Genomic DNA, 101,381 nt, shown 5'->3' on the forward strand with positions numbered 1-101,381 from the left:
ATGTCTCGTGATGATGGCGGAAAGGTCACACCTGTTCCCATCCCGAACACAGAAGTTAAGCTTTCCAGCGCCGATGGTACTTGGACCGCAGGGTCCCGGGAGAGTAGGACGTCGCGAGGCAAATGCAAGAGACGGAAATCCTCCCTCCGTAACGGAGGGAGAGTTTTTGGTCGAATGCGTGCCAACTTGAATTCGACAGGTCTTCCAAGAAATTGCACTTGCATCAGCTCTAAGCGCATGGTACTATAAATCTTGTTCTCATGCGGAAGTGGCTCAGGGGTAGAGCATCGCCTTGCCAAGGCGAGGGTCGCGGGTTCGAATCCCGTCTTCCGCTCCATCATCGTATTTCGGGCCTATAGCTCAGTTGGTTAGAGCGGCCGGCTCATAACCGGTTGGTCCCAGGTTCGAGTCCTGGTGGGCCCACCACCCATTATCTTTATCGGAACATAGCGCAGCCTGGTAGCGCGCTCGCCTTGGGAGCGAGAGGTCCAGAGTTCGAATCTCTGTGTTCCGACCACAATGACGTGTTGAACAAGCGCGGTCAGGTTCTTCTGAGCCTGACCGCGTTTTGTGTATCTTGGAGTAGAGGAGGTCTATCGTATGCGTCGTCGTCTCGTCGCCATCCTCGTCTCCATTTCGGTCGTCGGCTTATCACAGGGATTACTTGTCCCCCTGTTGGCGTTGCTCTTAGAACGTCGCGGTATCTCCCCGTTCGTAAACGGTCTCGGTACCACGGCTCTTTACTTCGGTTTCATCGTAGCTTCCCCCTTGGTCGAGCCTGTCGTGCGCCGCTTTGGTGCGCGACGCACGGTGCTGGGAAGCATCGTCATCACCACGTTGCTGACCATCCTGTTTCCAATCTTGGACAACACGCTTGTCTGGCTGATCCTGCGCTTGTTGTTAGGTCTTTCGTTGACAGGTTTGTACGTGGCAACGGAGATTTGGCTGAATACCATCCTTACCAATGACAACCGTGGTCGCGTGTTTGGCTTCTACGGACTGTCCATCGCGATCGGGATGTTGCTGGGTCCGCAGGGAATCAACTTGCTCCAGTTCTCGATCTACGCACCGTTCTTACTCTGCGCAGGACTGTATGCACTCCCGTATGTCCTCATCTACCGCCTGTCTGACCAAGACGGTCGTTTAGAAGCACACGCGGAGGGCAGCGACAGCGGACTGAGGCGTTTTTGGCGGTTGCTTTGGGTGGCGCCGTTTGCGATGGGAGCCTCGTTCGTGTACGGTTACCTCGACGGCGCGCTGGTCGGCGATTTCCCGATTTACGGGTCTCGCGTCGGCCTCTCCAATGAAGCCATCGCGTTCGGACTGACCGTTTTCATCGTAGGCAGCGTCGCATTCCAGTTTCCGCTCGGCTGGCTGTCCGACCGTAAGGGCCGCCGTGTCGCGCTGTTGCTGGCGTCTCTGATCGGGTTGCTGACGTTCTTGCTGATTCCGCTTGGGACAAGCCTTGGCATAGGGACGCTGTATTTCCTCCTGTTCTTCGCAGGCGGAGCACTCGGCTCGTTCTACTCTCTCGGCCTGGCCTGCCTCGGGGACGTGTTCCCCCGCCAAGACGTCGCAACGGCGAATGTCCTCTACACGATGCTCTACGGCGTCGGCTCGCTGCTCGGACCGGCCCTGACCGGGTCGTTGATCTCGGTGTACGGACGTGAATGTTTTGCGTGGTCGGTTGCCGGGATGTTGCTGTGCTACATCGCGTTCGGGCTGCTCTCCACCCGCCGACAGACAGAAACTGTGAGTCGAAGTGTGTGAAAATTTGTTCGAAAAAAAGGACAATCCTATCATTCTGTGGTATTATACGAGAGTGTAGGTAATGAAGAAGACTTTTTAGTAAAAGTAAATTAAAAACAATACTCGTCTCCTTCACAACTCGGGAGCACGGGTAACATACCAGGGAGGGTCAAATCTTATGAAACAGCTGATCGCAGGCGTAGTTGCAGGCGCAGTGATCGTGGGCGGCGTATGGTTCTTCGCCGGCACTGAACAAGCGGTAGCAGTAATTGGCAGCGACAAGATCACCGCGAAGGATTTCCATGCGAAACTGGAGCAATCCCAAGGCAAGGACATCCTCAAGAAAATGATCGATGACAAAGTCGTTCTCGACCAAGCGAAGCAACTCAAGCTTGAAGTCACCGACAAAGAAGTGGACGACGAACTCGCGAACTTCTTGAAAGAACGCTTCGGCGGCGACCAAGCCAAGTTCGACCAAGCGCTCAAAGACTACAACATGACCAAAGAAGACATCCGCGCAGACATCAAGTCGTCTCTGACCGCGAAGAAGATCGCAACCAAGGACGTCACGATCTCCGACCAAGAAGTCAAAGACTACTACGATAAAAACAAAGAATCCCTCGGCACCGCAGAGCAAGTCCACGCGCGCCACATCCTCGTGAAGGATGAAGCAAAAGCGAAGGAACTCTACGACAAGCTGAAAGCCAACCCGGCTGACTTCGAGAAGCTCGCGAAGGAAAACTCCGAAGACCCGGGCTCCAAGGACAAAGGCGGCGACCTCGGCACCTTCGGCAAAGGCGCCATGGTTCCGGAATTTGAAACCGCAGCATTCGCAGCGAAAACCAACGACATCGTCGGTCCGGTCAAATCCGAATTCGGCTACCACATCATCCAAGTCGTGGAACACATCGACGCGAAGATCCCGACCCTCGAAGAGTCCAAGGACAAAATCACCTCGACCCTCAAGGATCAAAAAGCAACTCCGTACACCGATCTGATGAAGGAACTCTACACGAAGGAAAAAATCACCATCAACCGTGCAGAGTACAAAGACATCCTCAACCCGCCGACCGTTGATCCGACCGCTGGCGGCGCAGCAGGCGGTACCGAAACTCCGGCAACCGGCGGCACCACCACGCCGGCGAAATAATCTCCACCAGCTACAAAAAAGACCCGGGTACACATCCCCGGGTCTTTTTTTGCAATTCGTGGCACACTACTACCTAAAAGGGAAGGGAGCTCCCCGGATGGACAACATCACACACGCCCTGCACGGACTCGCGTTGTATGCGCTGGCGAGCACCGATCCCACGCTGGCCCAAGACCCGACGGCCCAAAGCGCCGTAATCTGGGCGACGGCACTGGGGTCGCAGGCGCCGGACTTTGATTTTGTGATCCGCATGCTGAGGGGAGAAGTCGCCTACTTGCGCCATCACCGCGGCATTACGCACTCCATCCCGGCGTGGTTTCTCTGGCCGACGCTGTTTGCCTTGCTCTTGATGCCCTTTTTCCCCGGACACTTCGGGTTGATCTGGTTCTGGAGTTTTACGGGTGTGCTCGTGCATGTCGGGATGGACTTGCTGACTACATACGGGACCGTCGCGTTCTGGCCCCTGACCGGCAAACGAATCGGCTGGGACATCCTCGCCATCGTCGACCTCGTCCTGTGGGCGATCGGCGCGTGGGGTATCTACCTCTGGTCGCAAGAATCAACGCCGCAAGAAGTGCTTGCGTATACGATGATCCCGACATTCGTCTACCTCGTGCTCCGCGTCCTCATCCAACTGAACTTGCGAGGCAAAGTTCGCCGGAAATTCGCAGGAGAAAGCATCCAACGAATGAGCGTCATCCCAACGCTGGGACTGTTGCGCTGGAAGTTGGTCGTCGACACGGTTCGCGGATTTCATGTCGGAACGGCGCATCTCACCAAGGGGATTCTTGTCGAAAGCTCGTTCGACAGGAATCGTCATCTCGACATCCAACCGACATGGTTGCAAGCGGCAGAAGCGCAGTCGGAAATCTACCGCGTCTTCAAATGGTTTGCCCGCCATCTGCACATCGAAGCGCATCCGGAGGAGGACGGCGGCGTCCGCTTGGATGTGGCGGACCTCGCGTATCGCGTCCGAGATCGCATGGCGTTCACCGCGCACGTTGTGTTGGATCGGGACGGCCACATGGTCCAAGAATACCTCGGCGACAAGCGTATTAAAAAGAAGTCAAAAAACGACAAAAAAACCCACGACGTTTAATACGACGTCGTGGGTTCTTTCGTGTCATCTTCGACAGGCTCGCCTGCCGGATGACCGGCGTTATGGATCGCTTCCAAGAACTCGTGGAGAGCCTTGATGATACCGCGCTCGTTGTTTCTCGCATCATAGAGTTGCTTGGCAAACAATACGTAAGGAATGGACTCTTCTTGGAGCAGGAACGCCTGAGTATCAGGTGCGAACCGCGACAAGATCAGGTCTGCCTCGGAGTAGAGGTCTTGGTCGCCCAAATAGGTCTCGTCCAAATGATGAATCGGCACCTGCAGTGCATTGGCCAACTTGCGTACGACCGCCATGGACGGCTTGTTTCGCGTGCCGCGCTCCAACGAAGAGATGTGGCTGATCGACAGCCCAGCGCGTTGCGACAATTCGTTTAACGTCCATTTCTTCTGCAGACGCATCTCGCGCAGTTTCTTACCTAACTTTGAGGTTTGTTCCATCTTCATTCCCCCTCCCGTACACAGAGTACGATCTAGTTTCCAGTATAACACGTCTTATGGAATTTTGTGAACAAAATTAAACCTAGGACACTTGCTTTAATCCATTAATTTTATGTCAAAGGGTAGAATTGTGTCGAACCATATCTTCAGCCTTCTTTAACATTGTGCGAACAGTACTTTCGGATAGTTGACCGAACATGTGAAGACATCGTAATCTTATATTATTTTAGAAGATCTGCAGTTTTGGTTCACTCTAAATTTATTCTAGTCTTACAAAGACCCAAATAGGTCTAAAGGGTTTAAAGTCCCAGACACGTCTAGGTCTTTTTCACTATTTTTACCAGACCCCCATTGTACGAGAGTAAGCAGTATAGTACAGTGTAAATGGAATTACATGAACTAACTGTCTATTCGTCTACGAAGTGGGTTTACAGCACATGCAAAAAAAGAGAATCAACCCGCTTCCGGGTGATTCTCCGTCATACGTGTTCAACGGGGTCTTTTTTGCAAAAAGCGCAGTGTCCTGCTCGCCTCGCGCAACAAGTCCCAGTCGTTCGTCTCGTCCGCCAGTTCGGTCTGGAGGAGCGCGGCTTGGATTCCGTAGCCGCCGGTCGTAAGCGCCGCAATCGCGGCTTGCATCAAACGCACATACCCCGCGACATCGTCCGCTTGCAAGTCGCAGCGCGCCAAGAGTCGATAGGCGAGCGCTCGGTCTTCTGCGCGCAGCCGAATCGGATCGCCGTCACAGATGGCAAGCGCCGCTTGGGCTTGGGAACGTGCCGTCGGGAGGTCCTGCAAACGCAAGGAAAGTTCCGCGATGCTGCACGAGAGCGCCCAACGCTCTCGTGAGACCGTATCTCCAAGCAATTCGGCTCCCGTGGCAAAGTGTGCGTGCGCTTCGTCATACCGCTCCAAGGCGGTCATGAGATCGCCGAGCACTCGAGCGGCCCGTGCGAGATGCACGTCTCCGTGCTCTGCGAAGTACGAGTACGCCTCCGTGGCCAATACTTCCGCTTCCGGAAGTGCGGACATCTGCATCAGCAACTCCGCTTGTTGCAACACGCTGCGCGCAATCCCGCTGTGTACACCGAGCGTGCGGTAGACGTTCTCCGCCGCACGGCTTGCTTGCAACGCTAGGCGGTAGTCGAGGTTCTGGAGATGAGCCGCCGCGAGTTGGTACTGGATTTCGCCGACACAGGAATCGACATGGAGATACCGATTCACGACGACGAGAGCTTGCCGGTACATCGCAATCGCGACGTTGGTGTTGCCCTCGGCGAGCTCGATGTTGCCGGCTTGGTAGAGGGCTTGTATTTTCTTGTCGATGACTTTGTGTTCGAGGTAGCATATGTAGGCCTGGTTCATCGAATCCCGAGCGCACGCATAGCGTCCGAGTTGGAAAAAAACGAGCCCCAAGCGAAACTGCACATCTCCGAGGAGACGCTCGCACTTCTGCTCCGTTCCAACCCAATACATGTCGAACAAAAGTGTATGGGCTTGCCTAAACTCGCGCTTCGAAATCCAATCGTCCACGATCTCAAACAGAGCGGCGGCCGACTTGGTGAAGTCCGGGAAGCGGATCAAGGCTTGTTCTGGCGGCAGATCCAGCACGCGGCAGAGATAGAGGATCGTCTCGACGGTCGGCTTGATCTTGCCTTTCTCGATGTTGTTGACGGCTGTCGGTGACAGCTCGGTGCCGGCCACTTCGCGCATCGTCATGCGAAGCAACGTGCGGCGTTCGCGAAACAGATCGCCCAAGGGGGCTGTGAGTTCATGATTCAAAGGACAACACGCCTCCCTCTTGCTGAGAAACGAGCGGTGAAGAAGTGTCATCTCCTGACAAATCTTGTTGGAATCTGTCAATAGTATAACAATGCTTGAGGAACCTTACAACAACGTAGACGAAAATGAAAATATCAGTCCGGTTGACATTCGTTTAACGAGAGCTATAATGAAGTCAAGTAACCTGAAGAGTAAGTGAAGATTGAATTCTCTCGAAAATCACCCTTGCATAGATAAATATTTGGATAAAATGGAGGAGAGACAGCTATGAAAGCGACCTTAGGACAAAAAATCCGTGAACTCCGTATTCGCAAAGGCTTAACCCAATCCGACCTCAGCGCCGGTCTCGTCACCCCGTCGATGATTTCCCAGATCGAATCGGACAAAGCGAATCCGTCTCACAACCTGTTGGCGTCGATCGCGGAGAAGCTCGACACCCCGATTGAGTATTTCTTGACCGATACCGAAACACAAATGGAGAAAGTAAGCGTCTACAAAATCGCCAAAGCGCTCATGGCGACCAAAGAATACGAAAAAGCGATCCCGATGCTGCATGAATTGGAGAACAACCCGTCTCCGCACGTATCTTCCATCGACGTGGCCTACGACATCGCCGAGTGCTTCCTGCACACCGGGCAGTACGCGCCGGCAACCGAGCGCTTCGAGACCGTTCTCGACTCCGCGATGGCGCGCAACGACAACACGATCTCGCTGCTCGTGCTCAACCAACTGGGCGAGCTGTCGTACTTGGAGAAAAACTACCCGATCGCCATCCACTACTGGAAAAAAGCGCACGAGATGATCAAAAAAGGTCATCCGGCTGAACTCTACCTGCACGCCAAGATCGTGCAAAACCTCGGTTCCGTCTACTACAAGCTCGGCGAATACACCGAAGCGCTTGCGTACTACCGTGAATCGAACGAACTCTTGGAGGGTTCGCACCACTTCAAACAAATCGGCGACATCTACCTCGACCTGAGTTTCACCTACCGCGACATGGGCGAGTTTGAAAAAGCGGCCGAATACTCGCAGTTCGCCCTCTCGATCTTCCAATCGCTGAACAACATGAAGCTCACCATCGACGTCAAAGCGAAGTACGGCATCGTCAAAGGCGAGACCGGCCAACTCGACGAAGCGGTCACGATCCTCGAATCCTGCATGACCGAATACCGCGAAATCGGCTGCGAGCGCGAAATCGGACTCGTTCACAGCGATCTGGCGCGTATCTTGATCCAAGGTTCGCAGGCGGAGAGCGCCTACGAACATTGCGAAAAAGCACTGCGTTACTTCGAAGAAGGCACGCTGGAGCGCGCGCACGTCAACCGCATGAAAGGCCAAATCGAATCGGTCCGCGGCGACCTCGAAGCGGCAACGTCCTTGATCCAGGAAGGCATCGACGTCTACAACTCGCACCAAGCGTTCGGCGAACTGGTCAAAGCCTACTCGTTGCTCGGCGACATCTACAAAGACAAAGGCCAATTCAAAGAAGCGATGGAATGCCTGGAGAACATGAACGCCGCCATGGAAGAAAACCTGCGCGAGCGCAAAATTGTCATCTAATAGGGAAGAAGAAAGACAAGAGCATGAGAAAAAAGACCGTGTCCTGTGGGCGCGGTCTTTTTTGGTCAGCCGGTGTAGCTTTTGTTTTTGTTGCCGGGCAAGCGGTCGCGAATCAGCGAGCGGAACAGTCGATCCGTCCAGAAGCCCACCGTCATGGCAAACACGGCGACCAACCCGAACGTGACCGCCATCAACAACCGATAGCGTGCGCCCTCCATCTCATGCATCAAGGCCCAACTCACCACGCAGACGGCGCCGAAAACGGCGAGCGACAACTCCCGCCACAGCCATTTGGACGCAAACATCATCCCGTAACACGCCAACCAGACGGGCAAAAATCCAACCAAAAACAAACTCAGCCAAAACGCATGCAACACCGTGTACGCAAATTCAGCGAACAAAAAATTCACCAACACGACGACCGCACACCAAGCGGCGGCGAACAAAACGCGTTTTCCGGAGATCGCGGTGAGAACAGCCAAGGGTCTTTTGGGGGTCATGAGGATCACCTCCTGCCACCAGTCTTGCCCATTTTGGAAAAAGTCATACTGTTCTAAATACGTGATATGACGAAATATTGTTGAATGTTGTGAAAAGCGTCATATATAATGGACAGGACAGGACTCAGACCTAAGATTGAAAGCGCTTCACCCTATACAACTTTAGGAGGTTGCTTACAACATGGTAAAAATGATCGCCGTCTACAAACACCCGGAAGATCTGGAAGCTTTCAACGCCCACTACTTTGGGACTCACCTCGAACTCAACGCGAAGACCCCCGGTCTCGTGAAGACCGAAATCAATAAATTCTTCGACCTGCGCGGCGGAGAAACCGAATACTACCTCATGGCGCAAATGTACTTCGAATCCCTCGACACCCTCAAAGCGTCCTTCAAGACCCCGGAAAGCAAAGCGGCAGGCGAAGACCTGCAATCGTTCGCCGGCGGCCTCGTGAAATTCTGGTTCGCTGAAGTCGTGGAATAGGAGGAGTTCGCCACATGTACGAAACCATCCTGTACCATCTCGAAGACGGCGTCTTGACGATCGCGCTGAACCGTCCGGACGTCATGAACGCCTACAACCAACTCATGGGCGACGAACTGTACGCCGCTCTCAAGCGTGCCGAAGCGGACGATGCAGTACGCGTCATCGTGCTGACCGGCACGGGCCGCGCGTTCTGCTCGGGCCAAGACCTGAACATGGGCGCCGACTTCTTGAACGGCGCCAACCTCACCCACGATGTCCGTGAGCGCTACAACCCGCTGATTACGCTGATGCAGATGATCCGCAAACCGATCATCGCGTCTGTCAACGGCGCGGCGGCAGGTGCAGGTGCTTCGTTTGCCATGGCGTGCGATCTGCGCATCGCGTCCGACAAAGCGAAGTTCACCATCGCGTTCTGCAAGATCGGCCTCGTGCCGGACTCCGGCGCTTCGTACTTCCTGCCGCGACTCGTCGGCATGAGCAAAGCGATGGAACTCGCGCTGACCGGCGACGTCATCGACGCAGCGGAAGCGGAGCGCATCGGCCTCGTCAACAAGACCGTCCCTGCCGACCAGTTGGAAGAAGCAACCCGCACCTTCGCGAAAAAAATCGCGGCAGGCGCAACCTACGCGCTCGGCCTGACCAAGCGTTCGCTCTACCAAGGTTCGGACAGCGACCTGCTGACCGTGCTGGAAACGGAAGCACAATACCAAGGCATGGCCGGCCGCAGCTATGATTTCAAAGAAGGCGTCACCGCTTTCCTTGAGAAGCGCGCACCGGAGTTCAAAGGCAAATAACGTCCCTCCAAGCAGGAGCGCTGCACATGCAGGGCTCCTGCAATGCTACTCTATAACTTCTTGAGGTGAAATTGATGGCAAATCGTCTGGTCACCACCCGGCCCGTCGCGGTGCTTGGCGCGGGCACGATGGGCATCGGCATCGCGCAAGTCGCCGCCGAGAAGGGCTACACCGTGCGCCTCTACGACATTACCGACGACGTGTTGGAAAAAGCGCTGTCCGGACTTCGCGGCCGCTTGGAGAAGTTGGAGCAAAAAGGCAAACTGGCAGCCGGCGACGCAGCATCGATCGTCGGACGCATCGTGCCGACCTCGACTCTTGACGCTCTGCACGACGTCGCACTCGTCATCGAAGCGGTGCCGGAGAAGTTGGAACTGAAACGCTCGATCTTCTCCCAACTCGAAGTCATCTGTCCGTCCGATGCCGTACTTGCTTCGAACACCTCTTCGATTCCCGTCACGGCGATTGCCGGGGGACTGAAAACGCCGGAGCGGGTGGTCGGGCTGCATTTCTTCAACCCGGCACCGCTGATGAAACTGGTCGAGGTGATCTCGGGCATGCATTCGGGCGCGGATGCGGTCGCGTTTGCGGACGCTTTTGCCAAATCGCTTGGCAAGACGACCGCGAAGTGCATCGACACGCCGGGCTTCATCGTCAACCGTGTGGCACGGGGCTTCTACGGAGAAGGCTTGCGCTTGGTGCAAGAGGGCGTCGCCACCCAAGATCAGATCGACAAACTGGCACGCTTGGAAGGCAACTTCCGCATGGGGCCGTTTGAATTGATGGACTTGATCGGCATAGACGTCAATCTGTCCGTTTCGCAATCGGTGTACCATGCGACGTACGAAGAGCAACGCTACCGTCCGAACCCGATCCAAGAGCGCATGGTGCATGCGGGCGACTTCGGCCGCAAAACCGGAAGGGGGTTCTACCGCTATGACCAGTAAGGGGAAAAAAGTTCTCGTCCTCGGCGACGGCACCGTGGCGGTGGAATTGGCTGAGGAGTTGTCATTGAAGGGCTACGACGTTGACAAATACCTGCATCCGGGTCCGCTGGAATCGTGGAACGAGAAACCGTTCGACTATCTCGCGTCCGAGTTTTATCGGTTGGAATTCGCGGCGTACGACGCGTTTTTTGTCGCGTTGACGTCGGAGCGTGAAGTCCAGCGCCGCGTGATGCGCGATCTGGAATTCCGCATCCCGAAGCAGACCCCGCTGTTTGTCTCGGCGATGTCGCTCTCGGCGACCGAGATCGCGTCGTGGTGCCAACATCCCGAGCGCTTGATCGGTTTTGGATTTGTACCGCCGCTCTCCGGGGTGCAATGCTTGGAGATGACAGTGGGTCTGCAAGCGGACAGCCCTGCTTTTGCAGAAAAAGCGGTCGAAGCGGTCTTGGCTGAACTGGGTCGAGACGTGGAATGGGTGAAGGACAGCGCCGGACTGGTGATGCCTCGCCTCGTCGCAGTGATCGTGAACGAAGCGGTGACGGCGCTGGTCGAAGGCGTCGCCACGGCGGATGACATCGACATCGCGATGAAATTAGGTACGAACTACCCGCACGGCCCGCTCGCTTGGGCGGACGCCATCGGTCTCGATCAAGTGTACGCAACGCTGCAAGGCGTGTACGACGAACAGCGAGAAGACCGCTATCGTCCCGCTCCGTTGCTCCGCCGTCTCGTGATGGCGAAGCGCTACGGCGTGCGTGTCGGACAGGGGTTTTATCGATACAAGGGAGAGGAAGTCAATGCGTGAAGCGGTAATCATCGACGCGGTCCGGACTCCAATCGGCCGCTACAACGGCGTGTTCAAAGACGTGCGCCCTGACGACCTTGGAGCGCACGTCATCCGTGCGCTCGTCGAACGCACCGGAATCGATCCGGCGCTGATCGACGATGTGATTTTTGGCTGTGCCAACCAAGCTGGCGAAGACAACCGCAACGTGGCGCGCATGTCGCTGTTGCTCGCAGGACTTCCGACGACCGTGCCGGGCGTGACGGTCAACCGACTCTGTGCATCCGGTCTGGAAGCGGTCAACCAAGCGGCGCGCGCCGTGCTCGCAGGCGAAGGCGATGTGTTCATCGCGGGCGGTGTGGAGTCGATGACCCGCGCTCCGTTTGTCATGGCTAAGCCTGAAAGCGGTTTCCCGCGTGGGGACATGCGGATGTTTGACACGACGATCGGCTGGCGTTTTACCAACGCCAAGCTCGCCGAGATGTATCATCCGTACTCGATGGGCGAAACGGCGGAGAACGTCGCGGAGCAGTTTGAAATTTCCCGTGAAGACCAAGACGCGCTGGCGCTTTCTTCGCAACAAAAAGCGGTTGCCGCGATTCAAAACGGTAAATTCAAAGACGAGATCGTCCCGTACACGATCCCGCAACGCAAGGGCGATCCGATCGTCATCGATACCGACGAGCATCCGCGCGGGGATTCGACGATGGAGAAGTTGGCGAAGTTGAAGCCGGCGTTCCGCGAGGGCGGTTCCGTCACAGCTGGCAACGCGTCGGGCATCAACGACGGCGCAGCGGCGCTCCTCGTCATGTCTCGTGAAAAAGCGGAGCAACTCGGCTTGAAGCCGCTCGCTCGCTACGTCGCAGGAGCGGCGGCCGGCGTTGACCCGAGCATCATGGGCGTCGGCCCGATTCCGGCCGTTCGCAAAGCGCTGAAGCTCGCAGGTTTGTCGGTCGACCAGATCGACACGTTCGAAGTCAACGAGGCGTTTGCCGCGCAAGTCCTCGCATGTGCGCGTGAACTTGGCATCGACTTGGAAAAATGCAACCCGAACGGCGGGGGCATCGCGCTGGGACATCCGCTTGGGGCGACGGGCGCACGGATGGTGACGACGCTCGTACATGAGATGAAGCGCGAAGGTCATCGATACGGCGTCACGACGATGTGCATCGGCGTTGGGCAAGGGTTGGCCTCCGTATTTGAGCGAATCTAGGAGATCCGGCAATCATCTTTTTTATAGACAACAAGGGGTGTAGTAGCAGTGGGAATTTTCGACGAAATGGCCAAGTACGGACATGAACAGATTCACTTTTTCCAACATCGCGGTACGAACCTGAAAGCGATCGTCGCGATTCACAACACCGTGATGGGCCCGGCGCTCGGCGGTTGCCGGATGCGTCCGTATGCGGACGAACAGGAGGCACTTTTTGATGTGCTCCGTTTGTCCCGAGGCATGACGTACAAATGCGGCGTGGCGGACGTTGACAACGGCGGCGGCAAATCGGTCCTCATCGGGGACCCGCACACCGACAAAACGCCGGAGATGTTCCGCGCGTTCGGCCGCTTCGTAGAAGGGTTGGGCGGACGTTTTTACACCGGTACGGACGTGGGCACGACGCCGCAAGACTTCGTGCATTCGCAGCGTGAATCTTCGCGCTTCGTCGGGCTTCCGCTGGAGTACGGCGGTTCGGGCAACACGGCGATCCCGACGGCGCTCGGCATCTTCCAAGGCATTCGGGCGACGGCTCGCGAGCTGTGGGGTCATGAAGACCTGACCGGCAAGACGTTTGCGGTGCAAGGCGTCGGCAAAGTCGGCGCTTTGGTCGTGGACCATCTCGTAAAAGCGGGCGGTCTCGTGTACATCACCGACGTGTACCAGCCGTTCCTCGACGCAGTTGTCGATGCAACGCCGACTGCCCACATGTTGGGCGTGGTTTCTCCGAATGATATCTATGGGCTGGAAGTCGATATGTTCATCCCGTGTGCGCTCGGGGCGATCCTCAACGACGAGACGATTCCGAACCTGAATTGCAAAGCGGTCGTGGGATCTGCGAACAACCAAATGCTCGACCCGGAACGTCATGGGGCGATGCTTCATGAGCGCGGCATTCTGTTCGCACCGGATTACCTCGTCAACGCAGGCGGCCTGATCCAAGTCGCCGACGAGATGAAAGGGTATGTGCCGGAGCGCGTTCTGGCGAAAACCAACTCGATCTACGAGATGCTCTTGCAGATCTACAAGCATTCCAAGGAACAAAACATCCCGACTTGGCTGGCGGCCGACTCGCTCGTAGAAGAGCGCATCGCTCGCGTCAAGGACTTGAAAAGCGTACGCATCTAGATGCTTTCTCTACAGACAAAGGGGGAGGACCTTATGCAACCGACAGAACAGCAACAACCGACTGCTACCCACGAAACGCTGTCGAACGAATTGCTCCTCGACATGTATCGCTCGATGATTTTGGTCCGGCACTTTGACCGTCGCGCTGTCCATCTCCAGCGAACGGGCCGTCTCGGCACGTACGCGCCGCTGGAAGGACAGGAGGCCGCGCAGGTCGGCTGTGGATATGCGTTAGACAAACGAGATTGGTTGTTCCCGACGTACCGTGAGCATGGTGTTTCCATCGTACACGGGCTGCCGATGAGTACGATTTTTCTCTATTGGAACGGTCGTCCGGAGGGCTGTGTGCCGCCGGAGGGCGTGAATATCTTCCCCGTGTCGGTGCCGATTGCGACGCAAGTTCCGCATGCGGTAGGTGCGGCGTGGGCTTCGAAACTCAAGGGCGAAGATGTGGTCAGCGTCGGATTCCTCGGCGACGGCGCGACGTCGGAAGGGGACTTCCACGAAGCGATGAACTTCGCCGGCGTGTTCAAACTGCCGGTGATCATCTTCTGCCAGAACAACGGCTTCGCGATCTCCGTCCCGCTCTCCAAGCAGACGGCGGTCGAAACGCTCGCCGAAAAAGCGGCGGGCTACGGTGTCGAAGGTGTGCGCGTGGATGGCAACGATCTTCTCGCCGTCTACGAAACGGTGAAAAAAGCGGCGGACAAAGCGCGCCGCGGTGAAGGTCCGACTTTTATCGAAGCTGTGACCTACCGCTATGGTTCGCACACGACCGCCGACGACCACACCCGCTATCGGGAAGCGTCGGAAGTCGAAGAATGGAAAGCGAAAGACCCGATCGACCGTGTGAAAAAAATTCTGATCGAGCGCGGCGTTTGGAGCGAAGAGCAAGACCTCGCCGAGTGGGCGAAAGTCGACGGCGACGTGCAAGCGGCCATCGACGAGATGCAAGCCACACCGTCCGTTGCGCATGACCGTCTGTTTGATTACGCGTACGCGGAGTTGCCGCAAGATTTGATCGAGCAGCGCGACGAAGTGCGCCGTCTGTACGGAAACGGAGGGGCGAAGTGACATGGCAAAGATGACGATTATCCAAGCGATCACAGAGGGTCTGCGCGTCGCCCTGCGCGAAGATGAGCGCGTGCTTGTTTTAGGCGAAGACGTCGGCGTTAACGGCGGTGTTTTCCGAGCGACGGAAGGGTTGCAGGGCGAATTCGGTCCGCACCGTGTCGTGGACACGCCGCTTGCGGAGGCGGGCATCATCGGTTCGTCGGTCGGTTTAGCGGTCAACGGGATGCGTCCGATTCCAGAAATTCAGTTCTTTGGATTCATCTATCCGGCGATGGAGCAGATTGTCGCGCACGTTTCGCGCGTGCGGATGCGTTCGCAAGGGCGTTTTACCTGCCCGATGGTCATCCGCGCTCCGTATGGGGCGGGGATTCGGGCCCCTGAGTTGCATGGAGATTCGCCGGAGGCGTTTTTTGTACACCAGCCGGGGATCAAAGTCGTGTGTCCGTCGAATCCATATGATGCCAAAGGCTTGTTGCTGGCGTCGATTGACGATCCGGACCCGGTGTTGTTCTTGGAGCCGTTGCGCATGTACCGCGCCTTTCGAGAGGAAGTGCCGGAGGGGCGGTATACGGTTGAGCTTGGCAAAGCCAATGTCGTGAAGCCGGGCAAAGATGTGTCCGTTTTTGCCTGGGGGACGATGTTGCGCGTGGCGCTGGAAGCTGCGAAGGCTGCGGCGGAGAAGGGCGTGGATGTGGAAGTTGTCGATCTGCGCACGCTGTCGCCGCTGGACCGCGAGACGATTGCCGAGTCGGTGAAAAAAACCGGCCGTGCCGTCGTCGTCCATGAAGCGCCGAAAACGGCGGGGCTTGGAGCGGAGATTGCCGCAGTGATTCAAGACGAAGCGTTCTTGTATTTAGAGGCACCGGTGGTGCGGGTCGCGGGGTATGACACGCCGCAGCCGTTGTTCTCGCTGGAAGATATTTTTGCGCCGGATGCGAAGCGAATCTTGCATGGCATCGACAAGGCGATGAACTTCTGAGGAGGTGTTGAGGCATGACCGTCGCATTTAAATTGCCGGATGTCGGCGAAGGCATCCACGAAGCGGAGATCGTCCGCTGGCTGGTCAACGTCGGTGACACCGTCCGCGAGTTCGACCCGATTGTCGAAGTCCAAACGGACAAAGCGCTCGTAGAACTCCCTGCGCCGACCACCGGCACGATCTTAGAAATCAAAGCCCAAGCCGGTCACCTCGCCTACGTCGGCGACGTCATCGTCGTCTTCGGCGAAAAAGGAGTCGAGCCTGCGGTCGAAGTTTCCAGTGCAGCAGGCACCACGACACCTGCAGGTAATGTCTCCAGTGCCGCAGGCACGACGACTTCCCGAAACGATAATCTATCATCAGATAAGATAAAATCTTCCGCCGCCGAGGCCGTGCAGGCCGGAGCGCAACCACCCCACCCTGCCGGCCGCCCGCTCGCAACTCCCGCCACGCGAAAACTCGCGCGTGAACTCGGAGTTGACCTGAAGCTCGTCCCCGGCACCGGCAAAGGAGGTCGCATCACCAAGGAAGATCTCCAACTCTTCCACCAAGGCGGCACGTCCACCGCGACGACTCCAAACGTTCACGAAGAAGTCGTCGCATCCTACGACAACCCGCCGGTCACATCTGCACCGACCTCGGCCCCGATTGCCATCCCGCCGGGTACCCCGGGCACCGAAGAACGCGTCCCGCTGCGCGGTCTGCGCCGCACCATCGCCAACCGCATGGTGCAATCCGCCTTCACCGCGCCGCACGTCACCGCTTTCGACGATGTGGACATGACCGACCTGATCACCTATCGCAAGCAGGCAAACGCGCTGCTCACCGACCGCAACGTCAAACTCACGTTCTTGCCGTTCATCCTCAAAGCGTTGGTCTCGGCTCTCAAAGCCCACCCGTACCTCAACGCCCACATGGACGACGCAGCAAGTGAGATCGTTCTGAAAAAAGACTACAACATCGGAATCGCAGTCGACACCCCGGACGGCCTGCTCGTCCCGGTCGTCAAACACGTCGACCGCAAAAGCATCCTCGACCTCGCATCCGAAATCAAACACCTCGTCGACAAAACCCAAGCCCGCACCCTCGACTTGGCTGAGATGAAGGGCGGGACCTTCACGATCTCCAACATGGGCCCGATCGGCGGACTTTTTGCCACCCCGATCCTCAACTACCCGGAGGTCGGCATCTTGGGCATCCACAAAATCGAGGAAAAACCGGTCGTGCGCAACGGCGAAATCGTCATCCGCTCGATGATGAACCTCTCGCTCTCGTTCGACCACCGAGTTATCGACGGCGCAACGGCTGTGCGTTTCACGAACCACATGAAACGCCTGCTGGAAAACCCGAACCTCATGTTCTTGGAGATGAACTAACATGGTAGTCGGAGATATCGCAGTAGAAACCGAAGTCGTCGTCATCGGCGGCGGCCCCGGCGGGTATGTCGCCGCCATCCGTGCCGCCCAACTGGGCCTCGACGTCACCCTGATCGACAAAGACACCGTCGGCGGCGTCTGCCTCAACCGGGGATGCATCCCGTCCAAAGCCTTGATCCACGCCGCAAAAACGGCCGCCTCCGCCCTCAAAGCGGATCACATGGGAATCAAGGTCTCCGGCGTCGAAGTCGACATGGAACAAGTGCAGACTTGGAAAAACGGCGTCGTCAACAAACTGACCGGCGGCGTGCAATCTCTGCTCAAAGCAAACGGGGTCAACGTCGTGTCCGGCAACGCCGTGATCATGGCAGACAACCGAATCGGCGTAGAAACGTCGACGGGGATGGAGTATTTCAAATTTGAACACTGCATCCTCGCCACCGGGTCCCGCCCGGTGCAACTCCCGACCTTCCCGTTTGACGGCGAGTACATCCTCTCGTCTACGGAAGCGCTCACTTTGACCGAAGTCCCGCCGACGCTGCTCGTGCTCGGCGGCGGCTACATCGGTCTCGAACTCGGCACCGCCTATGCCAAACTGGGCAGCCAAGTCACCGTGATCGAAATGGGTCCGAACCTCCTGCCCGGCGTCGACCCGACGCTGGTGCAGATCGTCAAGAAAAACTTGAAAAAAATCGGAGTGGAAATTCTCACCCAAGCGGCCGCCTCAGGCTATGAGATCCGCGAAGGCCAGCTCCACGTCACCGTCGAAGTCGCAGGCGAATCGCGAGTCCTTCGTGCCGACAAAATGCTCGTCACCGTAGGCCGCCGCCCGAACACCGAAGAGCTCGGCTTGGAGCAAGTCGGCTTGGCTCCGGACGCGCGCGGGCTCTTGGAGACCGATGGGCAGATGCGCACGAAGCATCCGAAGATCTTCGCCATCGGCGACATCACCCACGGGCCGTTGCTCGCTCACAAAGCAAGCAAAGAAGCGATTGTCGCCGCCGAAGCGATTGCGGGTCATGCAAGCGAGATGGACCCCATTGCGATTCCGGCGGTGATCTTCACCGATCCGGAGATTGCGACGGTCGGGTTGAGTGAAGCGCAGGCGAAGGAGCAGGGGATGGAAGTCGTAACGGGCAAGTTTCCATTTGCCGCGAACGGCCGTGCGTTGACGACGAACGACGGGGATGGATTCTGTTCGGTCGTGGCCGAGCGTGAGACAGGCGTTGTCCTCGGCGTGCACATCGTCGGCCCTGATGCGTCCACGTTGATCGGGGAAGCAACGCTTGCCATCGAGATGGGAGCTACACTGGAGGACTTCCATCTGACGGTGCATCCGCATCCGTCACTTTCCGAAGTGCTGATGGAAGCCGCAGCCGATGCAGACGGCGTCGCGGTGCACATCGCCAAGCGCAAGTAAGGTTCAAAACATACAAAAATACACCCTGCCCGAATGTCACCATGAGATTCGGTCAGGGTGTATTCGATTTTTCTACACAAAAGGGGAATTAACTGGATCGAGTTTCCCAGGAAGGGAACTGATCAAACGGGGAACGAGTATCTCAATTTGAGGTGTTTAGTCGGTTTGTTATTTCTTACGACCTTTGCGAAACCTGCGAATCTGCAAATCGTGTTTCTCCACCTGCCACTTAATTTTCATCACTTCATCGGCAAGTTCCATGAACTCATCCTTCGTCACCATCTCCGACCGCAAAGCCCGGAACTCTTCACCCAACCACATCATCAACTGATCAAACTTCGAATCAATCCGCGACCCCATCTCAGACATCTCGCCACGAAGCTGACCCACGATGCGCCCTTCCATGTCGGTCATCTCGCCGCGCAGACGACCCTCCATGTCGGTCATCTCGCCACGCAGACGACCCTCCATGTCGGTCATCTCGCCGCGCAGACGACCCTCCATGTCGGTCATCTCACCGCGCAATCGACCCTCCATGTCGGTCATCTCACCGCGCAATCGACCTTCCGAAGCCGCCATGTCATCGCGCAAACGACCTTCCATTTCGGTCATTTCACCGCGCAGTCGGTTCTCCGATGCGAGCATGTCATTGCGCAGATGACCTTCCATCGTGTCGCAGCGTTCCATCACCGAGCGGAACATCACTTGACTCTCACTCATCTTGTCTCACCTCCGTTTTCTACCCCTAGCCTACCAATCCATCCCCTCATAAAACAACCCCCAATTTTATAGTAAACCTCCTCAACTCCTGTAAAAAAAGTCCTAGTCTCAATCCCTCCCCCGAGGCTCTCAACGGGCTTTTTTTCCCCATCCCCCGTACATTTCCCCCCGGACAGGGAAGGATGATGGTAAACTAAACGTGGGCAGCGGACCATGAAGCCGCCGCCTTAGCCAAAAGGGGTAGATGTTTTTGCAGACCAAAGAGTACGAAGCGGACTTGTCCGGTTTCTTCGGGCGGTTGTTCCGAGAGAACTTCGGCAAAGGGCCGGAGTCGGTGTTTACCACCATGTCGGGCCCGTTTATCACCGTGTACCTGCGCAACTTCATCGCCCCGATGGAACGTGTGTTGTACGAACAGGGCAACGAACAGATCGTGGAGAAAACCCGCGATTCGCTCATTCAACTTCTCCTCCCGGAGATTCGAGCGTATGTGAAGATCTTGACCGGGATCGAAGCCCAAGAGATCTACTACGACTGGAACTTGCACAATCGCTCCGGCATGTTCAATGTGATCGGACGTGAATCGTTCACCAAGGAACCTGTCCCCGAAGAATCCTACCACGGACGCGACGATCTCCACGAGGAACTGCTCGTCTTGAGTCACCAAGTGCAGAAAACTCCGGAGGCCATCTCTTCGTTCGTCCTCAACCCGCGCACGCTCCTCGTCTTGCGGGAAGGTATCCTCGTTCCGATTGAGAAGGAATTGATTCGCCTCGGCTTCCGCGAAACGTTGGCGCTCGCCAAGCGGACGCTTGAGAAAAACTACCTGCACAACAACAACCACTTTGAAGCAATCCTCGGCAAGCGGGTGATTGACCTGTTTGTCGATTGGGATTTTGAACGAGACAAGTCGGTGTTTCTGTTTATCACGAAGCCGACAGATGCAGTCAAATAGCGGGAGTGGCAATGAGCCGGACCTCAAGCGGGAGCCGGACATAAGCTCAAACGGATGTCCCTTTGCAGGGGAGGTCTGTTTGGGCTTTTTTTCATTTTCAAAAAAAGGGTGCCAAATCATCATGAAAAACAATCTCTTGCACTACACAGCCGTCCGCAATTCACTCAACATCGTCCGCGGCTGCCTGCAAATGACGCGAGCGAAACTCAACGAACAGGAACGCGCCCACTTGGAGACCGCCGTCGCCGAGCTGACGCGCGCCGAACTGCTCGTCCGTGAGTATCTGGAAGTGAGTGTTCAGGACGTCGACCCATACGAATGGGTCGATCTCGTCACAGTCGTCACCAACGTCGAGAATCTGCTGTCTGCTTACGCGATTGTCAAACGAGTCAAGTTTGTCCTGCACCTCGGCGACGACCTCTTTCTCCAAGGCAATCGACCCCGACTCGAGCAATTTTTCCTCTACCTGCTCGAACACGCTCTCCACACCGCACCCTCCGGAGGCTGCCTCACGATCCAAGCGCAAAACTCCGGCTGGGGCATCCTCCTGCAAGTGCAGGGCTTCGGCGGCAACACGGAGAGCAACGAAGAGAAGCAACTCGAAACTCTGCCTGAGGAACTCCACCTCCTGGCCGTTGCCCTCGGCGGTCATCTGCAATTCGACGGCACGACCGCCATGCTGGGCCTGCCTCTGGACTGAAAAAAAATCCCCCATCACATCAGATGGGGGATTTTCTCCTCTTGACGAAGAGGTTGTTTGCCTCGACGGAACCCGAACGAGAGGGCGACGAACAGCGCGAGCATGCCGCCGAGTACATAGAACATCAGCCCCGGCACCGACGTGCTCAGGAAGTAGCCGTTCACATTGGGCGCGATGATGTTTGCGATGCCAAACATGATGCTCGCAAACGCTCCGGCTGTCGAGATCAAGCCCGGCGAGAGTATGTCGGCCGCATACGCGAGTCCCAGCGTATAGAACGACCCGACGAACGCCCCCGCCAACGCCAGCAACACGATCAGCGCCCAGACGTTTGAACTCACCAACGGGAGCAGGAGGAAGCAAATTGCTCCGATGACGGCGCAGAGCACCATGACTTTTTTTCTCCCCACACGGTCGGACCAGCGTCCGAGCGGCATCTGGAGCACGAGCGAGCCGACGACGAACGACGGGAGGATGATCGACACCCAGTCCAGCGAGAGTCCGGAGCGCACGGCATAGACGGGGAAGTTGACGTTGAGCGCCGATTCCATGTAGCCGTAGAGGAACGGCGGGATCAACGCCAACCAGCCGAGTCGGAGGACGTCGAGATAGCGGTTTTGGCCGCTCGTCGTCGAGTCGATGGCGTCGGGGTGGGCGTTTTTCAAACGGGCGAGCATGAGGAACGCCGTGGCGTAGAACACCGAGATCGCGAGAAACGGCGCCCAGATGCCAAAATCGATCAGCAACATGCCAAGCGGCCCGAACGAGAACCCCGCACTGTAGGCAAATCCATAGATCGACAGGTACCGCCCGCGTTTTTCAAGGGGCGCGATCGCCGTCACCCACAATTGCGCCGCATAATGCAGCGCCACGTCGCCGATCCCGATCAGCAGACGCAGGATGAACCAGACCGCCAGCCCGCGAAACACCGGCAGAAGCAACGTCGAGATCGTGACGATGGTGAGACCGATGAAGATCGTCGTCCGATAGCCGAACTTGCGCAACGGAATTTCCATCAGCGGAGAAACGATCAAGATCCCGATATACAAAGCCGCCGCGTTAAATCCGTTGGCGACGGTGGAAACGCCGTCTTGGTCCAGCAGGACGCTGAGCAGAGGCAACGTCAATCCCTGACTCATCCCGGCGATGGCGACGACGAGCAACAATGTGACAAAAAGAAATGAATTCGAACGCGTAGTCATGAGGGCAAGTGATCCTTTCTCTTCAATAACATTCAAACCTTATCATACAACAAACTTCCCGCAACGCCCACAGGAAGCCTTTCCCCGCCGTTGTCCGATTTAGGCGTTGACTTTAGCCCAGCGTAAAGGGTACACTAAAAACATCAAAGGGGAGTAGCTTGCAGGCATTCGTCCGTGCCTGTGATAACGTTTCGTCATGACGAGGTGTCTCTGCGCGAGATCCTCCGGGCGTTATCAACCAACGCGTGTAGCGAGACCTTTGCCGATATCCACGGCAAAGGTCTCTTTTATTTTGTCTGGAATCGGGAAATAGTGGTAGGAGAGGACGAGAGGAGGAAGAACATGCTTACATTTCTGATCGGTCTCTTCAGTATCATCATCATCGACTTGGTCGTCAGTGGAGACAATGCGATGGTCATCGCGTTGGCTTCCCGAAACCTGCCCGATGAACAGCGGAAAAAAGCCATCCTCTGGGGGACGGTCGGTGCCGTCGCCGTGCGCATCATCTTGACGGTCGTCGCCGTCTACCTGCTTGAGATTCCGTTTCTGCAAGCGGTGGGCGGGATCTTCCTGATCTACGTCGCCGTCAAACTGCTCGTCGACAACGTCGGGGAGGAAGAAGCGCACATCAAGTCCCACGCTTCGTTTGGCAAAGCGATCCGCACGATCATCATGGCCGACTTGGTTCTGTCGCTGGACAACATCTTCGCCGTCGCCGCGGCCGGCAAGGGTCATATCGCGCTCGTGTTGATCGGGCTCGCCATCTCGATTCCGATCATCGTCTGGGGCTCCACCGTCATTCTCAAGTTGATGAACCGTTTCCCGTTGCTGATCTACGTGGGGGCAGGGGTCCTGGGCTGGACGGCCGGCACGATGTTGATTTCGGACAAAGTGGTCGACGAATTCGTCAACATCGCCGTGCTCGACTGGGTCGTTCCGCTGGTGGTCACCGTCGCCGTCATCGTGCTTGGCAAGATGCTGAGCGGGCGTGAAAAACAAGTCAAAAGCCAAGCGTAAGGATGCGCATGTGCATAATCCACTCCAATTCCGCATAGGATGATTCTCACACACCGAGTGTCGGGAAGGAGATTGGAAACACATGCAACCGAGCAACCAAGAGCAACATCAACCCTACCGGATTCCGCAGGAGCTGATCAATTCGATCCTTGCAGATTGCGGGCTGGAGAGCTTAGCGGGAGACGGCAGCGTCGAACCGCTCGATGACGACGTCTCCGAGCGCTGAGCCATCGGGACAAAAAAACACCACAGCCGCCGACGGCATGTGGTGTTTTTTTATACACGTTTGAAAAAAGTCAGCAGTCGTTCGGCGGTCTCTGCGGGGAATTCCTCCATCGGCATATGTCCGCAGTTGGGGAGGAGTTGCCAGTCTGCATGAGGGAGCAGCTTCCGGTACTGCTCTCCGATGGCGACAGGCACGATCCGGTCTTGATCGCCCCAGAGCAGAAGCGTCGGGAGATCGGGCAGGGATGCAACTCTTGCCGGGTCGAGGCCGCCCTCCCGATTGCGCACCAACTGCCGGACGGCGTGCGGGAATTCGGCGCGTTGGTACGGTTTGAGATAGCCTTGCACGATTTCGGAGGAAAAAACCTGCGGTTCCTGCACGATCCGGGTGACGGCGCGGGCGAATCCTCGCTCGGAAAAAAACGTGCGGACGAACCCGTTCATCCAAAAACCGGACAACAGTCGTCTCTGCCAACCTCGAAATGCGGGACGGAACCCGTCGGCGGATACCAAGGCGCATTGGGCGAAGGGCTCCGGGTTTTGGAGCAGGGCATGAACGGAAATTTCGCCGCCCATGGAGTGTCCGACCAAGCGGAGGTTGTGCAGGTTGAGTTTTTGGATCAGTTCGTGAAGGCGGCGGGCGTGTGCCGATTGGGAGTAGTCGGCGAGAGGAGGCATGTCGCTCTCGCCAAAGCCGAGCAAATCGACCGTATACACGCGATACTCCCGAGCCAAAATCGGCACGACCTCCCGCCAACAATACCCCGAAGCAAAAATCCCATGCACCAACAGCACAGGTGCCCCCGCCCCGTCCACACAAACCTTCAACCGCCCACCCTCAACCTCCACCATCAAACTGTCCACAAAACCCCTCCTCAATTGAAAAAAAAGACGGGGATCGCCCCGTCTCTTTTCCTTACGCGGGCACTTCTGTGTGCCTGCTTGTCTACACCTTAGTGATCGCCGTGGTTGTTCTTCGACGGGTTGGTGATCTTGAAGCCTTCTTGCGGGTAGAGCAGGAACTTGATGCTCAGGCCGTTGACCATGTCCTTGTTCTCGGGACCGACGAGCAGGTCGAGACCTTGCACCGTGACCACTTCGTCCTCCGGCTTCTGGGTGTCAAACGTCAGGCCGTAATGCGCATGGTCGCCATGAACGTGATCCACGTACACGCGGCACATCAAGTCCGGTTTGTTCTCTTGTTCCATAGCTTCGCGAATTTTCTTCGCAGCCAGAGAGTTCATTTCGATCGTTGTCGCCAAATCCAGCACCTCAATCTGTTGGAGTTATATGTATGTTCCTAGTATAGCACTTCCCCTTCACCCTGTAACCGCTCCTCGGCTCGGAAAAAACTCTCCATCAACCGCATCTGCAACCACGTCTGCAACAGACCGTTGACGACCAAAGTCCCCATCAACACCCCGACGCTAAAATACCGGTTCACAACATACCCGAGCACAAAAGACACGATACACAGCGTGAAAAACCGATAAAACGACTCCGCCGCCGTCACGCGAAGCAACGCGAGCGCTTTTTTCATCGCCCCGATCAGTCCAAGCCGCAGCACCACCGCCGCATACTCCACATAGAGGAACACAAAACGGAACCCGAGCATGACCAAGATCAACACCGCGCCAAGCCCCACTTGCCCGGCCGCCTGTGTGATGACACGGCCAAACAGCGAAACCACAACAGAGAGCACCCCCATCACCGCCAACTGCACGAGCATCCAGAGGAACAACACCGGCCACGCCCGCGTCGCATCTTGGGTCGCAGGCGTCGGCAACTCGCGCCGCGTGCGAGCCAGCAGGGAGATGTAATACGCGCTCGCCAGCAAAAACAGCACATACATCAAGCAGGCGATGATGACTTTGAGCACACCGAACTGCTGAAATCCAATCAACGAAAACTGGTGCCCCGGTTCAAGCAACTGTGTAATCGTCGGCAACCCGATGATCGCCGTGATCTTGAACGAGGCAATCGGCCCCATCACGTTCGGCGGCCCGATAATCAACCACCCGAGCACCAACAAAATCCCATCCATCAGAATCGTAAAAAGCGCCGCCTGTCGGAACGTGGGCGTACGGAGCTCGTTCATGGGCATCCCTCGCTTCCAGATAAAAGTGAAGGACCGGGAGCGCCCCCAGTCCTTTTTTGATCGAGTTTCTACAATAGAATATACCACGAAATTTAGAAGCACTGTCAAGGCGCGCTTACAGCAGCAAAGGCGGGCTCTCCTTCTGTAAAATGTTTTCTCGGAGTTTAACTTAGAAATAATTATTGCCTTGACACTATTACTAAGTTGGTAATATAGTGTTTTCTAAATAGAGGGGAGGGAAATTCAGTGAATGATAACTTTGGTAACGAAATGACAGTCGTCGATGAACTCTCGCGCAGACTGGGCAAAAAGCCGCATGCCATCGTGCGTTTTGCAGATGGCGATCTGGTTGTCGTCGTGGTTACCGAGGACATTCTGGGACACTCGGTGGAACAGCTCCAACTCTGGGCAGGCGACACCGTTCCTTGCGTGAAAGTGGAGCCGGGAAGGTTCGAACCCTTCTCGGAGCGGGGCGTGGTGGAAGCGATGACGTGTTCGGACGAACTGGCTTGTTTGGTTTCCATTGCGGATTTCTACAACGGCACATGGCACGAGTTCAAAGAATATCAGGAGGTCTAGATGCGACATGGTACAAACCTCGATGTTGATAAAACCGAATCTGAACGCGCAGTACCCCGTGGTCGACTACGGACAGGGCGTCTATCTCTATGATCAGCAAGGCACGCAATACTTGGACGGGTGCTCGGGCGCAATCGTTGCGAATCTGGGTCACGGGTTGAAACAGATCGCCGACGCCGCGTACGAGCAGGCGTTGAAAGTTTCCTTCACCTATCGCACGCAGTTTACAAGTCCGGCCGCGGAGACGTTGGCGCAGCGGTTGGTCGAGAAAAGTCCGGGCATGGACTGGGTGTTTTTTGTCAACAGCGGTTCGGAAGCGACCGAAGTGGCGTTGCGACTCGCTTGGCAATATTGGCAAGAGCGCGGCAAGCCGGAGAAGCGCAAAGTTCTCTCCCGCCGGGTCAGTTACCACGGGATGACGCTTGGCGCGCTCGGGGTCTCCGGACATTATGGACGCCGTCATCGCTACAACTGGCTCCTGCACGAAGAACCGGCCGTCGCCGAAGCCTACTGCTACCGCTGCCCGTTTGCGCTGGAGCCCGAGTCTTGCGGTTTGAAGTGCGCGGACGATCTGGAACGAAAAATTCGCCAAGCCGGTGCCGACCAAGTGGCCGCTTTCATCGCCGAACCGATTGTGGGTGCGTCCGGTGCCGCGTTGACTCCGCCTGCCGGTTATTTTGAGAAGATTCGGGAGATTTGCGACCGCTATGACGTGCTGCTGATTGCCGATGAAGTCATGACCGGCTTGGGACGCACGGGAGAATGGTTCGGGATGGATCACTGGAACGTGAAGCCCGACCTGATCGCTGTGGGCAAAGGCATGAGCGCCGGATATTCGCCGATTGCCGCCATTATGGCATCCGAGCGGGTGATGGAGACGATACGCGCTGGGTCCGGCGTCGGAGTGTTTGGGCATACGTACAGCGGCAACCCGCAATCTTGCGCGATTTCGCTGGCCGTTTTGGACTATGTCGAAGAGAACGGCTTGGTCGAGCAAGTTCGGGAAACCGGTCAGCGCATGGAAGCGATGCTTCGTCAACTCGCTTCGGTGCACGGGATCGTCGGGGACGTGCGGGGCAAAGGCCTGCTGTTCGGGATGGAATTGGTGGCAGACCGCGCAAAGAAATCCTGCTTCGACTCCAAGTTGCAAGTGGCAAACCGCTTGGTCAGCACCGCGATGCAAAACGGTCTGGTGATCTATCCGAGCCAAGGGATGGTCGATCTCTACGCAGGAGATGCGATTCTCGTGGCCCCACCGTTTGTGATCAACGAGCAAGAACTGCAAGAGATGACGGAGCGACTGGACAAGTCTCTCAAGCAAGTGGCACAAGGACTGGAATCTGAAATCGGAAAGGGGATGTTCGCATGCAACTGAGTTGGAATGCAGAACAAACACAACTGCGGGAACTCTATCAAAACTTCGGAAAAAAAATCAGCGAGCGCACCAAAGCTTGCTACTCGCACCACGAATTTGACCACCAAAGCTGGCAAGAGCTCGCCGACGAGGGCATCTGGCGTCTGGCGGTGCCGGAAGCGTACGGCGGGGAAGGCAAGACATGGTGGGAATTCTCGGCGGCGGTCGAAGGACTCGCGACGACGATCGGCGACTTGGGCTTCTTGCTCTCGATGATCGCCCATATCGGTTGCATCCGCGTCTTGAACTTGCACGGAACCGAAGAGCAAAAGCAACGCTATCTCCCCGCGCTGATGAGCGGCGCCATCGGGGCTACGGCGATCACGGAGCCGAGCGGAGGTTCGGACGTGGCGCGGATCACCACGTCGGCGCATCTGGAAAACGGCCGGTATATCTTGAACGGGCACAAAGCGCACATCACCAACGCGCCGGTCGCCGACATCATCGTCATGGTCGGCCGGATTCCGGAACTCGGGCGCCAAGACATCACGCTGTTCATTTTGGAGCGAACTTTTGAGGGGATGTCGTTCGCCGAAGCGGAGCACATGCTCGGCAACCACACGAGCCCGACGGGCGATATTTTCCTGCAAGATGTGAAAATCGACGAGCTGTCGATCTTGGGCCAAGCGGGCAACGGGCTGAACATCCTCTACAACATGATCTCTCTGGACCGCGTGCTGTACGGCTTGGTCGGTGCTGCGTTCATGGAGCCGATCTTGGACGAGAGCATGAAGTTCTCCTTTGAACGTCACGCTTTCAAAACGCAGATTGCCAACCACCAATACGTGCAATCCAAACTGACCGACATCAAGATGGCGATTGAAAGCTCCCGTTGGGTTTCCTACGCCGCGTTGGACAAGTTGATCCGCAACGACGACGAAGCGTCGCTGATGTGTTCGCTGGCGAAGTACGTCGGCACCGAGAACCTGTTCCAAGTCTTGCAACACGCGATGCAGTTGAAAGCGCACAGCGGGTACATGATGGGCGAGATCGCGCAGATGTTCTGCGACGTGACGGGCACGCGAATTGCCGGGGGAACGAGTGACATTCAGCGTGTCAACATGTTCAACCAGATGAAGCGCCAGTACGAAATGAGGTGGGCCGCATGCAATTCCGAATTGGTGCCACAGTAACCGTCACCGATGTGGTGAAGGACGAGTACCTCGCCACGAATTGGAAAAACAACTTCCCCGTGCTCTCCACGCCGATCCTGCTTTGGCTGGCGGAACTGGTCTGCATGCAGGTCGTCGAGCAAGAAGTCGGCGCGGATTGCGCAACGGTCGGAACGGCGCATCAGATGAAGCATCTCGCGGCGACCCCCTGCGGGGAGCGCTTCACGATTACGGCGACACTTCGCGAAGTGGATCGCAAGAAACTGGTGTTCGACGTCACCGCCGAAGACGAGCACGAGCAGATCTTGAGCGGCGTTCATGAGCGATTCGTCATCGACGAGACGAAATTTCTGGCACGGGTGAGCGACAAGCAATCCCGAGTGGGTGTGAGATGACCGACAGAAAGTCAAGGTCAAAGCCAATGTCCGCCGCGATGAAGATTTTGTTGCTCTCCGCGTTTTTGATGAACGTGGGCGGATTCATGATCGTGCCGTTCTTGGCGCTCTATCTGACGCAAACCCTGCATTTCTCCGCGTGGGAGCTGGGAACGGTGCTGACGACCAACTTGCTGTGCTCCCGAGGTCTGCCGCTTTTGACCGGCATGATCGGGGATCGCCTCTCGCACAGCACGACGCTGTTCACGGGGATTCTGATTCGCGGAATCGGGTTTATCGGATACGGCTTTGTGCATGAGTTTGCCATGTTGCTGGTCGTGGCGGCGTTGGTCGGGATCGGGGGGGCTCTCTACGACCCCTCCGTCTCGTCCGTTTTCGCCAAACAGCCGGAGGGAGATCGCAAGCGCATCTTCACGTATTACAACCAAGCGCTGAACGCCGGTGCGATCCTCGGCCCGTTGGCGGGAGGCTTGTTGATTTTGGTCGACCCGGCCTTGCCGTTTACGGCGGGCGGTGCCGTGATGATCGCGCTGTCTCTCGTCATGTTCCTGTTTCGCGGTCAGTACCAAACGGAACGCACGACCACGCGGATGCTCGCCAGCCTTCGTTCGATTTTGAAACAGCGGGCGTTCCTCCTGTACATCGGAGCGATGATTTTATTTTGGGCGCTGTTCACGCAACTCACCGTCTCCATCCCGATTCAAGTGTTTCGGGCGGTTCACGATGAGACGTACGTCAGCGCGGTGTTCATGATGAACGGAATCGCTGGCATCGTGCTCATGTTTTTTTTACGAAACCTGTTCGAGACGCGCGCGCCTCTGCTGTTGCTACGCCTCGGCGTTTTGTTCATGAGCGTCAGTTTTTTCCTCATCCCGATGTTCGCCACGCTGCTTTGGCTGATTCTCTGCATCTTGGTGTACACGATGGGCGAGACGTTGGCGTTGCCGGCGTCCGATCTGGTCGTCAGCGAATTCGGAGCTGCGGAGAATACGGGAGCGTACTTTGGGATGTTTGAAATCTCGACCGCCGTGGGCGGGACGATCGGCAACTATCTGGGTGCCTATCTCATGAAGTTGGACAATGTTGTGCTGCCTTGGGTCTGTTACGGTGTGATCGGGTTGGCGATGTTTGCGATCCTCTACGTGTTGGATCGGTCGAAACATCCGAAAGCGAACACCTTGAGCGTGTAAAAAGGGAGGAACTCTTCATGCAAGCATTGGAATCAAAAGTTGCACAACTGGCCCGTGCCAAGCGGGTGAACACCAAGCGCAAAGTGATCATCGGCAACGTGGACGGAGAATCTCAAGTCGGGGAACCGGAACGTCGCGACCGCTCCATCGTCATCGGGAGTTCGATTGTGGCAAACCGCTTGACGTGGCTGGCGAAAGAGGGGGACGTGCTCGTGCTCCCCGCTCCGATCTCGCAAGAATTTCTCGACTACGCAACGAATCTGATGAATGTGAAAAAAGGAACGGTGCGCCAATTGACTCCGGAGGGCGCGTCGCTTGAGGACGTCTACACGCTTACCTATGAAGTGTTGGCAGACAAAGGCTTGGTGCAAGCGCTGGGGGAGATGATGAGCGAATCGGAGCAAGAGTGGGAAGTTCTGCCCTATTACTTTGACCGTGCGGTCGCGTATATCTCCACGCAACTTCCGGTGTCGATGAACGCCGCTGCGTTGGACTACTTCCTGCAGGGCGGAGCGGAGATGCTGAACTCCAAGATCGAATTCCGCCGCATCGGGGGCGCGTACGACATTCCCGTGGCCGAGGGGATCAATTGTTACTCCCGGCCGGAGTTGGAACGCGCTCTGTACTCGCTGTTGGACGTCACGGGCTCCGTCATTCTCAAACAGGATTACAACGCGGGCGGCGACGGCAACATCGTGCTGACGCTCGACCCGAACCGCACCGAATCGACGGGGGCCACGCAGACGATTCAACTCGCTTCTAAACAGGAAGTGGCGCTCCACGCCGAGCAACTTTGGGAGCGTCTGACCGGTCGCCGCAACACGGCGTTGGTCGTGGAGAGCTACCATACCACCACGGCTGTTTTTTATTCGGAATTGGAAGTGAAGCCGGGCGTTTTGCGTCCTTACTTGCTGAACTTCGGGGACATGCGGATGGAGCCGGTCTGGAACGGGTTCCAGATTCCACCGATGTCGTTGCCGCCGTATGCAATCGGAGAGTTTGTCTCCTGCTCGATGCAATTGGCGGACGTCGCTCGTCAGCGCGGATTCGTTGGCAAAATCAACGTGGACGGGATGCTGACGGCGAGCGGCAAGGTGCTGTTCAGCGAAGTGAACGGTCGACTGGGCGGCTGCACACATATTCATGTCGTCGCGGAGCATCTGTACGGGGCGAATTACGGAGACCACTACACGTTGCTCACCCGCAACAAGAGTAAAGTCGGGGTCGCGTTTAACGATTTGCTGGACTTGCTCGATGCGCACGGCTTGTTGGTCAAAGGGCCGCATGAGACCGGCGTCTTGGTCTTGACGGAAGACCTCGAACGCACGGGCACCATCGAATACATGGTCGTGGGCAAAGGTCAGCAACACGCGCTGGAGTTGGAACAACAAGCGCTGGACTTGTTCGAAGGGAGTGTCGTTCGATGAAGATCGGGATCATGGGCTGGGACTACGAAGAGTTTGAGTCGTTGAACTTGGTGGAAGCCGGCGTTGCGCTCGGACATGAGATGTTGCTTTTCACCTTGCAGGACGTGCAATTCACGACGAGGGACGGGCGCAACCAACTCTCGGCGAACGGGCGAGATCTCGCCGAACTCGATGTGGTCATCTCCCGCGCACAAGTTCGACCGGAACACTGGGCGAGCGATTGTGAACGCTATCAATTGATGCAAGAGGCGGGACTCTTCGTGATCGATCCGGCCGACGACTTCATCACATCGGAAAGCAAATTGCTCACGATGCATCGACTGACCGAAGCGGGCCTCCAAGTGCCGGATACGTTCCAATGCAACAACGTCAGCGCAGTCCGCGAGTTGGCGGCGAAGTACGGGACGATTGTGGTCAAGCCGTCCTACGGCTATGCCGGGCAAGACGTCGAGCGGGTCACAGGCGATTTTGAAAAAAGCGCACCGCTCGTCCAATCGCTGCTCTCTCAATACGGCGACGTCTTGGTGCAACCGTTTATCCCGCATCCGGAGGGCGACTTCCGAACGACGGTGGTCGGAGATGAGATTCTGTTCACGATTCGCCGCATCCCCAATGAAAAGACATGGAAAGCAAACCTGGCGATGGGCGCGACTTTCGAGGAAGTGGAAGTGAGCGACGAGATTCGCGAGGTGACGATGCGCGCGGTGCAAGCGATGGGAATCACGATCGCGGGACTCGATATCTTGGCGTACGACGGGAAGTATTACTTATTGGAAGTGAACAACGTGCCGGGGTGGTATTTCTTCGAGCCGGAGCGTCGGTTTGCAGTTTCCAAGCACGTGATTCAATACGCGGTGAACTCGACACTTGCCCATCGTGACGCTCAACTGACTCCGGAAGGGGTGTGACGTTGTGAATTCTTTGATCGAGGAAGTCAACGATCGGGTGTCGGGCGATCCGCAACCTGCGCGAACCGCATTTCGGGAACTGCTGCAGACCGCCGAGCAAGATCGGTTCCTGTATGCACACCATCGCCAATCGCTGATCTTCCCGACGCCGGTGTTGCTGGAACGAGAGCAGTACAAAGCAATCGGTCGAGATGCCGAGAATCTGCTGACCTTGCTGTTGTCGATCCCCAAGCGCTTGTTCGGAGGAGATCCGTTCGTCATGGGACGCCGACTGGGGTTTAGCGAGGAACAATGTCAGGTCATGAGCCTGACATTCGGAGACGATGCCGGGATCATGGCGCGTGCCGATCTCAGCTTGAATGAAACCGGCTATCAATGTATGGAGTTCAACGTCGACAGCTCCGTGGGCGGGATCGAGATTGCCCGATTGAACTCTTTTATGGAAGAGATGAGGTACTTCCGCACGCTTGGTTCGGAGCATTGGCGATACGACGACCCGTTCCGACACTTGGTGGACAGCATCCGCGCTGTGGCGGAGATCAAAGGCTTGCATCTGGAAAAAAGCCGGATTGCCATCGTCGATTGGTATCCGGACATGCTGGACTACGCCGAGATGAATGCCTACACCCAGAAACTGTTCCGAGAACACGGACTGGACGTGTGGGTCTGCCACCAAGACGAGGTGGAGTTGGTTGACGAGTCCCTGATGTGTCGGGGTGAAGTCATCGACATCATGTATCGCACGTTTTTGTTCGCAGACGTCAAGCGAGATACCGACAAAGTAATGCAAATGCTGAAAGCCTACGAAGCCGGGAACCTCGTCGTCATCAACGGGTTGCATACGGAACTGTACAGCAACAAAGGCAACTTCGCCCTGCTCTCCGATCCTGCCTTTGCGTCCCACTATTCGCCGGAAGAGCAAGACTTGATTCAGCGCTGCATTCCGTGGACTCGCTTCTTGGAGTCGGGGCTGGAGCAGGTTGTGACGGAGAACCGTGAACAACTGGTCTTGAAACCGGCTTACGGGTACGGCGGACACGGAGTTCTGCTCGGGTGGAAACTGAGCCAAAGCGAGTGGGAGAGCAAAGTCCGCGACTTGCTGGGTGGCACGGAGACCTACGTGGTGCAAAAGCGCATCATGGAGGACCCTGTCAAAGTCCCGATGATGCAGGGGGAAGAGTTGGTCTTCGAAGACGTGATCATGAACGTCGGGGCGTTCGTCTTCAACCAATCGTTCGCCGGGCTGATGGTGCGCTCCATGCCGGCAGGGGGTCACGGGGTGATCAACGTCGCGCAAGGCGCGGGTTTTGCCTGCGCTTTTTACCGGGACGAACTTTGATCTTTTCCCTTTTACGTGAACCTCCCGCATGGTACAATAATTTCCAGTATGCTGGAAGAGTTAAAAGACCTGTGGCAAGTTCCGCTGTCGGGCAACCGGCACGGGCTTGTCCCGGGTCTTTTTTTGTATCGAAGGAGAGGGTGACAGATGTCTTCTGTGCGTGTACAAGGACTTACGAAATCATTCACGGTCAAGCACAAGCAAGCCGGGCTTGGAGGCTCTCTCAGAGGGTTGTTCCGCCCGCAAGTCGAAGAAAAAGTTGCGGTGCAACCGCTTCATTTCACGATTGAGCAAGGCGAGGTGTTGGCGTTCCTCGGGCCAAACGGGGCGGGGAAGTCAACCACGATCAAGATGCTGACCGGCATCCTGCATCCGACAGCCGGTTCTGCCGAGGTCCTCGGGTTCAATCCGTGGTCGGAGCGGCAGAAGCTCGCGTTTCATGTGGGCTCCGTGTTCGGGCAGAAGTCGCAATTGTGGTACCATTTGCCGCCGATCGACACGTTTGAACTGATGGCGCGCATCTATGAGATTCCGCGCGGGGAGTTCTTGAAGCGCCGCGATGAGTTGGTGGAGCGCTTTGAGTTGGGGCCGTACTTGAATACGACCGTGCGCAAGTTGTCGCTTGGCGAGCGGATGCGTTGCGAGATCGCGGCGGCGCTTTTGCATCGTCCGCAGATCGTGTTCCTCGACGAGCCGACGATCGGTCTCGACGTGGTGGTGAAGCAAAAAATTCGCGACTTGATTCGCGAGATGAACCGCGAGGAAGGCACGACGCTTTTTCTCACCTCGCACGACGCGGGGGATGTCGAACAGCTTTGCAGACGGGTCATCGTCATCAACCACGGCCAAGTCATCCTCGATGACAGCGTGTCGAACATGAAGCGCGAGTTCCTCACGCACAAAACGATTCACCTCAAACTGGCGGAGCTCCCGCAACCGATCCAACTGCCGGGCGTCACCGTCGTCAAGCAAAAAGGCACGGGGATGAAACTCTCCGTCAACACCGCGCAAACGTCCATCGAAACGGTGCTCTCGTTCATCGTCACCAACTACCGCTTGGAAGACGTGACGATTGAAGACCCTTCTATGGAAGAAATCATCACCCACATCTACGAAAGGACCGGGAAAGGAGGAGCGTAAGATGGCAGACTCAGACCCTCAGAACCACGCGGAATCTTTCGCGAGCAATCGCACTTCACGTGAACTTCGTCCATCGTCTCTACACGAACCGCGCGTCAGTTCGCTGGCTTTGCAACTCGCCAAGTACACCGCGGTCGGCAAGATCACCGTGCGCAACAACCTCGCGTATTTGTACGACTATCTCATTCGGTCTCTTTTTTTACTGGTCATTCTCTATATCTTTGCACAACTCTGGCGCGTCACGTACGAAGGAGTCGGGACTCCGACGATCTCCGGCTATTCCTTCGAACAACTGCTCTGGTACTTGGTCTTCGCCGAAGCGATGGTGCTCTCCTCACCGCGTCTCGCCCGCCGCATCGAAGACGAGGTCAAAAAAGGCGATGTCGCCTACCAACTCACGCGCCCCGTCTCGTACTTGCTCTTCCAATATGCAACCTACATGGGAGAAGCGTACGTCTTGCTCCCTGTTCATCTGCTCGTCGGCGGGGTGCTCGGCACGACGATGTTCGGCGTTCCGCACTTCGGCTGGGGCTGGCTTGGGTTCCTGCTCGTCTCGGTGGGCGCGTTCACGATCAATTTTTTGCTGAACATGATCCTCGCCCTGTTCTCGTTCTGGATCGAAGAGACCCGGGGCTTGGAGTTCGTCTACTATAAAATCGTCTTCACCCTCGGCGGCATGCTGCTCCCGCTGGAGATGTTCGGAGGGACCATCCGTGAAGTCGCCGACTGGCTCCCGTTCCAGACGGTCGTCTACTTCCCGTCCAAAATGGCGGTGCAATTCGATGCCTCGCTCATCGGCCGCATGCTCGGCGTGCAAGCGCTCTGGGCGATTGTGCTGACTCTCTGCCTGACCCTCCTCTATCGGAAAGGAGTGAAAAAACTCAATGTCAACGGCGGTTAGAAAAACGCAAAACCTCCTCGACTTCCTGCTCACCACCTGGAAGCTCAACCTCGCCGGCGCGATGGAGTTTCGACTTTCCTTCTCGATTACGGTCGGGACGATGCTGATCAACAATTTCGTCTGGGTGTTTTTCTGGGGCGTCTACTTCACGAAATTTCCGCTGGTCAACGGCTGGAGGCTTCAAGACGTGATGATGGCGCAAGCGGTCGGTTGCGGGGCATACGGCGTGGCGGCGGTGTTTTTCGGGAACTTCATCGGGATTGCGAACATCGTCTCGACAGGACAACTCGACACGTACCTCGCGCAACCGAAGCCGGTCTTGCTCCACGTCTTGGTTTCCAAAATGACGATCTCCGCCATCGGAGACCTCCTGTTCACTTTCATCCTCTACGGGCTGTACGGCAACCACTCGCCGCTCGGATTTGCGAAATTGCTCTTGGCGTTGTTGGTGGGATCGACGATTATGGTGTTTTTCAACGTCCTCGCGCAGTCGCTCTCTTTTTTCATCGGCAACGCAGAGGGCTTGGGGTTTCAAGTGTTCAACGCCTTTCTCACCGTCTCGATGTACCCGACCGACATCTTCCGCGGCATCGGCAAGCTGATTCTCTTCACCGTCCTGCCGGCCGGCTTCATCTCGTTTCTCCCCATCGGCTTCCTGCGCGACTGGTCCTCCACATTCGTCTGGACGTCCATCGCCGTCGCCGTCGGGGTCACACTCCTCGCCTTCTGGGTGTTCCGCATCGGTTTAAAACGCTACGGTTCGGGGAACATGATGACGATGAGGATGTAGCAAAATCACAGAAGACTCACAGTTCACGAACAGATGTCCAAAAAGCGGAACTTCCACGAAGTTCCGCTCGTCTGTATAAAGAGACAGTTTAGAAAAAGGAGGCTCTTCCCCTGAATCCCACCTCTCAACCAATCGTAGAGATACGCGGTCTCACCAAAGAGATCGGCAACAAAGTGATCGTCGACGACCTCTCGTTCGACGTGCTGCCCGGCGAAGTGCTCGGCTTGCTCGGCCCCAACGGCGCGGGAAAAACGACCACGATCCGGATGATCGTCGGTCTGATCTCCCGCACGGAGGGCACCGTCAAAATCGGCGGACTCGACCTCGACCGGGACTTCGAAGGCGCACTCGCCCAAGTCGGAGCGATCGTCGAGAATCCGGAGATGTACAAATTCATGACCGGCTGGCAGAATCTCCTCCACTTCGCCCGCATGTCCAAGGGCGTCACGAAGGAGCGCATCGAGGAAGTCACAGCTCTCGTCGGACTCTCCCAACGCATCCACGATCGTGTAAAAACGTACTCGCTGGGCATGCGCCAGCGACTCGGTCTCGCCCAAGCGCTGCTGCACCGCCCGCGCGTGCTGATCTTGGACGAGCCCACCAACGGACTCGATCCGGCGGGCATTCGCGAACTGCGCGATCATCTGCGTCGTCTCGCGGAGCAAGAGGGCATCGCGGTGATCGTCTCCAGCCACTTGCTTGCCGAAATGGAATTGATGTGCGACCGCGTCGCCGTCATGCAGCACGGCAAACTCGTCAGCGTCAACTCCCTGCGCGAGATGGTCGGAGAGAGCGAGACGTATGAAGTCACGTTCGAAGTCGACCATGCAGAACAGGCGCGGGAGGTCCTCGACTCCGAAAGCCTCACCCTCCAAATTCCCCGAGAGCAGATTCCGAAGCTCAACGCCCGACTCGTCGAGGCGGGGATCGGCGTCTACGGCATTCGCACAACTGCGAAAACGTTGGAGGACAAATTCTTGGAATTGACGGGAGGTGGCGGAATTGAATAACCTGATCCGCAACGAACACCTCAAACTCTACATCCGCCCGCGCACATGGGTTTTTGTCGGACTGATTCTGATCTCGCTGATTTTCAACGCGGTGTTCTCCTACAAACAACCGGAAGTCTCGGGAGACTGGAAAGCGAAACTCACCCAAGAGATGCAGCAACAGACCGAGCTCTTGCAAGACTACCAATCTCGCAACGCATTTCCGCAGAAGCAAAATCTGATCCAACAAGAAATCAAATTCGACCGGTATCGACTTGACCACAACATCCCGCCGAGCCACACCACGTCGTGGTTGTTCGCCAAGGACTTCGCTTCGCAACTGGGACTTGCGACGATCGTCGTGATCGTCATCGCCGGAGACATCGTATCGAGCGAATTCCAATGGGGGACGGTCAAACTCCTGTTGATTCGCCCGGTGACGCGCACGAAAATTTACTTCGCGAAGTACGCCGCCGTCCTGCTGTTTGGGCTGTTCCTCGTCGCGGTGATGTTCGTCGGAAGCTGGCTCGCCGGCGCTGCGATGTTCGGATTTGCCGGGCTGTCCGAGCCGTATCTGCCGAACGTCCCGCTCGAAGACATGACGCCCGGCAACCTCTCCGTGGCGCAAGACCTGCTCTTCACCTATCTGTCCGCTTTGCTCTACCTCTGGGTCGTCTCGACGATTGCGTTCATGTTCTCCGCCGCCTCTCGCAGCTCCGTTCTCGGCATCACGCTCACGATGGTCGTGACGGCGGTCGGCGAAGTGATCGCCAAGTCGATGCCGTACTTCTCCGGCATGAAGTTCTGGCTGTTCACCAACACCGGACTTTTGCAATACGTCGAAGGCGTGCCGCCGATTCCGGGGATGACACTCGGTTTTTCCCTCGGAGTCATCGCCGTCTATGTCTTGCTCTGCCATGCCGTCGGGTGGCTGTTTTTCACGAAAAGCGACGTGACCGCGTAGAAAAAAAACCCTGTTCCGACTCGGAACGGGGTTATTTTTTGTAAGCGGGTAGGAGATGTGTCATAACCTGTCGAATTGATCCTTACCGATGAAAACAACACAACCTTTACCTTTTAGACATACAGCATGAGGAGGCAGCAATGGGATTTGGGGTGACCAACACGGGAAGGGGTGTCCAGACACCACGACGATACCGTCGGGAGTACCGAACGGAGGAGGAGGAAGCGTTGCTGGAGAACGAACGGCGGTTGCGCACACTGATTGATGCCATGCCGGACTTCGTATGCTTTCTCGACATAGACGGACGCTGGCTGGAAATCAACCGCTACGGACGTGAATTGCTGAACCTTCAGGATGACGACATTCGTGGGAAAACTCAAGCGCAAGTAGAAGCAGAGCGCCCGTTGCTGGCCGTGCTCATCGAACTCGATGAGGAGTCGGACAGTCAACTCGTGCCCGTCGAGAAGCGGATTACCCGCTTGGATGGTACCGAAGCTGTATTTGACGTCTTGCGGGTGCCGGTGTTCCATGACGACGGAAGCCTTGAGGGGCTGCTGGTCGTCGGACGCGACACCACGGAGAAACAAGCGATGATCCAAGATCTGCTGGAGAAAGAAGCGCTTTACTCCTCGATTATGGAAGGCTCTCCGATTGCCATCTCCTTGAACCAAGCGGGCAATGTGGTGGTTTTGAACGACGCCACGTTGGAAATGCTCGGCGTGGCACCGGGCGAGAACCTGCTCGGACGCTCGATCGTCGAATTCATGCACCCGGACTTCATCGCCAAGATGCAAGCCAACGCGCACCTCAAAGGTCGCCGGGAGTATGCGGAAGAGTGGATCTACCGGATGGACGGGCGGTTGATGCCTGTGCATGCGGTCGTCTCCCCGGTCTCGTACCAGGGCAAGCCGGCCATGCACATTTTTATCAAAAGCCGTACAGAAATCAAACAGGTAGAGGAAGAACTCTCCCGCAGTGAAGCGAAGTACCAGATGATCGCCGAGAACACCTCGGACTTGATCTCGTTGATCGACACGAGCGGCACGGTTCACTACGCCTCGCCCTCGCATGAAGCGTTGCTCGGGTATCCGGTGGAACAATTGATCGGGGAGAAAGCCGCTTCGATCATCGCGCCGGAGGATGTGCAGACCTCCATCGACAGCTTCCACCGCTGCGTGATGTTGCGCGGTCCGGTGGTTATGGAGTTCCGCTGCCGAACGCAGAAAAACGAGATCGCCATCTTCGAGGCGAAATGCTCGCCGATCTTCGACGACGAGGGCAACATCTCGCGGATCATGGTCGTTTCCCGTGACATCACCGAACGCAAACGTCAAGAACGGGAACTGGAAGAAAACGAACAACGCTACAAGTCCCTGTTCGAGTACAACTTGAACGCCGTAATCTCGCTCGACCTTGAAGGAAACATCATCTCGATTAACAAGGCCGCCGAAGAGATGAGCGGGTTTACGATGGAGGAAGTCATCGGCAAACCGCTGATTCAATTCGTCCCCAAGAGCCGATCCAAAAGCAATTGGCTCTCCATCGAGAAAATCAAGGGCGGCGACACCCCACATTACGGTGAATTCAAGTGGCTGAACAAACGAGGCGAAGAACTGACGGTGGAAGTGGCGCTGATGCCCATCCACGTCAACGGTGAAATGACGGGCGTCTATTGCACGCTCAAGAACGTCACCGAGCAAAAAAGGGCCGAGGCTCTCATCTCGCACATGGCGTACTACGATTCGCTCACCGAACTGCCGAATCGCACGCTGTTCCGCGATCATCTTCGCACCGCGCTCAAACAGCGCCGCGGCGATGACATCGTGGCGATCTTGTTCCTCGACCTCGACCACTTCAAGCATGTCAACGACACGATGGGTCACACCGTCGGGGACCAACTGCTCAAGATGGTCGCAGGCCGTCTGCAAGACTGCCTGCCGGACGCCACCTCCTACAGCCGCAACAGCGGAGACGAATTCGTGGTGCTGCTGACACAAGTCAAGAACCGCGATCATGTCGAAGCTGCGGCCCGCAAAGTGGTGGACGCGATTCACGCGCCGTTCCAGTTGAACGGGCAACCGCTCTATCTGACCGGCTCGATTGGGATCGTGCTCGCACCGGAACACGGAGAAGACCCGGAGACGTTGTTGCAACATGCAGACATCGCGATGTACGAAGCGAAGGACAAAGGCAAGAACAACTACCGGTTCTTCGACTACATCTTGACGGAACGCATGGCGAAGCGAGTGGAACTGGAACGCTCGATGCGAACGGCGCTGGAGAATGACGAGTTCGCCCTGTACTACCAACCGCTGGTCGAAGCTCAGACCGGCGTCGTGGTCGGTGCCGAGGCCCTGATTCGCTGGTTCCGACCGGGACAAGGCATGGTGTCGCCGGCCGAGTTCATTCCGATTGCCGAAGAGACCGGCCTGATCGTCGACATCGGCGACTGGGTCATCCGCACCGCCTGCCAGCACCAACAAGCGTGGCGGGGATCGGGCTTGGCTCCGATTCATCTCTCCGTCAACCTCTCAACCCGCCAGTTCCAAGAGCCGAACTTCTTGGATCGGGTGCGCCGCGTGGTGGAAGAGACGGGCGTAGATTTGCACGGCATCGGGTTTGAGATTACGGAGAGCTTGATCATGCAGGATGTCGATTACGCGATCAAGATGCTGAACGAACTGCGCAACATGGGCAGTATCATCTCGATTGACGACTTCGGCACCGGCTATTCCTCGCTCGCCTACCTCAAGAAATTCCCCATCGACAAGCTCAAAGTCGACCGCACGTTCGTCCGCGACATCACCACGCGCGCCGAAGACGCTGCGATCACCAAGACGATCATCACCCTTGCGAAGAGCCTCGACCTCAAAGTCGTCGCCGAGGGCGTGGAAACCATCGAGCAGATCGAGAAACTGCGCGAACTGCAATGCGATGAGTTCCAAGGCTTCTACTTCAGCAAGCCGGTGCCGGTCCTCGAGTTTACGAAGATGCTGACTCCCTTGCCGAAACTTTCCTGAACACATGCGCAAAAACCCCTGTCCCACGCGCGAGGACAGGGGTTTTTTTGCATGCAAATGCGTTTCATCAGTCGCTGCCGTCTCCACCGCCGGAGTCTCCGCTGTGATGGTGGTGATGCCCGCCGCTATGATGATGGTGGTGATGATGCCCGTCGTTTTGAGGAGTCGTGTCTACGAACAAATACCCGTCCTCACCGGAGCGACGATGTTTGACAGGGCGAGGCCCGTTGGCTGATTTGCCGATGGCGACACAGAGCAGCACGAAGATCACGCCGACCATGGCCAAGATCATGAAGCCCATGCACAGCCCTCCTTTTTCGTGAAAAGATCGTCACATATCTGCAGTATACGAAAGAACCCCGCATTGCGTCACGGACAAGGGATAAAGTCTTGCGGTACAATGAAGGTATCATTCTGCACGAATTACAAGGGAGGAAAAACTCATGATCATCGGAACCGGAATCGACATCACTGAAATCGAGCGCATCACCGACATGCTGGAACGACACGGAGTCACGATCTGGAAACGCATCTTGGCACCGGAAGAGCGCGAGATGTTCGACAACCCGCGCCGCCGCGCCGAGTATCTCGCCGGACGTTGGGCGGCCAAGGAAGCGGCGTCCAAAGCGTTCGGCACCGGGATCGGCAAAGTCGGGCTCCATGAACTGATCATCACCAAAACGGAACTGGGGGCCCCGCAATTGACGTTGCGCGGACATGCGGCCGAACTGGCGGAGCAATTGGGTGTGACCTCCACGCACGTCTCGATCTCCCACAGCAAAGAATACGCCGTCGCCCAAGTCATTTTGGAAAAGTAACTTGTACATAATGAGGGTCGGACAGGAATAGACATGTACCAGAGTGTTTCTCGAATCATGTTGGGAGGAATGGAACGGATGAGAAAACCCTGGTACCTCGTCTTCCTGAGCATCCTGATCCTGTCGCTCACCCTCGTCGGTTGCGGCTCGCAGAATCAAGAAACGGTGCTGAAAGACCTGACCGATCTCAAGTCAAACCTGAAATCGTATGAATCAAAAGCGACCATGACGGTCACAGCGAACAACTCGCAACAGAAATACTATATCGAGACTTGGTACCAAGCGCCGCATTATTACCGCATCGCGCTTGGCAACGACCCGAGTTCGATCACACAGGTGATCGTGCGCAACGACGACGGAATTTTTGTCGTATCGCCGCAGTTGAAGAAGAGCTTCCGTTTCAAAGGGGACTGGGCGGAGAACCAAGGCCACGTCTACCTGTACCACGCGGCGCTCGACCGCATCTTGGCGGCGCAAGACAAGAAATTCGCGACCGGTGACGGAACCGTCTCGTTCTCGATGAAGATGGAGCCGGAGAATCCGCTCGTCAGCACGCAACGCGTCACCTTGAAAGACAACGGCTACGAGCCGCAACAGATCGCTCTGCTGGACAAAGATGACAAGTCGATCGTCTCGGTGGACTTCAATTCGTTCAAAACCGGCGTTGAGTTCAAAAAAGACGCGTTCACCCCGGAATCGGCGATGGCGATGGCTCCGACAGCAACCAAACCGGTCCTGGCGGGTGCGAAAGACTTTGGCGTCATCGAACCGCGCTACGTGCCGGACGGTGCGAAACTGCTGGAACCGCAAGAGACGCAATCGAGCGTTCTGCTGCGCTACTCGGGCAAAGACCCGTTCACGATCATCGAGCAACGCCCGGCTGCCAAGGACTCCAACTTGCGCACAGGCGAAATCGTCGACCTGTGGGGGACGCCGGCGGTCATGACCGGCAACGAGGGCGAGGCACGCACGATGCAATGGTTCCATGATGGTGTGGAATTCTCATTGACCGGCAAGATGGAGACCGACGAAATGGTCCGTGTTGCCCAGTCGATGCTCAAAACAGACGGCAAATAGCAGGGGAAAAAGGGTGTCTGATTGCAGACACCCTTACTCTTGCAGGACACTTGCTGCAGGTGTCGAACTGGATAGGATATACAGAAGGAAAGAAAGAAGGGAATCTGATGTTTGTACGACCGACGTGGGCTGAAGTCCACTTGGACAACCTCGCGCACAACATCCAAGGCATTCATGCACAACTTCCGGCCGGCACGCGGTTGATGGCCGTTGTCAAAGCCGGCGGCTATGGACACGGGGCTGTCCCCGTTGCTCGCAAAGCGTTGCAATCCGGCGCCACTTATCTTGCCGTTTCTTCGGTGGACGAGGCGTTGGAACTGCGCAAAGCGGGCATTCGAGCTCCGATTTTGGTACTGGGGTACACGCCGCCCGGACAAGCGGCACTGGTGGTCGAACACGATCTCACCCAGACCCTCTACCAAGAGGAGATGTTGCAGGCGTTGAACCAGGAAGCTTTGGAAGTGGGCAAGTTGGCCAGAGTTCACGTCAAGGCGGATACCGGCATGGGCCGCCTCGGATTCACCTCGGTCGAAGAGACGGTTAGGTTCGTGCGCTTGGCGCAGAGTCTGCCGGGCGTCGTCGTCGAGGGGCTGTTTACGCACTTTGCGACCGCTGATGAAGCGGACAAGTCGTACGCAGAGGAACAGGTCGCGCGATGGAACGACATTTTGCGAGCCCTGTCCGACGAAGGTCTACAAATTCCGCTTCAGCATATATCAAATAGTGCGGGCATTTTGAACTTCCCGCAACTCCCCGGCAACATGGTGCGCCTCGGCATCTCCATGTACGGGTGTTATCCCTCGGAGGACGTTCCCCGCGATGTCAAACTGCGCCCGGTCATGAAGTTGGTGTCGCAGATCGTGCATCTCAAGGACGTGGAGCCCGGCACGAAAATTTCCTACGGCGCGACGTTTGAAGCCAAGCGTCCCACCAAGATCGCGACGATCCCGATCGGCTACGCAGACGGATACTCCCGCCAACTCTCGAATCGCGGAGAGCTGCTCGTCCGCGGACGGCGCGCGCGCATTGCAGGCCGTGTCTGCATGGATCAGTTGATGATCGATGTTACAGAGATTGACGATGTGCAAGTCGGTGACGAAGTGGTGCTCTACGGAGCGCAAGGGGAGGACGAGATCACGTTGGACGAAGTAGCAAGTTTGATCGGGACGATTTCGTATGAAGTTCTCTGCGCCGTCGGTCGACGCGTCCCCCGCATGTACATGGAAGGCACGGAAATTGTCGAAGTTCGGTCCATGAACACAACCTTGTGACATGAATTGCGTTGAGGTTGGGAAGGTTGAAGGGGGGGCCTGATTTCCACAGGGATGGTATGATCTGGTATAGAGACCCGCATGCTTTGACATACTTAGGTTATGATGGGTATAATACGTTTGGATGTCTGTGGAGATTAGGTAGTATTGTTGCTTGGAGGTGCCGCGTGTTGTCCAAAACCAAACGCATTATGGTTAGTGTTCCGAATCATCTGTTGCAGGAAGTTGATGGCATTGTTGAGGCTGAGAATCTCAATCGCAGCGAGTTTATCCGTGAGGCCATGAACTTGTACCTGCTGGAGAGAAAGAAGCGATACATCCGGGAATCGATGCAAAAAGGCTACCTCGAGATGGCGAAGATCAACCTGAATATCGCATCAGAAGCGTTTTTGGCGGAGGAAGAGGCGGAGACAACTCTAGACCGTTTAGTAAGCGGGGTGTGAGTCGGTGAATGTGAAGCGCGGCGACATCTATTTTGCTGATTTATCGCCCGTCGTGGGCTCCGAACAGGGCGGGTTTCGGCCTGTGTTGATCATTCAAAACGACATTGGCAATCGATTCAGCCCTACCGTGATCGTCGCGGCGATTACTGCGCAGATTCAGAAGGCAAAATTACCCACCCACGTGGAGATCGACGCTAAGACTTACGGTCTGGACCGCGACTCCGTGATTCTACTGGAACAAATCCGCACCATTGATAAACAGCGGTTGACCGATAAAATCACCCATCTGGACGATGAATTGATGTCCAGAGTCAATGAAGCCCTTTCGATTTCGTTAGGACTTATCGATTTTTAGAGAAAAGAGCTGAGGTGGATTCAGCTCTTTTTTCATTGGGCACACTACCCCTCGGAAGGGGGAGTTTCAATATGGAGATCAAACCGCACCTGCAACGCCGTTCCGATTTCGTCGGCAACAACCCCATCGCCGAGCACAACGATGCCGGCATCCTCGTCCTGCGCGACGGCAACCAGTACCGCTTCGCCGTTGAACTTGACGTGGACACCGTCGTGGAAATGGAGCAAACGGACAAAAAAGAACAGGTCACCTACATCATCGACAGCTTGCGCGAGCGGCTGCCGGAGATCCGGGACCAGTTCGGGGAGTGCTACCCGGACGAACAATAGACAACAGGATGTCAAAAATAAAACCACCTGAATCTCTTCAGGTGGTTTTATGTGCTACGTGGAGCTTGGACATCCGATTAGCCGACAACGACATCGTTCTTGGTTTTCTTGCCACGAACGATGTACGCCGTTTGCACGCTGTCATCGGACGGCGGCGGAGTGTCACGGACGATGTACGCCGTTTGCACGCTTTCGTCGACCGGCGGTTTGCCCTCGCGCACGATGTACGCGGTGTCTACCGGAGGCATGATCGGGATGTCGCGTTGAACTTCGTTGCCGTGGCCGGTTTTCTTGCCGCGCACGATGTACGCGGTTTCGTCGCCGCCGACAACGCCATCGCGCACGATGTACGAAACCACCGGCGAGATCGGGATGTCTCTGTTGATTTGTACTGCATGGGAAGGAGCGACCTGGATGTCAGCGGTCTGAGTGGTTGCAGGCACCAGAAGTGCAGCTGCCAGGGCGAGACCTACGAAAGCAAAAGCTTTTTTCATGAAAACTCCTCCTTTTTGGTGCTGAATGATAAATAATTTAAATGACATTCATCATCAAGATGAATATATCACAGAAAACCGCCAATTTCAAATGAATTTCGAATATTACAGACAAATAACAAGGTTGACTGTAACGTTGGCAAGCTTCTGTGAACACGGTGTCTGATGAAGGGTTTGAATCACGCTTAAACTTGGCTGTACTTTCCCTTGGTGTTTATATTATAGAGGGAAAGTACCATGACAAGCATCCGCCTTTAAGCCCTCCTCTGTATAGGACGCAAGACGGAGGGAAAAAGTTTCACGACTGGGACATTTTTCTCTTGCCAACCGAATAGAGGGGCCCAATTGCGGAGAGACTACTTTACGAATGAGGGGGTCTACCCCTATAATGGAGACAGTTTCATCCAACGAATACGTTGAGGAAGAGGAGTAGGGCATAGATCGCCGTCAGAGAGAGGGTTCCAGAGCTGAGAGGACCCTTCGGTAGAGGATGCTTGAACGCTGCTTCTGAGTGCAGGTGAACCCTGCCGGTCCGTGCCCGTTACCGCACGCCAAGGTGATCGTTTTTTTCACAGTGTTTTTGTGGAGGAAGCGGTAACCAGGGTGGTACCGCGATTGTGCACAACAAGCCTTTCGTCCCTGGATTTATTTCAGGGGCGGGAGGCTTTTTTTACTATCTGAAGGGAGTTTTGAACCATGAAGTCTGCTGAGATTCGCAATCGGTTTGTGAAGTTTTTTGAATCCAAAGGTCATGACATTGTGCCGAGCGCTTCGCTCGTTCCGTACAACGACCCGTCCTTGCTCTGGATCAACGCCGGGATGGCGCCGCTGAAAAAATATTTTGACGGGTCGGAAATTCCGAAAAACCCGCGCATCACCAACTCGCAGAAGTGTATCCGCACCAACGACATCGAAAACGTCGGGAAAACCGCCCGCCACCATACCATGTTCGAGATGCTCGGCAACTTCTCCATCGGCGACTACTTCAAGCGCGAAGTGATTCCGTGGGCTTGGGAGTTCCTCACCGAAGAGATGAAGTTCGATAAATCCCGTCTGTACTGCACCGTTCACGTGAACGACGACGAAGCGTACGACATCTGGACCAAAGAGATCGGCGTGCCGGAAGACCACATGTGCCGCACCGAAGAAGACAACTTCTGGGACATCGGCGAAGGTCCGTGCGGCCCGTGCTCCGAGATCTTCTACGACCGCAAGCCGGAACTCGGCCCGGACGACGTCTTCCACCCGGACAACCACAACGGCGAGCGTTATCTCGAAGTCTGGAACCTCGTGTTCACGCAGTTCAACCACAACGCAGACGGTTCCTACACCGAACTGCCCAAGAAAAACATCGACACCGGCGCGGGCCTTGAACGTCTGTGCTCGCTGATGCAAAACGGCGAAACCAACTTCGACACCGACCTGTTCCTGCCGATCATCGAAGAGACCGCTCGTCTCTCCGGCAAGGAATACCACACCAACCCGGAACTCGACGTGGCGTTCAAAGTCATCGCCGACCACATCCGCACCGTGACGTTCTCCGTCGGCGACGGCGCACTCCCGTCCAACGAAGGCCGGGGCTATGTCATCCGCCGTCTGCTCCGCCGTGCCGTGCGCTACGGGAAAGTGCTCGGCATCGAGAAATCGTTCATGTACACGCTGGTCAAAATCGTCGGCGACATCATGGGCGAGTACTTCCCGGAAGTCTTGCAAAAGCGCGAGTTCATCGAGCGCGTCATCAAAGCGGAGGAAGAGCGTTTCCACGTCACCCTCGCAGACGGTGAAACCCTGCTGGCGCAAGTGCTGGATCGCGTGAAGGGTGCTGGCCAGAACATCTTGCCGGGCGAAGATGCGTTCCGCCTGTACGACACCTATGGATTCCCGATCGACCTCACCGAAGACATCTGTGTGGAGCAAGGCATCGAGATCGACCGCGAAGGGTTCGAAAAAGCGTTGAACGAGCAACGCCAACGCGCTCGTGCAGCCCGCAAGGACGTTTCCACGATGTCGGTGCAAACCGATCTCTACGACGAACTCGACATCCGCTCCAATTTCGTCGGCTACTCCGAAACGGCGACCTCGTCGCAAGTGCTCGCGATCATCTCCGGCGGCGGCATCGTCGAAGAAGCGCATGAAGGCGATGAAATCGCGCTGTTCCTGTCCCAAACTCCGTTCTACGCAGAGTCGGGCGGTCAAGTGGCGGACGTCGGTCTCGTCCATGTCGGCGAATCGGCCATGATCCAAGTTCTCGACGTGCAAAAAGCGCCGAACGGCTACAACCTGCACAAGGCGCGCGTGCTCTCCGGCACGGTGAAAGTTCTGGATGAAGCAGAAGCTTCCATCGACTACGAACGCCGCGTGGCGATCACCCGCAACCATACGGCGACGCACTTGCTGCACAAAGCCCTGCGCGATGTGCTCGGCGAGCATGTCGCTCAAGCGGGTTCCTTGGTCGGCCCGGATCGTCTGCGCTTCGACTTCTCGCATCTCTCCGGCATGACGGCCGACGAGATTGCAGACGTGGAACGCCGCGTCAACGAACAGATCTGGCAGAACGAAATCGTCGAGATCAACGAGATGGGCATCGACGAAGCGAAAGCGCTCGGGGCGATGGCTCTGTTTGGCGAGAAGTACGGCGATGTCGTGCGCGTCGTCAAAGCGGGCGACTACTCCACCGAACTTTGCGGCGGTTGCCATGTGCGTTCCACCGGGGAGATCGGCCTGTTCAAGATCGTCTCGGAAGCGTCGATTGCGGCAGGCGTGCGCCGCTTGGAAGGAGTCACCGGCAAGGGCGCGTATGAGTTCGTCGTCGAGCGTGACCGTCTGCTGGCAGACGTCGCGGGCAAGTTGAAGTCGAACATCAACGACATCCCGATGCGCGTCGACATCTTGCAATCCAACGTCAAAGACCTCGGCAAAGAGATCGAATCGTTGAAAGGCAAGCTCGCAGCGGGTGAAGTGAAAAACCTCATCGAGCAACTTCGCGAAGTGGGCGGCGTGCCGTTCCTCGCAGCGAAACTCGACGGTGTGGACATGGACGGTCTGCGTGCGATTGCAGAAGACCTGAAAGCGCGTCTCGACTCCGGCGTCGTCGTACTGGGTGCGGCACAAGGAACGGACAAAGTGAACTTCGTCGTCGCGGTGACCAAAGACCTTAACGGCAAGGGCATCCAAGCCGGCAAACTGGTCAAGGAAGTCGCAGCTGTGACGGGCGGCGGCGGCGGTGGTCGTCCGGACCTCGCACAAGCGGGCGGCAAGGACGTTTCGAAATTGCAAGAAGCTCTCGACAAAGCGGCAGACCTGCTCGCAGGCATGTTGGTCTAAGGCACGACAGGTTGGAAAAAAAGCGCCTCTGGTGACAGGGGCGCTTTTTCTATTTTCCTCGGTTGGAGAACAACCGATACTTTTATGTGTATTTCCGGAGACGCAACGGTGCTATACTCTTCATGGTGCAGGCAACAGACATGGAGGGGGAAGGCGCGATGGAGATTCGATTGGCCGAGGAAACGGACCACGCGTACTTGGTGCGCGAGTATTTGCAGCATTACAGTCCGGACTTTCAAGAGGCGGAGCGGTATGCGGAGTCTAACATGAAATGGGATCGAACGTTGATGATTGAGGGAGACGGGCTGATCTTGGGGACGCTGAGCTGGGGGGCTCGCGAAGGCATCCAGTCCGGGATTGCGCAACTGACAGGCCTGCGCATCATCCCGTCTCGTCGTCGTCAGGGGTTGGCGGGCAGGTTGTTGGAAGCGGGGTTCCAAGACATGCAGACCTACTTCGCCGAACGGTCGGCCGCCGTCCGTCGGATCTACGCCCTCATCCCCGAAGACCAACCAGGCGCTGACCGTCTCCTCACCGCCCGCGGCTTTGACCGTGTCGTCCATCTCCAAAACTGGCGAGAGGACGGGTTGGGGGACTGGTTGTATGTTTTCATTTCTACATAATCGAGATCCTCGTCCATGTCGTGGACGGGGATTTTTTATGAGAATCTCCGTCTTGAGACGGAGGCGCGTACCGTCTTACGCGGGGGGCAGAGGAGCTTGGCGGGGAGGTATAATGAGGATAACAGAGAAATTGGTAGTGTGAGGAAAGGAAGCGTAGAGATCATGAAGACCTTCGGTGGATTGTTTTTGATCGTCGGCTTGGTGCTGGCTTTGGTGAATTTCGGCGTGTGGGAGGGCCAGACGATCGGGTCTGTGTTTCGGACGTATTGGCCCGCGATTTTGGTCTACTTCTCGGTGGTCGGTTTGATCGGCGAGATGATTCGCCGCTCGATTTTGGGTGTCTTCTGGAACATCGTGATGCTGTGCATCGGGGGCTTTTGGCTGTTTGACAACTTGGGGTACCTCGGCAATGCTTCTTGGTCGAACTTGCTGATCCCGGGAGCTTTGATCGTGTTCGGATTCCTGCTTTTGTTCTCCCGCTCCGGCAAGAAACCGGTGAAAACTTCGATTCGCTACGCCGACCAACCGGTGGAGGGCGTGTATGAGGCGGTAGTGCCTCTCCAACCGATTCAAACGGACAACGTCATCAAGACGACGGCGGGCGAGTTGAAACTGGGGGGCCCGAACTGGAAGTTGGAATCGACGCGCATCCAGCAACGCGCGGGCTCCATCCGTCTCGACTTGCGCGAGACGTTCATCCCGGAGGGCGAAACGGTGCTCGACATCGATTGCAAGGCGGGCGACGTCAACATTTTCCTCCCCGACGGGTTGGAAGTGCTCGTCGAATCCCGTGTGAAGCTTGGCAACAACCGCGTGATGAACCAACAGGCGCCAAACGGCACGTCTGTGTACAAAACCCCCGGCTATGACGAAGCGGAACGCAAAGTCCGCTTGCACATCCTCGTAAAGTTCGGAGACATCCATGTTTCGCGCGTTGGATAGCCGTTTCAAGAGCGTCCGCTGGTCGTTGTTGCTCGCGTTTGTGAGAACAACGGCTGCGGCGCTGGTTGTGTTTGTGGGGCTTGCGGGCGGCGCTTTCTCGCTGTACAACTGGTTGTCCGCGACGCCCCTGCTCGCTCATGACTCGTTGACCGTCGGGCAATGGGCGGTTCTGGGGGCGATCTTGCTCGGTTCCGGCTTGGTCGCGATCCTCGTCGTCGGCCTCGCCGGAGGGTATTCGACGTCCCGTGCGCAGCAGGAACAGATGAGCACGCTTCTCGAAGCAACGCTGCTCTGGGCGAACGGCCGTCTCGGACATCGAATCGAAGTCGTCGGCGACGAGAACGAAATTCTCGAACTTGCCGATGCGCTCAACGGCATGGCGGAACGTCTCGAAGACCAAGTGCTGGCGCTCGGTCGCCTCGTGGACAAAAACGAACGCCTCGCCCAGCAAGCGGCGGGACTCGCGACGATGGAAGAGCGCCAACGTCTGGCTCGCGACCTGCACGATTCGGTTTCGCAACAATTGTTCGCCATCGGGATGACCGCCGGTGCCGTCGCCAAGCTCTACGACCGCGACCCGGATCGTGTTCGACCTTTGATTACTCAGTTGGAAGAGATGGCTTCCAAATCCCAAGCGGAGATGCGGGCGTTGCTTCTGCATCTGCGACCGGTGGAGTTGGAGGGACGATCCTTGGCGGAAGCGCTGGATCGTTTTTTGCAAGACGTGTGTCCCCGTCATCAGATTCGCTACGACATGGAACTCAACGGCGTGGTGCGGTTGAGCGACGGCATGGAAGCCCATCTGTTTCGCATCGCCCAAGAAGCGGTCTCCAACGTCGTGCGTCATGCGTCGGCGACGAAACTTGGCGTGAAATTGATGCGCGAGGGAGAGCGCGTCTGCCTGTCGGTGAGCGATGACGGCAACGGATTCGATCCGAAACAGCAGCGCGGAGGCTCCTACGGCTTGCAATCGATCCAAGAGCGTGCCGAAGAAGTCGGCGGGCGACTGGAAGTGCGGTCCCGACCGGGCGAGGGCACGGAAGTTCGCGTCTGGGTCAGTTTGTACGGCAAGGAGAGAGGAGAACGAGATGAGCAACATACGAGTGTTATTGGTGGATGATCATGACATGGTGCGCCTCGGTGTGCGCACCTACCTCATGACGGAGCCGGACCTTGAGATCGTGGGAGAGGCCGGTTCCGGAGAAGAAGGCGTGGAGCGGGCGCAAGAACTTCAACCCGACGTCGTGTTGATGGACCTCGTCATGGGCGGCATCGACGGTGTCGAGGCGACCCGCCGCGTGTTGGGAGTCTGCCCGCAGACCAAAGTGCTCGTCCTGACTTCGTTTCTGGAGGATGAAAAAGTGCTCCCGGCCTTGGAGGCGGGCGCATCCGGCTATCTGCTGAAAACGGTGCTCGGCGACGAACTGGCAACCTCCATACGCAAAGTGTTCCGAGGCGAAACGGTGCTCGAACCGCAAGTCGCCGCCAAAGTCGTCGCCAACCTGCAAAAACCGAAAAACCCCGCTCCCGCAACCGAATCGCTTACGGAACGGGAGATGGATGTGCTGCGATTGATCGGGCAAGGGATGACAAACCAGCTCATCGGTGAAACTCTATTCATCGGAATCAAGACGGTCAAGACGCACGTCTCCAATATCCTCGCCAAGCTCGGCGTAGAAGACCGCACCCAAGCGGCGATCCTCGCCATTCGAAACGGATGGGTGGACGCACAGAGCAAAAAGGGGTAAAGTGATTCCCAGAAGCAGGAGTTCGGGAGGTACGAGTGGATGGCAAAGCGCGGCATCGTGGTGCTGGCACATGGGAGCGAAATCCCGGACCAAGAAGAGGCGCTGACTCAGCTCGCCTCTTTTTTGCGAGAGAAAAGCGGGGGGCCGGTGGAAGTGGGCTTCTTGAATTTTCAAAGCCCGCGGATTGCGGAAGCGGTGGCGCTCGTCCTCGCAGCGGGTGCAGAGGAGATCCTCGTCGCGCCCTTTTTTCTGACCGAGGGCTTTCTGATGCGCAAGGCGGTTTCCTTGGCGCAACAAGCCGCGCCGGGTGTAGACATGAAAATCGCCCCGCCCCTGGGTCAACATCCCCGTCTGGTGGACGTGGTGTTGGATCGGGTGGCAGAGGCGAGCGTTCGTCAATCGGACTGACAGCAGGCAGCGCAATGTCCGAAGATTTCAAAGCGGTGTGTTTCGATGTGGAACCCGGCCGGTGCTTCCAACTTGAGGGCGTCCATCGGGCAGCCTTCGACGAGTTGGGTTTTGCCGCACACGGTGCAGATGAAATGATGATGATGGTGGTTCGTGTCGCATGCGATGCGGAATTTGCTCCCGCCGTCTCCGAACACCGATTCCTCGATCAAGCGCTCTTCTTTGAGCAGGTGGAGGTTGCGATAGACCGTGTCAAAACTCAAGCGCGGAAACTGCGTCTTGAGGCGTTCGAGCAGGTCTTTGGCGCTGATGTAGCGGTCTTCCTCCAACAGAATGTCCACGATGCTGCGGCGTTTGCCGGTCAGTTTGAACCCCTGTTCTTTGAGCCGGTCGAGGAACTTGTCCTTGGTATTCGGAACGTCATGCGTATGAATGTGATCATGGCTGTGATCGTGGTTGCAGAGATCGTGGGAATGATCGTGTTCGTGCGGCATGAGGGCACTCCTTTCCAAACTTAACTCCTAGTATACCACAAGGAAGAGGGTGTTAGATTCTGGACATCATACAACCGAGTTTGCCCAAGACCCGTGGCAAGACGCGGGTGCTCGGGGCGTATTACTTTTTCTTTTTCATCGGGTTTGGCGCGTTGTATCCGATGCTGCCGTTGTTCTTGCGCGAGAATGGCTTGAGCGGCGGGCAGATCGGGATCATCACCGGAATCGGGCCGGTCATGACCGTGCTGTTTCAACCGCTTTGGGGGATGATCGTCGACCGCTACCAAGCGCAGCGGCTGGTGTTGTTCGCGACGCTGGCGGTGGCGGGGGTGCTGTCTCTGCTCTATCCGCAAGTCGGCGGGTATGTGTGGTTTTTGGCGCTGTTCGCCGGGATGGCTGCGTTCCATAGTTCGGGCGTGCCGATTCTGGACAGCATTTCACTTCGAACGGTGGCACAGTACGGCGGCGACTACGGCTCGTTGCGACTGTGGGGGGCGATCGGGTTTGCGGTCGCTTCGTGGGTCGCGGGGAAACTGGCCGATCTGTCGGGTCTTCAAGCGATCTTCTATGTGTACGCGGCGGCGATGTTCTCCTGCGTGCTGTTGACGCGGGCGTTGCCGAAGGAACCGGCCGAGATGAAGTTCGAATTGCTCAAGGGTCTCGGCAAATTGATCCGTCTGCCGCGGTTTCTCGTGTTTTTGTTCGGGACGTTCTTGATCTTTGGGACGATTCAGGCGAACAACAGCTATTATTCGATTTTCTTCACCGCCATCGGCGGCAATGTGGCGGGCGTCGGCCTGTCGTTTCTGATCGCGGCGGGCTCGGAAGCTCCCGTGATGCGTTTCGCCGGACGTCTGATCTCCCGCACGGGTCTGATCGGGGCGCTGGTGCTCTCCGGCTCGATTGCGTCGCTGCGCTGGCTGTTCTACGGGTTTGAACCGGGGCCGGTGTTGGTGATGTCGCTTTTGTTCGTGCAAGGGCTCTCCACGGGCATCTACATCCCGGCGGCGGCCGAGTTTGTGCGTCAGAACACCCCCGAAGAGATTCGGGTGACGGCGCTTGGCATCTACTCGGCGATCGGCAACGGCCTCGGTTCGATGGCCGGCACGATGGTCGGCGGGTTGCTGCTCGATTCGGTGGGGATCTTCGGCACGTACACCGTGTTCGGGATCGCGTCCCTGGTCGGCGTTGCCGCGATGGTGTCGCTCAAATTCATGAAAAAATGACCGTGCCTCGTGCATGGTCTTTTTTCATTTGGAAGATACTACCTCATAACGAAGGAGGTCGAATTCCCTATGCAACCGTTGACAGCCAAAGAGCTTGAGTACATCGCCGACTCGATGTCCAATGAAGACCTGTTGATCAAACAATGTGCGGCGGCGGCTTCGTCTGTGCAGAATCCGCAGCTCGCCCAACTGGCGATGCAGATGGCACAACGCCATCAGATGCATTACAACTACCTGCTGAACACGCTTCAACAGCACCAACAACTCGCACCCACCCAACCGATGTAGGAGAGGAGGTCTCGACATGCAACAACAGATGCAACAGACGCAGAATTTCAACAGAATCCAGACGCACCACAAACCGTTGCTTCCGGATCAAGACCTGCTGTACACGATCCTCGCCGACCAGAAGCGCACCACGCGCGAGTACTGCACGGCGGCGCTCGAGTCGAACTGCCAAGTCGTGCGACAGATGTTCACCGAACTGATGAACGACACTCTGTCCCTGCAAGGCCAACTCTACCAAGCGATGCAACAGAACAACATGTACAACGCGTCCTCCAAAGCGTTGCGCCAAGACGTGGACAAGCAGATTCAAAGCTATTCGCAAACGATGCAGCAGACCCAACAATTCCTCCAACAAAACTTCCAGTAACCTCTGGGAAAAAGAAGACCCGACCTCTTGCGAGGCGGGTCTTTTTTCACGTTGCTGGGAGCTAGGGTCGTTATTGCGACATGTCTTGTGCGGTGGTCTTGATGTCGTCGGGAACTGTGACCGGAGGGACGGCGTTGTAGTTCGACAGGGTGAGGTCGAACACCGATTTGTCGGTGCCAATCGTGGTTTCGTTGTGCAGAGATTTTTGGTAGAGCGTGTCTTTGGCGATGTTGAAGGAGTAGACGGCGTCTCCCACGGTGCCAAGCCCGGCGGGGAGTTGTCCCGTATCGGGATCGACCAGCAGTTTGCGAATGACCGCAGCGGGGACGGTGCCGGACAGCGTGTAGGTATCGGCCGTTTCGGTCTCGGTGAGGAACGGGGCGAGGAAGTGGCTGTTTTTCGCTCTGTTGTCTTGCGTGGGCAGCAAGTCCTCAAGGGTGCCGGAGAACGCCGCTTTCCCCCATGTACCGTCCGGGCTCTTCATGAACTCGGTGCCGTCTGCGATGTAGAATTCAACCGGCTCATTGATCGGGGTGCCGGAGTTGTCCTTGCCCGTAATCGTGCCGACTTCGTGCGCCGTCAACGGGTCGCGGGTGAAGTCGATCGTCGCGTCCATGGTGAAGTCGGGACCGCTCAGTTTTTCAACAGTGTGGTAGGAAGACAGTTTCGCCATCGCCGCATCGGAACGGTCGAGCAGATCGATGATGCTCCCGATGGAGTCCGTTTTGGTCGTGTACGTGTTCCCGTGCGTGTGGAACTCATAGGCGAGACGGGCGACCGCTTGGCGTTCCGCGTTGCCTTGCGGGTCGAACGTCCAAGTTCCCTTGGCGTCTTGGCTTCCTTTGATGAACCCGATGTGTTGCGTGAGCGCCACGAGCGGTTTGGCATAGTCGGAAGTGGCATTCTCGTCGGCGAAGGTCGAGGTCAAGTTGTAGGAGTTGGCTTGTTCCCCCTTGCCCATCGCCCGTACGAAGAACGCCGCCAACTGCTCGCGGGTGATCGGATCGTTCGCGCCAAATGTCGTCGCACTCGTCCCTGAAGTCAGTCCCGCCGTGACGAGCGCTCCGACAAAAGGCTGAGCCCACGATTCAACGTCGGTGAATTTCGCAGAGGCGGTGGGGTTTGGCGTCAGGTTGAGCGCTTTGGAGAGCAAGGTCGCAAATTCTTGACGCGTCATGGTGGCGGCGGGGCGGAAGGTGTTGTCTTCGTACCCGGCGATGATCCCGGCGTCGATCAACGCCCGAATTTCGGTCTGGGCGTAGGAACTTCCCAAGTCATTGAGTGCGGGAGTCTGAGCGTTTGCCGAGGAGATCGGCAAAACGGATGAAAGCAGAACGCCTGTCAGGAGGAGAGACGGAAGTTTTCGTTTCATAATGAGCCTCCTTCTAAAAAGAAGATAGAGTGCGGACAGGTGTAGCGTTCCCAAAAACCTTTGACAGCGTGCAAGTTTTTGAGGCACGATGATAGACAGAGGATTCACGAGAGGAGATTGACTTTTCATGTATCGAAATGAAATCAGTGTACGGTTCAACGACTGCGATGCGTTGGGACATGTGAACAACGCGACCTACTATACGTACTTTGAGGAAGCGCGAACGGAGTTGTTCCGCGTCTTCAACCCGAGTTTGGACATTCACGCCTGGAACTTGATCGTCGCGTCCACGCGATGCGATTTTTTGCAAGAGACGACGTACGCAGAGAAGCTGACCGTCTACACCTGGATCTCCCGCCTGGGCTCGTCGAGCTTCGATGTCGAGCAAGCGATTGCGAACGAACAAGGCGAATGGGTCGCCCGAGGCAAAGCCGCCCTGCTCGGCTACGACTTCACCACCAAAAAAGCCGTCAAGATGTCGGACGACATCCGTCAAAAACTGCTGGAGCACCAAGACGCCCCCGCAAACGTACCGGCCTTGCGAGAGTAGCACAAAAAAAGACCTTGGCACCCACGCGTGCCAAGGTCTCTTTTTCTAAAAGCGAATCGTGAACACCGTGCCGACTCCCGGTTCGGAGGTCACTTCGAGCGTGCCGTTGTGGGACTCGACGATCTTGTGGCAGACGGGCAGGCCGAGGCCAGTGCCTGTGGCTTTGGTGGTGAAGAACGGTTCGAAGATGCGCTCGATCTGCGCGGGGCTCATCCCGCAGCCGTTGTCGGCGATCTCCAGCACTCCTTCGTTCAGGCGAATCTCGATTCGGCCGTCCGGCTGTTCAATCGCATCGAACGCATTGCGCACGAGGTTGATCACGACTTGCTTCAACTCGCGCGGATTGCCTTCCAACCGGAAACCTTCCGTCAACTTCAAGCCCAATTCCACGCCGCGATAGTTCGCTTCGCCTTTCAACACGAGGAACGTTTCGCGCACCAGTTCCGCCAGATGAATTCCTTCCCATTCGAGCGACTGCGCGGGGCGTGCCATGCTGAGATACTCGGTCAAGATGGCGTTCATGCGGTCGATTTCCGCTTGCATGACATCGAGGTACATCTGGTGTTCGCCGCCTTGCAAGTCCTTCGCCAGCAACTGCAAGAACCCGCGCACCGACGTCATCGGGTTGCGAACTTCGTGGGCGATGGTCGCCGCCATCTGCACATAGTTGGAGTGCGCATCGACACGGCGGGACAAGAGTTCCCATTCTTGGTAGAGGGTGATGTCTTTGACAAAGATCATGCACCCGTCCGCTTCTTGGGTCAACGGGTTCAAGATCGGGAACAAATCGAATTCCAACACGTACTCGCGTCCGAGCACCGACGCTAGCTTTTGAGGCAGGTGTTCGCGGTAGCCTCGTGTCAGCACGTGTTCCACCGCCTGAATCAACGTGTGATCGCCTTCTTCGAACTGCAGGAGCGTCACATCGGGCAAGCGCTGTCCGATCAAATCGAGCTCGCGTCGGCCGACCAGTTTGCACAGCGCCGGCGACATGTGCTCAATCTGCAAGTTTGCATCCAACAGCAAGACGTTCAACGCCACCGATTGCAGCAACACTTGCGTCTGCTGGGTCAGGCGGTCGAGAGCGAATTCTTGGGAGAGGTCGTAGCAGATCACCAACCAGCCCGTGGGTTCGTCCTGAACTTTCGGGAGTTCGCGGAGGGTGACGGAGACCGGAACTTCCTCACCGGCGGAGTTCGTGATCAAGCCGATACGGTTCTCCACACGGCGACCAGTGCTCATCTCCCGCAACGGTTGCGAGCTGTCCAACATTCTGTACTTGGAACGTCCAAACTCCGGTGTCCAGGAACGCATCTCTTCCGTGCCATATCCAAACAGACTGGAGAAGTACGGGTTCACATACACGACCCGCCCGGTTTCATCCAGCGTGACCAGCCCCACCGGCATCTGATCAAGTGCTTGACGTTGCTGGTGACGGTAAAAGCGGATGAGGTCGACGGCGTTTTGGAACGCTTGCGGGAGGTCTTTGAGCAGGTCGAATTGCGAGTCGAGTGTTTCTACAGACAGCGAGTCGCCGTCGTACGTTTTTAACCAGTTGATCAAGTTGTCCTGTTCGCGTTGCAAATGTCGTTCTCGACGGGAGTTTCGAATGCCAAGTCCCAACCACGCGGTCAAGGAAATCAAGCAGACCGCAAGCCCGGACACCCAGATCACCGTCGTTTGGGCGTCGATATTTTCCGTGGATTGGTTGACGTTCAGGACGGCATAGACGTTGTCCCCTTTGAAGAGCGGGACTGCGTAGTTGTACACGCGAACATCTTGAATTTTTGAAGTGGTGAAATAATATTGCGGCTGGTGAGTGTCCACCAACTTATAAAACTCTCGCGGCAGGGCGGTCTCTACGGTGTAGGGCAACGTGCGCGGGTTTCGTTCGATGGGCGCGTACGCTACGATTTTGTTCGTCCCGACGACGAACAGAGAGCCGCTCAAGTCATTGGATTTTGGAAATGTCTCATCCAGCAACCGTTGGAAGCGTTGGTACAACAATTCGTCATTGCCAATGGCAGAAGCAAAGGAAATACTCGGATCGGTCTCCATCCGGTGTTGCAACGTGGCAGAGAGGGCTGATAACTTCTCCCGTTTTTCGTCATACATGGCATGGAGCGCGACCAGAACCAAAACAATCGTCGTACAGAGCAAGAGCAAGGCCGGAAGAAGCAGCTTCAAAATCATTGATAGTTTGCGTTTCATAGGCCAGTCCCTTATGTTTCATAGTCTACTAAATGGCTAGGTTTACAGTCTTTACTATTCCTCTACTATACTCCATTTCTACTCATGATTAAAGTTGCATATTTCCAAGAGGATTTCATCCCATTTAACGCGAAGGGTATCGGTCAAGGGAGATGAAAACACTCATGAACCTCGATCTGTTGCTCGACGAGTGGAAGCGCACCGAGTCGTTCATGCGCAATGTCACGCACTGGCGCGTGTACCCGTCGCAAGAGGCCGTCTACGCAGACTTCCCGTTCGTCATGGACGAACGCCTCCAAGACTCGTTGAAGAAAAAAGGCATCCGCCAACTCTACTCGCACCAAGCACAGGCATTCGACACCGTCCAGCGGGGCAAAAACGCCGTCGTCGTCACTCCGACCGCGTCCGGCAAGACGCTCTGCTACAACTTGCCCGTGCTCAACCGCCTGCTCCACGACCCGTCCGCCCGTGCTCTCTATCTGTTCCCGACCAAAGCACTCTCTCAGGATCAGATGAAAGAACTGCACGACATGGTGGAACATCTGGAGCAAGACATCAAGACGTTCACCTACGACGGCGACACGCCGGTCACCGCCCGCCAAGCGATTCGTCAAGCGGGGCATATCGTCGTGACCAACCCCGACATGTTGCACTCCGGGATTCTGCCGCACCATACGAAGTGGGTGAAGCTGTTTGAGAACTTACAGTATGTCGTCATTGACGAAATTCATATGTACCGCGGCGTGTTCGGCTCTCATGTCGCCAACGTCATTCGACGTTTGAAGCGCGTTTGCAATTTTTACGGCTCCAACCCGCAATTCATCTGCTGTTCGGCGACGATCGCCAATCCGCGGGAACTTGCGGTGGAGCTGTTCGGCGAGGAATTTGAACTGATCGATCAATCGGGGGCGCCGCGCGGGGAGAAGCACTTCATTTTTTACAACCCGCCCGTCGTCAACCAGCAGCTCGGCATCCGCCGCAGTTCGCTGTTGGAAGCGCGCCGCATCGCGACGAGTTTGCTGACCAACGACATTCAAACCATCGTCTTCACCAAAGCGCGTACGCAGGTGGAAGTGATGCTGACTTATTTGAAGGAAAGCACCGCCGGCGTCGTGCCGCAAAAGTCTGTTCGAGGGTATCGCGGGGGCTACTTGCCCAACGAACGCCGCGAAATTGAACGGGGGCTTCGGGGCGGCGACGTTCGCGGCGTCGTTTCGACCAACGCGCTGGAACTCGGCATCGACATCGGATCGCTCGAAGCGTGCGTCATCACGGGCTACCCCGGTACGATTGCCTCCGTCTGGCAACAGGCCGGACGTGCCGGACGTCGACACGAAAAAGCGGTGACCGTACTCGTCGCTTCGTCTGCCCCTCTCGATCAGTATATTATTCAACATCCCGAGTATTTCTTCGAAGGCTCGCCGGAACACGCATGGGTCCATCCGGAGAATTTGATCATCCTCGTGGACCATATCAAGTGTGCCGCCTATGAGTTGCCGTTTGAACAGGGGGAGGAGTTCGGCGTGGCGACGACCGAGGAAGTCTTGGACTTTCTCGTCGAAGAGCGCGTGCTGAACAAAGCGTCGGACGAGCGGTACTACTGGATGAACGACTCGCTCCCCAGCCACAACATCTCGCTTCGTTCCGCCGCCCAAGAAAACGTTCTGATCATCGACATGACGGAGCAAAACCGCGTCATCGGCGAGACGGATCGGTTCTCCGCGCTGACCACCCTGCATGAAAAAGCGATCTACATCCACGAAGGCATCCAATTCCAAGTCGAGAAACTCGATCTCGAATACGGCAAAGCGTTCGTACGCAAAGTAGACAGCGACTACTACACAGATGCGGAGCTTGCGGTGCAACTGACCGTCCTCGACGAATTCAAGCATGCGGACGGCGGATCGGTGCAACACGGCTTCGGCGAAGTGGCGGTGAACGCACTGCCGACCATCTACAAAAAAATCAAATTCGACACCCACGAGAACCTCGGCTGGGGCAAAATTCACCTGCCCGAAGCGGAACTGCACACGATGTCCTACTGGATCTCCTATGACGAATCCTTCACCAAGGACATGAGCAAGGAAGACATCGAGAGCGGGCTCGTCGGCACCGCGAATCTAGTAAAAGGCGTCGCCCCGATCTACCTCATGTGCGCACCGGGCGACCTGCACGTCCAACCGCAAGTTCGCGCCGTCCACACGCAGGCCCCGACGGTGTTCCTCTACGACTCCTATCCGGGCGGCATCGGCTTGGCTGACAAGCTCTACGGCGTGCGCGGGCTCCTGTTCCAGTCCGCGTTGGCGATGCTCAACGACTGCTCCTGCGAAAGCGGCTGCCCGTCGTGCGTCGGGCCTGTCGAAATCGTCGGCGAGAACGGCAAAGCCGTGACGCGCCGCTTTTTGGAAGCTGTGCAAGAATAGCAAGGTAAAAAAGCCTCCACTGATTATCGGTGGAGGCTATACGATGTTACTTTGGAGAGGTGATTCCGTCATGACGTATATCGAACAGGGTACGCCCGCTTTTAAAAAAGCCACGCTCGGCATGTTTGCCGGTGGCTTGAACACGTTTGCCATCCTCTACAGCACGCAGCCGCTCATGCCGGAGTTCTCCCGCGAATTTGGCATCACGCCCACAGTCGCAAGTCTGTCGCTGTCCGTCACGACCATCGCGCTGGCGATCTCGATGTTGCTGATCGGCTCGCTGTCCGAAGCGTGGGGCCGCAAGCCGGTGATGATGTGCTCGCTGTTCGCCGCTTCGGTTTTCGCTGTGCTGACGGCGTTCGCTCCAAACTTTCACGTCTTGCTCGGGGCGCGGATTCTGCTTGGCATCGTGCTGGCGGGACTGCCCGCGATTGCGATGGCGTATCTGGGCGAAGAGATGGACCCGAAAAGCCTCGGCGTGGCGATGGGCTTGTACATCAGCGGAAACTCAATCGGCGGGATGGGCGGTCGGATCATCGTCGGGATGCTGACCGACTTTTTCAACTGGCGGGTGGCACTGGCGGGGATCGGATTGCTGAGTGTCATCGCGTCGGTGCTGTTCTGGCTGATCTTGCCGCCGTCGCGCAACTTTCGGCCGCAACCGCTCAAGATCGGGCTCCTGCTTCGCTCGATGGGCAGCCATCTGAAAGACCCGGGCTTGCTGTGCTTGTACGGCATCGGATTTCTGCTCATGGGGAGTTTCGTCATGCTGTACAACTACATCTCGTACCAGTTGATCCAGCCGCCGTTCTCGTTGAGCCAGACGCTGGTCGGTTGGATTTTTATCGTGTACATCGTGGGGACGTTTTCCTCGACGTGGATGGGGCGGTTGGCCGACCGCTACGGACGGCGCAAGGTGTTGTGGATTGCGCTGCTCATCATGCTGGTCGGGGCGGCGGTGACGCTTTCGACGTACCTGCCGCTCAAGATCGCGGGGATCGCGGTGTTCACGTTCGGCTTCTTCGGCGGGCACTCCATCGCCTCTTCGTGGGTAGGGAGAAGGGCGACGCATGACAAAGCGCAGGCTTCGTCGCTCTACTTGTTCTTCTATTACGCGGGGTCGAGCATCGGAGGGACGATCGGCGGGCTGTTTTGGATTTCGTTTGGCTGGGGCGGCGTGGTCGCGGCGATTGCGTGCCTGCTGGCTTTGTCGCTGATGCTCTCGTTGCGCTTGTCCCACATTCCGTTGCGTACAGAAAAAAAGAGCTCCCACTAGCGGGGCTCTTTTTTTTGCTATCCTCATGCCAGATTGGCGTATAAGATCAGGAGCAAGCCGGACAGGGCGAGACTTCCGCTGACGGGATCGTAGAGGTTCTTCCCCGCTCGCATTCGCACCGAGCGAACCATGCAACAGACGACCCACAACAAGCCGGTCAGGAAAAAATACGGTCCCGCTTCCAGCGTTCCGCCGCGTCCCCCGTCGAACAGGAACGTGCGATAACCGATCACGGTCAAGGCAAGCCACAGCAGCGTATAGAGCCCCAAATACAAACTGTACACCCAGGAAATGCGCACGAAGATCACCCCTCCTCCGATGGGCAGAAAGCCCTCCTATATGTGTATTCGGTCATCGTCCAAATTGTGAGAAAAAAATTCTCGCAAACTAGCAAAGCGGAGGAATACTTTTGCTAGGAGTGGTCATACTCTATACCAAAGACCAAAAATTTGGAGGGATTCAACCATGACTCACGAACAAGTGCTGAAAACGTTCTACGCTCGTCTCAAAAACGTCTCGACCGATTCCGTCGTCCGTATCGTCGACCTCGCCCGCGAGCACCATATGAGCTACCGTCACTTGAGAAGTCTGCTGAAGTCATCGGGATTGAATCTGCTCTGGATCAACGGCAAAGCGTTCGTCTATCGCGGGGAAGCGTTGTCGGTTCTGGCTTCTTGATGGCCGGACCGGATATAAAAAAAGAAGCATTCGCTTGGGAGCGGATGCTTCTTTTCGTATTACGTCAGCGGCAAGGCCATCAAGATATCGTCGAAGTACAGGTCGCAAATGCGCAGGGCGCGTTTTTCGGTGCCGTACGTTTGGAATCCTAGCTTGGTGTAGAGGTTGAGAGCGGGCGTGTTTTTTTGGGTGACGGCGAGGTTGATCTGTTCAACGCCGTCGAGTTGCTCCTTGGTTTGCTCCACCGCCGATTTGATCAGAGCTTGTGCCAAGCCTTGACCACGGCTCTCGGTGGCGACGTACATCGCCATGAGACTTGCTTTGTGGCGGATCTTGCGACGCGTCTCGCGGACGATCGTCACGACGCCGAGGAGGTTGTTGTTGTCGTCAAACGCCCCGAGGGTGAACGAGACGGACGGATTCGAGAAGCGCTCGGCGTACGTTTCAATCGGATTGGGGCGGTCGAGCGCTTCGTCGTAGGAGTCGGAAAAAGCTTCCGGATGTTCTTGGAGTCCACGCAATCGCAACTCCCAATAGGCTTCGGCGTCTGCTGGTACGAGGGTACGAATCATGGTAAGGTCACTTCCTTCAAAAGATTAGGTATTTTCACCATTCGCCATTACACATCCATTCACCTTTTGTGTTACGATTTTGTTAACTAAACAGAAGCGGGGGAGTCGTAGTATGTTGACGTTTTGCGCGATTGATCCGGAGCGGGATCGTGCGTTGATCGTCCCGAATCGACGGGATTCGTTCGTCGCGAGTTTTGGAACGGACGAGAGTTATGGGCGAGATGAAGATTATCTGTCGTGGCTTGCGATGCGTCGCGAACAGTTTCCGCTCGGACAAGTGCTGGCGTTTGAAGGCCGCGAGTGTGTCGGGCAGCTGGAGTTGACGCTTCGAGAGGGCGGGCAGATGGGCTACGTGAATCTGTACTACTTGCGTCCCGAGTATCGGGGGCGTGGATATGGAAAGCGACTGCACGAGTATGTGGAGCAGTTTTTCCGGCCGTTTCAGGTGCAGAAATTGGAGCTGCGGGTGGCGCAGACGAACGCGCGGGCCATTCGATTTTATGAAAAAATGGGATTTGAAGTGCTGTACGAGGAAGAGTTGCGCGAACACAAAGTCTATCGGATGCGCAAGGATTTGCGGGAGAAAGTCGAGATTGTGGAGTACGACCCGGCGTGGGCGGCGCTGTACGAATTGGAGCGCGATGCGTTGGTGAACGCGCTGGGGGAGGACATCGCCGCGATTGAACACATCGGGAGCACGGCCGTTCCGGGGCTTGGGGCCAAGCCGATCCTCGACATCCAGATCGGATTGCGGGAGATGGTGCCGGCCATTGTGTTCGAGGAGCGTCTGCAACGAATGGGCTATCGACATCATCCAACGGCCGACGACCCGACACGCCGGCACTTTTTCGTCAAAGGCATGCCGCGAACCCATCATCTGCACATCGTGCCGGCAGACAGTTGGGATTGGGAACGACATGTGCTGTTCCGTGATCTTCTTCGCGAGCAGCCGGAGACGAGGACGGAGTATGAAGAGTTGAAGCAACACCTCGCGATGCGGTTCGGGCAAGATCGGGGCGCGTATACGGAGGGCAAGACGGCATTCATTGAAGGAATCATAGAAAAAGCGAAGCAAGGGCGGGCGTAGAAATTTCTACTGCCAGCCCGCGCTTCGCTTGTGGGCGAGGATGCTCATGTAGGAGAGCATCGTGACTTTGTGGTCGCCGGTGACGACACGGATTTGGTTGAACGGGACTTGCGGGTAATGGCGTTGGATGTAGGCATAGATGTTGCGGTCGTCGAACGGGTCTTCGAAACGGCCCAAGTCTTCGGCGAATTCCACGTCGAGATGGCGGGCGAGGTAGACGGTGAGGATCGCCCCGTTCTCGGTCTCTTGCAGAAAGTCGTGCACGATTTGAAGTGGCACAGCTTCACCTCCAGAGTTAGTATGGACGTGAAGAAGCCGTTCTATAGGGAGGTACAGAGTGGTGAGAGAGCAAGTGAGGGAGTTTGTCCGGCTGTTTAACGGGGAGCGCGACTTTTATGAGTGTCACGAGCTGTTCGAATTGGCGTGGAAAGCGGAGTCGCAGGAGCCGCTGAAGTCGTTTTACAAAGCGATGGTGCAGGTGGCGACTGCGCAGTTCAAGCTGAATCAGGGCTATATGCGCGGCTTTCGGAAGTTGTACGGGTATGGCTTCGGGGTGTTGGAAGCATTGCCGGATGTCTACGAAGGGCTGGATGTGGCACGCTTGCGACAGGAGTGGACGGCGCAACTGCATCGGTTGCCCGAGGCGGACACCATCGAGCCGGGGACGTTTCGCGAATATGGGTTGGATTACCTGACTCTCGACGTGCAGGAATCGGGGAAGTAACCGCGAATACATGTTCGTATCAAATTCTGATGACGGAGAGCAAGGAGGCCGCCGCCCATGCGCAGTCTGCGGGATCGACTCAAATCGTACAAGAAAGACATCGCCCCGGGGGCGGTGGCGACAGATGCACAACTAGACGGAGAGCACGGCGAGCGAGGTCTCGATGCGGAGTTGATCGAGACTTTTTTGACGGAAGTGGAGGCAGAGGTTGCCGGATTGCCGGAGTCCGCGCTTGAAGTCGCGATCCCGGGCGTCGTGGAGCAGACGCCGTTTGGCCCGTGTTACTACCGCGATGTGCGGTTCGATGTGCTGACGTTGCACGGACATTATCCGCTCGCCCGCACGAGGCAGTTGCCTCTGTCGGTGCTCCAGAAAGTCTGCAAGGTCAAGAGCGCAGATGTCCTTACGTGGGAGGACGTCTGCTTTTTTGACACGGAGACGACAGGGTTGGGGTCGGGCGCGGGGAATTTTATTTTTTTGTTTGGGTTAGGGTTTTATGAGGAAGACGAGTTTGTGGTGCGGCAGTATTTTTTGCGGGAGTATGCGGAGGAGCGGGCGTTGCTGTGGTCGCTAGGCGTTTTGCTCGGCAGGTTTCAGGCGATGGTCTCGTTCAACGGGAAGGGCTTCGACTGGAAACTGCTGGAGACCCGCTGCACGCTGGCTCGCATGGAGTTGCTCCCGACGACGCATCTCGACCTCTTGCCCCCGGCGAGACGCTTATGGAAAAAAGTGCTCGCCAACTGCCGGCTGATCACCTTGGAACAGGAAGTGCTGGGGTTTGCGCGCGTGGATGATACGCCGGGCGCGATGGCGCCGGAGTTGTACTTTGCCTATCAGACCGACTTGGATGCACGGCGGATGACGGGGATTTTTACCCATAACGTCCACGATATCTTGACGTTGGTGACGTTGTCGTATCACATGGGGTTGATGATTGAAGAACCTCTGCACGCCGCCACGCATCCGGAGGAGTTGTTCGGGTTGTCGCGCTGGTATGAGGAGTGGTCGCAAGGAGAGATATCCGAAGCCTGTCTAGTGCGGGTGACGGAGATGGAGGAGAGCGACGACTACGTGCGCGAAGCGCTCTGGAAACTCTCGCTGCACCACAAACGTCTCCAACGCCATGACAAAGCCGCTCTGCTCTGGCATGAACTGCTCACGGGCCCCGCTCTCTGGCAGACGGCGCCCCGTGTGGAACTTGCGAAGTATTACGAACACAAAGTCCGCGATTACCAACAAGCCCTCACGCTGACGGAAGAGACCCTCGAACTGGTGCAGAACCGCAAGCTCGTCTTGCGCTCGCTGACGGTCGAGCATGAACTGCAAGAGTTGACTCACAGAAGAGACCGCTTGATGAGGAAGTTGACACGCGAATCGAGTACAAGACAAGGGGAGGTGCCGGAGCATGAAACTCCTTTTACTCTGGGACATTGACGGTACGCTGATCCACTGCCGGGGCTGTGGCAAGCGGGCGATGGAGCAGGCGTTTCAGCAGATCTATGGCGTGGAGGACGCATTTCGCGGCATCGGCATGGCAGGCGGACTCGACCTGCACTTTCTCGAAGCCGCTTTTTCCAAGCACGGTCTGGAAGTCGCAGGGCCAGCCAAACTGCCCGACTTCTTCAAGCTCTACTACTCCGAACTCGAACGGGAAGCTGACACCGAGGACAACATCTTGCTCCAAGGCGTCGTCTCGATTTTGGAGCGCACCGAAAGGGAACCGACTTGGTACAACGCGTTGGGTACAGGAAATCTCGAACAGGGAGCTCGGATCAAACTCGACGTCCACGATCTCAATCGGTTCTTCCCCGTCGGCGGGTTTTGCGTGGAGGCTGTCGATCGTGCCGTCATGCTCCAACAGGGCGTCGAAAACGCCTCCGCGCACTATGGGACGCCGTTTGCTCCCGAGCATGTCATCGTCATCGGCGATACGGATCGAGACATCGCGGCCGCCCGGGCCATCGGAGCCCGTGTGGTTGCCGTGGCGACGGGAGGCTGTACATACGAGTCCTTGGAAGCGCTCCAACCGGACCTCCTGCTGCGCGACTTGGCGCAACCCCAACTGCTTTATGACTTTCTCCGCCAAATCGTGTAAAATGAGATAGAAAAATAAACCAAGAGGTGATCCCGTGTCCACTGCTATTGAAAATTCGATGATTACGGACCTGAAGCTTGCCCCGCAAGGCCAGCTGAAAATTGACTGGGTTGCACAACATATGCCGCTTTTGAACACGCTCAAGGAAGAGTTTCAACGCGAACTTCCTTTCAAAGGGAAAAAAGTCGTCATCTGCCTCCACCTCGAAGCGAAAACCGCCTACCTCGCACTCGTTGTCAAAGCGGGCGGCGCGGATGTGTGCGTCTGCGCATCGAACGTGCTCTCGACGCAAGATGATGTCGTGGCGGCGCTCGTCGACAACGGGATTACCGCCTACGCGAAGTACGGCGCTTCCACCGAAGAGTACCACCTGCACATCAACAAAGCTCTCGATTACAATCCGGACGTCATCATCGACGACGGCGGCGACCTCGTGTCCACCTTGCACAGCGACCCGGCTCGTGCCCAACAGCTGAAGACCATCCAAGGCGGTTGCGAAGAAACCACCACCGGCATCCTGCGCCTCAAAGCTCTCGCAAACGAAGGCGCACTGAAATTCCCGATGGTTGCCGTCAACGACGCGTTCTGCAAATATCTGTTCGACAACCGCTACGGCACCGGCCAATCCGTATGGGACGGCATCATGCGCACCACCAACCTCGTCGTCGCAGGGAAAACGGCTGTCATCGTCGGCTACGGCTGGTGCGGCAAGGGTTGCGCGATGCGTGCCAAGGGCCTTGGCGCACGCGTCATCGTTACGGAAATTGACCCGATCAAAGCGGTGGAAGCGATCATGGACGGCCATGAAGTGATGCCGATCGTGGAAGCGGCGAAACACGGCGATTTCTTTGTCACCGTAACGGGGAACAAGGACTGCATCACCCGTGAAGCGTTTGAAGTCATGAAGGACGGCGCGATTCTGTGCAACGCCGGCCACTTCGACGTGGAAATTTCCAAGCCGGACCTCAATGAACTGGCTGTGAAGCAACGCGAAGTCCGCCGCAACATCCAAGAATACACGTTCGCAGACAACCGTCGTGTGTTCCTGCTCGCAGAAGGCCGCCTCGTCAACCTCGCGGCGGGCGACGGCCATCCGGCTGAAGTGATGGACATGACGTTCGCGCTGCAAGCACTCGGCCTGCGTTGGATTGCGGAAAACGGCCGCAACCTCAAAGCGGACGTCTACTCCGTACCGGCCGAAATGGACCGCTACGTGGCAGACCTGCGTCTGAAGACATGGAATGTCAACATCGACAAGCTTTCCGAAGAGCAAGAGCGTTACCTGAACTCGTGGGCTGAATAAACTGTTGGCAGGACAATGGGAGAGGAGATCGTACCAGCATGAGACCGATCATCGGGGTATCCGGTAAATTAGTGAACCACCCCAATCCGGGGAGCCCTATCGGCTGTTTCTTGGCAGCAGGGTACACCAACGGGTTGGCGGAAGCGGGCGGCATTCCGTTCATCATTCCGTATCTGGAGAAGGAAGAGGACGTACGCGACCTCGCACACCGTCTGGACGGTCTGCTCCTGTCGGGCGGCGTTGACATCACGCCGACGTCGTTTGGCGAGCAACCGGTGCCGGGTCTGGGTGAGATCTGCCCGGAGCGGGACTGGATCGAAGCGATACTGTTCGACGAAATGCAGAAGCAAGGCAAGCCGGTATTCGGGATTTGCCGCGGCATGCAAGTGATCAACGTCTACCTCGGGGGCACGTTGTACCAAGACTTGGACTCGCAAAAAGACGGCGAGTTGGTGCAACACGACCAACGCGCTCCGCATTGGTATGCGGCGCACCACGTGACCCTCACGCCGGACACGACGTTGCATCGTCTCTTCGAAGGTCGCGATCGCATCGGCGTCAACACGTTTCATCACCAAGCGGTGCGCGATCTGGCACCGGGACTGGTGGCGACGGCTGTTGCGGACGACGGTGTCATCGAAGCGTACGAACGCAAGGAAGGCCCGTACTTGCTTGCCGTGCAATGGCACCCGGAACTGATGTGGCACAAGGACCGCTCGTTCCTCGCTCTCTTCCGCTCCTTCGTGGAAGCCTGCCAACAACGATAAGTTGTACGAGAAAAAAAGGGACTGTCGGCTGCCGCTGACAGTCCCTTTTTTTGTTACAATAGAAAGAAAAATGTGGGAGGTTCACTCCATGACCGTGACCCTGCGTGACCAAATCGCCAGCCGTATTCGCGACCTGCATCCTCAATTGGTGGAGCGCCGCCGAGACTTTCATCAGCATCCGGAACTTGGGTTCCAAGAGTTTCGCACCTCGAAGATCGTCGCCGACTGGCTGACGGAGCTGGGGCTTGAAGTTCGTACCGGCGTTGCCAAAACGGGAGTCGTCGCCCGCCTGCGCGGGGGCAAGCCCGGCAAGACGATTGCGCTGCGTGCCGACATGGACGCGCTGCCGATCCAAGACGTGAAGACCTGCGACTACAAATCCACCGTGCCGGGGACGATGCACGCCTGCGGGCACGATGCCCACACCACGATGGTGCTCGGGGCGGCGACCGTCCTCAGCGAACTTCGCGACCAATTAGAAGGCGACGTCGTGTTCTTGTTCCAACCGGCCGAGGAAGGCCCCGGCGGTGCAGAACCGATGATCGCCGAGGGGGCGCTCGACGGTGTCGATTTCATCCTCGGGCAACACATGGCTCCGGTCTATCCGGCGGGGTATATGGCCGTTGCAGAACGCGAGGCGATGGCGGCGGCCGATGAATTCACCCTGCGCATCTTGGGCACGGGCGGACACGGTGCCTATCCGCATATGACCGTCGATGCGCTCCAAATCTCGGCGCAAGTGATTACCGCTCTGCAAGCGGTCGTCTCCCGCCAAGTCGATCCCTTGCAATCGGCAGTATTGACCATTGGCACGATCAACGGCGGCTATCGGTACAACGTCATCGCCGACGTTATCGAAATGACAGGCACGGTGCGGACGTTCGACGGGCTGTTGCGCGAAGAGATTCCCAAGCGCATGGAGCAGATCATCGACGGCATCACCAAAGCATACGGGGCCAGCTACGAACTGGATTATCAATTCCATTACCCGGCGGTGCTTAACCACAAATCTGCCGTTGACCTGATGCGCTCCGTCGCCACCGACGTGCTCGGGCGTGAGCGAGTCTTGGAGGCGCCCCCCTCCATGGGCGGTGAAGACTTCGCCTATTTCTTGCAAAAAGTGCCCGGTTGCTTCTACTGGCTCGGATGCAAACATCCGGACCCCGTTCACGTTGGATACAACATCCATCATCCGGGGTTTGACATTGAGGAAGAGTCGCTGTTTTATGGAGTTCAATTGATGGTAGAGGGAACATTAGCTTATTTAAAACACAACAAATAACGAAAAGATAAAAAGAAGCCCGAGTGCGCATTGTATCGGGCTTTTTGTCAATAAAAAAATGTTGTGTATTTTCTCAAAAAAATGAACATTTAGTATTCCTGTACTTTTCTAGAAGTGCTATAATTCGTGCAGGTAGGAAAATAGTTCTACTCGTTCTGGCAGTTTCTGCGATAGAACGCCAAGTGGGGCTCTGGTAAATTGTTTTACGTTCTAAAGTACTACTGTTAATCTGTAAAACATGTGTCTTGAGAAATGGGGGAGATTTTTTTGAAAAAGAAAAAAGTGGCGAAAGTAACATCTCTCGCACTTGCTTCCGCGCTGCTCGTCGGCGGCATTCCGTTCCAAAGCGCTGCTTCCGCATCTACCGTGGAAAGCGTGTCTGCGAACCTGAAAAACGCTAAGTTTGTAGCTGTGAAGCAAGCTGAAGCTACGAAATTGGCAAGTGCATTTATTTCTCCGAAAATCGAAACCGGGTCCAGCAACCTGGTTACCGTTATCTTGACCCTTGCTTCCCAACCGGTAGCAGTAGGTCAATACGCAGCGAAGTCCGGCAACACGGCTTTGGCGGCTGAATCCTCCGAGAGCGCGATTGCGACCGAGCAAGCAACGGTTCAATCGAAAGCAAAATCTCTGGGCATCAACATGAAAGTCGGACGTCAATTCAACACCGTTCTCAACGGGATGGAAGTGACCGTTCCGGCGAACCAAATCGAGAAATTGGCAACCATTCCGGGTGTCAAATCGATTTTTGAAAACCGCACCTATTACAACATTCCGGACGCGACCGAGGAGCAAGTAGGCGCTGACGCTAATTTCGATACCGTGCCGCTCGATCAAATCGGCGCACAAACCGCATGGGCGAAAGGCTTTACCGGTAAAGGTCTGAAAATCGGCGTCATCGACACCGGTGTTGACTACCTCCATCCGGACCTCGCACTGGCTTACAAAGGCGGCTACAACGCGAAGAACCACACAAACGATCCGTATGAGGACATTCCGCACAACGGCGTTGCAGGTTCCGAGCATGGCACGCACGTTTCCGGCACCATCGTCGGACGCGCGGTCAACCCGACTTCTGACATCGTACAAAAAGGGATCGCGTACGAATCCGATCTCTACTCTTACAAAGTTCTCGGCTATGATCCGGCTACCGGTAAGTCCTCCGGTTCTTCCGCAGAAGTTATCGACGGGATCGAACATGCAGTCAAGGACGGCATGGACGTCATCAACTTGTCGCTGGGCTCTGACGGTGAGAAAGACCCGAACTCCCCGGATGCGATCGCAATCAACAACGCAGTTCTCTCCGGCGTCGTAGCGGTCATCGCGAACGGCAACGCAGCAGACAAAGGCAATTACTACTACTCCAACGGTTCCCCGGCATCTTCGCAGCTGGCGATCTCCGTCGGTGCTGCGACTTCCTTGAGCCACCACTACACCGCGAACGCAACCGACTCCGTGACGACCGGCGTAACTCACAGCCTGCTCAACATGGGTTGGACGACCGGCCACGAAGACTTCGCAACGGAGCTGGGTTCCGCACCGCTTGACGCAGTCTACGCAGGCCTCGGCTATCCGGCAGACTATGACGGCATTGATATGACCGGCAAAGTGGCATTCGTTTCCCGCGGCGACCTTCCGTTCGTTGATAAAATCGCCAACGCGAAAAATGCAGGTGCAAAAGCGATCGTGATCTTCAACGGTAACGCATTGAACGGGGCACCGGTTCTCGATGAGTCTACTCCGAAATTGTTGGACGGTCGTGGCGGCAACGTGGGCCCGAACGGCTATGTCGGGGACAGCTTCGAATACATCCCGGCATTTGACATGGCGGGTCTTGAAGGTCGTGAGATCGCACGCCAATTGATCGCAAACCCGGGCACTCCGCTCCAGATCACGCTGAGCAACATCCAAGGCTCGGCCGTTCGTGGCGACACGATGGCTACCTTCTCCTCCCGTGGCCCGCTTGCAGGCGGCAACTACGACATCAAACCGGACCTCGTGGCACCGGGTGTGAACATCCTGTCCACCTGGCCGGCTTATGGCAAGGCAGACCCGACCGCTTCTTACAAGGAAGCTTACAACCGCATCTCGGGTACCTCGATGGCGACCCCGCACGTTGCAGGTATGGCATTGCTCGTGAAGCAAGCTCACCCGGATTGGACTCCGTTTGACATCCGTGCTGCTCTTGCGAACACCGCTACGGAAATTTCCGATGCTTCCAACAAGCAGTACGATGTGTACTCCCAAGGCGCAGGTCGTACCAATGTTGACAAAGCGATCGACACTCCGGCAGTTCTCGAATCTGTGGATCAAATCACGATTCTCGACAAGAACCTGACCCGTCAAAACGTCACCAACTTCAACGACAACGTCAGCTTCGGTCTGATGCAACCGGGCGCAGCTGCGAAAACCGAAACCCTGCAAGTGAAAAACACGTCGGGTCAAAACCTGACCTACACCGCTTCGGTTCACATGCACCCGTCTGTAACGTCCGATCCGAGCCACCCGATCGCGACCCCGGATGTCAACAACATTGACGTCTCCTTGGCGGGCCTCACGAATGGCACCGTTACTGCAAAAGCGGGCGCGACCCAAGCGTTCTCTCTGAACCTCGCACCGAAAGCGGCAGCTGTGGCTGGCGTCTACGAAGGCGAAGTTCTCTTGGAAGCTGCTGGCCAACCGTCCTTGCACCTGCCGTTCGTCGTGAACGTGGGCGACGAAGGCGTGAAGTCCGGCTTCGGCTTGCAAGACATCAAGCTGACCAACGAAACCATCTCGCCGAACGAGGACGGCGTGAAAGACACGACCGATCTGTCTGTCAAAGTCTCTGCAGACGATATCAACTACTTGGAAGTTGACGTCTACGGCCTCGATGACGTACAAATCGGTACAATGGCAGTCAAAGCTGAGAAAGATCCGGTAACCGGCGAATACACCCCGATCAACCCGGGCACTGAGACCTTCCAACTGGATGGCTCGTATGTAGACGGCACCGTGGATGAAAACAACGACCCGGTCGTGAAACATCTGACCCCGGGCCAATACAAAGTTGCAGTTGTCGGTGTGCATTTCAACGCAGATGACACCTACGATTCCGTCTACGATGTCTATCATTCCTTTGGCGTGACCGATAACTCCACCGCCCAAGAAGATGTCATCAACGCAGCAGAGTCCTTCCAAGGTAACGTAACCAACACCAAGGAAGTCAACAAACCGGTATTGACCCTGCCGACCAGCGCTACCCTCAACTACAAAGTGATCGGTTCCAGCAACACGGAATTCATCAACAACGATGGCGTTTTGGTGAAAACTCCGTCCTCCGGTACTCAATCGGTTACGCTGACCGTTCAAGTTGCATCGGTCGCAGACCCGACGATCACTTCGACTGCAAATGTCGTTGTGAACTTGGCTCCGGTACAAGCGAAATACCTGGTCTTCAACAAGAAGACGCTTGACCGCACCTTCGGTCTGACCGCTACCGTTTCGTTGAACGACAACCCGTTGGTTGCGCCGCACTACGTCGGCAATACCGTCGTGGTCTTCCAACTGATGAAAGGCACGACTCCGGTTGCAATTTCGGCACAGTCGAACGTAAAAGTCGGCCAAGATCTGGTTGCTCAATTCCCGGGCGCTACCGGTACTGACTACTGGGTTAAAGTCTCGGTTGCAGATTCGCTGACCCCGAGCCTGCTGAACGTTGGCAGCTCGCTGAGCGATTCGGTTGAACTTAAGTAGGACAGAATCAGTTACTAAATCAGTCGGGCATAGTACGAACTAGGTTCGATTGATTTAATGAAAGTGAGGTTGAACAAGTTGAAGAAAAAACTGTTGACACTTCTCACAGGTGCAGCCTTGCTGGCGAGCACGGCCTCGATTCCGGCCTATGCGACTCAACCAGTCAGCGGTGTCACCTTGACGGATATCACGTCGAAGTATCAAGGGGAACTCGTAAAGATCACAGGGACTTCCACCTACAATGACGTCATTGTTAAAGTCCTCAGTCCGGACAATTCGCTTTTGTACTTCACGGATCTCACTGTGACCAACGGCGTGTATTCGAATACCTTTAGCTTGCCTGTTTTGGCTGGGTTTGGGACCTATAAAGTTGTCGTTGGTCAAGGCACCGATGTAGCTACTGACGAATTCACAGTTGTCCAGATGCCCCCAAACAACGGTGGCGGCAATGGTAACGGCGGTGGCAACGGTAATGGCAATGGCAACGGCAACGGCAACGGCAACGGCAACGGCAACGGCAACGGCAACGGCGGCAGTCACGGCAAAGACGTGAACGTCAACCAAGTCCTGAACCAAGGCCAAAGCAAGGGCGAAGTGAAAACGGACACCAAAACCGATGGGAAAACGGTCAAAGGGACCGTTACCAACGATGATCTGAAAAACACCTTGGCGTCTACAAACAACTCGCCGATCGCTGTGGTCATCGTCGTTCCGACGACCAACGACCAACAAGCACAAGTCTCCCTGACCCCTGAGCAAGTCGCTCTGCTCAACGGCTCTCAAGCCGGAAACTCCGTCATCGTGACCACGGGCAACGCTTCCGTTGCACTGCCGGTTTCCGTTCTCAAGAACGTACCGGAAGGCGCAAACGTAACGATCACCGTGAACAACGCAGGCGATCAAACTTCGACCTTCTCCACCCAAGTTTCGGGCGCTACGGTCGTAGGCACTCCGGTTTCCTACGAAGTGAACGTCGTCAACGGCGACCAATCGACTCCGATCGAAGTCGGCACCGAGTACGTGAAGCGCTCCTTCGTGGTCGACGGCAACTTTGACCCGACCACAGCAGGCGTGCTGTTCATCGAAGACGGCCAAGTACGTTCCGTACCGGCAACCTTCACCGTGAACGAAGACGGCACCGTAACGGTCACCATCAACCGTCCGGGCTTCTCCACCTATGCAGTGGCGACCCACGCGGTTGCGTTCTCGGACATCAGCACCTCCTATGCAGAATCCAACATCCAATCGCTCGCAGACAAGTTCCTCGTCTACGGAACGTCGGCTACGACCTTCTCTCCGCAGAACGAAGTCACCCGCGCAGAGTTTGCTGCGTTGCTGACCCGCGCACTGGGTCTGAACGCAACCAAATCGGCTCCGTTCACCGACGTGAACGCATCTGACTGGTTCGCAAACGATGTAGCGGCTGTCTACGAAGCCGGCCTCGTCAACGGCGTGGGCAACAACGCGTTCGATCCGAACGCGCAGATCACCCGCCAAGACCTGACCGTCATGCTCTCGAAAGCGCTGAAATTCCTGAACGTACAGAACGGCACTCCGTCCCACCAAGCGTACGCAGACGCTTCCTCCTTCTCCGACTACGCGAAGGACAGCATCGCGAACGTTACGGAATTCGGCCTCATGACCGGCGAAGCGGTCAACGGCGGCTACGAGTTCCACCCGAACGATTCGACCACCCGCGAAGCGGCGGCGACCGTTCTGCATTCCCTGCTCCAAAAAGCAAAACTGATCAACTAAGACCCCAAACCGCCCAATTTTGTACAACTTGGGTGTCTGTCCCTTACGAAACAGACCCTTTCCGCATGTAGTAGTATCAGGACTCAGGCTGACGCAAGTGAGCGAACACGCTTGGGAATGGATCAACGGAAAGGGGGTCTGTTTCATGTACGGCGTTTTCGGCGGTTACACCCGTTGGGCGGTGGTCTTCCTGATCATCTTTGTCCTGTTCTTCCTGCTCGTTCCGGGCTACGGAGCAACCGGTGGTTACTAATCCCTGATTGGTACCACAGAAAAGAAGCCGTGTAGACATTTGTCTACACGGCTTTTTTCGTACGCTTATTCGGTTGCCATCTCGGGTTTGAGCTTTTCCAAGAGTTCCTCTTTGGTATCGGCTTCGATCAGGTGGCGGTTGTTCGCCATGACGAAGAGTTTTTTGTAGCAGTTGCCGCAATTGCCCAAGCAGCCCCAGCGTTGACCTTTGAGGTCGGGGTGGTCCTTTTTGAGTTCTTCGAGGACCCAATCGGTGCCTTTGTCGGTGTTGCCGATGCAGACGTCTATTTTTTTGATCTCGAGGCTCATGTCTATTCATCCTTTTTCGACTTGTCTGTACTGATATTGTATCACAGCGAATACGATGTCTGAAAGCAGAGAGGAGGGCGCAGACATGCTCATCGTGCGGACCGACAAACCGACGTACAGCCGGGGAGAGACCGTGCGGATCACGCTTACGTGGAACAATGACAGCGAGGTACCGCATGAGGTGACGTTTACCAGCGCGCAGCGCTTTGACGTGGCCGTGGAACGGGACGAACAGATCGTGTGGCAGTGGAGCGCGGGGAAGTTTTTTGCGCAAGTGCTGACCACGCTGGTCATTGAGCCGGGCGACTCGCGCGTCTTCAAAACCGAATGGGATCAAAAAGGCTTCGACCACCAACTTGTTCCGCCGGGAACCTATGTGCTTCGTGCGTGGATCAAAGGAACCCACGACGAGGGCGGAACGTTGGTCGAGTTGACGTAGATCATAGGAGCAAGCGGCCCAAAAGGAGGCCTGACGATGACGATGCCCAAACTCTTTCAAGTCGTGACGTTGTATCGTATGCAAGAAGGAAGCGGCGAGACGTTGTACCGCGTTCGTGTCCAGGAAGTCGGGCCGAACACGCTCGTGCTCGAGGTGCCGCTTGGTCCCAAGAGCATTCCCGTGCGCATCCCCGCCGGCGAACGAGTTCGCCTGGGCTATACGATTGAGCACCGCGCGTTCTACACGTTCACGACGGTCGCTTTGGACGTCGAAGGGGAGGACATTCCCCAGTTGGTCGTTGCGACGCCGCGACAGGAGGACATTCGCAAAGTGCAGCGGCGGAATTTTTTTCGCGTGCCGGTGGCGTTGGAAGGCAAGTTGAAACGGCCGGACGGACGCGGGGTTCCGGTACACGTCTGCGATTTGAGCGGGGGCGGGTTTTCGTTTAAGTCACGCCTTCCGTGGCTTGCGTTGGAACAGGAATTGTCGGGGACGATTCGTTTGCCCCAGAGCGACGTGGAGTTTGCCGCCATCGTGCGGCGCTTGGAGTATCTGGAGGAGGTACAGCTCCATCTGTACGGGCTGGAATTCACCCAACTCCTAAACGCCCACCGCAACAAGATCGTCAAATACTGCCTCGAACGCCAAAGCAAACTCCTCAGAATCTCTCCCCCATGATAAACTGGGAATAAAAGGGGAGTGCTGACCATGCCAATCGACTTTCACGCGGAGAAGAACCGCGATACCTATGCGAAACGGGAAGCCAACGCATCGTGGAGCGAACTCCTGCGTGGGCTTTTTCCCGTGCAAGGACTTCAGGTTGCGGATATCGGGTGCGGGGGCGGCATCTATTCCAAAGCGTTGGCCGACATGGGTGCGGCGCAGGTGACGGGCGTTGACTTCTCCGAAGAGATGTTGACGGCGGCGCGAGTAAACTGTGCCGAGTTTTCCCACGTGAAGTTCGTGCAGGGCAACGCTCTGGCGACGGGGTTGCCGGACGGCGTGGCGGACGTCGTGCTGGAACGGGCGTTGACACATCACCTGCCCCAACGCGATTTGGCGGCGTGCTTTGCAGAGGCTCGGCGGATTCTCAAACCGGGCGGGGTCTTGCTGGTGCAGAACCGCACGCCGGAAGACTGTTTGTTGCCGGGCAGCGAGACGCACTTGCGCGGGTATTTTTTGGAGAAGTACCCACGGCTTCGGGATCGGGAGGTCGGACGGCGGCATGACTCCCGGACGATGAACGAAGCGTTGCAGGAGGCAGGCTTTGCCGATGTGACGGAGCAAAACGTCTGGGAGACGCGCCGTGTGTATGCGACGGGGGACGAGTTGCGAAACGATCTCTTGGCGCGGACGGGGCGTTCGATTTTGCACGAGTTGAACGACAGCGAGCTGGCAGATTTGGTAGACTATATCGTAGACAAACTGCCGCCGCAAGAGATCGTGGAGCAAGACCGCTGGACGATCTGGTCCGCGAGATAGGCAGCGAGTCCGCGCCGAGGCGTGCGGGCTCGTTTTTTATAGAAAAAAGGAAGTGGTGGGTGCATGTTCGGGCAATATCTCGCCGTCATGATCGGCGGTGCGTTCGGTGCCGTTTTGCGCTACGGAGTGAGCGTGTGGGTGACCGCCGTGCCTTGGAAGATTCTCGGGATCAATTGGGTCGGGTGTTTCTTGCTCGGACTGCTCCATGCGTATGCCGCTCGCACAGGTCGTGTGCCGGAGTGGGTGCGCGTGGGACTGGGAACGGGGGTGCTGGGCGGGTTCACGACGTTCTCGACGTTTAGCGTGGATTCGGTGACTCTGCTGCGACACGGGCAGTGGGGCGAATTGACGTTGTATGTGGTCGGGAGCCTCGTCGGAGGGGTCCTGCTTGCCTGGGCCGGCACGTGGCTGGGTCGGCGGGGTCGTTCGGGAATTGCACAGGAGGTGGCACGATAGATGGGAGCTTTCTGGGTGTTGCTCGGCGGCTGTGTCGGTGCGCCGCTGCGGTTCGGAGTGAGCCGATTCGTCGGGAAACGGTGGAAGGGCGGGTTCCCGCTCGGGACGTTTTTGATCAACGTGGCAGGCTCGGTTTGTTTGGGCGCGTTGTACGGGGCGGAGCTGAGTCCCACGGCGACGTTGCTTTTTGGAACCGGGCTGTTGGGGGCGTTTACGACGTTTTCCACGTTCGGGGTGGAAGCGGTGGGGCTTGTTGAGAAAAAAAAGCCCGTACTCGCGGTGCTGTACGTGCTGTCCTCCGCGTTGTTCGGTCTCCTCGGGGCGTATCTCGGGCAGGCGTGGTATACTGGGCTGTAGAGAGCAAAACAGGGGGTATTTTCCATGTTTGACGTGTTAGCGATTGGGGAGATGCTGATCGACTTCACACCGTCTGCGCGCGGTGTCGGTCTGGCGGAAGTCCCCGCGTTTGAGAAAAAACCGGGCGGCGCTCCGGCGAATGTCGCTGTCGGCGTGGCCAAGCTCGGCGGGCATGCGGCGTTTCTCGGCAAGTTTGGACAGGACCCGTTCGGGGACTTTTTGATCGGGACGTTGGAGCAGTACGGGGTTGATACGGTCGGGTGCGTGCGCACGACGGAAGCCAAGACAGGGCTTGCGTTCATCGCCGTGGCGGACAATGGCGAGCATGAATTCCATTTCTACCGCGACCCGTCGGCCGACATGCTGCTCAGCGAAGACGACATTCGCGAAGAGTGGATTCAAAACTCGCGCATCGTCCACGTCGGTTCGGTGACGCAGGTGTTGCCCGAAGCGACCCGAGCAACTCGAAAAGCGTTGGAGTTGGCGCGCAAGCACGGCGTCATCACCTCGTTCGACGTCAACTTCCGACTGGGCATCTGGCGCGGGCGGGAAGAGGAAGGCAAGCGGAAGATCTTCGACACGATCGCGTTGACCGACGTGTTGAAAGTCAGCGAGTCGGAGATGACGTTCCTCACCGGCACGGAAGATGTGGAGCAAGGAGCGCAGATGTTGCTCGATCTGGGGCCGAAGATCGTCTTCGTGACTTTGGGAGAGCGGGGCGTGTATTACATCACGCCCAAGCACCGCCGACGCGTCCCGACGTTTCGTGTGACGCCCGTCGATGTGACGGGAGCCGGAGACGGCTTCGTCGCAGGGTTCCTCCGCCAATTGGCGGATCGCATCCAAGGGCGGGGCATCGACTATTCGCTCGCCATGCACGAAGAAATCGAAGAGATGACCCGCTACGGCGCCGCCGTCGGAGCGCTCACCGTCTCGCAGATGGGGGCGATTCCCGCTCTGCCGACCAAGGAAGAAGTGTTCCAGTTCATGTACAAAGGAGCGAAGCGCAACCCGCTTCGAATTCCGACGCACGGCGAATAGAGAGAGAAGCACCACTTCGCGTGAGGAGTGGTGTTTTTCCTGTAGAAGCGTTTCCCATCCCATCCGCAGACAAGGCAGGTGTCCCATGTCCTCCTCTATGGAAAGTTTTCTCGCCTTCCTGTTTCAATTCATCTGGCCCGGAGCGATCCTCGCGGCGATCACGGCGGCCGTCGCGATCTGGCGTCGTCATTTTATCTGGTTGTTGATTTCGACGTTGTGCCTGACTCCGTTTCTGTTCTACCTCGGCATGACCCCGCGCTTTACCTACGCGCCGTACTTTTTGATCCTGCACGCGTTCGCCATCCTCAACATGCGTCGGGGGCATGTCAAAGTCGCTTCCGTCGCCTTGATTCCCACGCTGGTACTGGCTCTCTACGTCGCGTATCTCGTCCTCGCACAATAATTTTGGGCATGCTGGTACGAGGACTTCCCGGCTTGCAACGCGAAGAGTAGAGCAAGACCGATTGCACGAAGGAGGAACAGCTTTGACCGACACACGACAGAATTTTACCCGCCGCATCGCCGAAGAACTCCACTTGCGGCACAACCAAGTCGAAGCCGCCGTCGGGCTACTCGACGAGGGCAACACGATCCCGTTCATCGCCCGGTACCGCAAGGAGATGACCGGCGAACTCGATGAAAACCAACTGCGCGACGTCCAAGAGCGCCTGCAATTCATGCGCAACCTCGCGTCTCGCCAAGAGGAAGTACACCGCCTCATCGACGAGCAGGGCAAGCTGACCCCTGAACTTACAACCGCCATCCAGAGCGCGAAAACGCTGACCGAACTGGACGACCTCTACCGCCCCTACCGACCGAAGCGCAAGACGAGAGCTTCCGTCGCACGGGAAAAAGGTCTCGAACCCCTCACGAGCTGGCTTCTCGACCACCCGACGGGTGACGTACTCGCCGAAGCCGCCCGCTACATAAACGAAGAAAAAGGCGTCACCACAGCAGAGGAAGCCCTCCAAGGAGCGCTCGACATCTTCGCCGAGGACGTCACCGATCACGCGACGACCCGCCAGAAAGTCCGTGAACTCACCCTGCGCAAAGGTTCGATCAAAAGCGTCGCCACAGGCAAAGCGGATGAAGAGACGGACGTCTACGCGATCTACGCCGACTACGAAGAACCGCTGGCGAAAGTCCCGCCGCACCGCATCCTCGCGATGAACCGCGGCGAGCGCGAAGACGCCCTGCGCGTGAGCATCGCCGCTCCGACGGGCGAGATTCAGCAGTTGCTGGAACGATTGCACATGCCGAACAAGCCGACCGCAGCCAATGAGCATTTGCGGGCGGCGCTGGAAGACGCATACAAACGCCTGCTGGCTCCGTCCATCGAGCGCGAAGTCCGAGGCAGTTTGACGGAGAAAGCGGAGGAACAGGCGATCAAAGTCTTCGCCCAGAACTTGCGCAACTTGCTCTTGCAACCGCCCGTGCGCGGCAAAACGGTCATGGCGGTCGACCCAGCGTACCGCACCGGCTGCAAAGTGGCGGTCGTCGACGAGACAGGCAAAGTCCTCGACATCGCCGTCACCTACCCGACCCCGCCGAACAACAAAATCAACGAAGCGAAAAAAATCCTCACCAACCTGATCGAAAAAAACAACGTCCAAGTCATCGCCATCGGCAACGGCACCGCCTCTCGTGAAACGGAAGCGTTTGTCGCCGAACTGATCGGTGAACTGGAAAGCCCGACGTCGGGCAAATCGCCCCGCGAACTCGCTTATCTCATCGTCAACGAAGCGGGAGCCTCGGTCTACTCCGCTTCCAAACTCGCAGGCGAAGAATTCCCGTCCCTCGACGTCGCCGAGCGTTCGGCGATCTCCATCGGGCGCCGTTTGCAAGACCCGCTGGCGGAACTGGTCAAAATCGACCCGAAATCGGTCGGCGTCGGCCAATACCAGCATGATGTCTCGCAGAAGCATCTCGAAGAACAGCTCGGCGCAGTCGTCGAATCGGCGGTCAACTCTGTCGGCGTCGATCTCAACACCGCGTCGCCCTCGCTGCTCTCGTACGTCTCCGGCCTCTCTGCGACCGTTGCCAAAAACGTCGTCGCGTACCGTGAAGAGATCGGCAAATTCACCTCGCGCAAACAACTGGGCAAAGTCCCGCGTCTGGGCCCGAAAACCTACGTGCAAGCGGTCGGCTTCCTGCGCATCCCCGATGCGGTGTACCCGCTCGACAACACGCCGATTCACCCGGAATCCTACGAAGCCGCGGAGAAACTGCTCGCCGAACTCGGACTCCACGTGGCGGACGTCACCAACTCCGCCAAGCGGGACCTCGTCCAAGAACGTCTGCAAAGCTTGAACTTGCAACAAACGGCCGAATCTCTCCAAGTCGGGGTGCCGACGCTCAAAGACATCGTCGAAGCGCTGCAAAAGCCCGGCCGCGACCCGCGCGATGAGTTGGAACCGCCGCTCCTGCGCAAAGACGTGCTCAAGATGGAAGACCTTCAATCGGGCATGATCCTCAAAGGCACCGTCCGCAACGTCGTGGACTTTGGCGCATTCGTAGACATCGGAGTCAAGCAGGACGGCCTCGTCCACATCTCCGAACTTGCCGACCGCTTCGTCAAAAACCCGATGGACGTCGTGCAAGTCGGCGACATCATCGACGTCCGCGTCCTCGGTGTGGATTTGAAAAAAGGCCGCGTCTCGCTCTCTCGACGCAACCTCACGCCGGAAACCGTCTCCACTTCTCTGTAACACGGACGTAATTCAGTCGTAATAAACGTAAATTTTCTGAAAATATATTGACTTGTTCGTAGAACTTGAGTAGGATAAAAGAGACGGAATCACACCACAACTTTCCATTGTTCAGCCCCCGGTGCGCGACAGCGCGACTGGGGGCCTTTTTTTTGCTTCCGTATGCTTGCAGGGAGTGAACGGCAGGTCTGTTCGGTTCGAATTCGATGAGCGGTCTCTTGCTTTTAATACGATTTCGCTGGAATGGTAAGTGATAATTAATTATTGTATAGACGCTCTTATTCTCCTGATGTATAATTCGAATATACACACTAGCGAATAAAGGCAGGTGCTATCCCATGTTCTCCTTGGGCCAACGAATCCGTGAACTCCGCTTGAAAAAAGGTCTGACGCAGATCGATCTCTCTCGTGAAATTTGCACCCCGAGCATGATCTCTCAAATCGAATCTGACCGCGCCCGGCCATCTTACACGATATTGTACGCACTTGCGGACAAGTTAGAAGTTCCGTTGGAGCGATTGCTTGTCGATGTCGATCTCAACCTCGAATACATTTCCACCTACAAAATGGCGCGTGCGATGGTCTCCGCCGGCGAATACGCTTCGGCGATCCCGCTGTTGGTCGATCTCGTGGAGACCCCGCGTCCGCAGATTCCGATGCTTGAGATTCAATTCGATCTCGCCGAATGCTACTTGTTCACCGAACACTATGAAGAGTCGGAGAGCGCGTTTCATCTCGTGATGGAACAGGCGATTTTGCGCAAGGACCACCCGCTGATGTTGCAAGTCTTGCGCTACCTCGGCCAGTTGGAGTTCTTCCGCCACCGCTACCAACTCGCCGTCTACCATTGGCAACGCGCGCTGGAAACGGCCGAACGACTGCCGGACGTCGATTCCTCCCTGCGCGCTTCGATCTACCATCACTTGGGTTCGGCACACGCGAAACTGGGTCTGATGTATGACGCGATCGCGTTCTATGAGGAAGCGTCCAAACTCTACGAGGGCTTGGAGAACCTCCATGAGATCGGAGAGGTCTACTTGGGCCTCGGGCTCACCTACCAGCGTCTGCACGAACTCAAACGAGCTCAGGAATTTTCGGAAAAAGCGCTGGCGATCTTCGTGGGTCTCGACAACACCGTGATGACCTTGCGCCTGCAAGTCACCCGCGCAGCTCTGCTGGCTCGCGTGGGACGAGCAGAGGAGGCAATCCCCATGCTTCGCGACGTGATCGAGGAATTCCACGGACTCGGTAACAAAGAACAGCAGGGAATCGCCTGTGTGGAACTCGCCAAAGTCTTCGTGCTCACGGGCGAGCTGCAACGAGCCGAGGAAGTTTGCCAGACGGCGCGCAACTTGCTCCCGGAACTGCATGTTCACCAAGGATGGGTCAACCGCGTCTTCGGCCGTATCGCGATCGAACAAGGTCAGCGAGAGGAGGGACTGCGCCGCTTGCAGAAAGCGGTAGACTGTTTCAAGCGACTCGGAGAAGCGGGCGAGTGGGACGACACGATGTACGAAATCGTCGAACTTCATCTGCAAGACGAGAACTACCGCGACGCCTACTTCCTCCTCGAGGAGATGCGCCGCTTCGGGCGGGAAGTGTTCGAAAGTCGAGGCATCGTTCTGTAGCCGGGCAGAGGATTGTGTTGACATAATGTCTGAATATTCACTGGATGAATCTACTAGCCAACTCTTCCAACCATGTATGCTAGAATCCAAGTATGCATTCATTATGCAACATTCCCAGAGGAGGAAGCCCTCGCATGAACAGAATTCTCCGCTCCTTGGCCTTCGCATCGCTTTCCATGTTGGCGCTCGCTCCGACCGTGACGTCCCTGCACCCGCAGGCGGCACACGCCGAGACCACCTCGACGACGTATACCAACCTGTCCCTTGGCATGAGTTCTCCGCTCGTGTCCGACTTGCAGACGCACTTGAATGTGCTCGGCTATTACAACTACCCGAGCATCACCGGCTATTACGGCCCGATCACGGCGCAAGGAGTCAAGGACTTCCAAACTGCCTACGGTCTGTCTGCAGACGGCATCGCCGGCCCGATCACCCAACAAAACATCGACCACGCCCTGCTCAAGAAAACCATCGTAGAAGACACCTACAAGTACGTGGGCATCCCGTACCTGTGGGGCGGCAGCACGACGTCCGGATTTGACTGCTCCGGCTATGTCTACTACATGTTCACCACGCACGGCGTGCCGATCCAACGCACCTCGTCGGCGACGATGTACACGTGGGGAACTCCGGTTTCCTCGGACAAGCTGATGCCGGGCGATCTCGTGTTCTACTCTTTGAGCATGAACGGGCAAGTCTCGCATGTCGGAATCTATCTCGGGAACGGCCAATTCATGTCGGCGCTTTCCTCCAAAGGCATTTACACGCAATCTCTCTCCAGCACGTACTGGGCAACGAAATTCGTGGGTGCGAAGCGAATCTACTAAAATGCTGTAAACGATGCCAGCAGTTGATTGACTGCTGGCTATTTTTATCATTGTATAGGCACCCGATTTCTGGTATATTTGTCTAAGTTTTCAGATACAAATAAGTAATCTAAATAGGGGGCTGTGACGATATGAACAAACGCAAATGGATGGGCGTTGGCCTGGCTGTTTCCATGCTGTCTGCCGCGTTGGTAGGCTGTGGAACGAAAGACGATTCGAATGCAACGAAAGAAAACACCGCGGCGACGAACGAACCGCAAGAAATCAATTTGACGATTGGCGATGAAGTGCCGTCTCTTGACTCTGTCAAAGGCACCGACTCCATTTCGTTTACCATACTGGGACAGATCAACGAAGGTCTGATCCGACTCGATGAAAAAGGCCGCCCGGTGGCAGGCGTCGCGAAGGAATGGAAAACGTCCGAAGACGGCAAAACCTACACCTTCACCCTGCGCGATGATGCAAAATGGTCGGACGGCTCGAACGTAACCGCCCAAGACTTCGAATACGCGTGGAAGCGCGGCCTCGACCCGGCGACCAAGTCTGACTATGCGTTCATGCTCTCGTGGATTGAAGGCGGCGAAGCGTACAACGCCGGCAAAGGCTCTGTCGATGCAGTGGCCGTCAAAGCCAAAGATGCGAAAACCTTGGAAGTCAAACTGACCTCTCCGAAGCCGTTCTTCCTCGAACAGTTGGCGTTCCCGACGTTCTTCCCGCAGAAGAAGGAGTTCGTTGACAAGTCGGGCGACAAGTTCGGCGGCGACGTGGACAAAGTATTGTCCAACGGTCCGTTCAAACTGTCCGCTTGGTCGCACGAACAGTCGGTCGAACTCGTCAAGAACGACACCTACTGGGACAAAGCGAATGTCAAGTTGACCAAAGCGACCTTCCAAGTCGTCAAGGATGCAGGCGCTCGTGAGAACCTCTACGAATCCGGTCAAGTCGACCGCGCGCTGCTCTTGGAAGACCAAGTGGATCGCTACAAGGATAAAAAAGACGAATTCTCCCGCCGCGCCGATCTCGCGTCCGGCTACTTGGAGTACAACGAAGCGCGTCCGGTTCTGGCAAACGTGAAGATCCGCCAAGCACTCACCTACGCGATGGACGGCGACAAATTCACCGACGTGGTCTATCACGATGGTTCCACCGGCGCAACCGGTCTCGTTCCGACCGGCATCTCGGACGGCCAAGGCGATTTCCGTGAACACAACGGCGACCTCGTCAAGCGTGCCGACAACCTCAAGAAAGCCAAAGACCTGTTGGCGGAAGGCTTGAAAGAACTGAACATGACGTCGCTTCCGGCGATCAAACTGCTGTGCAGCGACTCCAGCTCCTCGAAAAAAGGGTCGGAGTTCATCAAGGAACAATGGCGTACGAACCTCGGCATCGATGTCCAGATCGAACTGGTTCCGTTCAAACTGCGTCTGCAAAAGCAACGCACGCACGACTACGACATTTCGCTTAGCAACTGGGGCGCGGACTACAACGACCCGATGACGTTCCTCGACCTGTTCGTAGGCGACGGTCCGTTCAACGACGTGCAGTACAAGAACCCGAAGTACGACGAACTGATCAAATCCGCGCAATCGGAACCGGATGCCAAGAAGCGTATGCAATCGCTCTACGACGCAGAGAAGCTCCTGATGAACGACATGGCGATCGGCCCGGTCTACTTCAGCGCTTCCTCCTTCGCGACCAAGCCGTACGTCAAGAACTGGGTCCCGCGCGTTTCCGGCCCGGACATGGACCTCAAGTACACCTACATCCAAGGCAAGAAGTAAGCCGACGGACAAAAAAAGAGCTCCCACGACCCGAGGGTCGTGGGAGCTTTTTTCATAGAGACGTGACGACGTTGCTGGCTGATCTGGTGTTTACGAGCAGCGGTGCGGCTCTTTGGAAGAATGCCGGACCCCCGTTTCCTTGTGATCCAAAGCTTGCTGAAGTGCGTAGCGGGTCAACAACCCCACACCTGCAAGTACTGATCCCATGAAAAACAATTCTGCTAGAAACATCCCTATACTGCCCAAAAAGGTTCACCTCGTCATAAGTTTCCTAGATTTTTATAGGTACTTCTACAATACGCGAAGATCCGCCAAATTAAAATGGGTAAATCGTGCAATTTTTTGAAAATACATCCGGCAGAGAGGGTCGGAAGGCCATTTTTTGCGTTTATCAGGCAAGGATAGGTATAATAGGAAAAGGTACATAAGGGCGGGTGAATTCTGTGAAGATACGTGAGATCGGGGAGTTCGGTTTGATCGACAAGATCACCGGACGACTCGGAAGGGGAGACGACAGCGTGGTCGTCGGCATTGGGGATGATGCGGCTGTTACAGCCTATGCCCAAGGGCACCACGTGGTGACAACGACCGACATGCTCGTGGAGGGCGTGCATTTTCGCAGCGATACGATCGACGATCGATCGCTTGGATACAAGTCGTTGGCGGTCTCGATCAGTGACATCGCCGCGATGGGGGCCCTGCCCAAACACGCCGTCATCTCGTTGGCGATTCCCGTTGAGATGGACGTCGAACGCCTCGAAGACCTCTACACGGGCGTCGCCGACATCTGCGAAGAGTTCCAAACCACCGTCGTCGGCGGTGATATCGTGAAAACCAGCGGGCCGTTCGTGATCTCCGTCACGCTGCTCGGGCAAGTGGAAGCGGGACGAGCTTTGCTTCGATCCGGCGCGAAACCGGGCGATCTGCTGTTCGTGACGGGGACGGTCGGCGGTTCGGCGGCCGGGCTTCAGTACATCCAACAGCAACATTCGGAGGGAGTCGTTCCCACGGAGGTCGCCGACCCTCTTCTCCAAGCCCATCAACGCCCGCGCCCGCAAGTCGAAGCTGGCAGGCTGCTGCTGGAATCGGGCGTCTGCACCTCGCTCAACGATGTTTCGGACGGTCTGGCCAGTGAGTGCAACGAGATTGCGAAGATGAGCGGCGTGACTCTCGTGCTTCTTGCGGAGCAGATCCCTCTGCACGCAAGCGTCAGACGCTACGCCGAAATCTCGGGTCAGCAAGCGATTGACTGGGCGCTGTTTGGAGGGGAAGATTATCAACTGGTCGGCACGATGCAACCGGACTCGGCCGAGCAGATGCAAGCGCTTTTTGAAAAAAACGGCCTGACGTGCACCGTCATCGGCCGTGTCACCGACGGTGCAGTCGGTGTGACGCTGCAACGCGGTGGACAAACCTATGAGTTGAAGCCGAGAGGGTACAATCATTTCGGCTAAGGAGTTGAGAACTTGTGTTAAACTACGCAACGGCCTCAAGTGAGGAAACCCAAGCGCTGGCGAAACGCCTTGGCGAACGGGTCCAACCGGGCGATGTGCTGTGCCTCTCGGGAGATCTGGGAGCTGGCAAGACGACGTTCACCCAAGGGTTGGCGCGTGGACTCGGTGTGGAGGAACCTGTTTCTTCGCCGACGTTTACGATTATCAAGGAATACGATGACGGGCGCATCCCGCTCTACCATATGGACATCTACCGCCTTGGAGACGCGGCGGTACACGAAGACCTCGGGTATGACGAGTATTTTTACGGCGAGGGTGTTTCGGTGATCGAGTGGTCGGAATTTCTGGAGGACTTGATTCCGGAAGACCGTCTGCTCGTTCACATCACGCTCGCAGAGGGGGACGGTCGTCATTTGCAGATGACGGCAACCGGCCCGCGCTCATCTGCACGACTAAAGGAGTTGGAACAACTGTGCCCTACCTCGCACTAGATACTGCCACGACCTCGCTTTCCGTTGCTGTGGGAGAGCGCGGCAAGCTGTTTGGCGAAGCGACGACGCAGCTCTCGCGCAACCATTCCGTGAAATTGATGCCGCTTGTGGAAAACCTGCTCAACGACCTCGACATCGAACCGTCCCAACTCAAGGGCTTCGTGATCGGGCGGGGTCCGGGTTCCTATACAGGCGTGCGCATCGCGGTGACGGCGGCGAAAGCGATGGCTTTTGCGATGAACATCCCGTTGGTCGGCGTCTCGACGCTGGACGGGTTGGCTCGTCACGGGGCGCTCTCCGACGCGCTGGTCGTGCCGATGCTCGATGCACGTCGCAAGCAAGCGTACACGGCGATGTATGAGAACCAGAACGGTTTTTTTGTGAAGATTCAAGAAGACCGTCTGCTGGTGCTCGATGACATCGTTCGCGGGATCAATTCCCGCATGGTCGTGCGCCGTCTCGACAAGTCCAAGCCGGCGCAAGTGCTCCTCTTGGGCGACGGTGCCGAAAACCACCGCGACGAACTTCAGGAAAAACTCGGCGACAAAGTCCGCTTTGCCACGTCGCCCGCACAGAACTTTGTGCGTGCCGCCCATCTGCTCGATGTCGGCATCCCGTTGCTTCAAGCCGGGGAGTTCCATGACACGGCGACTTTTGCCCCCGAGTATTTGCAGTTGGTCGAAGCGGAAGCGAAGTGGTTGGCGGCCCAAGCGGCAGCCAAGGGGGGCGAGACGTCATGATCGGCATCATGGAATATCGCCGTATGACGCTCGACGACATCCCGCGCATCATGGAAATTGAGCACAAGTCGTTCTCGCTGCCGTGGTCGCAAGAAGCGTTTGCGTTGGAGTTGACCCAGAACCATTTCGCCAAGTACGTCGTGGCGGTGTTGGACGGTCTCGTCGTCGGATACGGCGGGACATGGGTCATCATCGACGAAGCGCATGTGACGAACATCGCCATTCACCCCGATTTTCGGGGCAAGAAACTCGGCGAAGAATTGATGAAGCAATTGATGGTGCTCGCCATCGCCCACGGAGCGGAGCGGATGACGCTGGAAGTGCGCGTCTCGAACACCGTCGCCCAGAATCTCTATCTGAAATTGGGCTTCCTCTCTCACGGCATTCGCAAGGGCTATTATACGGACAACAACGAAGACGCGATGATCATGTGGGCCGATCTGCCGCGTCCGATGACAGACGTAGAAATGGAGTAACTTCGTATGGGATTTCAACAACGAGTGCGTGACAAATACAACGCCGATCGTGCGTCCGGCAAACCGGTCGTCATCCTCGGCATCGAGACGTCCTGTGATGAGACGTCCGCTTCGGTGATTCGCGACGGCAACGAGATTCTCTCAAACGTCGTCTCGTCTCAGATCGAAATTCACAAACGCTTTGGCGGCGTCGTGCCGGAAGTGGCTTCGCGTCGCCATGTGGAGAACGTCAACGATGTCGTCGAAGAAGCGCTGACGCAAGCGGGCATGACGATCGATGACCTCTCCGCTGTTGGCGTTACGTACGGGCCGGGGCTCGTCGGCGCTTTGCTCGTCGGCGTTTCGTGGGCGAAAGCATTGTGCTGGGCCAAGAGCATTCCGATGATCGGCGTTCAGCATATCGCGGGCCATATCTACGCCAACTTCCTGTCCGGCGGGATGGAACCGCCGCTTTTGGCGTTGGTCGTGTCGGGCGGGCATACAGAAATCGTTCACATGCCCGCACACGGCGAGTTCGAATTCCTCGGACGAACCCGCGACGACGCAGCGGGGGAAGCGTATGACAAAGTCGCCCGTGCGATGGGGCTCCCGTACCCCGGCGGTCCGCAGATTGATCGCTTGGCGTTGGAGGGCAATCCGGAAGCGTATGCGTTCCCGAGAGCGTGGATCGATGATGAATCGATGGACTTTTCCTTCTCCGGTTTGAAATCGGCGGTGCTCAACACGATGCACAACGCCGAACAACGCGGAGAACCGTGGAAGCAAGAAGACATCTCGGCGTCGTTCCAAGCGGCGGTTGTCGAAGTTCTGGTCGAGAAAACCGTGCGTGCCGTCCGAAAAACAGGTGTCAACAACGTCGTCGTCGCCGGAGGAGTCGCCGCCAACCGCGGGTTGCGTGCGGCGCTTGCGAAGCGGGCGGAGGAAGTCGGATTCAGCGTTCACTTCCCGACATTCGACCTCTGTACAGACAATGCCGCCATGATCGCGGCGGCGGCGTTCCCGATGTATGAAAAAGGTCGCTTCCACGACCTCGATCTGAACGCCATCGCCTCCCTCAGTTTGACGAAATGGGCGGACACGCCGACGATCCAATTCATGAAGTAGAAAAAAGAGGACAGAGAGGCCGGCGGGAGATGAAAAAGCGGATCGCAGTGGGGATACTCAACCAAGAGACGAATTCCTTTTCCCCGATTGGATCGACTCGGGATGTGTGGCGGGTTCTGATGACGGGGCAGGAGATCATGGAGCAATTTCCTGGTTCACGGACGCCTGTGGGAACTTTCATGCAGATTGCAAAACGCGAGGGCTGGGAGTTGATTCCGACGCTGTGCGCCGTGGCAGGTTCGTCCGGAGTAACCGACCGGGAGATGTATGCGTGGATGAGGTCGCAAATTCTCGAACCGATTGAGCGGGAGCGGCCGGATGCGGTGTTTCTGTTCTTGCACGGAGCGATGATGGCCGAGGGAGTGGACGATGTCGAGGGTGATCTGGCGGTTGCCGTCAAGCAGTTGATCGGAGACCGTCCGCTGTTGCTGGAGATGGACTTGCACGGCAACATCACGCCGGAGATGGTCGCGCATTGCGACGGTGTGTTTGCGTATGACACCAATCCGCACGTCGATGTGGTCGAACGGGCGATGGAAGCCGGGGAGTTTTTGCGCAAGATCTTTGACGGAGCGCAACCTGTGGTTCGATCTGCGCACCCGCCGATGATGCCGCCGACCCTTAACATGCGAACGGCGGAGGGGCCGATGTTCGATTTGTTTGAGTTGGCTCGCGAATGGGAGCAGAAACCGGGGATCGTGAACGTCTCGATTTTCGGCGGGTTTCCCTATTGCGACTTCGCAGGGGCGGGGCTGTCGGTGGTGACCACGGCGGACGGAGACCCTGAACTGGCCCAGCTCTGCTCCGATGCGATTGCGGCACGAGCGTGGGAGATTCGGGAGCAGTTTGGTAAAGACGTGCTGCCGGTGGAGCAGGCGATGGACGTGATTCACGAGTTGCTGCAAGAGGCGCAAGAGCGGAGTTCGCTGCAAGCGTATGACGATCTTTTTTTCCAACCGGTGCGGCGTCCGGTCGTAGTGGCGGATGTCAGCGACAATCCGTTTGGCGGGGGTTCGTCAGATACGACGGGGTTGCTTCGCGAATTGTTGAAGCGTCCGGTGGAGGGGGCCGTCGCGGCGGCGATCTACGACCCGGAAACGGTGCAACGGGCGATCCAAGTAGGCGTAGGCGGGCAAGCGGAATTCGCGATCGGCGGGAAGTTGGCACCGCAGTACGGGGCGCCTTTGCAAGTGCGTGGCAGGGTGCGAGTGTTGACCGACGGACGCTTTGAGGCGCGGGGGACGTGGTCGCCGGGAACGACCGATGTGGGCTTGACGGCTGTGATCGAAGTCGAGGGCATGAAACTTGTGTGCACCTCTGTGCGCTACCCGTGCAACGACGCAGACTTGCTTCGCCACGCGGGAATCGACCCGCTCGGGACGCCGCTGATCGTGTTGAAGTCGCGAGGGCACTTCCGAGCGTCATTTGAACCGTTGGCACACGCCATCCTCGAAGTGGATGCGCCCGGTCCGGCCTCGCCCGATCTGTCGCGCAACACCTACGAGCGCATCCGTCGTCCCATTTGGCCGATTCATCTTGCATAAACAACGAGTCCGACTCACACAATACAAGTATTGACCTGAACGTGTGCAACTCGTAGCGGGCGTTTGCACAAAAAAAGGTGTGAGTCGGGCGATTTCGTGATAAATTTTCCACTTCACAAAACTTTCGAAACTCTCTTTCCTACCGTTGACCAAACCAAACGGGCGGTCTATACTCAGAGATAGACGAACGTTTGGAGCTATGATCACAGGATAGGAAAGCGGTGTCAAAATTTTTTAGAGAAGTGTGCAAACGCTTGCCTCAATCCGCATATCTATTCTGATATAGTGAAAGCGTTTACCAAAGACCAAAGAGCAGGTCCTATTGCTAAGGGGGAAATAACGAGATGAACACGTCTTGGAAAAAAGCAGTATCCGTGCTGGCAACCGCTGGTGTCATGGCTTCTCTGCTGGTTGGCTGTGCAAGCTCCGGCGATGACAAGAAGGCAGACGAAGGCACCGCGACTCAAACAACCGGCGGAAAAGCAAAACTGACCGTCTGGTCTCACTGGGGCGACGCGGAGCTTGAAGCTCTGAAATCGGTTGCGCAAGAATGGGCAACCAAAACGGGCAACGAAGTCAACGTCCAAATCGACAACGACAAGGAATTCCAAAACTACTCGACCGCCGCTCGTTCGGGCAAAGGCCCGGACATCCTCTTCGGTCTCCCGCATGACAACCTCGGCACCTTTGCAAAAGCGGGCCTGCTCGCAGAGCTCCCGTCCGGCGAAGTGAACCAAGCGGACTACGTACCGGTCGCGTTCCAAGGCACCACCGTTGACGGCAAAGTCATCGCAATGCCGATCTCGATGGAAACCTACGGCCTCTACTACAACACCGACAAAGTGAAATCCGTGCCGACCACCTGGGCTGACTTCGTCGCTTCCGCTCAGCAAAACGGCTTCATGTACGACATCAACAACTTCTACTTCACCTATCCGTTCATCCAAGGTTACGGCGGATATGTGTTCAAGAACAACGCAGGTACTTACGACACCAACGACATCGGTCTGGGCAATGAAGGCGCTAAGAAAGGCTACCAATTGATCGCCGATATGGTCAACAAATACAAGTTCATGCCGGCAGACGTGAACGGCGACATCGCGAAAGGCAAGTTCACTTCCAAGAGCACCGCGTACTACATCTCCGGTCCGTGGGACGTAGAAGCTGTGAAAAAAGCAGGCGTGAACTTCGACATCGCTCCGCTCCCGACGCTTGAAAACGGTCAAAAACCGAAAACCCTCGTCGGCATCCAAACGGGGATCGTCTCCACCAAGTCCCAACATCAAAAGGAAGCTTGGGACCTGCTGAAGTACATCTCTGAAAACGGCTCCAAGAAATTCCTCGAAGCGGGCGCTCGCATCCCTGTCGTCAAATCGCAACTCGAAGACGCTTCCTTCAAAAACAACAAAACCGCAGTTGCGTTCGCGAACATCGCGGCAAACGGCGAACCGATGCCGAACATCCCGTCCATGGCGGCTGTTTGGACTCCGGAAGGCAACAACCTCAAGCTGATCACCTCCGGCAAGTCCGCTCCGGACAAAGCTGCAGGCGACATCCTCAGCCAGATCAAAGAAGGTATTGCAACGCAACAATAACGTCACAGACTGTCACTTTTGACAACAACAAGCGGGGCATCGGAAGATGCCTCGTTCTCCTTATTCGGTAGGAGAAGGGAGGGGACCCACGTGGCCAGAACGATAAAGAGAAAGAAACAAAACTCATTGATTCCGTTTGCATACCTGTCCCCGGCTTTGCTGACGATTGCCGTCTTCAGTTTGGGACCGGTCATTTACACGATCTATCTGTCGTTCACCAACTTCAACTTGAACCACTTTGACACGTTCCAGTTCGTCGGGTTCGATAACTACAAGGCGATTCTCACGGGTCCGTTCTTCAAAGTGTTTGCTCCGGTCTTTTTATGGACGGTCGTCTATGCGTTGCTGGCAACCGGCATGTCCTATATGGTCGGGTTGATTCTTGCGGTGTTGCTCAACAACGAGCGCATGAAGGAATCGAATTTCTACCGCGCCATCCTCGTCATTCCGTGGGCTTTGCCGGCGGCGATCGCCATCCTCGCGTGGCAAGGTCTCTACAATGAATCGTTCGGTCAGTTCAACCTGTTGCTCAGCAAGATCGGGCTGGATAAAATTCCGTGGTTGTCCGATCCGTTCTGGGCGAAGTTTGCCGTCATCCTGACGACGATCTGGCTTGGCTACCCGTTCATGATGAACGTCTGTCTCGGGGCGTTGCAAGCAATCCCGAAAGACCTCTACGAAGCGGCCGACATCGACGGTGCAGGCCGTTGGAAAAAGTTTATTTCCGTCACATTGCCGGGTCTCACCTCGTCGACCCTGCCGTTGTTGATCTCGTCGTTTGCGTTTAACTTCAACAACTTCGGGGCGGCGTTCTTGATCACCGGCGGTGGTCCGCCGCGTCCGGATACGCAGTTTGCAGGTTATACGGACATTCTCGTCTCGTCGGCGTACTCGATGACGCTGACGTTTAACCGATACGATCTCGCATCGGCGCTGTCTCTGATCATCTTCTTGATCGTCGGCACGCTGAGTTTCATCAACATGAAATATACAAAAGCTTTCGAGGAGGTGGACTAAGATGAAAGGATATGACGCGTTTAACCTCTGGATCTCCCGGATCATTATCTGGATAGCGGTCTTGGCTTCGATCCTACCTCTGTTCTTCGTCTTAACCGCCTCGTTCTCGTCGGGTGAAGCTTTTTTCTCTGAACAACTCATTCCGAAGTCGTTTACGTTTGAGAATTACCAGCATGTGTTGACGGCGACCAACTTCCCAATTTGGATGAAGAACTCGTTGATCTTGGGCTTCTCCGTTGCGGTTCTTCAGACCATCCTGACGGCTCTGTCGTCCTATGCGTTCTCGCGCTTGCGGTTCTTCGGACGCAAATACGGGTTGATGTCGTTGTTGATCTTGCAGATGTTCCCGAACTTCATGGCGGTTTCGGCCATTTTCGGCCTGCTGGTCAAACTGGACCTCATGGACAATCTCTTTGCGCTGATCTTGGTGTTTGCAGGCGGGAACGCGTTCAACATCTGGCTGATGAAGGGGTACATCGACTCCCTGCCGCGAGAGCTCGACGAAGCAGCAAGGGTGGACGGCGCGAATTCTTGGCAGATCTTCTGGCGCGTGATCTTGCCGCTGTCTCTGCCGATGCTTGCGGTCGTGTTCCTGTTTTCGTTCATCGGGGTCTTCTCCGAGTTCGTGCTGTCTTCGGCTCTGTTGAAAACGCCGGAGAACTTGACATTGGCAGTCGGTTTGCAGCAATTTATTAAGAATGAGTTCGCGGCGAACTGGACGCAATTCGCGGCGGCGGCCGTTATGGCCTCGCTTCCGGTCGTCATCGTGTTCTCGATTATGCAACGCTGGATTGCCGGCGGTCTGATGGCCGGTTCTGTCAAGGGTTAAACCAGAGGTTTCAACAGGGAAGGAGGCTGGCACACGTGACGGCTACGATTAAGGACGTTGCGGCGCGTGCTGGGGTATCCCCTTCCACCGTCTCGCGCGTCATCTCCAACCATCCGCGCATTTCGGAAAAAACGAAACGTGAAGTCCGTCTTGCGATGGAGGAATTGGGGTATCACCCCAACATGATGGCGCGCAGTCTTGCCAAGAAAAGTTCAGAAGCGATCGGCGTGCTGATTCCGAGCACCACCGAGGAGTTTTTTATGAACCCGTTCTTTCCGGAAGTCTTGCGCGGCATCACCGATGTGGCGAAGCGTGAGGGATATGACTTGCTTTTGTCCACGTCCGATTCGGGCAAAGAGGATGTTCGCTCTCTCACGCGCATGATTCACGGAAAGCGTGTGGATGGCGTGTTGCTGTTGTCTTCGCGCATGCACGATCCGCTGATGCAGGTCTTGCAGGAGAATCCGTTCCCGGTTTCGATGATCGGTCGTCCCGAAATTCCTCTGCCGATTGCTTGGGTGAACAACGACAACGTGGACGCTTGTTACCGAGCGACTCGTCACCTGATTGAACTCGGGCACCAACGCATCGGGTTCTTGGGCGGGGACGAGAAGTTTGTGGTGACAAGCGACCGTTTGCAAGGGTACAACCAAGCGCTGGACGAAGCGGGGATTCCTGCGGATCGCAGGCTGATGTTTGCGAGTTCGTTTATGGAACAGGGCGGCTACCATGGCATGACGCGACTGCTCGCTTTGCCGGATCGGCCGACAGCCGTGGTGGCGTCGGATGACTTGTTTGCATTTGGCGCCATGCGCGCAGCCGGTGAACTTGGATACCGCATTCCGGAAGACATTGCGGTGGTAGGGTTTAACAATGTACGTTTGACGGAGATGTCGAACCCGTCGCTCACGAGCGTTGATGTTCATATTTATGAACTGGGCGTCACGGCTGCGAACTTGCTGATTGAGCAGATGCGCAGCGGCGAGATGTCGGAGCGGCACGTGATTGTCCCGACGCAGTTGGTTGTGCGACACTCGTGCGGCGGTCTGGGGTAAGCAGAGAGAAAGAAGGGCTGTGTAATGAACCAGGAAGCCATTTTTCATATGTCCCACGGCGCGTATGCATACGCGCTGGGACCGCACCATGCGGTGATCAAACTTCGTGCCAAGCGCGGGGACTTGAAATCGGTCAACATGGTGCACGAAGACCGCTTCGAACTGCCCGGCTCCTATGCGACACAAGAATTGAACTACGCAGGTTCGGACGAGTTGTATGATTACTTTACAGCGGTGGTGGAGACGCAGACCAAACGGATTCGCTACCGTTTTTTGTTGGACAGCGGCGCGGAACAGATGTGGTTTGGCGAACGGGCGATTTCAAACGTCGCCGATTTTGCCGGCTGGTTCCAACTGGCGTACTTGCCGACGCGCGACCTGTTCGTGATTCCCGAGTGGGCGAAGAGTGCGGTCGTGTATCAGATCTTCCCGGACCGCTTCCAAAACGGCAACCCGGCGAACGACCCGGAAGGCATCCGTCCGTGGGGCGAGCTGCCGCGGGCCGATACGTTTTTCGGTGGGGATTTGCAAGGGATTTTGGATAAGCTCCCGTACTTGGAGAACTTGGGCGTCAATTTGATTTATTTGACCCCGATCTTCCTGTCGCCGTCGACGCATAAGTACGACACGGCGGATTACTACCAAATCGATCCGGTGTTTGGCGATCTGGAGACGTTCAAGCGTCTGGTGGAGAATGCGCATGTGCGCGGCATTCGCGTGATGCTTGACGCCGTGTTCAATCATTGCGGGGCGGAGTTCCCGCCGTTCCAAGATGTGTTGGAAAAAGGCGAGGAGTCGGAGTATGCGGACTGGTTCCACATTCACAGCTTCCCGGTCGATCGTGAGGAAGTGAACTACGAGACGTTCGCGAATCATGTGTCGTCGATGCCGAAGTTGCGCACGGAGAATTTGAAGGTGCGCGATTACTTGCTGGATGTGGCGGAGTACTGGGTGAAGGAAGTGGGGATCGACGGATGGCGTCTCGATGTCGCCAATGAAGTTGACCACGCGTTCTGGCGCGAATTCCGTGATCGTGTGCGGGCGGCGAACCCGGAGACGTTGATCATTGGCGAGGTCTGGAACGATTCATCGCCGTGGTTGCAAGGCGATCAGTTTGACGGCGTGATGAACTATTTGTTCCGCGATGCGGCGATTGAGTTTTTTGCAAAGCGGACGATTAGTGCGGATCGCTTCGATGCGATGCTGACCAAGACGCGGATGATGTACAAGCGTCAAGCGAACCTCGCGATGTTCAATTTGCTGGGGAGTCATGACACGGCGCGTTTCTTGACGATCTGTCACGAGCGGGAGGAACGGATGCGTCTGGCGGTCGTGTTCCAGATGACCTATGTGGGGATTCCGGAAGTCTACTACGGCGATGAGGTCGGGATGGTTGGGGAAACCGACCCGGATTGCCGTCGGACGATGATCTGGGAGGAGGAGCGGCAGAACCGCGAGTTGTTCCGTCTCCACCAGCAACTCATCTCGATTCGCAAGGCGCACCCGGCGTTGCAGACCGGTCTGTACCGTGCGGTGAACAAAGACGCGTTGCACAACCTCTATGGGTTCGTGCGCGAGACGCAGGATGAGTCGATCTACATTTTGCTGAACAACGGCAGCGGCAACCATTGGGTGACGTTGCCGGAGGGTGTCAGTGGGCAAGACCTGTTGACCGGCCGGATCTACAGCGGCACATTTGATTTGGAACAGTACGGGTTCCGCATTCTCTTGCTGAGCGGCGGGACTGTCTAACTTGGTTTGGAAAAAGGGCTTCTGGCCGCGCGGCGTGGAGAGATCACGCCGTGCGACAGAAGCCTTTTTGTATGGCGGGCGAATTTGTTTGCGTTTGTTTCGGGGGGTTGGTTGAGGAAGCGGGGTGGGCATGATAAGATTGCTCTTGTCGCCGCGAGAGAGTGGCGGTTGAAATTGAGTGTTGACAGATTGCTGAGTGATGTGGTAGTCTAATAAACGTCGCCGCGAGAGACAAGCGGTTGATGAGATTGATCCTTGAAAACTAAACGAGTGATAGATGAAGATCGATTCGAGTCAGTGAACCAAACTTTTATTGAGAGTTTGATCCTGGCTCAGGACGAACGCTGGCGGCGTGCCTAATACATGCAAGTCGAGCGGACTGATTCGGGGCTTGCTCCGATGAGGTCAGCGGCGGACGGGTG

The 101,381-nt window shown here is 56.6% G+C and carries 98 protein-coding genes, 3 tRNA genes, 2 rRNA genes and 1 pseudogene; 87 read left to right on the forward strand and 17 right to left on the reverse strand.

Annotated features, from left to right (window positions below; all coding sequences use genetic code 11):
• Nucleotides 1–3 precede the first annotated feature (3 nt).
• The 7 genes from rrf to JJB07_RS21980 all read left to right on the forward strand — a co-directional run bounded on the left by rrf (nt 4) and on the right by JJB07_RS21980 (nt 3,998).
• Nucleotides 4–120, forward strand: a 5S ribosomal RNA gene (rrf, locus tag JJB07_RS21950).
• Nucleotides 121–262: 142 nt separating this feature from the next.
• A tRNA-Gly gene (locus tag JJB07_RS21955) sits at nt 263–337 on the forward strand.
• 12 nt (nt 338–349) lie between these two features.
• Nucleotides 350–426: transfer RNA gene (locus tag JJB07_RS21960), tRNA-Ile, on the forward strand.
• Nucleotides 427–440: 14 nt separating this feature from the next.
• A tRNA-Pro gene (locus tag JJB07_RS21965) sits at nt 441–517 on the forward strand.
• A gap of 83 nt (nt 518–600) precedes the next feature.
• Nucleotides 601–1,770, forward strand: coding sequence for an MFS transporter (locus tag JJB07_RS21970; RefSeq protein ID WP_201638263.1), 1,170 nt, complete (start codon nt 601–603; stop codon nt 1,768–1,770).
• A gap of 157 nt (nt 1,771–1,927) precedes the next feature.
• A complete protein-coding gene (locus JJB07_RS21975) occupies nt 1,928–2,899 on the forward strand; it encodes a foldase protein PrsA (RefSeq protein WP_201638264.1) in 972 nt (323 codons plus the stop codon).
• A gap of 97 nt (nt 2,900–2,996) precedes the next feature.
• On the forward strand, nt 2,997–3,998 hold the full coding sequence (locus JJB07_RS21980; RefSeq protein WP_201638265.1) for a metal-dependent hydrolase: 1,002 nt from the start codon (nt 2,997–2,999) through the stop codon (nt 3,996–3,998).
• On the opposite strand, the gene JJB07_RS21985 is transcribed toward JJB07_RS21980, so the two are convergent.
• Nucleotides 3,995–4,456, reverse strand: a complete 462-nt coding sequence (locus JJB07_RS21985; RefSeq protein WP_201638266.1) for a helix-turn-helix domain-containing protein — start codon at nt 4,454–4,456, stop codon at nt 3,995–3,997. The two genes, JJB07_RS21980 and JJB07_RS21985, sit on opposite strands and share 4 nt — an antisense overlap.
• Before the next feature lie 489 nt (nt 4,457–4,945).
• Entirely contained in the window at nt 4,946–6,238 is a 1,293-nt protein-coding gene (locus JJB07_RS21990; protein WP_201638267.1) for a helix-turn-helix domain-containing protein, read from the reverse strand.
• Nucleotides 6,239–6,505: 267 nt separating this feature from the next.
• Between JJB07_RS21990 and JJB07_RS21995 the strand changes: the two genes are divergently transcribed.
• Entirely contained in the window at nt 6,506–7,798 is a 1,293-nt protein-coding gene (locus tag JJB07_RS21995) for a tetratricopeptide repeat protein (protein ID WP_201638268.1), read from the forward strand.
• Nucleotides 7,799–7,863: 65 nt separating this feature from the next.
• Here the strand turns inward: JJB07_RS21995 and JJB07_RS22000 are convergent, their stop codons facing one another.
• Nucleotides 7,864–8,298 carry a hypothetical protein gene (locus JJB07_RS22000; RefSeq protein WP_201638269.1) on the reverse strand — a complete coding sequence of 145 codons (435 nt, stop codon included), beginning with the start codon at nt 8,296–8,298 and terminating at the stop codon, nt 7,864–7,866.
• A gap of 181 nt (nt 8,299–8,479) precedes the next feature.
• Here JJB07_RS22000 and JJB07_RS22005 point away from each other — a divergent pair, with 181 nt between their 5' ends.
• From JJB07_RS22005 to lpdA, 10 genes are all read left to right on the forward strand, one after another.
• Nucleotides 8,480–8,782 carry an EthD family reductase gene (locus JJB07_RS22005; RefSeq protein ID WP_201638270.1) on the forward strand — a complete coding sequence of 101 codons (303 nt, stop codon included), beginning with the start codon at nt 8,480–8,482 and terminating at the stop codon, nt 8,780–8,782.
• A gap of 14 nt (nt 8,783–8,796) precedes the next feature.
• Nucleotides 8,797–9,579, forward strand: coding sequence for an enoyl-CoA hydratase-related protein (locus JJB07_RS22010; RefSeq protein WP_201638271.1), 783 nt, complete (start codon nt 8,797–8,799; stop codon nt 9,577–9,579).
• Between the two features lie 74 nt (nt 9,580–9,653).
• Nucleotides 9,654–10,526: a 3-hydroxyacyl-CoA dehydrogenase NAD-binding domain-containing protein gene (locus JJB07_RS22015; RefSeq protein WP_201638272.1), complete on the forward strand. Its 873-nt coding sequence runs from the start codon at nt 9,654–9,656 to the stop codon at nt 10,524–10,526.
• The gene (locus JJB07_RS22020) at nt 10,516–11,331 is read left to right on the forward strand and encodes a 3-hydroxyacyl-CoA dehydrogenase family protein (protein ID WP_201638273.1); all 816 of its coding nucleotides are present in this window, start codon (nt 10,516–10,518) and stop codon (nt 11,329–11,331) included. Before JJB07_RS22015 ends, JJB07_RS22020 begins: the two co-directional genes overlap by 11 nt.
• Nucleotides 11,324–12,523: a thiolase family protein gene (locus JJB07_RS22025; RefSeq protein WP_201638274.1), complete on the forward strand. Its 1,200-nt coding sequence runs from the start codon at nt 11,324–11,326 to the stop codon at nt 12,521–12,523. The genes JJB07_RS22020 and JJB07_RS22025 overlap by 8 nt, the downstream gene beginning before the upstream one ends.
• A gap of 48 nt (nt 12,524–12,571) precedes the next feature.
• Nucleotides 12,572–13,651 carry a Leu/Phe/Val dehydrogenase gene (locus tag JJB07_RS22030; RefSeq protein ID WP_347338388.1) on the forward strand — a complete coding sequence of 360 codons (1,080 nt, stop codon included), beginning with the start codon at nt 12,572–12,574 and terminating at the stop codon, nt 13,649–13,651.
• A 33-nt stretch (nt 13,652–13,684) separates the two neighbouring features.
• Nucleotides 13,685–14,725, forward strand: a complete 1,041-nt coding sequence (gene pdhA / locus JJB07_RS22035; protein ID WP_236588313.1) for a pyruvate dehydrogenase (acetyl-transferring) E1 component subunit alpha — start codon at nt 13,685–13,687, stop codon at nt 14,723–14,725.
• 1 nt (nt 14,726) lies between these two features.
• Nucleotides 14,727–15,704 (forward strand): alpha-ketoacid dehydrogenase subunit beta, encoded by a 978-nt coding sequence (locus JJB07_RS22040; RefSeq protein WP_201638276.1) that lies wholly within the window; start codon nt 14,727–14,729, stop codon nt 15,702–15,704.
• 14 nt (nt 15,705–15,718) lie between these two features.
• Complete coding sequence (locus tag JJB07_RS22045; protein WP_201638277.1) at nt 15,719–17,080, forward strand: dihydrolipoamide acetyltransferase family protein; 1,362 nt, start codon at nt 15,719–15,721, stop codon at nt 17,078–17,080.
• Nucleotide 17,081: 1 nt separating this feature from the next.
• The gene (gene lpdA / locus JJB07_RS22050) at nt 17,082–18,500 is read left to right on the forward strand and encodes a dihydrolipoyl dehydrogenase (protein WP_201638278.1); all 1,419 of its coding nucleotides are present in this window, start codon (nt 17,082–17,084) and stop codon (nt 18,498–18,500) included.
• A 168-nt stretch (nt 18,501–18,668) separates the two neighbouring features.
• Here lpdA and JJB07_RS22055 read toward each other — a convergent pair whose 3' ends face one another.
• Nucleotides 18,669–19,220 (reverse strand): hypothetical protein, encoded by a 552-nt coding sequence (locus tag JJB07_RS22055; protein ID WP_201638279.1) that lies wholly within the window; start codon nt 19,218–19,220, stop codon nt 18,669–18,671.
• Nucleotides 19,221–19,470: 250 nt separating this feature from the next.
• Between JJB07_RS22055 and JJB07_RS22060 the strand changes: the two genes are divergently transcribed.
• Together JJB07_RS22060 and JJB07_RS22065 are read left to right on the forward strand one after the other, a co-directional pair.
• Entirely contained in the window at nt 19,471–20,175 is a 705-nt protein-coding gene (locus tag JJB07_RS22060) for a Na-translocating system protein MpsC family protein (protein ID WP_236588314.1), read from the forward strand.
• A gap of 121 nt (nt 20,176–20,296) precedes the next feature.
• Nucleotides 20,297–20,875: a sensor histidine kinase family protein gene (locus tag JJB07_RS22065; RefSeq protein ID WP_201638281.1), complete on the forward strand. Its 579-nt coding sequence runs from the start codon at nt 20,297–20,299 to the stop codon at nt 20,873–20,875.
• Between the two features lie 14 nt (nt 20,876–20,889).
• Here the strand turns inward: JJB07_RS22065 and JJB07_RS22070 are convergent, their stop codons facing one another.
• The gene (locus JJB07_RS22070) at nt 20,890–22,077 is read right to left on the reverse strand and encodes an MFS transporter (protein WP_201638282.1); all 1,188 of its coding nucleotides are present in this window, start codon (nt 22,075–22,077) and stop codon (nt 20,890–20,892) included.
• A gap of 342 nt (nt 22,078–22,419) precedes the next feature.
• Between JJB07_RS22070 and JJB07_RS22075 the strand changes: the two genes are divergently transcribed.
• Complete coding sequence (locus JJB07_RS22075; protein ID WP_201638283.1) at nt 22,420–23,094, forward strand: TerC family protein; 675 nt, start codon at nt 22,420–22,422, stop codon at nt 23,092–23,094.
• Between the two features lie 82 nt (nt 23,095–23,176).
• Nucleotides 23,177–23,320 carry a hypothetical protein gene (locus tag JJB07_RS22080; protein WP_201638284.1) on the forward strand — a complete coding sequence of 48 codons (144 nt, stop codon included), beginning with the start codon at nt 23,177–23,179 and terminating at the stop codon, nt 23,318–23,320.
• Nucleotides 23,321–23,370: 50 nt separating this feature from the next.
• Here the strand turns inward: JJB07_RS22080 and JJB07_RS22085 are convergent, their stop codons facing one another.
• From JJB07_RS22085 to JJB07_RS22095, 3 genes are all read right to left on the reverse strand, one after another.
• The gene (locus JJB07_RS22085; RefSeq protein WP_201638285.1) at nt 23,371–24,183 is read right to left on the reverse strand and encodes an alpha/beta fold hydrolase; all 813 of its coding nucleotides are present in this window, start codon (nt 24,181–24,183) and stop codon (nt 23,371–23,373) included.
• 89 nt (nt 24,184–24,272) lie between these two features.
• Nucleotides 24,273–24,581: a HesB/IscA family protein gene (locus JJB07_RS22090; RefSeq protein ID WP_201638286.1), complete on the reverse strand. Its 309-nt coding sequence runs from the start codon at nt 24,579–24,581 to the stop codon at nt 24,273–24,275.
• A 38-nt stretch (nt 24,582–24,619) separates the two neighbouring features.
• Nucleotides 24,620–25,417: a hypothetical protein gene (locus JJB07_RS22095; protein ID WP_201638287.1), complete on the reverse strand. Its 798-nt coding sequence runs from the start codon at nt 25,415–25,417 to the stop codon at nt 24,620–24,622.
• A gap of 246 nt (nt 25,418–25,663) precedes the next feature.
• Between JJB07_RS22095 and JJB07_RS22100 the strand changes: the two genes are divergently transcribed.
• The 14 genes from JJB07_RS22100 (at nt 25,664) to JJB07_RS22165 (ending at nt 41,585) form a co-directional block, all read left to right on the forward strand.
• Nucleotides 25,664–25,996: a hypothetical protein gene (locus JJB07_RS22100; RefSeq protein WP_201638288.1), complete on the forward strand. Its 333-nt coding sequence runs from the start codon at nt 25,664–25,666 to the stop codon at nt 25,994–25,996.
• 7 nt (nt 25,997–26,003) lie between these two features.
• Nucleotides 26,004–27,371: an aspartate aminotransferase family protein gene (locus tag JJB07_RS22105; protein WP_201638289.1), complete on the forward strand. Its 1,368-nt coding sequence runs from the start codon at nt 26,004–26,006 to the stop codon at nt 27,369–27,371.
• Complete coding sequence (locus JJB07_RS22110; protein WP_201638290.1) at nt 27,362–28,543, forward strand: acyl-CoA dehydrogenase family protein; 1,182 nt, start codon at nt 27,362–27,364, stop codon at nt 28,541–28,543. Before JJB07_RS22105 ends, JJB07_RS22110 begins: the two co-directional genes overlap by 10 nt.
• On the forward strand, nt 28,516–28,917 hold the full coding sequence (locus JJB07_RS22115; RefSeq protein WP_201638291.1) for a thioesterase family protein: 402 nt from the start codon (nt 28,516–28,518) through the stop codon (nt 28,915–28,917). Before JJB07_RS22110 ends, JJB07_RS22115 begins: the two co-directional genes overlap by 28 nt.
• Nucleotides 28,918–28,943: 26 nt before the next feature.
• Nucleotides 28,944–30,107 (forward strand): MDR family MFS transporter, encoded by a 1,164-nt coding sequence (locus tag JJB07_RS22120; RefSeq protein WP_201638292.1) that lies wholly within the window; start codon nt 28,944–28,946, stop codon nt 30,105–30,107.
• 17 nt (nt 30,108–30,124) lie between these two features.
• Nucleotides 30,125–31,534, forward strand: a complete 1,410-nt coding sequence (locus tag JJB07_RS22125; protein WP_201638293.1) for a preATP grasp domain-containing protein — start codon at nt 30,125–30,127, stop codon at nt 31,532–31,534.
• Nucleotides 31,531–32,442, forward strand: coding sequence for an ATP-grasp domain-containing protein (locus JJB07_RS22130; protein ID WP_201638294.1), 912 nt, complete (start codon nt 31,531–31,533; stop codon nt 32,440–32,442). The genes JJB07_RS22125 and JJB07_RS22130 overlap by 4 nt, the downstream gene beginning before the upstream one ends.
• Before the next feature lie 4 nt (nt 32,443–32,446).
• Nucleotides 32,447–33,781: a glutathionylspermidine synthase family protein gene (locus tag JJB07_RS22135; protein WP_201638295.1), complete on the forward strand. Its 1,335-nt coding sequence runs from the start codon at nt 32,447–32,449 to the stop codon at nt 33,779–33,781.
• Nucleotides 33,782–33,928: 147 nt separating this feature from the next.
• On the forward strand, nt 33,929–34,921 hold the full coding sequence (locus JJB07_RS22140; protein WP_201638296.1) for an ABC transporter ATP-binding protein: 993 nt from the start codon (nt 33,929–33,931) through the stop codon (nt 34,919–34,921).
• A gap of 1 nt (nt 34,922) precedes the next feature.
• Complete coding sequence (locus JJB07_RS22145; RefSeq protein ID WP_236588315.1) at nt 34,923–35,822, forward strand: ABC transporter permease; 900 nt, start codon at nt 34,923–34,925, stop codon at nt 35,820–35,822.
• Nucleotides 35,806–36,612, forward strand: coding sequence for an ABC transporter permease (locus JJB07_RS22150; RefSeq protein WP_201638297.1), 807 nt, complete (start codon nt 35,806–35,808; stop codon nt 36,610–36,612). Before JJB07_RS22145 ends, JJB07_RS22150 begins: the two co-directional genes overlap by 17 nt.
• 173 nt (nt 36,613–36,785) lie before the next feature.
• Nucleotides 36,786–37,622, forward strand: a complete 837-nt coding sequence (locus JJB07_RS22155) for an ABC transporter ATP-binding protein (protein ID WP_347338389.1) — start codon at nt 36,786–36,788, stop codon at nt 37,620–37,622.
• Nucleotides 37,615–38,565, forward strand: coding sequence for an ABC transporter permease (locus tag JJB07_RS22160; protein ID WP_201638298.1), 951 nt, complete (start codon nt 37,615–37,617; stop codon nt 38,563–38,565). The genes JJB07_RS22155 and JJB07_RS22160 overlap by 8 nt, the downstream gene beginning before the upstream one ends.
• 140 nt (nt 38,566–38,705) lie before the next feature.
• Complete coding sequence (locus JJB07_RS22165; protein WP_201638299.1) at nt 38,706–41,585, forward strand: PAS domain S-box protein; 2,880 nt, start codon at nt 38,706–38,708, stop codon at nt 41,583–41,585.
• Between the two features lie 67 nt (nt 41,586–41,652).
• On the opposite strand, the gene JJB07_RS22170 is transcribed toward JJB07_RS22165, so the two are convergent.
• Entirely contained in the window at nt 41,653–41,886 is a 234-nt protein-coding gene (locus tag JJB07_RS22170) for a hypothetical protein (RefSeq protein WP_201638300.1), read from the reverse strand.
• Nucleotides 41,887–42,028: 142 nt separating this feature from the next.
• Here JJB07_RS22170 and acpS point away from each other — a divergent pair, with 142 nt between their 5' ends.
• The 6 genes from acpS to JJB07_RS22200 all read left to right on the forward strand — a co-directional run bounded on the left by acpS (nt 42,029) and on the right by JJB07_RS22200 (nt 45,878).
• Nucleotides 42,029–42,403 carry a holo-ACP synthase gene (gene acpS / locus JJB07_RS22175; RefSeq protein ID WP_201638301.1) on the forward strand — a complete coding sequence of 125 codons (375 nt, stop codon included), beginning with the start codon at nt 42,029–42,031 and terminating at the stop codon, nt 42,401–42,403.
• A 78-nt stretch (nt 42,404–42,481) separates the two neighbouring features.
• Nucleotides 42,482–43,480: a DUF4367 domain-containing protein gene (locus JJB07_RS22180; RefSeq protein ID WP_201638302.1), complete on the forward strand. Its 999-nt coding sequence runs from the start codon at nt 42,482–42,484 to the stop codon at nt 43,478–43,480.
• Between the two features lie 107 nt (nt 43,481–43,587).
• Entirely contained in the window at nt 43,588–44,751 is a 1,164-nt protein-coding gene (alr, locus tag JJB07_RS22185) for an alanine racemase (protein WP_201638303.1), read from the forward strand.
• A 191-nt stretch (nt 44,752–44,942) separates the two neighbouring features.
• Nucleotides 44,943–45,194, forward strand: coding sequence for a CopG family ribbon-helix-helix protein (locus JJB07_RS22190; RefSeq protein ID WP_038094469.1), 252 nt, complete (start codon nt 44,943–44,945; stop codon nt 45,192–45,194).
• 4 nt (nt 45,195–45,198) lie between these two features.
• Nucleotides 45,199–45,549 (forward strand): type II toxin-antitoxin system PemK/MazF family toxin, encoded by a 351-nt coding sequence (locus tag JJB07_RS22195; RefSeq protein WP_109690939.1) that lies wholly within the window; start codon nt 45,199–45,201, stop codon nt 45,547–45,549.
• Between the two features lie 71 nt (nt 45,550–45,620).
• Nucleotides 45,621–45,878: a hypothetical protein gene (locus tag JJB07_RS22200; protein WP_201638304.1), complete on the forward strand. Its 258-nt coding sequence runs from the start codon at nt 45,621–45,623 to the stop codon at nt 45,876–45,878.
• A 77-nt stretch (nt 45,879–45,955) separates the two neighbouring features.
• Here the strand turns inward: JJB07_RS22200 and JJB07_RS22205 are convergent, their stop codons facing one another.
• Nucleotides 45,956–46,372 (reverse strand): hypothetical protein, encoded by a 417-nt coding sequence (locus JJB07_RS22205; protein ID WP_201638305.1) that lies wholly within the window; start codon nt 46,370–46,372, stop codon nt 45,956–45,958.
• 696 nt (nt 46,373–47,068) lie between these two features.
• On the opposite strand from JJB07_RS22205, the gene alaS reads away from it, so the two are divergent.
• From alaS to JJB07_RS22235, 6 genes are all read left to right on the forward strand, one after another.
• A complete protein-coding gene (alaS, locus tag JJB07_RS22210; RefSeq protein WP_201638306.1) occupies nt 47,069–49,696 on the forward strand; it encodes an alanine--tRNA ligase in 2,628 nt (875 codons plus the stop codon).
• Between the two features lie 158 nt (nt 49,697–49,854).
• Complete coding sequence (locus tag JJB07_RS22215; protein WP_201638307.1) at nt 49,855–50,319, forward strand: GNAT family N-acetyltransferase; 465 nt, start codon at nt 49,855–49,857, stop codon at nt 50,317–50,319.
• 162 nt (nt 50,320–50,481) lie between these two features.
• Complete coding sequence (liaF, locus tag JJB07_RS22220; RefSeq protein ID WP_201638308.1) at nt 50,482–51,261, forward strand: cell wall-active antibiotics response protein LiaF; 780 nt, start codon at nt 50,482–50,484, stop codon at nt 51,259–51,261.
• Nucleotides 51,242–52,381, forward strand: coding sequence for a sensor histidine kinase (locus tag JJB07_RS22225; RefSeq protein ID WP_201638309.1), 1,140 nt, complete (start codon nt 51,242–51,244; stop codon nt 52,379–52,381). Before liaF ends, JJB07_RS22225 begins: the two co-directional genes overlap by 20 nt.
• A complete protein-coding gene (locus JJB07_RS22230) occupies nt 52,350–53,009 on the forward strand; it encodes a response regulator (protein ID WP_201638310.1) in 660 nt (219 codons plus the stop codon). Before JJB07_RS22225 ends, JJB07_RS22230 begins: the two co-directional genes overlap by 32 nt.
• Nucleotides 53,010–53,048: 39 nt before the next feature.
• Nucleotides 53,049–53,417 (forward strand): sirohydrochlorin chelatase, encoded by a 369-nt coding sequence (locus tag JJB07_RS22235; RefSeq protein WP_201638311.1) that lies wholly within the window; start codon nt 53,049–53,051, stop codon nt 53,415–53,417.
• Here the strand turns inward: JJB07_RS22235 and JJB07_RS22240 are convergent.
• Nucleotides 53,405–53,911: a Fur family transcriptional regulator gene (locus JJB07_RS22240; protein ID WP_201638312.1), complete on the reverse strand. Its 507-nt coding sequence runs from the start codon at nt 53,909–53,911 to the stop codon at nt 53,405–53,407. The genes JJB07_RS22235 and JJB07_RS22240 overlap by 13 nt on opposite strands.
• Before the next feature lie 80 nt (nt 53,912–53,991).
• On the opposite strand from JJB07_RS22240, the gene JJB07_RS22245 reads away from it, so the two are divergent.
• From JJB07_RS22245 to JJB07_RS22255, 3 genes and pseudogenes are all read left to right on the forward strand, one after another.
• Nucleotides 53,992–55,137 carry an MFS transporter gene (locus tag JJB07_RS22245; protein ID WP_201638313.1) on the forward strand — a complete coding sequence of 382 codons (1,146 nt, stop codon included), beginning with the start codon at nt 53,992–53,994 and terminating at the stop codon, nt 55,135–55,137.
• A gap of 69 nt (nt 55,138–55,206) precedes the next feature.
• On the forward strand, nt 55,207–55,425 hold the full coding sequence (locus JJB07_RS22250) for a hypothetical protein (RefSeq protein ID WP_201638314.1): 219 nt from the start codon (nt 55,207–55,209) through the stop codon (nt 55,423–55,425).
• A gap of 28 nt (nt 55,426–55,453) precedes the next feature.
• A pseudogene (locus JJB07_RS22255) lies at nt 55,454–55,780 on the forward strand (spore coat protein); the annotation flags it as partial.
• Nucleotides 55,781–55,862: 82 nt separating this feature from the next.
• Here JJB07_RS22255 and JJB07_RS22260 read toward each other — a convergent pair.
• The gene (locus JJB07_RS22260) at nt 55,863–57,164 is read right to left on the reverse strand and encodes a DUF6612 family protein (RefSeq protein ID WP_201638315.1); all 1,302 of its coding nucleotides are present in this window, start codon (nt 57,162–57,164) and stop codon (nt 55,863–55,865) included.
• A 127-nt stretch (nt 57,165–57,291) separates the two neighbouring features.
• On the opposite strand from JJB07_RS22260, the gene JJB07_RS22265 reads away from it, so the two are divergent.
• Nucleotides 57,292–57,714, forward strand: a complete 423-nt coding sequence (locus tag JJB07_RS22265; protein ID WP_201638316.1) for an acyl-CoA thioesterase — start codon at nt 57,292–57,294, stop codon at nt 57,712–57,714.
• Nucleotides 57,715–57,759: 45 nt separating this feature from the next.
• On the opposite strand, the gene JJB07_RS22270 is transcribed toward JJB07_RS22265, so the two are convergent.
• Nucleotides 57,760–59,925 (reverse strand): ATP-binding protein, encoded by a 2,166-nt coding sequence (locus JJB07_RS22270; RefSeq protein ID WP_201638317.1) that lies wholly within the window; start codon nt 59,923–59,925, stop codon nt 57,760–57,762.
• Between the two features lie 152 nt (nt 59,926–60,077).
• Between JJB07_RS22270 and JJB07_RS22275 the strand changes: the two genes are divergently transcribed.
• Nucleotides 60,078–62,348, forward strand: a complete 2,271-nt coding sequence (locus JJB07_RS22275) for a DEAD/DEAH box helicase (RefSeq protein WP_201638318.1) — start codon at nt 60,078–60,080, stop codon at nt 62,346–62,348.
• 70 nt (nt 62,349–62,418) lie between these two features.
• Entirely contained in the window at nt 62,419–63,624 is a 1,206-nt protein-coding gene (locus tag JJB07_RS22280; RefSeq protein WP_201638358.1) for an MFS transporter, read from the forward strand.
• A 23-nt stretch (nt 63,625–63,647) separates the two neighbouring features.
• Here the strand turns inward: JJB07_RS22280 and JJB07_RS22285 are convergent, their stop codons facing one another.
• Nucleotides 63,648–63,923, reverse strand: coding sequence for a hypothetical protein (locus tag JJB07_RS22285; RefSeq protein ID WP_201638319.1), 276 nt, complete (start codon nt 63,921–63,923; stop codon nt 63,648–63,650).
• Nucleotides 63,924–64,089: 166 nt separating this feature from the next.
• Here JJB07_RS22285 and JJB07_RS22290 point away from each other — a divergent pair, with 166 nt between their 5' ends.
• Nucleotides 64,090–64,302: a hypothetical protein gene (locus JJB07_RS22290; protein ID WP_201638320.1), complete on the forward strand. Its 213-nt coding sequence runs from the start codon at nt 64,090–64,092 to the stop codon at nt 64,300–64,302.
• Between the two features lie 59 nt (nt 64,303–64,361).
• Here the strand turns inward: JJB07_RS22290 and JJB07_RS22295 are convergent, their stop codons facing one another.
• Nucleotides 64,362–64,874 (reverse strand): GNAT family N-acetyltransferase, encoded by a 513-nt coding sequence (locus JJB07_RS22295; protein ID WP_201638321.1) that lies wholly within the window; start codon nt 64,872–64,874, stop codon nt 64,362–64,364.
• Nucleotides 64,875–64,986: 112 nt separating this feature from the next.
• Here JJB07_RS22295 and JJB07_RS22300 point away from each other — a divergent pair, with 112 nt between their 5' ends.
• On the forward strand, nt 64,987–65,961 hold the full coding sequence (locus JJB07_RS22300) for a bifunctional GNAT family N-acetyltransferase/GrpB family protein (RefSeq protein ID WP_201638322.1): 975 nt from the start codon (nt 64,987–64,989) through the stop codon (nt 65,959–65,961).
• A gap of 6 nt (nt 65,962–65,967) precedes the next feature.
• Here the strand turns inward: JJB07_RS22300 and JJB07_RS22305 are convergent, their stop codons facing one another.
• Entirely contained in the window at nt 65,968–66,240 is a 273-nt protein-coding gene (locus JJB07_RS22305; protein ID WP_201638323.1) for a hypothetical protein, read from the reverse strand.
• Between the two features lie 61 nt (nt 66,241–66,301).
• Here JJB07_RS22305 and JJB07_RS22310 point away from each other — a divergent pair, with 61 nt between their 5' ends.
• The 8 genes from JJB07_RS22310 (at nt 66,302) to JJB07_RS22345 (ending at nt 77,622) form a co-directional block, all read left to right on the forward strand.
• Nucleotides 66,302–66,685 (forward strand): DUF309 domain-containing protein, encoded by a 384-nt coding sequence (locus tag JJB07_RS22310; protein WP_201638324.1) that lies wholly within the window; start codon nt 66,302–66,304, stop codon nt 66,683–66,685.
• A gap of 57 nt (nt 66,686–66,742) precedes the next feature.
• A complete protein-coding gene (locus JJB07_RS22315) occupies nt 66,743–68,119 on the forward strand; it encodes a ribonuclease H-like domain-containing protein (protein ID WP_201638325.1) in 1,377 nt (458 codons plus the stop codon).
• On the forward strand, nt 68,091–68,780 hold the full coding sequence (locus tag JJB07_RS22320; RefSeq protein WP_201638326.1) for an HAD family hydrolase: 690 nt from the start codon (nt 68,091–68,093) through the stop codon (nt 68,778–68,780). Before JJB07_RS22315 ends, JJB07_RS22320 begins: the two co-directional genes overlap by 29 nt.
• 58 nt (nt 68,781–68,838) lie before the next feature.
• A complete protein-coding gene (locus JJB07_RS22325; protein WP_201638359.1) occupies nt 68,839–70,083 on the forward strand; it encodes an adenosylhomocysteinase in 1,245 nt (414 codons plus the stop codon).
• 38 nt (nt 70,084–70,121) lie between these two features.
• On the forward strand, nt 70,122–70,850 hold the full coding sequence (locus JJB07_RS22330; protein ID WP_201638327.1) for a gamma-glutamyl-gamma-aminobutyrate hydrolase family protein: 729 nt from the start codon (nt 70,122–70,124) through the stop codon (nt 70,848–70,850).
• Nucleotides 70,851–70,938: 88 nt separating this feature from the next.
• Complete coding sequence (locus JJB07_RS22335) at nt 70,939–72,132, forward strand: M20 metallopeptidase family protein (protein ID WP_201638328.1); 1,194 nt, start codon at nt 70,939–70,941, stop codon at nt 72,130–72,132.
• Nucleotides 72,133–72,399: 267 nt separating this feature from the next.
• Nucleotides 72,400–75,867, forward strand: a complete 3,468-nt coding sequence (locus JJB07_RS24140; protein ID WP_201638329.1) for a S8 family serine peptidase — start codon at nt 72,400–72,402, stop codon at nt 75,865–75,867.
• Between the two features lie 78 nt (nt 75,868–75,945).
• Complete coding sequence (locus JJB07_RS22345) at nt 75,946–77,622, forward strand: S-layer homology domain-containing protein (protein WP_201638330.1); 1,677 nt, start codon at nt 75,946–75,948, stop codon at nt 77,620–77,622.
• A 318-nt stretch (nt 77,623–77,940) separates the two neighbouring features.
• On the opposite strand, the gene JJB07_RS22350 is transcribed toward JJB07_RS22345, so the two are convergent.
• Complete coding sequence (locus JJB07_RS22350; RefSeq protein WP_201638331.1) at nt 77,941–78,183, reverse strand: YuzB family protein; 243 nt, start codon at nt 78,181–78,183, stop codon at nt 77,941–77,943.
• Between the two features lie 85 nt (nt 78,184–78,268).
• Between JJB07_RS22350 and JJB07_RS22355 the strand changes: the two genes are divergently transcribed.
• The 23 genes from JJB07_RS22355 to JJB07_RS22465 form a co-directional block, all read left to right on the forward strand.
• Nucleotides 78,269–78,622, forward strand: a complete 354-nt coding sequence (locus JJB07_RS22355) for a DUF7974 family protein (protein WP_201638332.1) — start codon at nt 78,269–78,271, stop codon at nt 78,620–78,622.
• 36 nt (nt 78,623–78,658) lie between these two features.
• A complete protein-coding gene (locus JJB07_RS22360) occupies nt 78,659–79,300 on the forward strand; it encodes a flagellar brake protein (RefSeq protein ID WP_201638333.1) in 642 nt (213 codons plus the stop codon).
• A gap of 30 nt (nt 79,301–79,330) precedes the next feature.
• Complete coding sequence (locus JJB07_RS22365; RefSeq protein ID WP_201638334.1) at nt 79,331–80,104, forward strand: class I SAM-dependent methyltransferase; 774 nt, start codon at nt 79,331–79,333, stop codon at nt 80,102–80,104.
• Between the two features lie 63 nt (nt 80,105–80,167).
• Nucleotides 80,168–80,560 carry a fluoride efflux transporter CrcB gene (gene crcB / locus JJB07_RS22370; RefSeq protein WP_201638335.1) on the forward strand — a complete coding sequence of 131 codons (393 nt, stop codon included), beginning with the start codon at nt 80,168–80,170 and terminating at the stop codon, nt 80,558–80,560.
• Nucleotides 80,561–80,917 (forward strand): fluoride efflux transporter CrcB, encoded by a 357-nt coding sequence (gene crcB / locus JJB07_RS22375; protein WP_201638336.1) that lies wholly within the window; start codon nt 80,561–80,563, stop codon nt 80,915–80,917.
• A 24-nt stretch (nt 80,918–80,941) separates the two neighbouring features.
• Complete coding sequence (locus tag JJB07_RS22380) at nt 80,942–81,958, forward strand: PfkB family carbohydrate kinase (protein WP_201638337.1); 1,017 nt, start codon at nt 80,942–80,944, stop codon at nt 81,956–81,958.
• Nucleotides 81,959–82,043: 85 nt separating this feature from the next.
• Nucleotides 82,044–82,361, forward strand: coding sequence for a hypothetical protein (locus JJB07_RS22385; RefSeq protein ID WP_201638338.1), 318 nt, complete (start codon nt 82,044–82,046; stop codon nt 82,359–82,361).
• Between the two features lie 82 nt (nt 82,362–82,443).
• The gene (locus JJB07_RS22390) at nt 82,444–84,666 is read left to right on the forward strand and encodes a Tex family protein (RefSeq protein ID WP_201638339.1); all 2,223 of its coding nucleotides are present in this window, start codon (nt 82,444–82,446) and stop codon (nt 84,664–84,666) included.
• A 338-nt stretch (nt 84,667–85,004) separates the two neighbouring features.
• Nucleotides 85,005–86,294 (forward strand): tetratricopeptide repeat protein, encoded by a 1,290-nt coding sequence (locus tag JJB07_RS22395; protein WP_201638340.1) that lies wholly within the window; start codon nt 85,005–85,007, stop codon nt 86,292–86,294.
• Nucleotides 86,295–86,428: 134 nt separating this feature from the next.
• The gene (locus tag JJB07_RS24320) at nt 86,429–87,121 is read left to right on the forward strand and encodes a C40 family peptidase (protein WP_283809186.1); all 693 of its coding nucleotides are present in this window, start codon (nt 86,429–86,431) and stop codon (nt 87,119–87,121) included.
• A 131-nt stretch (nt 87,122–87,252) separates the two neighbouring features.
• Entirely contained in the window at nt 87,253–88,902 is a 1,650-nt protein-coding gene (locus JJB07_RS22405) for a peptide ABC transporter substrate-binding protein (RefSeq protein ID WP_201638342.1), read from the forward strand.
• 443 nt (nt 88,903–89,345) lie between these two features.
• A complete protein-coding gene (thiL, locus tag JJB07_RS22410) occupies nt 89,346–90,356 on the forward strand; it encodes a thiamine-phosphate kinase (protein WP_201638343.1) in 1,011 nt (336 codons plus the stop codon).
• 14 nt (nt 90,357–90,370) lie between these two features.
• A complete protein-coding gene (tsaE, locus tag JJB07_RS22415; protein WP_201638344.1) occupies nt 90,371–90,847 on the forward strand; it encodes a tRNA (adenosine(37)-N6)-threonylcarbamoyltransferase complex ATPase subunit type 1 TsaE in 477 nt (158 codons plus the stop codon).
• Complete coding sequence (gene tsaB / locus JJB07_RS22420; RefSeq protein ID WP_201638345.1) at nt 90,829–91,587, forward strand: tRNA (adenosine(37)-N6)-threonylcarbamoyltransferase complex dimerization subunit type 1 TsaB; 759 nt, start codon at nt 90,829–90,831, stop codon at nt 91,585–91,587. The genes tsaE and tsaB overlap by 19 nt, the downstream gene beginning before the upstream one ends.
• Entirely contained in the window at nt 91,584–92,063 is a 480-nt protein-coding gene (gene rimI / locus JJB07_RS22425; RefSeq protein ID WP_201638346.1) for a ribosomal protein S18-alanine N-acetyltransferase, read from the forward strand. The genes tsaB and rimI overlap by 4 nt, the downstream gene beginning before the upstream one ends.
• Before the next feature lie 6 nt (nt 92,064–92,069).
• Complete coding sequence (gene tsaD / locus JJB07_RS22430; protein ID WP_201638347.1) at nt 92,070–93,167, forward strand: tRNA (adenosine(37)-N6)-threonylcarbamoyltransferase complex transferase subunit TsaD; 1,098 nt, start codon at nt 92,070–92,072, stop codon at nt 93,165–93,167.
• Nucleotides 93,168–93,196: 29 nt separating this feature from the next.
• Nucleotides 93,197–94,711: a M81 family metallopeptidase gene (locus tag JJB07_RS22435; RefSeq protein ID WP_201638348.1), complete on the forward strand. Its 1,515-nt coding sequence runs from the start codon at nt 93,197–93,199 to the stop codon at nt 94,709–94,711.
• A gap of 344 nt (nt 94,712–95,055) precedes the next feature.
• The gene (locus JJB07_RS22440) at nt 95,056–96,306 is read left to right on the forward strand and encodes a sugar ABC transporter substrate-binding protein (RefSeq protein ID WP_201638349.1); all 1,251 of its coding nucleotides are present in this window, start codon (nt 95,056–95,058) and stop codon (nt 96,304–96,306) included.
• A gap of 90 nt (nt 96,307–96,396) precedes the next feature.
• Nucleotides 96,397–97,323, forward strand: a complete 927-nt coding sequence (locus JJB07_RS22445) for an ABC transporter permease subunit (protein WP_201638350.1) — start codon at nt 96,397–96,399, stop codon at nt 97,321–97,323.
• A gap of 1 nt (nt 97,324) precedes the next feature.
• A complete protein-coding gene (locus JJB07_RS22450) occupies nt 97,325–98,152 on the forward strand; it encodes a sugar ABC transporter permease (RefSeq protein ID WP_201638351.1) in 828 nt (275 codons plus the stop codon).
• Nucleotides 98,153–98,187: 35 nt separating this feature from the next.
• The gene (locus JJB07_RS22455) at nt 98,188–99,207 is read left to right on the forward strand and encodes a substrate-binding domain-containing protein (RefSeq protein WP_201638352.1); all 1,020 of its coding nucleotides are present in this window, start codon (nt 98,188–98,190) and stop codon (nt 99,205–99,207) included.
• Between the two features lie 24 nt (nt 99,208–99,231).
• Nucleotides 99,232–100,959, forward strand: coding sequence for a glycoside hydrolase family 13 protein (locus JJB07_RS22460; RefSeq protein WP_201638353.1), 1,728 nt, complete (start codon nt 99,232–99,234; stop codon nt 100,957–100,959).
• Nucleotides 100,960–101,268: 309 nt separating this feature from the next.
• Nucleotides 101,269–101,381 (forward strand): 16S ribosomal RNA (locus tag JJB07_RS22465); the annotation flags it as partial.

The organism is Tumebacillus amylolyticus (assembly GCF_016722965.1).
GTDB lineage: Bacteria > Bacillota > Bacilli > Tumebacillales > Tumebacillaceae > Tumebacillus > Tumebacillus amylolyticus.

Excerpts from the sequence above, each read along its gene's own strand:
- JJB07_RS21970 (WP_201638263.1), top strand. The coding sequence starts at position 601 with ATGCGTCGTCGTCTCGTCGCCATCCTCGTCTCCATTTCGGTCGTCGGC.
- JJB07_RS21975 (WP_201638264.1), top strand. The coding sequence starts at position 1,928 with ATGAAACAGCTGATCGCAGGCGTAGTTGCAGGCGCAGTGATCGTGGGC.
- JJB07_RS21980 (WP_201638265.1), top strand. The coding sequence starts at position 2,997 with ATGGACAACATCACACACGCCCTGCACGGACTCGCGTTGTATGCGCTG.
- JJB07_RS21985 (WP_201638266.1), bottom strand. The coding sequence starts at position 4,456 with ATGGAACAAACCTCAAAGTTAGGTAAGAAACTGCGCGAGATGCGTCTG.
- JJB07_RS21995 (WP_201638268.1), top strand. The coding sequence starts at position 6,506 with ATGAAAGCGACCTTAGGACAAAAAATCCGTGAACTCCGTATTCGCAAA.
- JJB07_RS22000 (WP_201638269.1), bottom strand. The coding sequence starts at position 8,298 with ATGACCCCCAAAAGACCCTTGGCTGTTCTCACCGCGATCTCCGGAAAA.
- JJB07_RS22005 (WP_201638270.1), top strand. The coding sequence starts at position 8,480 with ATGGTAAAAATGATCGCCGTCTACAAACACCCGGAAGATCTGGAAGCT.
- JJB07_RS22010 (WP_201638271.1), top strand. The coding sequence starts at position 8,797 with ATGTACGAAACCATCCTGTACCATCTCGAAGACGGCGTCTTGACGATC.
- JJB07_RS22015 (WP_201638272.1), top strand. The coding sequence starts at position 9,654 with ATGGCAAATCGTCTGGTCACCACCCGGCCCGTCGCGGTGCTTGGCGCG.
- JJB07_RS22020 (WP_201638273.1), top strand. The coding sequence starts at position 10,516 with ATGACCAGTAAGGGGAAAAAAGTTCTCGTCCTCGGCGACGGCACCGTG.
- JJB07_RS22025 (WP_201638274.1), top strand. The coding sequence starts at position 11,324 with ATGCGTGAAGCGGTAATCATCGACGCGGTCCGGACTCCAATCGGCCGC.
- pdhA (WP_236588313.1), top strand. The coding sequence starts at position 13,685 with ATGCAACCGACAGAACAGCAACAACCGACTGCTACCCACGAAACGCTG.
- JJB07_RS22040 (WP_201638276.1), top strand. The coding sequence starts at position 14,727 with ATGGCAAAGATGACGATTATCCAAGCGATCACAGAGGGTCTGCGCGTC.
- JJB07_RS22045 (WP_201638277.1), top strand. The coding sequence starts at position 15,719 with ATGACCGTCGCATTTAAATTGCCGGATGTCGGCGAAGGCATCCACGAA.
- lpdA (WP_201638278.1), top strand. The coding sequence starts at position 17,082 with ATGGTAGTCGGAGATATCGCAGTAGAAACCGAAGTCGTCGTCATCGGC.
- JJB07_RS22055 (WP_201638279.1), bottom strand. The coding sequence starts at position 19,220 with ATGAGTGAGAGTCAAGTGATGTTCCGCTCGGTGATGGAACGCTGCGAC.
- JJB07_RS22065 (WP_201638281.1), top strand. The coding sequence starts at position 20,297 with ATGAAAAACAATCTCTTGCACTACACAGCCGTCCGCAATTCACTCAAC.
- JJB07_RS22070 (WP_201638282.1), bottom strand. The coding sequence starts at position 22,077 with ATGACTACGCGTTCGAATTCATTTCTTTTTGTCACATTGTTGCTCGTC.
- JJB07_RS22075 (WP_201638283.1), top strand. The coding sequence starts at position 22,420 with ATGCTTACATTTCTGATCGGTCTCTTCAGTATCATCATCATCGACTTG.
- JJB07_RS22080 (WP_201638284.1), top strand. The coding sequence starts at position 23,177 with ATGCAACCGAGCAACCAAGAGCAACATCAACCCTACCGGATTCCGCAG.
- JJB07_RS22095 (WP_201638287.1), bottom strand. The coding sequence starts at position 25,417 with ATGAACGAGCTCCGTACGCCCACGTTCCGACAGGCGGCGCTTTTTACG.
- JJB07_RS22105 (WP_201638289.1), top strand. The coding sequence starts at position 26,004 with ATGGTACAAACCTCGATGTTGATAAAACCGAATCTGAACGCGCAGTAC.
- JJB07_RS22110 (WP_201638290.1), top strand. The coding sequence starts at position 27,362 with ATGCAACTGAGTTGGAATGCAGAACAAACACAACTGCGGGAACTCTAT.
- JJB07_RS22115 (WP_201638291.1), top strand. The coding sequence starts at position 28,516 with ATGCAATTCCGAATTGGTGCCACAGTAACCGTCACCGATGTGGTGAAG.
- JJB07_RS22120 (WP_201638292.1), top strand. The coding sequence starts at position 28,944 with ATGTCCGCCGCGATGAAGATTTTGTTGCTCTCCGCGTTTTTGATGAAC.
- JJB07_RS22125 (WP_201638293.1), top strand. The coding sequence starts at position 30,125 with ATGCAAGCATTGGAATCAAAAGTTGCACAACTGGCCCGTGCCAAGCGG.
- JJB07_RS22130 (WP_201638294.1), top strand. The coding sequence starts at position 31,531 with ATGAAGATCGGGATCATGGGCTGGGACTACGAAGAGTTTGAGTCGTTG.
- JJB07_RS22140 (WP_201638296.1), top strand. The coding sequence starts at position 33,929 with ATGTCTTCTGTGCGTGTACAAGGACTTACGAAATCATTCACGGTCAAG.
- JJB07_RS22145 (WP_236588315.1), top strand. The coding sequence starts at position 34,923 with ATGGCAGACTCAGACCCTCAGAACCACGCGGAATCTTTCGCGAGCAAT.
- JJB07_RS22150 (WP_201638297.1), top strand. The coding sequence starts at position 35,806 with ATGTCAACGGCGGTTAGAAAAACGCAAAACCTCCTCGACTTCCTGCTC.
- JJB07_RS22165 (WP_201638299.1), top strand. The coding sequence starts at position 38,706 with ATGGGATTTGGGGTGACCAACACGGGAAGGGGTGTCCAGACACCACGA.
- JJB07_RS22170 (WP_201638300.1), bottom strand. The coding sequence starts at position 41,886 with ATGGGCTTCATGATCTTGGCCATGGTCGGCGTGATCTTCGTGCTGCTC.
- acpS (WP_201638301.1), top strand. The coding sequence starts at position 42,029 with ATGATCATCGGAACCGGAATCGACATCACTGAAATCGAGCGCATCACC.
- JJB07_RS22180 (WP_201638302.1), top strand. The coding sequence starts at position 42,482 with ATGAGAAAACCCTGGTACCTCGTCTTCCTGAGCATCCTGATCCTGTCG.
- alr (WP_201638303.1), top strand. The coding sequence starts at position 43,588 with ATGTTTGTACGACCGACGTGGGCTGAAGTCCACTTGGACAACCTCGCG.
- JJB07_RS22190 (WP_038094469.1), top strand. The coding sequence starts at position 44,943 with ATGGTTAGTGTTCCGAATCATCTGTTGCAGGAAGTTGATGGCATTGTT.
- JJB07_RS22200 (WP_201638304.1), top strand. The coding sequence starts at position 45,621 with ATGGAGATCAAACCGCACCTGCAACGCCGTTCCGATTTCGTCGGCAAC.
- JJB07_RS22205 (WP_201638305.1), bottom strand. The coding sequence starts at position 46,372 with ATGAAAAAAGCTTTTGCTTTCGTAGGTCTCGCCCTGGCAGCTGCACTT.
- alaS (WP_201638306.1), top strand. The coding sequence starts at position 47,069 with ATGAAGTCTGCTGAGATTCGCAATCGGTTTGTGAAGTTTTTTGAATCC.
- JJB07_RS22215 (WP_201638307.1), top strand. The coding sequence starts at position 49,855 with ATGGAGATTCGATTGGCCGAGGAAACGGACCACGCGTACTTGGTGCGC.
- liaF (WP_201638308.1), top strand. The coding sequence starts at position 50,482 with ATGAAGACCTTCGGTGGATTGTTTTTGATCGTCGGCTTGGTGCTGGCT.
- JJB07_RS22225 (WP_201638309.1), top strand. The coding sequence starts at position 51,242 with ATGTTTCGCGCGTTGGATAGCCGTTTCAAGAGCGTCCGCTGGTCGTTG.
- JJB07_RS22230 (WP_201638310.1), top strand. The coding sequence starts at position 52,350 with ATGAGCAACATACGAGTGTTATTGGTGGATGATCATGACATGGTGCGC.
- JJB07_RS22235 (WP_201638311.1), top strand. The coding sequence starts at position 53,049 with ATGGCAAAGCGCGGCATCGTGGTGCTGGCACATGGGAGCGAAATCCCG.
- JJB07_RS22240 (WP_201638312.1), bottom strand. The coding sequence starts at position 53,911 with ATGCCGCACGAACACGATCATTCCCACGATCTCTGCAACCACGATCAC.
- JJB07_RS22250 (WP_201638314.1), top strand. The coding sequence starts at position 55,207 with ATGCAACCGTTGACAGCCAAAGAGCTTGAGTACATCGCCGACTCGATG.
- JJB07_RS22260 (WP_201638315.1), bottom strand. The coding sequence starts at position 57,164 with ATGAAACGAAAACTTCCGTCTCTCCTCCTGACAGGCGTTCTGCTTTCA.
- JJB07_RS22265 (WP_201638316.1), top strand. The coding sequence starts at position 57,292 with ATGTATCGAAATGAAATCAGTGTACGGTTCAACGACTGCGATGCGTTG.
- JJB07_RS22270 (WP_201638317.1), bottom strand. The coding sequence starts at position 59,925 with ATGAAACGCAAACTATCAATGATTTTGAAGCTGCTTCTTCCGGCCTTG.
- JJB07_RS22275 (WP_201638318.1), top strand. The coding sequence starts at position 60,078 with ATGAAAACACTCATGAACCTCGATCTGTTGCTCGACGAGTGGAAGCGC.
- JJB07_RS22280 (WP_201638358.1), top strand. The coding sequence starts at position 62,419 with ATGACGTATATCGAACAGGGTACGCCCGCTTTTAAAAAAGCCACGCTC.
- JJB07_RS22290 (WP_201638320.1), top strand. The coding sequence starts at position 64,090 with ATGACTCACGAACAAGTGCTGAAAACGTTCTACGCTCGTCTCAAAAAC.
- JJB07_RS22295 (WP_201638321.1), bottom strand. The coding sequence starts at position 64,874 with ATGATTCGTACCCTCGTACCAGCAGACGCCGAAGCCTATTGGGAGTTG.
- JJB07_RS22300 (WP_201638322.1), top strand. The coding sequence starts at position 64,987 with ATGTTGACGTTTTGCGCGATTGATCCGGAGCGGGATCGTGCGTTGATC.
- JJB07_RS22315 (WP_201638325.1), top strand. The coding sequence starts at position 66,743 with ATGCGCAGTCTGCGGGATCGACTCAAATCGTACAAGAAAGACATCGCC.
- JJB07_RS22320 (WP_201638326.1), top strand. The coding sequence starts at position 68,091 with ATGAAACTCCTTTTACTCTGGGACATTGACGGTACGCTGATCCACTGC.
- JJB07_RS22325 (WP_201638359.1), top strand. The coding sequence starts at position 68,839 with ATGATTACGGACCTGAAGCTTGCCCCGCAAGGCCAGCTGAAAATTGAC.
- JJB07_RS22330 (WP_201638327.1), top strand. The coding sequence starts at position 70,122 with ATGAGACCGATCATCGGGGTATCCGGTAAATTAGTGAACCACCCCAAT.
- JJB07_RS22335 (WP_201638328.1), top strand. The coding sequence starts at position 70,939 with ATGACCGTGACCCTGCGTGACCAAATCGCCAGCCGTATTCGCGACCTG.
- JJB07_RS22350 (WP_201638331.1), bottom strand. The coding sequence starts at position 78,183 with ATGAGCCTCGAGATCAAAAAAATAGACGTCTGCATCGGCAACACCGAC.
- JJB07_RS22355 (WP_201638332.1), top strand. The coding sequence starts at position 78,269 with ATGCTCATCGTGCGGACCGACAAACCGACGTACAGCCGGGGAGAGACC.
- JJB07_RS22360 (WP_201638333.1), top strand. The coding sequence starts at position 78,659 with ATGACGATGCCCAAACTCTTTCAAGTCGTGACGTTGTATCGTATGCAA.
- JJB07_RS22365 (WP_201638334.1), top strand. The coding sequence starts at position 79,331 with ATGCCAATCGACTTTCACGCGGAGAAGAACCGCGATACCTATGCGAAA.
- crcB (WP_201638335.1), top strand. The coding sequence starts at position 80,168 with ATGTTCGGGCAATATCTCGCCGTCATGATCGGCGGTGCGTTCGGTGCC.
- crcB (WP_201638336.1), top strand. The coding sequence starts at position 80,561 with ATGGGAGCTTTCTGGGTGTTGCTCGGCGGCTGTGTCGGTGCGCCGCTG.
- JJB07_RS22380 (WP_201638337.1), top strand. The coding sequence starts at position 80,942 with ATGTTTGACGTGTTAGCGATTGGGGAGATGCTGATCGACTTCACACCG.
- JJB07_RS22385 (WP_201638338.1), top strand. The coding sequence starts at position 82,044 with ATGTCCTCCTCTATGGAAAGTTTTCTCGCCTTCCTGTTTCAATTCATC.
- JJB07_RS22395 (WP_201638340.1), top strand. The coding sequence starts at position 85,005 with ATGTTCTCCTTGGGCCAACGAATCCGTGAACTCCGCTTGAAAAAAGGT.
- JJB07_RS24320 (WP_283809186.1), top strand. The coding sequence starts at position 86,429 with ATGAACAGAATTCTCCGCTCCTTGGCCTTCGCATCGCTTTCCATGTTG.
- JJB07_RS22405 (WP_201638342.1), top strand. The coding sequence starts at position 87,253 with ATGAACAAACGCAAATGGATGGGCGTTGGCCTGGCTGTTTCCATGCTG.
- rimI (WP_201638346.1), top strand. The coding sequence starts at position 91,584 with ATGATCGGCATCATGGAATATCGCCGTATGACGCTCGACGACATCCCG.
- tsaD (WP_201638347.1), top strand. The coding sequence starts at position 92,070 with ATGGGATTTCAACAACGAGTGCGTGACAAATACAACGCCGATCGTGCG.
- JJB07_RS22435 (WP_201638348.1), top strand. The coding sequence starts at position 93,197 with ATGAAAAAGCGGATCGCAGTGGGGATACTCAACCAAGAGACGAATTCC.
- JJB07_RS22440 (WP_201638349.1), top strand. The coding sequence starts at position 95,056 with ATGAACACGTCTTGGAAAAAAGCAGTATCCGTGCTGGCAACCGCTGGT.
- JJB07_RS22450 (WP_201638351.1), top strand. The coding sequence starts at position 97,325 with ATGAAAGGATATGACGCGTTTAACCTCTGGATCTCCCGGATCATTATC.
- JJB07_RS22460 (WP_201638353.1), top strand. The coding sequence starts at position 99,232 with ATGAACCAGGAAGCCATTTTTCATATGTCCCACGGCGCGTATGCATAC.